The organism is Anaerococcus groningensis, from assembly GCF_046365465.1.
Taxonomy (GTDB): domain Bacteria; phylum Bacillota; class Clostridia; order Tissierellales; family Peptoniphilaceae; genus Anaerococcus; species Anaerococcus groningensis.
In genome coordinates, this window is sequence record NZ_JBGMEG010000013.1 from 1 (window position 1) to 98386 (window position 98386).

At 32.8% G+C, this 98386-nt stretch carries 95 protein-coding genes, 1 tRNA gene and 1 pseudogene; 79 read left to right on the plus strand and 18 right to left on the minus strand.

Annotation, left to right across the window (positions count from 1 at the left end; genetic code table 11):
• Positions 1-174 precede the first annotated feature (174 nt).
• The 5 genes from AB9Q04_RS06415 to AB9Q04_RS06435 all read left to right on the plus strand — a co-directional run bounded on the left by AB9Q04_RS06415 (position 175) and on the right by AB9Q04_RS06435 (position 5462).
• The gene (locus tag AB9Q04_RS06415; RefSeq protein WP_410024518.1) at positions 175-906 is read left to right on the plus strand and encodes an ABC transporter ATP-binding protein; all 732 of its coding nucleotides are present in this window, start codon (positions 175-177) and stop codon (positions 904-906) included.
• Entirely contained in the window at positions 881-1921 is a 1041-nt protein-coding gene (locus tag AB9Q04_RS06420) for a COG1361 S-layer family protein (protein WP_410024519.1), read from the plus strand. The genes AB9Q04_RS06415 and AB9Q04_RS06420 overlap by 26 nt, the downstream gene beginning before the upstream one ends.
• A complete protein-coding gene (locus AB9Q04_RS06425; protein ID WP_394019010.1) occupies positions 1908-3284 on the plus strand; it encodes an ABC transporter permease in 1377 nt (458 codons plus the stop codon). Before AB9Q04_RS06420 ends, AB9Q04_RS06425 begins: the two co-directional genes overlap by 14 nt.
• 10 nt (positions 3285-3294) lie before the next feature.
• Positions 3295-4482 (plus strand): hypothetical protein, encoded by a 1188-nt coding sequence (locus AB9Q04_RS06430; RefSeq protein WP_410024520.1) that lies wholly within the window; start codon positions 3295-3297, stop codon positions 4480-4482.
• Positions 4483-4637: 155 nt separating this feature from the next.
• The gene (locus AB9Q04_RS06435; protein WP_410024521.1) at positions 4638-5462 is read left to right on the plus strand and encodes a hypothetical protein; all 825 of its coding nucleotides are present in this window, start codon (positions 4638-4640) and stop codon (positions 5460-5462) included.
• 12 nt (positions 5463-5474) lie between these two features.
• Here the strand turns inward: AB9Q04_RS06435 and mnmM are convergent, their stop codons facing one another.
• From mnmM to AB9Q04_RS06450, 3 genes are read right to left on the minus strand one after another with little or no spacing between them, the layout of a single operon-like run.
• Entirely contained in the window at positions 5475-6020 is a 546-nt protein-coding gene (mnmM, locus tag AB9Q04_RS06440) for a tRNA 5-(aminomethyl)-2-thiouridylate-methyltransferase MnmM (RefSeq protein ID WP_410024522.1), read from the minus strand.
• Complete coding sequence (locus tag AB9Q04_RS06445; protein WP_410024523.1) at positions 6017-6565, minus strand: ImmA/IrrE family metallo-endopeptidase; 549 nt, start codon at positions 6563-6565, stop codon at positions 6017-6019. The genes mnmM and AB9Q04_RS06445 overlap by 4 nt, the downstream gene beginning before the upstream one ends.
• Positions 6565-6966, minus strand: a complete 402-nt coding sequence (locus AB9Q04_RS06450) for a helix-turn-helix domain-containing protein (protein ID WP_410024524.1) — start codon at positions 6964-6966, stop codon at positions 6565-6567. The genes AB9Q04_RS06445 and AB9Q04_RS06450 overlap by 1 nt, the downstream gene beginning before the upstream one ends.
• A gap of 141 nt (positions 6967-7107) precedes the next feature.
• On the opposite strand from AB9Q04_RS06450, the gene dinB reads away from it, so the two are divergent.
• From dinB to rlmH, 4 genes are read left to right on the plus strand one after another with little or no spacing between them, the layout of a single operon-like run.
• Positions 7108-8349, plus strand: a complete 1242-nt coding sequence (gene dinB / locus AB9Q04_RS06455; protein WP_410024525.1) for a DNA polymerase IV — start codon at positions 7108-7110, stop codon at positions 8347-8349.
• Between the two features lie 42 nt (positions 8350-8391).
• A complete protein-coding gene (locus AB9Q04_RS06460; RefSeq protein ID WP_410024526.1) occupies positions 8392-8817 on the plus strand; it encodes a DUF2188 domain-containing protein in 426 nt (141 codons plus the stop codon).
• Complete coding sequence (locus AB9Q04_RS06465; protein ID WP_410024527.1) at positions 8814-9221, plus strand: ATP cone domain-containing protein; 408 nt, start codon at positions 8814-8816, stop codon at positions 9219-9221. The genes AB9Q04_RS06460 and AB9Q04_RS06465 overlap by 4 nt, the downstream gene beginning before the upstream one ends.
• Before the next feature lie 37 nt (positions 9222-9258).
• The gene (gene rlmH / locus AB9Q04_RS06470; protein WP_410024528.1) at positions 9259-9741 is read left to right on the plus strand and encodes a 23S rRNA (pseudouridine(1915)-N(3))-methyltransferase RlmH; all 483 of its coding nucleotides are present in this window, start codon (positions 9259-9261) and stop codon (positions 9739-9741) included.
• A gap of 1213 nt (positions 9742-10954) precedes the next feature.
• Here the strand turns inward: rlmH and msrB are convergent.
• Positions 10955-11395 carry a peptide-methionine (R)-S-oxide reductase MsrB gene (msrB, locus tag AB9Q04_RS06475; RefSeq protein ID WP_410024529.1) on the minus strand — a complete coding sequence of 147 codons (441 nt, stop codon included), beginning with the start codon at positions 11393-11395 and terminating at the stop codon, positions 10955-10957.
• A gap of 133 nt (positions 11396-11528) precedes the next feature.
• Between msrB and AB9Q04_RS06480 the strand changes: the two genes are divergently transcribed.
• From AB9Q04_RS06480 to AB9Q04_RS06530, 11 genes are all read left to right on the plus strand, one after another.
• Entirely contained in the window at positions 11529-11810 is a 282-nt protein-coding gene (locus AB9Q04_RS06480) for a co-chaperone GroES (protein ID WP_410024530.1), read from the plus strand.
• Positions 11811-11832: 22 nt separating this feature from the next.
• Positions 11833-13443, plus strand: a complete 1611-nt coding sequence (gene groL, locus AB9Q04_RS06485) for a chaperonin GroEL (protein WP_410024531.1) — start codon at positions 11833-11835, stop codon at positions 13441-13443.
• A gap of 665 nt (positions 13444-14108) precedes the next feature.
• Positions 14109-15527: a peptide MFS transporter gene (locus AB9Q04_RS06490; RefSeq protein ID WP_410024532.1), complete on the plus strand. Its 1419-nt coding sequence runs from the start codon at positions 14109-14111 to the stop codon at positions 15525-15527.
• 11 nt (positions 15528-15538) lie between these two features.
• Complete coding sequence (locus tag AB9Q04_RS06495; protein WP_410024533.1) at positions 15539-16624, plus strand: M24 family metallopeptidase; 1086 nt, start codon at positions 15539-15541, stop codon at positions 16622-16624.
• Positions 16617-17495 (plus strand): proline iminopeptidase, encoded by an 879-nt coding sequence (gene pepI, locus AB9Q04_RS06500; protein WP_410024534.1) that lies wholly within the window; start codon positions 16617-16619, stop codon positions 17493-17495. The genes AB9Q04_RS06495 and pepI overlap by 8 nt, the downstream gene beginning before the upstream one ends.
• Before the next feature lie 88 nt (positions 17496-17583).
• Complete coding sequence (locus AB9Q04_RS06505; RefSeq protein ID WP_410024535.1) at positions 17584-18735, plus strand: NAD(P)-dependent malic enzyme; 1152 nt, start codon at positions 17584-17586, stop codon at positions 18733-18735.
• 373 nt (positions 18736-19108) lie between these two features.
• On the plus strand, positions 19109-19546 hold the full coding sequence (locus AB9Q04_RS06510; protein WP_410024536.1) for a hypothetical protein: 438 nt from the start codon (positions 19109-19111) through the stop codon (positions 19544-19546).
• A 301-nt stretch (positions 19547-19847) separates the two neighbouring features.
• Positions 19848-20660, plus strand: a complete 813-nt coding sequence (locus AB9Q04_RS06515; protein ID WP_410024537.1) for a Cof-type HAD-IIB family hydrolase — start codon at positions 19848-19850, stop codon at positions 20658-20660.
• Positions 20661-20668: 8 nt separating this feature from the next.
• Positions 20669-21460 (plus strand): MBL fold metallo-hydrolase, encoded by a 792-nt coding sequence (locus tag AB9Q04_RS06520; protein ID WP_394011076.1) that lies wholly within the window; start codon positions 20669-20671, stop codon positions 21458-21460.
• 11 nt (positions 21461-21471) lie between these two features.
• Complete coding sequence (locus AB9Q04_RS06525; protein WP_410024538.1) at positions 21472-22284, plus strand: tRNA 2-thiocytidine biosynthesis TtcA family protein; 813 nt, start codon at positions 21472-21474, stop codon at positions 22282-22284.
• On the plus strand, positions 22277-23158 hold the full coding sequence (locus AB9Q04_RS06530) for an undecaprenyl-diphosphate phosphatase (RefSeq protein WP_410024539.1): 882 nt from the start codon (positions 22277-22279) through the stop codon (positions 23156-23158). Before AB9Q04_RS06525 ends, AB9Q04_RS06530 begins: the two co-directional genes overlap by 8 nt.
• 29 nt (positions 23159-23187) lie before the next feature.
• Here the strand turns inward: AB9Q04_RS06530 and AB9Q04_RS06535 are convergent, their stop codons facing one another.
• Both AB9Q04_RS06535 and AB9Q04_RS06540 read right to left on the minus strand, forming a co-directional pair.
• The gene (locus AB9Q04_RS06535) at positions 23188-24483 is read right to left on the minus strand and encodes a sensor histidine kinase (RefSeq protein ID WP_410024540.1); all 1296 of its coding nucleotides are present in this window, start codon (positions 24481-24483) and stop codon (positions 23188-23190) included.
• The gene (locus tag AB9Q04_RS06540; RefSeq protein WP_394011081.1) at positions 24480-25175 is read right to left on the minus strand and encodes a response regulator transcription factor; all 696 of its coding nucleotides are present in this window, start codon (positions 25173-25175) and stop codon (positions 24480-24482) included. The genes AB9Q04_RS06535 and AB9Q04_RS06540 overlap by 4 nt, the downstream gene beginning before the upstream one ends.
• 135 nt (positions 25176-25310) lie before the next feature.
• Between AB9Q04_RS06540 and AB9Q04_RS06545 the strand changes: the two genes are divergently transcribed.
• From AB9Q04_RS06545 to AB9Q04_RS06555, 3 genes are read left to right on the plus strand one after another with little or no spacing between them, the layout of a single operon-like run.
• Positions 25311-26201 (plus strand): ABC transporter ATP-binding protein, encoded by an 891-nt coding sequence (locus AB9Q04_RS06545; RefSeq protein WP_394011082.1) that lies wholly within the window; start codon positions 25311-25313, stop codon positions 26199-26201.
• Between the two features lie 9 nt (positions 26202-26210).
• Entirely contained in the window at positions 26211-26966 is a 756-nt protein-coding gene (locus tag AB9Q04_RS06550) for a hypothetical protein (protein WP_410024541.1), read from the plus strand.
• Positions 26967-26977: 11 nt separating this feature from the next.
• Positions 26978-27694: an ABC transporter permease gene (locus AB9Q04_RS06555; RefSeq protein WP_410024542.1), complete on the plus strand. Its 717-nt coding sequence runs from the start codon at positions 26978-26980 to the stop codon at positions 27692-27694.
• An 87-nt stretch (positions 27695-27781) separates the two neighbouring features.
• Here AB9Q04_RS06555 and AB9Q04_RS06560 read toward each other — a convergent pair whose 3' ends face one another.
• A complete protein-coding gene (locus AB9Q04_RS06560; RefSeq protein ID WP_410024543.1) occupies positions 27782-28960 on the minus strand; it encodes a sodium/glutamate symporter in 1179 nt (392 codons plus the stop codon).
• Positions 28961-29057: 97 nt separating this feature from the next.
• Here AB9Q04_RS06560 and AB9Q04_RS06565 point away from each other — a divergent pair, with 97 nt between their 5' ends.
• The 6 genes from AB9Q04_RS06565 (at position 29058) to AB9Q04_RS06590 (ending at position 33284) form a co-directional block, all read left to right on the plus strand.
• On the plus strand, positions 29058-30206 hold the full coding sequence (locus tag AB9Q04_RS06565) for a glycosyltransferase (protein WP_410024544.1): 1149 nt from the start codon (positions 29058-29060) through the stop codon (positions 30204-30206).
• Position 30207: 1 nt separating this feature from the next.
• On the plus strand, positions 30208-30999 hold the full coding sequence (locus AB9Q04_RS06570) for a glycosyltransferase family A protein (RefSeq protein ID WP_410024545.1): 792 nt from the start codon (positions 30208-30210) through the stop codon (positions 30997-30999).
• Complete coding sequence (locus AB9Q04_RS06575; protein WP_410024546.1) at positions 30989-31816, plus strand: YveK family protein; 828 nt, start codon at positions 30989-30991, stop codon at positions 31814-31816. The genes AB9Q04_RS06570 and AB9Q04_RS06575 overlap by 11 nt, the downstream gene beginning before the upstream one ends.
• Positions 31809-32474: a CpsD/CapB family tyrosine-protein kinase gene (locus AB9Q04_RS06580; protein ID WP_410024547.1), complete on the plus strand. Its 666-nt coding sequence runs from the start codon at positions 31809-31811 to the stop codon at positions 32472-32474. The genes AB9Q04_RS06575 and AB9Q04_RS06580 overlap by 8 nt, the downstream gene beginning before the upstream one ends.
• Positions 32467-32877: an SH3 domain-containing protein gene (locus AB9Q04_RS06585; protein ID WP_410024548.1), complete on the plus strand. Its 411-nt coding sequence runs from the start codon at positions 32467-32469 to the stop codon at positions 32875-32877. Before AB9Q04_RS06580 ends, AB9Q04_RS06585 begins: the two co-directional genes overlap by 8 nt.
• 77 nt (positions 32878-32954) lie before the next feature.
• The gene (locus AB9Q04_RS06590; RefSeq protein WP_394018958.1) at positions 32955-33284 is read left to right on the plus strand and encodes a hypothetical protein; all 330 of its coding nucleotides are present in this window, start codon (positions 32955-32957) and stop codon (positions 33282-33284) included.
• Between the two features lie 42 nt (positions 33285-33326).
• Here the strand turns inward: AB9Q04_RS06590 and AB9Q04_RS06595 are convergent, their stop codons facing one another.
• Complete coding sequence (locus AB9Q04_RS06595) at positions 33327-34559, minus strand: peptidoglycan-binding protein (RefSeq protein ID WP_410024549.1); 1233 nt, start codon at positions 34557-34559, stop codon at positions 33327-33329.
• Positions 34560-34717: 158 nt separating this feature from the next.
• Between AB9Q04_RS06595 and AB9Q04_RS06600 the strand changes: the two genes are divergently transcribed.
• The 3 genes from AB9Q04_RS06600 (at position 34718) to AB9Q04_RS06610 (ending at position 35970) form a co-directional block, all read left to right on the plus strand.
• On the plus strand, positions 34718-35176 hold the full coding sequence (locus AB9Q04_RS06600) for a GyrI-like domain-containing protein (RefSeq protein WP_410024550.1): 459 nt from the start codon (positions 34718-34720) through the stop codon (positions 35174-35176).
• A 109-nt stretch (positions 35177-35285) separates the two neighbouring features.
• Positions 35286-35495: a hypothetical protein gene (locus tag AB9Q04_RS06605; protein WP_410024551.1), complete on the plus strand. Its 210-nt coding sequence runs from the start codon at positions 35286-35288 to the stop codon at positions 35493-35495.
• A gap of 34 nt (positions 35496-35529) precedes the next feature.
• The gene (locus AB9Q04_RS06610; protein WP_410024552.1) at positions 35530-35970 is read left to right on the plus strand and encodes a hypothetical protein; all 441 of its coding nucleotides are present in this window, start codon (positions 35530-35532) and stop codon (positions 35968-35970) included.
• 40 nt (positions 35971-36010) lie between these two features.
• Here the strand turns inward: AB9Q04_RS06610 and AB9Q04_RS06615 are convergent, their stop codons facing one another.
• From AB9Q04_RS06615 to AB9Q04_RS06625, 3 genes are read right to left on the minus strand one after another with little or no spacing between them, the layout of a single operon-like run.
• Positions 36011-37024 (minus strand): threonine aldolase family protein, encoded by a 1014-nt coding sequence (locus tag AB9Q04_RS06615; protein ID WP_410024553.1) that lies wholly within the window; start codon positions 37022-37024, stop codon positions 36011-36013.
• A gap of 1 nt (position 37025) precedes the next feature.
• Positions 37026-38834, minus strand: coding sequence for an acyltransferase family protein (locus tag AB9Q04_RS06620; RefSeq protein WP_410024554.1), 1809 nt, complete (start codon positions 38832-38834; stop codon positions 37026-37028).
• A complete protein-coding gene (locus tag AB9Q04_RS06625; protein WP_410024555.1) occupies positions 38824-39207 on the minus strand; it encodes an MORN repeat-containing protein in 384 nt (127 codons plus the stop codon). Before AB9Q04_RS06625 ends, AB9Q04_RS06620 begins: the two co-directional genes overlap by 11 nt.
• A gap of 396 nt (positions 39208-39603) precedes the next feature.
• Between AB9Q04_RS06625 and AB9Q04_RS06630 the strand changes: the two genes are divergently transcribed.
• The 6 genes from AB9Q04_RS06630 (at position 39604) to AB9Q04_RS06655 (ending at position 44179) form a co-directional block, all read left to right on the plus strand.
• Positions 39604-39831: a FeoA family protein gene (locus tag AB9Q04_RS06630; RefSeq protein WP_410024556.1), complete on the plus strand. Its 228-nt coding sequence runs from the start codon at positions 39604-39606 to the stop codon at positions 39829-39831.
• A complete protein-coding gene (gene feoB / locus AB9Q04_RS06635) occupies positions 39828-41981 on the plus strand; it encodes a ferrous iron transport protein B (protein WP_410024557.1) in 2154 nt (717 codons plus the stop codon). The genes AB9Q04_RS06630 and feoB overlap by 4 nt, the downstream gene beginning before the upstream one ends.
• A 9-nt stretch (positions 41982-41990) precedes the next feature.
• Positions 41991-42143, plus strand: a complete 153-nt coding sequence (locus tag AB9Q04_RS06640) for a FeoB-associated Cys-rich membrane protein (RefSeq protein ID WP_410024558.1) — start codon at positions 41991-41993, stop codon at positions 42141-42143.
• A gap of 186 nt (positions 42144-42329) precedes the next feature.
• Entirely contained in the window at positions 42330-43241 is a 912-nt protein-coding gene (gene cysK / locus AB9Q04_RS06645; RefSeq protein ID WP_410024559.1) for a cysteine synthase A, read from the plus strand.
• Entirely contained in the window at positions 43234-43758 is a 525-nt protein-coding gene (gene epsC / locus AB9Q04_RS06650) for a serine O-acetyltransferase EpsC (protein ID WP_410024560.1), read from the plus strand. Before cysK ends, epsC begins: the two co-directional genes overlap by 8 nt.
• A 103-nt stretch (positions 43759-43861) precedes the next feature.
• Entirely contained in the window at positions 43862-44179 is a 318-nt protein-coding gene (locus tag AB9Q04_RS06655) for a hypothetical protein (protein WP_410024561.1), read from the plus strand.
• 40 nt (positions 44180-44219) lie between these two features.
• On the opposite strand, the gene tyrS is transcribed toward AB9Q04_RS06655, so the two are convergent.
• On the minus strand, positions 44220-45470 hold the full coding sequence (gene tyrS, locus AB9Q04_RS06660) for a tyrosine--tRNA ligase (RefSeq protein WP_410024562.1): 1251 nt from the start codon (positions 45468-45470) through the stop codon (positions 44220-44222).
• Between the two features lie 581 nt (positions 45471-46051).
• Between tyrS and metG the strand changes: the two genes are divergently transcribed.
• From metG to AB9Q04_RS06685, 5 genes are read left to right on the plus strand one after another with little or no spacing between them, the layout of a single operon-like run.
• Positions 46052-48001, plus strand: a complete 1950-nt coding sequence (gene metG / locus AB9Q04_RS06665; protein WP_410024563.1) for a methionine--tRNA ligase — start codon at positions 46052-46054, stop codon at positions 47999-48001.
• A complete protein-coding gene (locus AB9Q04_RS06670) occupies positions 48001-48762 on the plus strand; it encodes a TatD family hydrolase (RefSeq protein ID WP_410024564.1) in 762 nt (253 codons plus the stop codon). The genes metG and AB9Q04_RS06670 overlap by 1 nt, the downstream gene beginning before the upstream one ends.
• A complete protein-coding gene (gene rnmV, locus AB9Q04_RS06675; RefSeq protein ID WP_410024565.1) occupies positions 48759-49289 on the plus strand; it encodes a ribonuclease M5 in 531 nt (176 codons plus the stop codon). The genes AB9Q04_RS06670 and rnmV overlap by 4 nt, the downstream gene beginning before the upstream one ends.
• A complete protein-coding gene (gene rsmA / locus AB9Q04_RS06680) occupies positions 49286-50122 on the plus strand; it encodes a 16S rRNA (adenine(1518)-N(6)/adenine(1519)-N(6))-dimethyltransferase RsmA (protein ID WP_410024566.1) in 837 nt (278 codons plus the stop codon). The genes rnmV and rsmA overlap by 4 nt, the downstream gene beginning before the upstream one ends.
• A gap of 44 nt (positions 50123-50166) precedes the next feature.
• Entirely contained in the window at positions 50167-50397 is a 231-nt protein-coding gene (locus AB9Q04_RS06685; RefSeq protein ID WP_394011118.1) for a glutaredoxin family protein, read from the plus strand.
• Positions 50398-50460: 63 nt separating this feature from the next.
• Here AB9Q04_RS06685 and AB9Q04_RS06690 read toward each other — a convergent pair whose 3' ends face one another.
• On the minus strand, positions 50461-51093 hold the full coding sequence (locus tag AB9Q04_RS06690; RefSeq protein WP_410024567.1) for a hypothetical protein: 633 nt from the start codon (positions 51091-51093) through the stop codon (positions 50461-50463).
• A 105-nt stretch (positions 51094-51198) separates the two neighbouring features.
• Between AB9Q04_RS06690 and ilvA the strand changes: the two genes are divergently transcribed.
• From ilvA to AB9Q04_RS06710, 4 genes are read left to right on the plus strand one after another with little or no spacing between them, the layout of a single operon-like run.
• Positions 51199-52383 carry a threonine ammonia-lyase gene (gene ilvA / locus AB9Q04_RS06695; RefSeq protein WP_410024568.1) on the plus strand — a complete coding sequence of 395 codons (1185 nt, stop codon included), beginning with the start codon at positions 51199-51201 and terminating at the stop codon, positions 52381-52383.
• Complete coding sequence (locus AB9Q04_RS06700) at positions 52380-53807, plus strand: UDP-N-acetylmuramoyl-L-alanyl-D-glutamate--2,6-diaminopimelate ligase (protein ID WP_410024569.1); 1428 nt, start codon at positions 52380-52382, stop codon at positions 53805-53807. Before ilvA ends, AB9Q04_RS06700 begins: the two co-directional genes overlap by 4 nt.
• The gene (locus tag AB9Q04_RS06705; RefSeq protein ID WP_410024570.1) at positions 53804-55012 is read left to right on the plus strand and encodes an aminoacetone oxidase family FAD-binding enzyme; all 1209 of its coding nucleotides are present in this window, start codon (positions 53804-53806) and stop codon (positions 55010-55012) included. The genes AB9Q04_RS06700 and AB9Q04_RS06705 overlap by 4 nt, the downstream gene beginning before the upstream one ends.
• Positions 55005-56297 carry an NAD(P)H-dependent oxidoreductase gene (locus AB9Q04_RS06710; protein WP_410024571.1) on the plus strand — a complete coding sequence of 431 codons (1293 nt, stop codon included), beginning with the start codon at positions 55005-55007 and terminating at the stop codon, positions 56295-56297. Before AB9Q04_RS06705 ends, AB9Q04_RS06710 begins: the two co-directional genes overlap by 8 nt.
• Before the next feature lie 116 nt (positions 56298-56413).
• Here AB9Q04_RS06710 and AB9Q04_RS06715 read toward each other — a convergent pair whose 3' ends face one another.
• A complete protein-coding gene (locus AB9Q04_RS06715) occupies positions 56414-57589 on the minus strand; it encodes an NAD(P)/FAD-dependent oxidoreductase (RefSeq protein WP_410024572.1) in 1176 nt (391 codons plus the stop codon).
• A gap of 94 nt (positions 57590-57683) precedes the next feature.
• On the opposite strand from AB9Q04_RS06715, the gene AB9Q04_RS06720 reads away from it, so the two are divergent.
• The 11 genes from AB9Q04_RS06720 (at position 57684) to AB9Q04_RS06770 (ending at position 72197) form a co-directional block, all read left to right on the plus strand.
• On the plus strand, positions 57684-58184 hold the full coding sequence (locus AB9Q04_RS06720) for a GNAT family N-acetyltransferase (protein ID WP_410024573.1): 501 nt from the start codon (positions 57684-57686) through the stop codon (positions 58182-58184).
• Positions 58181-60757, plus strand: a complete 2577-nt coding sequence (locus AB9Q04_RS06725) for an ATP-dependent DNA helicase (protein ID WP_410024574.1) — start codon at positions 58181-58183, stop codon at positions 60755-60757. Before AB9Q04_RS06720 ends, AB9Q04_RS06725 begins: the two co-directional genes overlap by 4 nt.
• 40 nt (positions 60758-60797) lie before the next feature.
• Positions 60798-61124 (plus strand): PadR family transcriptional regulator, encoded by a 327-nt coding sequence (locus AB9Q04_RS06730; RefSeq protein ID WP_410024575.1) that lies wholly within the window; start codon positions 60798-60800, stop codon positions 61122-61124.
• A complete protein-coding gene (locus AB9Q04_RS06735) occupies positions 61121-61819 on the plus strand; it encodes a pseudouridine synthase (protein WP_394011128.1) in 699 nt (232 codons plus the stop codon). Before AB9Q04_RS06730 ends, AB9Q04_RS06735 begins: the two co-directional genes overlap by 4 nt.
• 23 nt (positions 61820-61842) lie before the next feature.
• Complete coding sequence (locus AB9Q04_RS06740; RefSeq protein WP_410024576.1) at positions 61843-62439, plus strand: sugar transferase; 597 nt, start codon at positions 61843-61845, stop codon at positions 62437-62439.
• 130 nt (positions 62440-62569) lie between these two features.
• Positions 62570-63139, plus strand: a complete 570-nt coding sequence (locus AB9Q04_RS06745) for a glycerol-3-phosphate responsive antiterminator (protein ID WP_410024578.1) — start codon at positions 62570-62572, stop codon at positions 63137-63139.
• 9 nt (positions 63140-63148) lie between these two features.
• Entirely contained in the window at positions 63149-64651 is a 1503-nt protein-coding gene (gene glpK / locus AB9Q04_RS06750; protein WP_410024579.1) for a glycerol kinase GlpK, read from the plus strand.
• Positions 64652-64770: 119 nt separating this feature from the next.
• Complete coding sequence (locus tag AB9Q04_RS06755) at positions 64771-66198, plus strand: NAD(P)/FAD-dependent oxidoreductase (RefSeq protein ID WP_410024580.1); 1428 nt, start codon at positions 64771-64773, stop codon at positions 66196-66198.
• A 10-nt stretch (positions 66199-66208) separates the two neighbouring features.
• A complete protein-coding gene (locus tag AB9Q04_RS06760) occupies positions 66209-67468 on the plus strand; it encodes an NAD(P)/FAD-dependent oxidoreductase (protein WP_410024581.1) in 1260 nt (419 codons plus the stop codon).
• A complete protein-coding gene (locus AB9Q04_RS06765) occupies positions 67465-67821 on the plus strand; it encodes a DUF1667 domain-containing protein (RefSeq protein WP_410024582.1) in 357 nt (118 codons plus the stop codon). Before AB9Q04_RS06760 ends, AB9Q04_RS06765 begins: the two co-directional genes overlap by 4 nt.
• Positions 67822-67952: 131 nt before the next feature.
• Complete coding sequence (locus AB9Q04_RS06770) at positions 67953-72197, plus strand: VaFE repeat-containing surface-anchored protein (protein WP_410024583.1); 4245 nt, start codon at positions 67953-67955, stop codon at positions 72195-72197.
• Between the two features lie 43 nt (positions 72198-72240).
• Here AB9Q04_RS06770 and AB9Q04_RS06775 read toward each other — a convergent pair whose 3' ends face one another.
• Positions 72241-73749: an NAD(P)/FAD-dependent oxidoreductase gene (locus AB9Q04_RS06775; RefSeq protein WP_410024584.1), complete on the minus strand. Its 1509-nt coding sequence runs from the start codon at positions 73747-73749 to the stop codon at positions 72241-72243.
• A gap of 128 nt (positions 73750-73877) precedes the next feature.
• Positions 73878-74597, minus strand: a complete 720-nt coding sequence (locus AB9Q04_RS06780) for an MIP/aquaporin family protein (protein ID WP_410024585.1) — start codon at positions 74595-74597, stop codon at positions 73878-73880.
• 290 nt (positions 74598-74887) lie between these two features.
• Here AB9Q04_RS06780 and AB9Q04_RS06785 point away from each other — a divergent pair, with 290 nt between their 5' ends.
• The 5 genes and pseudogenes from AB9Q04_RS06785 (at position 74888) to AB9Q04_RS06805 (ending at position 82492) form a co-directional block, all read left to right on the plus strand.
• A complete protein-coding gene (locus AB9Q04_RS06785) occupies positions 74888-76069 on the plus strand; it encodes a BMP family lipoprotein (protein ID WP_394018880.1) in 1182 nt (393 codons plus the stop codon).
• Positions 76070-76179: 110 nt separating this feature from the next.
• Positions 76180-77703 carry an ABC transporter ATP-binding protein gene (locus tag AB9Q04_RS06790; protein WP_410024586.1) on the plus strand — a complete coding sequence of 508 codons (1524 nt, stop codon included), beginning with the start codon at positions 76180-76182 and terminating at the stop codon, positions 77701-77703.
• Positions 77700-78812 (plus strand): annotated as a pseudogene (locus AB9Q04_RS06795) (ABC transporter permease); the annotation flags it as partial. The gene AB9Q04_RS06790 and the pseudogene AB9Q04_RS06795, both read left to right, overlap by 4 nt.
• Positions 78813-79053: 241 nt before the next feature.
• The gene (locus AB9Q04_RS06800; protein ID WP_394011140.1) at positions 79054-79986 is read left to right on the plus strand and encodes an ABC transporter permease; all 933 of its coding nucleotides are present in this window, start codon (positions 79054-79056) and stop codon (positions 79984-79986) included.
• An 85-nt stretch (positions 79987-80071) separates the two neighbouring features.
• Positions 80072-82492 (plus strand): zinc ribbon domain-containing protein, encoded by a 2421-nt coding sequence (locus AB9Q04_RS06805; RefSeq protein WP_410024587.1) that lies wholly within the window; start codon positions 80072-80074, stop codon positions 82490-82492.
• Between the two features lie 1135 nt (positions 82493-83627).
• Here AB9Q04_RS06805 and AB9Q04_RS06810 read toward each other — a convergent pair.
• A tRNA-Pro gene (locus AB9Q04_RS06810) sits at positions 83628-83704 on the minus strand.
• 174 nt (positions 83705-83878) lie between these two features.
• Between AB9Q04_RS06810 and AB9Q04_RS06815 the strand changes: the two genes are divergently transcribed.
• The 10 genes from AB9Q04_RS06815 to AB9Q04_RS06860 all read left to right on the plus strand — a co-directional run bounded on the left by AB9Q04_RS06815 (position 83879) and on the right by AB9Q04_RS06860 (position 91179).
• Positions 83879-84145 carry a barstar family protein gene (locus AB9Q04_RS06815; RefSeq protein WP_410024588.1) on the plus strand — a complete coding sequence of 89 codons (267 nt, stop codon included), beginning with the start codon at positions 83879-83881 and terminating at the stop codon, positions 84143-84145.
• Positions 84129-84485 (plus strand): GntR family transcriptional regulator, encoded by a 357-nt coding sequence (locus AB9Q04_RS06820; RefSeq protein ID WP_410024589.1) that lies wholly within the window; start codon positions 84129-84131, stop codon positions 84483-84485. The genes AB9Q04_RS06815 and AB9Q04_RS06820 overlap by 17 nt, the downstream gene beginning before the upstream one ends.
• Entirely contained in the window at positions 84478-85176 is a 699-nt protein-coding gene (locus tag AB9Q04_RS06825; RefSeq protein WP_410024590.1) for an ABC transporter ATP-binding protein, read from the plus strand. Before AB9Q04_RS06820 ends, AB9Q04_RS06825 begins: the two co-directional genes overlap by 8 nt.
• A gap of 2 nt (positions 85177-85178) precedes the next feature.
• Positions 85179-85913 carry a hypothetical protein gene (locus AB9Q04_RS06830; RefSeq protein ID WP_410024591.1) on the plus strand — a complete coding sequence of 245 codons (735 nt, stop codon included), beginning with the start codon at positions 85179-85181 and terminating at the stop codon, positions 85911-85913.
• Between the two features lie 8 nt (positions 85914-85921).
• Positions 85922-86656 (plus strand): NAD-dependent protein deacylase, encoded by a 735-nt coding sequence (locus AB9Q04_RS06835; RefSeq protein WP_410024592.1) that lies wholly within the window; start codon positions 85922-85924, stop codon positions 86654-86656.
• Positions 86646-87020: a zinc ribbon domain-containing protein gene (locus tag AB9Q04_RS06840; RefSeq protein WP_410024593.1), complete on the plus strand. Its 375-nt coding sequence runs from the start codon at positions 86646-86648 to the stop codon at positions 87018-87020. The genes AB9Q04_RS06835 and AB9Q04_RS06840 overlap by 11 nt, the downstream gene beginning before the upstream one ends.
• 62 nt (positions 87021-87082) lie before the next feature.
• Positions 87083-88264, plus strand: coding sequence for a coenzyme F420-0:L-glutamate ligase (locus tag AB9Q04_RS06845; RefSeq protein ID WP_410024594.1), 1182 nt, complete (start codon positions 87083-87085; stop codon positions 88262-88264).
• Positions 88265-88283: 19 nt separating this feature from the next.
• A complete protein-coding gene (locus tag AB9Q04_RS06850) occupies positions 88284-89243 on the plus strand; it encodes a YitT family protein (RefSeq protein WP_410024595.1) in 960 nt (319 codons plus the stop codon).
• 9 nt (positions 89244-89252) lie between these two features.
• Positions 89253-90074, plus strand: coding sequence for a glycosyltransferase family 8 protein (locus AB9Q04_RS06855; RefSeq protein WP_410024596.1), 822 nt, complete (start codon positions 89253-89255; stop codon positions 90072-90074).
• 73 nt (positions 90075-90147) lie between these two features.
• The gene (locus AB9Q04_RS06860; RefSeq protein ID WP_410024597.1) at positions 90148-91179 is read left to right on the plus strand and encodes a hypothetical protein; all 1032 of its coding nucleotides are present in this window, start codon (positions 90148-90150) and stop codon (positions 91177-91179) included.
• 75 nt (positions 91180-91254) lie between these two features.
• Here the strand turns inward: AB9Q04_RS06860 and rd are convergent, their stop codons facing one another.
• Positions 91255-91413 carry a rubredoxin gene (rd, locus tag AB9Q04_RS06865; protein ID WP_101540267.1) on the minus strand — a complete coding sequence of 53 codons (159 nt, stop codon included), beginning with the start codon at positions 91411-91413 and terminating at the stop codon, positions 91255-91257.
• A 128-nt stretch (positions 91414-91541) separates the two neighbouring features.
• Here rd and AB9Q04_RS06870 point away from each other — a divergent pair, with 128 nt between their 5' ends.
• The 6 genes from AB9Q04_RS06870 to AB9Q04_RS06895 all read left to right on the plus strand — a co-directional run bounded on the left by AB9Q04_RS06870 (position 91542) and on the right by AB9Q04_RS06895 (position 98346).
• Positions 91542-91922, plus strand: a complete 381-nt coding sequence (locus tag AB9Q04_RS06870) for an ATP-binding protein (RefSeq protein WP_410024598.1) — start codon at positions 91542-91544, stop codon at positions 91920-91922.
• A gap of 122 nt (positions 91923-92044) precedes the next feature.
• A complete protein-coding gene (typA, locus tag AB9Q04_RS06875) occupies positions 92045-93865 on the plus strand; it encodes a translational GTPase TypA (RefSeq protein WP_410024599.1) in 1821 nt (606 codons plus the stop codon).
• Between the two features lie 9 nt (positions 93866-93874).
• Positions 93875-94537, plus strand: a complete 663-nt coding sequence (locus tag AB9Q04_RS06880; RefSeq protein WP_410024600.1) for a hypothetical protein — start codon at positions 93875-93877, stop codon at positions 94535-94537.
• Positions 94530-95168, plus strand: coding sequence for a redox-sensing transcriptional repressor Rex (locus AB9Q04_RS06885; RefSeq protein WP_410024601.1), 639 nt, complete (start codon positions 94530-94532; stop codon positions 95166-95168). Before AB9Q04_RS06880 ends, AB9Q04_RS06885 begins: the two co-directional genes overlap by 8 nt.
• A gap of 2 nt (positions 95169-95170) precedes the next feature.
• Positions 95171-97096, plus strand: a complete 1926-nt coding sequence (abc-f, locus tag AB9Q04_RS06890; RefSeq protein ID WP_410024602.1) for a ribosomal protection-like ABC-F family protein — start codon at positions 95171-95173, stop codon at positions 97094-97096.
• A gap of 20 nt (positions 97097-97116) precedes the next feature.
• Positions 97117-98346, plus strand: a complete 1230-nt coding sequence (locus AB9Q04_RS06895) for an AI-2E family transporter (RefSeq protein WP_410024603.1) — start codon at positions 97117-97119, stop codon at positions 98344-98346.
• The last annotated feature ends 40 nt before the right edge of the window (positions 98347-98386 follow it).

Below are 98386 nucleotides of genomic sequence, written 5' to 3' on the forward strand. Positions count from 1 at the left end.
TACCAGCTAAGCTGGTAGTTCTGATTTTATTAAATATATATAAAGTATAAACTTAATTGCAAATCTAAATATGTGATGATATAATTCTCTATAGATAGTGTGTGGTGAACTCCATAACACTGCTTTATATTTTATTTTGTAACTTCTAAATATACATAAAATTATGGAGGCTACATGGCACTAATAGAAGTACGTGATTTAAAAAAATATTATAAGGTTGGGGGCAATGTTATAAAGGCCCTAGATGGGATAAACCTTGATATTAAAAAAGGAGAATTTATAGCTCTGCTAGGTACAAGTGGGTCTGGTAAATCAACCCTATTAAATATGCTAGCAGGCCTAGAATATCCCAGCAAAGGATCTATAAAATATGGCAATATAGTTTTAAATGAGCTAAAAGAGACTGATATTACAAAATTTCGTAATTTAAATATAGGTTTTGTCTTTCAGTCCTATAATCTCTTGCCATATCTTACAGCCTGGGAAAATGTATCCCTGCCTTTAACCTTTAAAGGCATTGATAAAAATGAACGCAAGGAAGAAGCCTATAAAATTTTAAAGCAAGTAGGACTTGCTGATAGGATGAATAATAGGCCCAACGAATTATCCGGTGGCCAGCAACAAAGAGTATCCATTGCTCGTGCCTTTGTAGGTACACCAAAAATAATTTTTGCCGATGAACCCACAGGAAACCTTGATACCAAAACAAGTTTTGAGGTTATGCAGCTAATAAAGAATATAACCAGAGAGAACAAACAAACTTTTATCATGGTAACCCACGATGATGAAATGACAGAATTTGCTGATAGAACGCTTTTTATGAGGGATGGAAAAATAAAAAATATCCACAAAAATTTAACTATTGATGAGGTTTTAGAAGATGACATACTACCAACAAATAAATAATGGCGATCAAAACACAGGGGCGGATGCAGCTACTGAGGTAAATGACTCCCCAGTCCAAGTTAGAAACCAGCCTAAATTAATAATTTCAAACTATACAATAAGCCCAAAAACTGTTGAGGCAGGCGAAGACTTTAACCTAGCCTTTACCCTTTATAATACCAATAACAAAAATACTATTTATAATTTGAAAGTAAGTATTGACCAACAACTAGCAGCCCAACCTCAAGCCAGTGGTGAAAATAATGCTCTAGTAAGCGATGGATCAGTTTTTGCTCCAGTGGATACATCAAATAGTTTTTATGTATCAGCCCTTTACCCATGGAATACTACAACTAAATATATAAATATGAAAGTAAATCCAAATGCGGTTGCAGGAAACTATGTCATAGGCCTAACCTTAGAATATGAAGACTATGATGGTAATCAATACCAAACTAAAGAATCCATAGGCATCCCAGTTGTTCAAAGGGCAAATGTAACTATTGGCGAAGTAAAGCATGAAGACTTAATGGCAGGTGGACAAACCCAAGTAAGTGTAAATATTTATAACACAGGAAAAGATAATTTAAACACCTTTATGTGTGATGTAATTGGTAAGGGTTTTACTATAGACAATGATAGAAAATTTATAGGAAATTTTAATTCTGGAACTACAGAAACTTTCACCTTTAATATCACTCCAGACCGTGAGGGAGAAGTTGAAGGTAAAATTATGCTAAGTTACGAAGACTCTGCAGGAAATATGCATACTCAAACCAAAGATTTTTATGCAGATGTAACTGGTATGGGAGCAGAAGATATGGAGGGCGGCATGATAGAAGATCCTGAAACGGGAGAAATGATTCCGGTTGACCAAGGGATGAATCAAGATGCAAATGAAAGCGGTAGCTTACTATCATCTCCATTTTTATGGATTGGATTAATAATTATCCTAGCCTTAGTTGCACTTTTACTTAGAAAACGCAATAAAAATAAAAAAGATGAGGAGCTAATAATAGACGATGAGGATATCTGATAGATTTATCATGGCTCTAAGAAATCTGTGGCGCAGGAAATCTAGGACAATCCTTACTATTTTATCAGTAGTCATCGGCTCTACATCCATAATTTTAATGCTAGCCTTTGCTCAGGGGATTTCAAATTCACAAAAAGAAATGATAGAATCCTTCCAAGGACTAACTTCTATAAATGTTTTGGATGGAAGTACCGGAGCAGCCCTTGAAGTAAATGATAAGGTCATAAATGATTTAAAGAATATAGCCAATGTAAGGGCAGTTATTCCTAGTAAAAATATATACACAGAGATAAAAATAGTTGATAACGACGAATATGAGATAGATGGGTCTATAAATATTGTGCCAGATAATATTTTTTCCTTGCTTACAGAGGATATGCTAGAAATGGGTAGAATACCAAGCCCATCTGAAGATGACACCCTACTTTTAGGGCCAAATACCGAAGCAAGTAAGATGATAGATACAGGTGATGGTGGATTTTATGCAGAACCTGTGGAAGACTTTGACTATCTAGATAATGAATATTTTATCCGCCTAGGATACAAAGATGAAAATGAAGATGATGGGGTAAATTTTGGCAAGGAAGAAAATCCTTTAGATAGCGAAGGTGAAGAGATAAACAAACCCCAAACAGTAGATATCCCTATAAAAATTGCAGGGAAGCTAAACAATACTTCGTTTTTAGGTGGATGGGGCTCCTATATTTCAGAATCAACCTATAAAAAATTAAAGGAAGAGGATGACAAACTAGCCTTTCCAACCCTAAACCAAGACTTTGATGAACAAGGTAACCCTATCCAATCAAATGATGATAAGATAAAATACGATAATCTCCAAGTTGTAGTAGATAAACCAGAAAATGTAAAGCAAGCTGAACAAGATATTAGAAAACTAGGTTATCAAACAAATTCTATGGCTGAAGCTAGCCAAGAGATAGAAAGTCAAACTAAAACTATTATGCTAATTCTAGGGGGCATAGGATCTATTGCCTTTATAGTTTCTGCTATAGGTATTATAAATACAATGCTTATGAGTATCTATGAACGACAAAAAGAGATAGGGGTTATGAAAGTAATCGGGGCCTCTGTTTCAGATATTCAAACCATGTTTTTAATAGAATCTGGTTTTATAGGATTTTTTGGAGGAGTCCTTGGCCTTTTAATTTCCTTTTTAGTGGGTAATATAATTAACAACGCCTTTGCAGGCATGAATCCTGATATGGTAAGTAAAATAATAATCATACCAGCATGGCTAGCTTTAGTTGGAGTAGGATTTTCAGCCTTAGTTGGAGTACTCGCAGGATATCTACCAGCTAGACGAGCTACAAAATTATCTGCTATAGATGCTCTTAGAGCAAATTAAGGAGGATATTATGAAAAAATTTGTACCAATCATGGCCTTATCATTGGCCCTAGTCGGGTGTAACAATACTGATGCCCCAGCTAATGAAGTAAGCCCACAAGAAAAAGTAGAAACAAATGAAGATAATGATAGTACTCAAGTAATAGATGTAAAAAAAGCAGAAGATAATAAAGAAAATAGCGAAGAAGCTGAAAATACAGATAGCAAAGAAGTAGAGCAAACAGAAGATTCCGAAAACGATCAAAAAGAAGAAGATGAAGAAAAAACAGAGGAAGAAACTGAAGATAAAGAAGTTTCTGATGAAGAAGTCACTAAAGATGACTTATTCTTTAACCCACTAGGACCATTTTCAAGCGTAGATGAGAATGGAGTACTTGTAGATGAAAATGGAAATGAAATAACAATTGATAACACAGACCATTATGATTATGTAAAATACACTAACAATGTCTTTGTAAAATCTAAAAGTGATATTTATGACCAAGTCTTAATTGTAAGAATGAATGATAAAAGTGTAGAGACTTTATTTGAATTTCCAGGAGTTGATGACTTTAGACCATTGGGCATGATTGGTGATAGGATTTATGGATTCCATGATCAGCAAAGTAAAGCTGAAATAAATGGGACCCCAACCCTAGATACAGAAAAATCTGCAATTGCTTATGTAGATCTTGCTACTGGCGAGGTTCACGATTTTGAAGCAACTGTTGATGTTATGACAGGCGGGGCTGTAGTAGTTGATGGAGAATTGCAATTTACTAAACCTGGAGATAATAACGAGCAAGATGCCTACAATTATGATTTATACAAACTAGACCTATCAAAAGGAACTGATCAAGAAGCGGAATTAGTTGAAAAAAACTTTGACCTCCAATACTTATTTGGTCAAAAAAGATTTGAAAATGGAAATCCAGTTTGGAAAATATATAGGGCAGATAATGATAATATTTATGCCAATGATCAAAAATTTCCATTCCTTTGGGCAGAGCAAGGTATGCAAGAAATCATAGGAAATAATATCTTTTACTATGAATTCAGTGATTCAGAAGATAAATTATCTACACCAATTAAGGTCATAAATATGACAAGCGGTGAAACTGTCCTGGATACTCAGATTAGAGGTATGAAAATTGCAGATGGAAAACTTTACTATCTAACTACAGACAATGAACTAGAATCAGTTGATATAGAATTGTGATGCTAAAAAAGAACTGATAGTATGAGCGGTTCTTTTTTTATTTTTCATAGTATAATGGTCTTATGAAAAAAATTAAGATTTTATTGGGGCTTTTATTTATTTTCCTTGTTGGTTGTTCGGTTGACACTTCAGATGCTACCCTTAGTGGAGACCCCATGGACACTAACAAGGTACAAATATACTATGACCCCATCGATAAGAAACTATTAAAATTTAATCCAAATGGAAATCAAAGTGAAACAATCAATAAAGCCGGTAGCGATTTTGCCTATGATATAAATAATGCAGACAATCTTTTTGTTATGGGTGATAGTGCAAATCATAAATACAAATTAGTAGAAATCGAAGGAGAAGAGATTAAGACCCTTCACGAATTTAACCAAGGAGAGGAAATATTTCCTATAGGATATAATGAAGGAAGTATTTATTTTATCCATAGCTTCTATAAGCAAAATGGAGAGGATAAAGACAAGCGCACCCTAAGCTTAATAGATTTAGGAAAATTTAATGTTACCGATATAGAAAGTGTTGGTGGATTTTTGACAGATGGGATTGTGAGCCCAAACAACATCTATTACACAGTTTATAATAATGAAAATAATTATTACGAGCTTCATAGAAAATCTATCGAAGCAGGTAAAAAAGGAGAAGCCCCAGAGCTTATAAGTGTAGGCTATGAAACTCCCGAAGTTTATTTATCTAAAGATTTATTAAATGAAAAGGAAATTATAAGCCTTTATGCTTCTGATAAAACTAGGATATATTCTAAGGATGAGTCTTGGAATAAGCACCAGGCCAATTATTTTACTCCAAGCTCTGTAATAGGTATGGACAAAAATGCTGACGGTACTATGAAAATTACATTTATTGATAAAAGAAGCCGTGAAAAGACTAATGAAGTAGAAGATGTTGTAGGTATTCGCTTTGAAAATAATACGATAGTAGTAGCCACATCAAAAAATGGAGCAAGTAAGTATTAAAAAAACCACAAATTATTCTTTGTGGCCTACCACTATTACATAAGGTGGATTGTTGATTTTATTTACAAAATTCATTTTTAAAACTGTGTATTTTTTGTAATCTAAATCTTCTAAAAACTCATTAATTTTTTCAGATTCTATCTTTCCTGCTGGATGGCCTGGATAGACTGTTATAAAAATCTTGCCCCTAGGACTTAAAAGTTCTAGGGATTTTTTTATGGCAGTAATTGTGCTCTTCCAAGTGGTGGTAATATTTTTATCACCCTTGGGTAAATAGCCTAGATTAAAGATTACTAAATCAACTTTTTGCTTTATATATTTATCTATATTAGCATGGCTATCTAGGATAAAGGTAAAATTTTCTTTATCAGCTAATAAATTTTTTGTACTTTCCTGAGCCATTTGTTGGATATCAAAGGCAAAAAGTTTTTTTGGCTCTAGCTTATCTAAAATAAATTTAGAATCATGGCCATTACCAGCAGTCATATCCACTGCCATATTTATATCTTTTTCCCTTAAAAGCAATTCTCTTACTATTTCTGTTGCATGATCTATCATTCTAAGTTCCCGTAAAATTCATCTCGTCCATCAATTTTAGTAAAAAATTTGGAATCAGCTATATTTTTATTTACTGGCAGCCCCATCCTATGCATTTCGTTAAGCTTAAATACCATAAGGTTTACATTTACATCATAGAGGCTAGCTAGTTGGTGGTAGGTGTAGCCTTCTTTGATATCTTCCATTAGTTTTTTTTCATCTAAAAGCAAGTGAGCTGCAAAAATATTAGCCTCGATTTCCATTTCTGTATTGATGTCAAAAAGTTCATATTCAGCAAAGCCATCTTTGGCTTCTTTTTTGTGGTAAATATCATGGCCTAGTTCGTGGGCTAGGACCATATTTATTATTCTCTCATCTACAAAAGGATTATAAAATACAAAGCGATTTCTCATAATTATTTTATACATGCCTAGGATGCTAGTAGGCGTTTTAAAGGGAATTATGAAAACTCCACGTCCTTCTAAAATTTCCCTAGGATCTCGAGTCTTGTATTTTTCTATCAAGGTTAGAGTATCCTCGTAGATTTTATCATAGGTGGTTAGCATTATTTCCTCTTACTAGGTCCGTATTTTTTATTTTCGTTTTTAGCAATGTAGTAAGCTTCGCTAATGGCATCAAGGATAGCTTTCTTATCTTTTTCTGGCAAATCTCCACCCGCCATAAGTCCTATGACTCCTTGGACCATTTCCTCTGCATCGCGCGCTGCAGCATTACCATATCTTTCTCTAGCTGATAGGACAAAATCTTCTTCATCAGTTACTAGATAATCGTGGGTTGTATCCAGTGCTTCTGCCAAAGCATCGTAAGTTTTTCTATATCTTGGCTTAGATTGGCCTGCTTCGTAGCGGGATATGGTTTTTAGGGAAACATCGCACATGTTTGCAAGTTCTTCTTGGGTTAGATTTTTTGCCTCTCTTAGGTCTTTTAATTTATTAGCAAATGCCATTATATCTCCTTATAGTCACTAAGTGACTGTTAATTTTTAAATTTTCCTTGACATAAGACTCTTAAAGTCTTATAATACAGCTAAAGTCATTTAATGTCTTAATTATACATTAATAGTCATCTAAAATCAATAGGAGTTTTTATGAAGAGAGTAATACTACATTCTGATATGAATGCCTGCTATGCATCCATAGAGGCAAAGCTAAATCCAAAACTAAAGGGCATCCCTATGGCCGTTGCAGGTAGTCCAGAAAACCGCCACGGCATTATCCTTGCCAAAAGTGAAGAGGCAAAAAAAATGGGAGTTAAAACTGGAGAGCCAATCTGGCAGGCCAAAGCTAAGTGCCCAAATCTAACCCTAGTGCCACCCCATTATGAACAATATTTAAAACATTCAAAAATGGCCCGCAATCTATATTATGAATACACCAACCAAGTAGAACCCTTTGGCCTTGATGAGTGCTACCTAGATGTGACAGGATCCACCCACCTTTTTGGGTCTGGAGAAGAAATAGCTAATGAAATTAGAAAACGAATGAAAGAGGAGCTAGGAATATCAGTTAGTATTGGAGTTAGCTTTTGTAAAATATTTGCAAAACTAGGCAGCGATATGAAAAAACCTGATGCAGTTACCATAATAAGCGAAGATAATTTTAAAGAAAAAGTCTGGCCTTTAGGTGTCCGCGAAATGGTAGGCATAGGCAAAGCTACAGAAAATAAACTAAATAGGATTGGTATTTTTACTTTGGGGGATCTAGCTAAGGCACCAGTTGATATATTAAAAAATCTTTTGGGAGTAAATGGCATCTATCTCTGGCAATATGCAAATGGTCTAGATGTCCGCCCAGTAGTAGATCGCGATCACACAGAACTCATAAAATCCATTGGCAATAGTTCAACTTGTAAGCGTGATTTAATTAATAACGAAGAAGTTTTTAATGTCATGCAAGAGTTAGCCTTTTCTGTTTCTAGAAGGCTAAGAGAAGCAAAGCTTGAAGCGTGCGGAGTAGAAGTTTACGTTAGAAATAATGAATTGCAAAGCTGGAATTTTGCCACATCTCTAGAAATGGCTAGCCAAAGCTCCATCATTTTAGTAAAAAGTGCCATGGATATTTTCAAAGAAAAATATAAATGGTCCCTGCCAGTTAGAGCTATAGGCATAAGGGCTATAAATTTACGTAATGAGGGCGGCGGCAGCCAGATGGATGTTTTCTTAAACCATGAAGATTTTAAGAAAAGTGAAGATATAGATACTACTCTTTACAATATAAGAAAAAAATATGGTAAGGATTCCGTAACTTTTGCAGCCCTTAAGCGTGATATAGGCCTTCCCAGTAATCTTACAGAAATAGTCACCCTGCCATCCCGTCATTATAATATGTAAAATGGGTAAGAGTATATAAAGAAATAAAAATGAGGTGAGATTATGCCCTTTGATAGAAGAAATTATCCAAGCTCAATGAAAAATTTGGATAAAGAAGTCCGAGATAAGGCAATTGATATAACAAATGCCATGCTCAAAGATGGCTATGATGAAGATAATGCTATCCCTATAGCTATTTCCCAAGCTAAAGATTGGGCAAATGATGCCAGCAATGCAGAGCTTAAAGAAATCCGCAAAAAAGATTTAAAAGACCATAAAAAAAGTGACAATAAATCTGCGCGCTTGCAAGATGCTGATGTAGAAGTTTCCTATAATTATGATAAGGAAAAATGGCAGGTAAAATCTAAAAAAGCCAGTCAAGCAGAAGGATATTACGATACCAAAAAAGAAGCAACAGATAGGGCAAGGGAAATTGCAGAAAACAGAGCAAGTAAAGTAATAACAAAAACCAAGGAGGAATCAAAATGAGTGAACTAAGTAGAAGATTATTAGAAGAATTTGAAAGCCAAGGCTACGGAATCAATGAAATAGCTAGAGAGATTGATAAGTTAAAAATAGAAGTGGTAAGAGACTTCTTAAAAAAATCAGATGATGATACAGTTTATGTAATAAAAAGAAGTGGCAACCTAGAAGAATATAACTCCGATAAGGTAACTAGGTCTATAAAAAATGCCGCAGATAGAAATGATAAACAACTTAACAGCTCAGATGTAGAAATTTTAATCAAGGATATTGAAAAAAGTATGCAAGAGATGGATAGAAAAGTATTTAGAACAGATGAGATAAAAGAATACGTAAAAAATGCCCTAGTAAGTGAAGGTTATAGCCAAATTTACGATTCATACGTATCATATATACAAGCACAAAACTAAACTCAATCTAAGGATTGAGTTTTTTTAAGGAGAAAAAGTGGATATAAAAATAATAGCAGTAGGAAAAATCAAAGAAAAATTTTACAAAGAGGCCATAGATGAGTACCTAAAAAGAATGCAAGCCTATAATAAAATAGAAATAATAGAAGTAAATGACGAACAAGCCCCAGAAAACCTATCAGAAAAAGAAATTGAGCAAGTAAAAGAAAAAGAAGGGGAAAGGATACTAGGAAAAATAGAAGATAGTGATTATGTAGTAAGTCTAGAAATCCTAGGAAAGCAAATAAATAGTGTAGGATTTGCAAACTTTATAGAAAATGAGATGCAAGAAGGCTTTGGCAGAAATTTAGTTTTTGTAATAGGTGGATCAAATGGATTATCAAAGGAAGTAAGCAAGAGGTCAAATTACAAACTATCATTTTCAAAAATGACCTTCCCCCATCAACTAATGAGAGTTATCCTCCTTGAACAAATTTATAGGGGATTTAGGATAATAAACGGACATCCATATCATAAGTAGTCCCATCATTATGGGTGACAGAGCTTTGCTCTGTCATCTCTGAGATGAACTAATGATTCGAAGAATTGTTAGTGAATCCAGAGAACTAAGCGAAGAAAGCTTTTAAGCTTTCTGAGAGGACAAAATCCTGTGTGGCCTATTGAATTTGTATCCGTGCTTCTGGACTCGGTCATCTGCGAGATGAACGCAGAAGCTTTGCTTCAAGTGAGTCCGCAGAACTAAGCGAGGGCGCAAGCCGAGCGCATTACCTTTTCTATGTGGGTGGCAGAGCTTTGCATTGTAAAGTAAATAATCTTATAAATATTCAACTTTAGGTTAAACTATATTCTAAATAGGATACTTCCCAATAAACAATGCTCATCATCTTATCGTCATCTCGACCGCAGCGAAGCGGAGTGGAGAGATCTATCTAAGAGTCAGACATCCCAAATCGCAGTTAAAAAAACATATCAAATTAACATCTTAAGTCTATAAAACACATAAGTCAAAGAAAGATTTCTCCATTTCGAAAACCAAAGGTTTTCTCCAGTCGAAATGACAATTGGGATGGCAAAATTGATTTATCAATTAATCTTATGACCACACTGTTAGTTCCAATCATATCAAAATAAATAAGAAGTCTACTGATATACAAATAATTTCACTTCATTGTCATCTCGAGCACATAAAAGCCCATTGATTTTGGGCTTTTATGCCGAGAATCTAGAGCGGTAACACGAAAGAGATTCTTTGAAGCGAGTTTTCGTAGTGGAGAGATCTACCAAAAAGTCAGACATTACAAACCGTAGTTAAAAATATATTAAATTAACATCTAAAGTTTAGAAAAATCATAAGTTAAAAAAAGATTTCTCCATTCCGAAAATCAAAGATTTTCTCCAGTCGAAATGACAATGGGGAAGACAAGAACGATTTAGCAATTAATATTACAAATATCCATTACAAGCTTGATTACAAAAATGTAAATAGAAAACTTTCTAAAAGCAACGTTTCACACCTTATTGTCATCTCGATCGCAGCGAAGCGGAGTGGAGAGATTTATCTAAAAGTCAGGCATTACAAACCGCAGTTAAAAGATACATTAAAATAATAAATAAGGTTAAGCATTATCTATATATGTTCTTCTAAAAAGTTTATTATTTTCAATGGTTAATCAATTATAAAAAGCACATAGGTTTTAATCCCTATGTGCTTTTTATAAAAAAATTATATATATCTATTCAAATAAACTCAAATATTTCCCATATCCTTCTTTTTCAAGGTCCTCCTTAGGTACAAACCTTAAAGCAGCACCGTTTATACAATATCTCAATCCTCCTAATTCTTGTGGACCATCTGGGAATACATGGCCTAGGTGGCTATCGGCATCATTACTTCTTACTTCTGTTCTAACCATACCGTGAGATAGATCTTCTTTTTCATTTATTTCAGTTCCATCAACTGGTTTTGAGAAACTTGGCCAGCCACATCCTGCATTAAATTTATCCTTGCTAGAAAAAAGTGGCTCGCCAGATACTCTATCTACATAAATGCCTTCTTCATAAAAATCGTCATATTCTGATGAAAATGGTCTTTCTGTTCCAGCATTTTGGGTTACTTCGTATTCTAATTCTGTAAGATTTTTTCTAAGTTCTTCATCACTTGGTTTTTTGTACATTTTTATTCTCCTTAATCTTTTTATTATTTTACCCATTTTATGAATTTGATTTTTTATCTAAAGGTAGTACATTATAAATGTAATTAGCAATTAGCACCCGTGAGTGCTAAAAGTATACACTAAGGAGTTAAATATGCAATTAAAACCTATCGGAGATAGAGTAGTAATAAAAAAAGCAGAAGCTGAAAAAACAACTCAATCAGGTATTGTACTTCCAGAAAGTGCTCAAGAAAAACCTGTTTATGCAGAAGTTGTAGCTATTAGTGATGATATTTTAAATGATGAAAAGAAAAAAGATTCTCTTTCTGTAGGAGATAAGGTTATTTATTCTCAATACTCAGGAACAGAAGTTAACTTAGATGATACAGATTATATAGTTATAAAATATATTGATATTTTAGCAGTTATAAAATAGTTTATAGAAAGGATAAATACTTATGGCAAAAGAAATTAATTATGGAAAAGATGCCCGTGATGGTTTAGAACGTGGTATTGATAAACTTGCAGATGCTGTAAAAGTTACTCTTGGACCAAAAGGACGTAATGTTGTTATAGATAAGTCTTATGGTGCACCAACTATTACAAATGATGGTGTAACTATTGCCCAAGAAATCGAACTTGAAGATAGATTTGAAAATATGGGAGCTCAACTTGTAAAAGAAGTTGCTACAAAAACAAATGATGTTGCAGGTGATGGTACAACAACAGCTACAGTACTTGCTCAAGCTATTATTAAAGAAGGCCTTAAAAACTTAGCAGCTGGAGCAAACCCAATTGTTTTAAATAAAGGACTTAAAAAAGCAACTGATGTTACAGTAGACTACATTAAAGAAAATAGCCGTGATATTGTAGATAAACAAGCTATCGAAAATGTAGGTACAATCTCATCAGCAGACCCAGAAATTGGTAAATTTATCGCAGATGCTATGGAAAAAGTAGGTAATGATGGTGTAATCACAGTTGAAGAGTCAAGAACAACTGATACTTACCTAGATGTTGTTGAAGGTATGCAATTTGACAAAGGATATCTATCACCATATATGGCAAGTGATAATGAAAAAATGGTTGCAGACCTTGATGATCCATACATCCTATTAACAGATAAAAAAGTTTCAAACATCCAAGACTTGCTACCATTATTAGAACAAATTGTTCAAGAATCACGTCCACTATTAATTATTGCAGATGATGTAGAAGGTGAAGCTCTTACAACCCTTATCCTAAATAAATTAAGAGGAACATTTAATGTTGTAGCAGTAAAAGCACCAGGCTATGGTGATAGACGTAAGGCAATGCTAGAAGATATTGCAATTCTTACAGGTTCAACAGTAATCTCAGAAGACTTAAATATGGACCTAAAAGATGCGGAACTTTCTATGCTAGGATCTGCTAAAAAAGTAAAAGTTGACAAAGACAACACAACCATTGTAGAAGGAAAAGGTGACAAAAATACTCTAGAAGAAAGAGTAAACCTAATCCGCCAACAAATTGAAGCAGAAGAAAGTTCATACGAAATAGAAAAACTTCAAGAAAGAGTAGCAAAACTTGCAGGTGGAGTTGCAGTAATCAATGTAGGTGCAGCAACAGAAACTGAAATGCAAGAGAAAAAATATAGAATCGAAGATGCCCTATCAGCAACAAGAGCAGCAGTAGAAGAAGGAATAGTTGCAGGTGGTGGTGTAGTCCTAATTGGAGCTATTAACAAAGTATCTGATTTAAAAGATAGCCTTGAAGGTGATGAAAAAACAGGTGCAGCAATCATAGAAAAAGCTCTAGAAGCACCACTAAGACAAATAGTAGAAAATGCTGGAATGGATGGCTCAGTAATCATTCAAAACGTAAAAGAAAGTGGAAAAGACGAAGGCTACGATGCTTATAATGATGAATATGTAGATATGTTTGAAGCAGGTATCGTAGAGCCAACAAAAGTAACAAGAAGCGCCCTACAAAACGCAGTAAGTGTATCAGGAATGATCCTAACAACAGAAGCAGCAGTGGCAGATATACCAAAAGAAGAACCAGAAATGCCACAAATGCCTATGTACTAAACAAGCCCGTCCGGCTAAAGGAGGACCCTCCACGGAGTGGTCGCAGGAGCAAAGCGACGAGAAAAGCCCGTCCGGCTAGAGGAGCACCCGTGAGTTTTCTGGATTCGCAAAGCTCACCTCAGAAATGAAAAATACTTTGTATTTTTCACCCAAAAATTCTGGGACTAGCACGGAAAACCGCAGCGAAGCGAGGACCGAAAGCCAAGCGGCGTATGAGCGATACAAAACGCCGTAAGGCACAAACAAGCCTGCCCGGCGTCCCTAGAGGCCTCGTGAGTTTTCTGGATTCGCAAAGCTCATCTCAGAAATGAAAAATACTTTGTATTTTTCACCCAAAAATTCTGGGACTAGCGCGGAAAACCGCAGCGAAGCGAGGACTAAAAGCCTAACGGCGTTTAAGTGGTTAAAACCATAAAACCTATAAAAACACACAACTAAAACACCCGTTAGGGTGTTTTTATTTTGCCTATAAATCAACTAGAATATAAACCAGTAATATTTTATATTTGTTAGAAATATGTTATAATAACCTTGGTACATAAGAGTGACTAAAGAAATAGTAAATTAATTTACTATATTACTTTGGCACGCTACCTTATATACCTATACTAGTAAGTTTTTATTAGTTTGGTATATATAAATAAAATATTTTATAGGAGGAATTTATGGAAAAAGAACTTTCTAGCAAGAAACCCTTTGGGTTTTATGCGGCATGTATTGCTTTTTCACTAGAACGCTTTGCCTTTTACTCAGCAAAATGGTTGATGACAGTTTTCGTTGCTGCATCTATCATGGATGGTGGGCTAGGTCTTACGACTGGTGAAGCTGCAAGAATGAGTGCAAACCTTGTTGCATTTACTTATTTATTGCCATTATTTGGAGCCTACATATCAGATTACCTTGTAGGGGCAAGGTACCTAATCCCTATTGGTTTAGCCTTGATGGGAGCAGGATATTTAGTAGCGTGGCAGGCAACTAGTGCCACTGCAATAAATATCATGATTATTTTAGTTTCTATAGGTACAGGACTTTTTAAATCACAAAATAATGCGATAATCGGTAGATTATTTACTGATAAAAGCAAGCTTGACGAGGCCTACTCTACCCAGTATTCATTTGTAAATATTGGATCTTTTATAGGAACTACCATAATTGGTATCTTAGCGGCTAAATATGGCTACAGATTTAGCTTTTTAGTTTGTGCCATTGTTGTATTTATAGATGCTATTTGGTATATAGCAAACTACAAAAACTTTGGAAATGCTGGTAAGAAACCATTTAAAATTAATGAAAATGCTGACCCAGATGAAGTTAAAAATGAAGAAAAAGTACCTCTAACAAAACTTGAGAAAAATAGAATTTTTGCTATTATCCTAGTTTCACTTTTCTCAATAATTTTCTGGATATTCTGGTACCTAGCATCCCTACCAGTATTATTCCACTGGGCAGGGGAAACTGCAGCTGCTGACTGGACTATAGGTTCATTTGAAGTACCTACCGCATGGTTTGATTCTCTAAATGCTATATTATGTATTATCCTTGGACCAATCCTAGGTGCTTATTGGACTAAAAAAGCAAAATCTCCAAAAGGAGACTTTAATATGTTCCAAAAAACAGCTTTAGGTATATTTTTACTAGGCTTATCTTATATAGTTTTTGGTGCAGCAGAAGTAGTTCGTGGTGGTGGGCAGGCATCACTAATGTGGATTATAGTTTTTGGTATATTACTAACCCTTGGAGAAATGGTATTTTCACCACTTGGTAACTCATTTATAGCAAAATATGCTCCACCAAAACTTATTACAACCATGATGAGTGTATGGGTTGTAGCAGTATTTTTCTCAGGAAAATCTTATGGTGCTATTTATGACTTTACTCAACAATTCCCATTTGATAAGGTAATGTTTACTATTGCTGCAATTGCAATCATATCTGCAGCTATTCTATGGATTTTTAGTAATAAATTACAAAGACTAGTAGAACCTAACGAAGCTGATAGAAGAGAATACGCAAAACTTCACGGCAAAGAATATAAAGATAAAGACCAAACAATGACCTTTGAATCAGAAGATAAAAATAACTAAGGAGTTATAAGATGACTGATAGATTTAAAAGAGTTTTAGATAAGATGGAAACAGAAGGCTTGGAGCAAATTATTGTTACAGACCCTATTGCTATTTATTACTTAATAGGCAAAAAAATTAATCCAGGTGAAAGAATGCTCGCTCTTTATTTAAATACAGACGGGGATAAAAAGCTTGTTATAAACGAGCTTTTCCCTCAAGAAGGCGACCTTGGAGTAGATTTAATTTGGTATAACGACATAGAAGATCCAATTGATTATCTAGCCAAAGAAATCAAAGATTATGAAAAAATAGGTATTGATAAAACTTGGCCATCTGGATTTTTACTAAGACTTCAAGAAAGATTTCCAGATAAAAAATATGTAAACTCATCTCTTTTAATCGATGAAGTTCGTCAGATAAAAGATAGCCAAGAAATTGATTTAATGAGAGAATCATCTAGAATCAATGATGAAGTTATGGATGAGCTCATCCCTTGGGTTACAAAAGGACTTACGGAAAAAGAACTATCAGCAAAGGTAAAAGAAATTTATAAAAGTCATGGGATAGAAGAGGTTTCCTTTGAGCCAATCACAGCCTACGGTAAGGGCGGGGCTGACCCTCACCATGAAACAGATAATTCTAAAGGAAAACTTGGCGATAGTGTAGTTTTAGATATCGGTGGTTTTTATAAGGGCTATGCTTCAGATATGACAAGAACAGTTTTTATAGGAGAAGTATCTGATAAGGCGCGTGAAGTTTATGAAATAGTAAAAGAAGCAAATCTTCGCGGTATAAAGGCTGCAAAACCTGGTAATAAAATGAGTGATGTAGACAAAGCCTGCCGTGACTATATAGAAGAAAAAGGCTACGGCAAATACTTTACTCATAGAACTGGCCACTCAATAGGTCTAGAAGACCACGAATATGGCGATGTTTCTAGTGTAAATGATGCAATTATAAGACCAGGACAAATTTTCTCAGTAGAGCCAGGCATCTATCTAATGGATGAGGGTATTGGTGTAAGGATAGAAGATTTAGTAATCATCACAGAAGATGGTAATGAAGTTATAAATAATTACACCAAAGATTTAATTGTGGTAGATATAGATGATTAATGAAGGCTATATGCCTTTTAAGGATTACAAAACTTATTATAGGATTGTAAATCCAGAAGGCAAGGAAACTCCGTTGGTTTTAATCCACGGGGGACCAGGATCAACCCACAATTATTTTGAAGTTTTTGATGACTTTGCCTACGAAGATGATAGACCAATAATAATGTATGATCAAATTGGCTGTGGGAATTCTTTTGTAGATGGAGATGAGGATTTATTTAATGCAGATACTTGGATGGAGGAATTAATTTCCCTAAGAGAATATCTAAAATTAAATGAAGTCCATATCCTAGGCCAATCTTGGGGTGGCATGCTTTTAATTTTATATGCTTTAACAAATCCAAAAGGTGTAAAATCAATTATTTTATCATCAACCCTTTCTTCTGCAAAACTTTGGAGAAGTGAGCAACTTAGAAGAATATCCTATATGGATGATAAGTATAAGATTCCACTTCTAGAAGCAGAAAAAACTGGTAACTATGAGTCTAAAGGATATCAAAAAGCCCTAGATATTTTCATGGAAAGATACTCAGCGGGCCCATACGGAGAAGATGACCCAGCATGTCTAACAAGAGAGAAAAAAGCTGGAACAAAATCCTATGTAGTAGGCTGGGGAGAAAATGAATTTTCCCCAACGGGAACCCTAGCAGGCTATGAAGTAACAGATAGGCTACATGAAATAGCAATCCCAACTTTAATTACAAGTGGGGCAGAAGATTTATCCTCACCAATCATTGCAAAAACCATGCACGATGAGATTAAAAACTCAAAATGGGAACTTTTTACCAATTCCCGCCACATGCCCTTTGTAGATGAGCATGACAATTACAAAAAAGTATTAGAAAAATGGCTTTATAAAGTAGAAGGCTAAAAGATATTAAGCAGGTAATTGATAAAATTGCCTGCTTTTTTGTGTTATAATCGTAAAAAAAGAATGTTTTAAAAATAAGGAGAGATTTATGGATGTTTATGAAAAAGCCTTAGAAAAACACAGAGAATGGCAGGGAAAAGTTGGCACTGATGTAAAAGCAAAAATTACAAATGCTGAAGAATTGACCTTTGCCTACACACCAGGAGTTGCAGAACCTTGCAGAGAAATTGCCAAAGACGAAACAAAAGCTTACGAATATACTTCTAAAGCAAATACCATCGCAGTTATTTCGGATGGATCTGCAGTGTTAGGCCTAGGAAATATCGGTCCAAAAGCTGCCATGCCAGTTATGGAGGGAAAAGCAGTGCTATTTAAAGAATTTGGTGGAGTAAATGCTGTGCCAATAGTGCTTGATACCCAAGATGCAGATGAAATAATAGAAACCATCAAAAATATTGCTCCGGGATTTGGCGGTATAAACCTAGAAGATATTTCATCACCTAGGTGTGTATATATTGAAGAAAAGCTAAAAGAAATCCTAGATATTCCAGTATTTCATGATGACCAACACGGTACAGCCATTGTAACAGTTGCAGCTTTGATAAATGCCCTAAAATTAGTTGATAAAAAGCCTCAAGATATCAAACTTGTAGTAAGCGGGGCAGGAGCAGCTGGATTTTCTTGTGCAAAACTTATCCATGATTTAGGAGTAAAAAATATAATAGTTTGTGATTCACGCGGAGCCATTAATAAGATGATGCTAAATTCTGGTAACCCAGTTAAGACGCAAATTGCAGAAATGTTTAATCCAGATGATGTAGAAGGGTCTGTAAGTGATGTTATAAAGGGAGCGGATGTATTTATAGGGGTTTCTGCACCGGATATATTAGATGAAGAAGATATCAAAAACATGAATGATGATGCTATTGTATTTGCTATGGCAAATCCCATTCCAGAAATTGACTACCATGTGGCAAAAAAAGCTGGGGCAAGGATTGTAGCTACAGGTCGATCTGATTTTCCAAATCAAATTAATAATGTCCTAGCTTTTCCAGGTGTATTTAAAGGAGCCTTAGAAGCTCGTGCTCCACAAATAACAGACCAAATGAAAATGGCAGCAGCAAAAGCCTTAGCAGCCTTTGTTAAAGATGATCAATTAAATGAAGAATACATCATCCCTTCAGCCTTTGAACAGGGAATTGTAGAAGCTGTAAGTGATGCTGTTAAGACTTTAAAATAATTGAAATGATAAGATAATTATAACGATAGATGTTTTTTAGAAAAATTGCGTGTTTGTTATTTACAAATATTGAGAGTGGTGATATATTTATTTTGTGATAGTTATCATTATGAGTTTATTAATTAGAATACTTTATTAGCTAGTAATTATAAAAATCATAAATTTATCTATGGGGAGATGATTGTTGCGTATTATAATTTGGATATCAAGTAATGCCATTATATTATAAAAAATAGGATGACACTATTAATAAAATGTAAATTCATAACAATTGGGATATTAATATCAATAAAAAAATAAAATATATTATGGTTTTGTAATCTTAATCTTGCTCCCTAAAGTTTCATATGCTCAAGAATCTTATAATGTCAGAATGAAAGTTAATAACAAAGATGGAGCAATTATTAATGTAGCTTCACAAGCTAATGCTCTAGATTCTCTAAGTCAAGCAGAAATAAAACAAATGCTTGACAGCAATAATTTAAGAGATGGTGGTACAATAACAATTCATAAAGTAAGTGATGGTATGAACCCTTGTATTCTAAATAATAATATAAGAAATATTAGTACGTTTAACAATGTGAGTACAAATTTATTCAGCGGATATAAATATAAAACTTCTAAAGTTTTAAGTTCAGAATATGCTGCTAATAATACTAGAGAGTTTAGAGTGCAATTTTACGCGAAAAAAGTATCATTCACTCAATATAAACTAAATAGTTCTAACAATCAAGTAATTGCTACTAAATCTGGAAAAGCTGCTGTACCTACACGTTTTGCTTTGTACGGTATTGATAGAAAATTAAAATGAGAGGTTCTCAAATGAAAAAAATAATAAGTATTCTTTTTATTATTTTATTCATATTTGGTTTGTATATGATAATTGAATCAGGCAGTGGAATGTTTGGTGATCATATATCATCAATAATATCTGGTGGTATACTTTCTGTATTTTCGGGTATATGGATCACTATTACACTACACTCTTTATTCAGAAAAAGTAATGATAAAAAAATTGATTAAAATAGATATGAAAGTAAAATAAAAGAAGAATGTTAAGGGACTGGTTATTACAATCAGTCTTTTTTGTATGTAAAAACAAATGAGGTCTTATGAATAAAGATATAAAATTAGTTGCTATTGACTTAGATGGGACACTTTTAGGATCTGATGAGAAGATAGTAGAAAAAAATATAGATGCAATAAAGAAAATAAAAGAGAAGGGCATCGAGGTTGTAATAGCTACCGGGAGATGTTTTAATGGTTTTTGGTGGGTCCGCCAAGAGCTTGGCCTAGAAGGTTTTGATGATTACTCAATTTGTAATACTGGAGCCTTTGTAAGATGCAATGCAACTAGCAAGGCCATTATAGAAAATCCCTTAGAAAAAGAAGATTACGAAAAAATCACCTCCTACCTGGGGGACTATGATTTGCAAGTAGGAATTTTTACCAAGGATGTTCTTTATAATAACGAAGAAGTAGTCAATGATGGATTTAAAAAAGACCAAGAAGTTATGAAACTTCCACGTTTAAAATTTAAAGATTTTGATGAGATCGAAGAAAAAGTAGCTCGCATCAATTTTATGGGGAATCAAGATGAGCTTGATAAGTTTTATGAAGAAAACAAAGAAGCTTTAGAAAAAGACTATATGACTATGAGAAATGAAACATATTCTCTAGAAGTTCTTAAAAAATCTTCTGGAAAAGCCAATAGTCTAAAAAAGCTTTGCGAATATTTAGATATAGATTTAGCAAATGTTGCCTACTTTGGCGATGGAGCAAATGATATAGAGGCTATAAAACTTGCAGGACTTGGTATAGCTATGGGAAATGCAAAAGAAGAAACTAAAGAAGCTGCTGACTATGTAACATCAACTAACGATGAGGCAGGTCTAGCAGAATTTTTAGAAAAAATATTTGATTAGAGGTTTTAATGGATAAATTTGCAATCCTTTCATCAGGATCGTCAGGAAACTGCTTATTTATCGAATATAAGGGCAGTAAAATCTTGGTGGATGCAGGATTTTCAGCGCGAAAAATAGAAAATTTATTAAAAGAAATAGGTAAAGATGCCAACGAATTAGATGCCATTTTCCTAACCCATGAGCATGCTGATCATACAAAAGGGGCAGGAACTCTATCCCGCCGCTACAATATTCCTATATTTGCCAATGGAGGCACATGGAAGGGTATAGAAAAATGTGTTGGCAAGGTGAAAGATGAAAATATAAGAGTTTTTGATAGTGGTAAGTTTTTATCCTTTGGGTCAATGGATATTATGCCCATAAAAGTCCACCACGATGCCAATGAGCCGGTGGGTTTTGTTCTTTATTTAGGCAATCAAAAAATATCAATTTTGACCGATACAGGCATAGTTGATGAAAATATGGCCTATGAGATAAAGGGATCTGATGTTTATTATATGGAGGCCAACCACGATTTAGAAGCTCTAAAACGTGGACCATATCCATATCCTCTAAAACTTAGAGTAATGAGCAATATGGGACATTTATCAAATGACCAATCAGCAGAAGTTTTAGCAGATGCCTTAGAGGGTAAAAGAGAAAAAGTTTTTTTAGGTCACCTATCAGAAACAAATAATACACCAGAATTATCAAGGCTTACAGTAGATAATTATCTAACAAGTCTTGGTTTAGATACAAGAAAAGATATACTTTTAGAAGTGGCAGATAGGTATGTACCTTCTGGCATAGTAGAATTATAGAAAGTTAAATTATGGAACTAATAGATATTGAAAGATCAATTATAAAAAAATATAGAAAACAAATTTGGTCCCCCTTTATTAAAGCAATCAAAGAATTTGAATTGATAAATGATGGGGACAAGGTAGCAGTTGCAATCTCTGGGGGTAAGGATTCGCTATTACTTGCAAAAGTAATTGAAGAACTTCATAAGCATAGCAAGGTAAACTTTGATGTAGTATACATATCAATGGACCCAGGCTATGACCCTAGAAATCGTGAGCAATTAGAAAAAAACTTAGACTATTTAGGAATAGATGGGCAGATATTTGACACAGAAGTATTTAAAATAGCAGAAGAAGTTTCCAAAGGCGAATATCCTTGCTATATGTGCGCAAGAATGCGTAGGGGAAACCTATATGCCAAAGCCCAAGAGCTAGGATGCAATAAAATCGCCCTAGGTCATCATATGAATGATGTAATAGAAACCATTATGCTAAATGTTCTTTATGCGGGTAAGTTTAATACTATGAAACCAAGACTTAAGGCGCAAAACTTTGAAAATATGGAGCTTATCCGTCCATTTTATTATGTAAAAGAAGAAGATATTATAAAATGGCGTGACTATGTAGAGCTATTTGCCCTAAATTGTGCATGCACAGTTACAAAATCACAAGAAGCTTATACAAGAAAAATGATAAAACAAATGATAGCTCAAATGAAAGAAAACAATCCTGAAGTGGAGATGTCTATTTTAAGGTCTGGAGAAAATGTAAATTGTGATATGGTTGTAGGTTATCAACTCCATGGACAAAAACATTCGTTCTTGGAGGAATTTGATGATTGAGTTTTTAAAAGTTTTAATCCTTTCCATAGTAGAGGGTGTGACAGAGTTTTTGCCAGTATCATCTACTGGCCACCTTATTTTGGTAAATGAATTTGTAAAACTAAACCCGCCAGAGTTTTCAAACGCCTTTAATGTCATAATCCAGCTTGGAGCTATTATGGCAGTTGTAGTCTTATATTTTAAAAGGCTAAATCCTTGGGATTATGAAAAAACTTATAAATACTATCCAAAAAACTATAAAAAATTAAATGGGCAATCAAGATTTTATTATAGGTTAACTCATCCAGACCAAAGAACAATGGAACTTTGGAAAAGGGTAATAGTTGGAGTGCTCCCTGCTGGAGTTTTAGGTTTACTATTTGATGATTATATAGATGAACATTTATTTAACCCAATGGTAGTTGCAACTATGCTGCTTGTTTGGGGTGCAATAATTATTTTTGTTGAAAAAAGAAATAAAAATAAAAACGGTTTTGTAAATGATAATATAATAAATGTTTCCTATAAAACTGTTATTGCTATTGGATTTTTCCAAGCCCTTGCTATGATACCAGGAACATCTAGGTCAGCAGCTACCATTATGGGGGCTATGATTTTAGGACTTAGCCGTGAAGCAGCTGCAGAATTTTCTTTCTTTTTAGCAATACCAACCATGCTTGGAGCAACCCTTTTAAAAGTAGTAAAAAATGTCCATGGCTTTACAGGATCTCAATGGTTATTAATAGTACTTGGCATGGTTTTAAGTTTTATAGTAGCTTATGTAGTTATTAAAAAGTTTATGGAATATATAAGCAAACACGATTTTATCCCATTTGGAATATATAGGATAATCTTATCTATAATAGTATTTTTATATTTTGGGATTATAAAATAAAAAAAGAGTCTAGATTTTCTAGACTCTTTTTAAAGTGGAAAAGTAAATCTAACTTTAACCCCCGGATAAAGATTTTCAATATCCATTGTTCCATTGTGAAGCTCGCAAATTTGTTTAGAAATAAACAAGCCAAGACCATGAGTTTCAATATTTGAGATATCGGATTTAAATAATCTTTGTATTATTTCATCAGAGATATGACTATCTTGATTTATTACTTCAACTATAAAATTTTCTTCATTATTTTTAGTGAGTATTGTCACTTCACCTTTAGAGTATTTTAAACTATTTTCTACAATATTAAAAAGCATTCTATAAAATAAGTGTTCATCCATTTTTAATTCGATAGAAGTGTTTATTAAATTTTCAAAGTTTAAATTTTTATTTTGATGTTCATTTAATTCATTAACTATTAATTTTCTTATAATAATTAAGGGATCTGTATCGACAAAGTAATCCCTATTTATAGTATCTAGTCTTTCTGTAAGGTTAAGATCTTCTATGATTTTACTTATGCTTTGGATTTGATTATTCATTATTAAGATTTGTTCTTGATTTTGAGTGGTTTTTATTTCTTCTAGTCCCCAGCTTAACTTTGTAAGAGGTGTCCTTATATCGTGGCTAATACCTCTTAACCAATTTGCTCTACTATTTTTAATTTTTATATATTTTTTATTAGCTTTATTTATAGTCTTTGAAATCTCTTTTAATTCTCCAATTTCATCTAACTTTACGTAATCATCTTTAAATAAGTTATTTATAGAAGCTAGGAGAGGGTTTAAATTTTTATATATTTTCTTTATTTCTAAAATATAAAATAAGTATATTACAAGTAAAAATATTACTACAGAAAATATGATTATATATAAGTTATTTACAAACGCATCGTAATTGTAATAGTTAAAGGGCAATTTATCTAAAGAATTCTTAGGATAAGCAAATATTATTAGCCCATCACCAGCTACAAAAGTAAAGACAGGGTAATCATCTAGATAATATCGTGTAAATTGTCCTACATCGGATAGAGTAAACTTATTCTTTACTTCTGCTGGCTTATTAAAGCTTTCTACAACTTCTCCATTCTCATTTAATCGTATAGCCCATATATTTTTGTTTTTTAAATATTTACAGTTATCATTTGTTAGATAGATATTATCTTTTTTATTTTCTATTATGTAATCATATATTAGATCTGGATTATTATATTGTTTAAATAGTTTGTAACTAGTATATAAAATGGCACTTATGGTTACAATAGTAACCAAAATGAAAGCTAGACATAATTTTATAAATTTTCTATATTCTTTTAATAAATAGTTTATCATAGCTCGCCTTTGAGTTTATAACCTAGACCTTTTATAGTCACTAGTATTTTAGGGTTGGATGGATCATCTTCTAATTTTTCTCTTAGTCTATAGATATGTGTAATAAGAGTATTCTCATATCCAAATGTGTCCTCCCAACACTGTTCTATAATTTGATCAATGGATACTATTTTATTTAGATTTTCAGACATATAATCTAATATTTTAAATTGTTTAGCTGTAAGCGGTATTTCTGTAGTTTCTTTAATTAATATAGCTCTTTCTTTATCGAATATTACTCCGTTAAGATTAATTTTATCTTTATTATATTGTTTATAACTTCTTCTAAGTACTGCCCTTATTCTCCAAAGTAAGTCTTCTGGTAAGAATGGTTTTACGATATAATCATCTGCTTCTAGGTCAAAACCGGATTTCATATCATCCCTGCCATCAAGTGCAGAAAGCACTATCACTGGTATTTTAGAAGTTTTTCTAGTCTCCCTTAATAAATCAAAGCCACTACCATCAGGTAGCATTATGTCTAAAACTATCAGATCCACTTTATTATTCTCTAATTTAAATTTTGCCTCTTTTATATTTTTTGCTGTTAGTATATTTTGGAATTTATTTTTTATTAAGAATTTGTACATACTTTTTAAAAGCTCTATTTCATCATCTACAATTAATAGACATACATCATCATAAGAATTCATTATTTACCTCTTTTCCTATTAATTGTATCAAATAAAAGTTTAATTTGTTATTTTGTGATGTAAAAGTGAGGAGAGTAAAATATTAGATTTATCTAAATGTTCTATACTTATATCAGTAAAACAAAAGGAGCTTAAATGAAAAATATATTGGAGATTGAGAACTTAAAAAAATCTTATAATGAGGTTCTCGTTTTAGATGAAGTTAGTTTAGAAATTGAAAAAGGAACCATATATGGTCTTATAGGAAAAAATGGTGCAGGAAAGTCTACCTTAATGAAGACAATTTTAGGCTTAGTTAAGAAAGATTCTGGAACTATATCATTATATGGCAAAAAAGTAAATGAAAAAAATCAAAAAGAAATAAACAAAAGCATTGGATCTTTAATTGAAAATCCTTCGTTTTATGACCATCTTACAGCCTATGAAAATTTAGAAATTATTTGCAAACTAAAAAACATAAGCACAAAGGACATAAATAGAATATTAGAATTAGTTAATTTGAGTAAACACACAAATAAAAAAGTAAGAGAATTTTCACTAGGTATGAAACAAAGATTAGGAATTGCTATAGCCATTATAGGTAATCCTAAGCTATTAATTCTTGATGAACCTATTAATGGACTAGATCCTTATGGTATAGAAGAGATGAGAAACTTATTTATTAATATAGTAAAAAATAGCGAAACAAGCATTTTAATATCTTCTCACATTCTTGATGAGATTGAAAAAATTTCTACTCATATAGGTATATTAAGAGATGGCAAACTAGTATATAATGGGTCACTTGATGATTATAGGAAACTTCATCCACCAGTCATATCAATTGTAACTTCTGATAATATCCTGGCTGCTGAATTATTAGGTATAGATAATTCTAATATTATAAACGAAAAGTTGGTCCTTGGTAACAAACCTAAGGAAGAAGTTTCTAGAATCATAAAATTTATAATAAATAATGTAAGCGTATATAGGGTGGAAGAAGAGAAAGAAAGCTTAGAAAAATTATTTATAAGTGAAACAAATTAAGGTATTGATATGAAGAATTTAGAAATAAAAAAGAATAAGGGTTTAGGCTTAAATTTTATGCTATTGATTGAATTTACAATTCATATGTTATTTATTTTAGTTGCAGTTTTAGGAAAAAGTTTTGGAAAAAGCTCTTATCCCTTATATATGATTTTAGATAATTATTTTATGACTTGCCTATTAATAAATCCTATTATTATCTCTACAATTGCAAAAAAGGTAATTGAGATGGAAGAAAAAAATAATATGTGGCAGCTACAGACCAGTCTTGGTGAGTATATTTCAAATATTTTGGTAAACAAAATTGCCATTTTAGCTATAAAAATTGGTACTTTACAAATTATTGAGTGGATAATCATTTTGCTTTTAGCAAACCGAAATCCAAATTTAATTCTTGGTACCAGTACAATCACAAGATTAGTTATTTATTTTTTTAGTGAATATTCTATAAATTTATTTTTATTAAATTTATTTATGATAGTAGAAATGAAGAGTAATAAAGTGTATTTCTCTTTATTTTTCTCAATAATAGGAGCAATGACTGGTATTATTTGTATGCTAACTTCTAAAGTTTTATCACAGATAAATCCATTTGCTTGGTTTGTAAGTATGCTTAATATATCTTATACAAAACAAGGCGGTGAATTTATTCAAAGTGTTAATGATATTAATTACTTAACTTTTATAATTAGTTTAATATGTATAATAGTTGAATTTATGATTTTGAAAAATATTAATAGCTATTCGCTAAATAAGGATTTGTAAAGGAAGTAAATATGTTAAATATAGAAATGAAAAAATTAAAACTAAGAAGATTATTACTAACAATCCTTATTATTCCACTATTGGCAAATATATTTGGGGTAATAAATTATAAAGGTAATATTGAAGTTTTGACTAATGAGTGGCAAAGTTTGTGGACTCAGGTATCTTTATTTTACTTCATGTTCTTTCTAATACCTTTAATTGGGATAGTTGTATCAAGTTTATGGTCTGTGGAGCATAAGGCTGGATTAAAATTAATTAGAACAAGCCCTAAAAAAAATATAAATTTTGTTGTCATTAAGGCTTTTATTACCTTTGTAATTGTTGCTATAGCTCAGTTATACTTTCTAGGACTATTCATATTTTTTGGGAAAATTGCCTGTAATCTTCCAACAACAAATTTTAAACTCTATTTCTACTATGTAGGATTTAGTATAATTTTGTCCGTTCCTATAATTTTTATAATGTCAGCCCTAAGCGTAAAAATAAAATCACTATCTATAGTAGTTTTAATATCAGTGGGAATTTCAATCTTAGGATTTATGCTATGTGCTCAAAATATATTTCCCCTTTTGAACAATATAATTGCTATTAGTAATTTAGCTTTAAAAATGAATAATTTTAGTTATATGTATATAGATGAAGTATTTTATATATTGCTAGTAGGTATAATTGAAATTATAGTATTTTTAAAAATGTCTAGAAAATTTTTAAAATATGAAGGCTAAATCTAATTCATATATATTAAAACAATGCCTTAGTAAATAAAAAGTACCTCATTTCATCTTTCTGAAATGAGGTACTTTTAAGTTTTTTTACTTTAAGAAATTTATAAAAAATGTAATCACTATGGGGTTAAATAAATTAACTGCAATGGCTAAAACTATAGGAAAAATAAACATTGCCACATCAGCTGGGCCTTCTTTTTCTATAATCGCTTCCATATTTGCAATGGCATTTGGCGTTTGCCCAAGGCCTACTCCGCAGTGGCCTGCAACCATTACTGCTGCATCATAATTTCTTTCTAGTAGGTTAAAGGTCACAAGGGAAGTATAGATAGCAATAAATATTGCCTGAGCAACCATTATTACAAGCATTGGTAGGGCTAGATTTAGCATGGCACTTATATTTAGATTGATTAAAGCCAAGGATAAAAATAAATTTAGGGAAATATTTCCTAAAATATCAATACTTTTTGTATTTATATCCTTCTTTGTCATATCTAAGATATTGCGAGTTACAAGACCCCCAAATTGACAGCCTACATAGTAAGGGAAGTTTAGGGGAGTTAGGGCTAGTAGGCGGTTTATAAAAGTTCCTAAAAACGAAGCTAGGGCAATGATTACAATAGCATCCATCAAAGTTTTTTGGTTGATAAGATTGATATTTTTATCATTGCTATTTACAGTTTGTCCACCAGTTGACTTTAACTTATGAACACGAATTAACCTACTTGCTACAGGGCCTCCCACAAGGGAACCTATTAAAATACCAAAAGTAGCAGCAGCAACGCCTATAGAAGTAGAATTTGTAGCTCCATAGCCTTCCATAATTTTTCCAAAACTTACAGCAGAGCCTATGCCACCTGTCATGGATGTAGATCCCATAGCGACACCAAGGAAAGGATTAATCCCCATTGTTTTTGCAAGGCCAACTGCTAATACATTTTGTAAGGGTAAAAGTAAAATAATAGCAAAGGCAAGCTTTATACCAAGCCAACCACTTTTTTTAAGGACTTTAAAACTACAAGCAAATCCTATAGAAGTGAAAAATATATTCATAAAAAAATCTTGAATAATATCATCAAACTTAAAAAATCCTAGACCACTTTGGTTTAAGATAAGATTTATAAGACTTATAATAAGCCCACCAATTACAGGTGAGGGGATAAAGAATTTTTGAAAAAACTTTACCCTGTTTTTTATAAATACTCCTAGCATGTAGGCAATGATTGCCACACCTAGGGATTCTAAAATATCTAATTGTATTTCCATATTTACCTCGTTTTAATTTTTTATACCTTCTTATTATATAAGAAATATTGCTATAATCATAGATTTTTTATATAATACTGACAGAATAGAGGAAAAAATGAAGATAATATTTTTTATAGCAGGATTTGCAATTTTTTATGCAATGGTTGGTTACCCTATTACTCTTTTGATTTTAGAAAAAATCTTAAAGAGAAAAAATACCAAGGACTTATCCTATAAGCCCTTTGTTTCAGTAATCATATCAGCATATAACGAAGAAAAGGTAATAGAGAAAAAACTAGAAAACATAATAGCAACAAGCTATCCATCCTATGAGGTAATAGTTGCCAATGATGCATCAAATGATAGGACTGTCGAAATAGTAAATGATTTTATAAGAAGCCATCCAGACAAAAATATCAGGCTAAATACAGTTAAAAATCATTTGGGCAAAACCAATGCCCAGGATGAGGCAGTAGAGGTAGCAGAGGGAGAAATAATTGTATTTTCAGATGCTAACTCCATGTTTAAGACTGATGCCATAGATGAGCTAGTAAGCTTTTTTATAGATGATAATATAGAATATGTCTGCGGATCATTGATATATAGTAAAGATGATGATATAGCATCAGTTGTGGCAGAAAATTCTTACTGGGATATTGAGCTTTTTATGAGAAAAATTGAATCGGAAATCTCAACTATAGCTGCTGGTAATGGTGCTATCTATGCTGTAAGAAAGAAAGATTATAGGCATTATGATTTGGTATCAAGCCATGATTATGAGATGCCACTTGCAGCAGGACTAAATCACAAAAGAGCCCTTTATAATCCAGCTGCCATAGCAGTTGAAAAAGCTGGCGCAACAACCAAAGATGAATTTAAAAGAAAAGTTAGGATGCAAAGAAGAATCCTTACCAATCTTTTTACTAACCTTCGCCGCTTAAATATTTTTAACTATGGTTGGTTTAGCTTTTTTCACTTTAACCACAAGACCTTAAGATTTTTACAAGCCTTTAACCATATAGTCTTATTTATTACAAACCTAGCTCTTTTAAACCACGGTTTATTTTATAGGTTATTTTTCCTAGGCCAAGTTGCCTTTTTTACCCTAGCAGCTATAGGAAAACTTACTGAGTCAAAGGCAAAAGTATTTTATTTCCCAAGATACTACACTATGATGATGCTAGCTCAAATAAAGGGAGCTATCAATGAAGCGACTGGAAAAAGTAAGCCAACTTGGGAAAAGGCAGAGACAACTAGGATGTAAGATGAATATTGAAGTACTAATTTCAACAATGAATGAAAATTCCATTGATTGTTATAAGAGATTTAATCTACAAACTGATGCCCTAATTATAAATCAAACTGACCACAATAACTATGAAGAAAAAATAGTAGCTGGCAATAAAATCAGGATGATTTCTACTGATACTAGGGGCTTAGGTGTTAGCCGTAACTTAGCTTTATTAAACTCAAAGGCTGATATATTAGTTTTTTGTGATGATGATCAAGTTTTCGAAAATGGCTATAAAGATAAGATTTTATCAAGCTTTGAAAAGCATCCAAATGTGGATTTTTTCGTATTTAAAACTATAATATATCAAGATGGCAAAGAAATAATTAAGGTAAAAGAAGAAAAAGATTTATCTATATATAACTCGTTAAGATACGGGTCAGTGCACTTTGCCTTTAAAAGAGAAGTCCAAAGAAGAGAAAATATTTGGATTTCTACTTATTTTGGGGCAGGCACACCAAATGGGTCTGGTGAAGATAGTATATTTATAAGCGACTTTATAAGGGCTGGTAAAAAAGTGCGTACCAGCAACAAGCTAATTGCCAAAGTTTATAACGATGGGTCAACTTGGTTTGAAGGCTTTAATGAGAAATTTTTCTATGATAAGGGAAAATTATCCAAGGCCCTTTTCCCAAAAACCTATAGACTATATATAGAACAATTTTTAATACGCCATAAGGAAATGACAAGAGAAATAGATTTAAAAACAGCCCGCAAACTTATGCTTGCTGGGGCGAAAGATTTTGGAGGAGAAAATGGAAAATAGAAAGTCATTATTTTCAGCAATACCACCTGCAATTATTGCTGGAATAATTATTGGGATGATTACTTATTTTGGCCTAAATTTTGGAGGCTATAAGGAATACCAAGCCCAATCAAAAGTAGTAACAACAAATATAGAAAACTTAGATGAAGCAAGTGGAACAGCTGCAACCTATGCTGCAACTATTAACAGCCCAAAAATCAAACAAAAAACTCTAGAGACTTTAGGCATTGATTGGAATGTTGGTAAACTTGACTCAAAACTAGAAATCAAACCAATAGAAAATACTTCTATAATAGATATTGTAGTTACAGATACCAATAAACTAAGAGCAGAAGACTTAGCTGATCAGTATGCTGATTATACAGTAAGAGTTATCAATAATATATATAATTCTGGTGCTAAGGTTATGGAATATTCCTACGGATCTGCGAGTGCTATTGATAATACATTAAGATATGCCCTAATTACAGGTGGACTTGGATTTATTCTTTGGACAATTATAAAAATGATTAGAATAAATTCCTACAACAACAAACTTGCAAGATCTTATGTAAATACAAAAGCAGAAAATGAAGTAGGAGAAGTAAGAGAAGTAAAAGAAAAACCAGCCAAAAAAACTAAAAAACCAGCAGCTAAAACTGCTACTAGAAAAACTAGCAAGGTAGATAGTAATAGCATGGCCTTTGAAAGTGGATCTACAAAGGTAGTTGATAGCAAAGAAGTAAACAGACAAGCTGACCTAGCTGAAACTTCATCAAGCAAATACGAAGTTTTAGGCAGAATTCCTTCTTATGATAAAGGAGACTTAGATGTTTAGAAAAAAAACAAATGAAAAAAGAGAAATTGCCCTTCAATCTTTTTATAACTTAGAAGATAGGCTAACAGAAAAATTAGGTACTAACCTAGTAACTGTTGCTTTTACTGCATCAAGTGATAATACAGATAAGACCATCCATATTTTAAATATGGCTAAGCACCTAGCAGAAGATGGGGATAGAGTTTTAATTATCGATGCAAATCTTAGAGAATCTCATCTGCCAGCTGCTACAGGCAAAAATAAAGAACGCGGTTTTGTAGATATAATCCTTGGAGACTATTCTATAGATGATGCTCTTATACATGATGATAGCTATGATGATTTATCCTACATTTTTGCAGGAGAAGTGGCTGACTATGCTGATAAATTTTTAGAGCCAGAAGCTATCAAGGCTTTTTATAATGACGTACGCGATAGATATGACTATGTATTTATAGACCTATCACCAAATATCGATATTCCAGAAGCGAATATGTTTGCAGGCAATGCTGATGCAGCAGTAGTTTTCTCAACCTATGATAAAAGTAATAATCCAGTTACCCGTGATAGCTTAAAACAACTTGAAAAATCCAATGCAAATATTCTTGGAATAATCATCACAGATTATTTATATGCAGAAGAAGAACTTGATGATTTATTTGGAGGAGAAGATGAATAAGAAAAAACTATTATTAGCCTTATCCCTAACTCTTACTCTAACTGCTTGTAGCGATGATAACTATGTATCAAAAAGACATCCAGAAGGAGAGGTAAGGGAAGTAACAGAAGAAAATATGGAAGAGCAATCGGAAAATTCAGAAGAAACACAAACTGACAATCAAGATACCGAAGATACTAGCAACGAAGAAAATCAACCAGAAGAAGCAGTAGATGATGGCATCAACTATACAGTAGAAAATACTGTAAATGTTAGAGTAGCCCCAAGTGAAACCTCAAATGTAATGACAACAGTAGAAGCTGGAGATGATATCTTAAAACTAGGAGAGTCTGATAACTGGACTAGAATAAGTATTGATGGTCAGACAGGATATATTAGAAGCGACCTATTAGTTGCAAAATAAAATAGAAAAGACTCTAGGAAATTATTTCCTAGAGTTTTTTTTGTGTTATAATAATAAAAATAGAGGGAGGATAGAATATGGAAGCTTCATTATTATTAAGCAATATGATATGGCCAGCTTTACTAACTATAGGAGTTATTAGTTTATTAGATTATATACTAGATCGCAAAAAAGCTAGTCGTAATTGTTCACTGGTATTTATGATCCTAGGCCTTGGAGCACTTGTTTATTTTATTATAAATAGAAGAGGATATATGTTCCTACAAGTTTATTTATTTATGTTTTTACTTTCCATATCTTTAGTTATCCTTGCCCTAAAAAAGAGAATAGACGCCTTTACCATAATTGGTATTATTCTTATGGTTATCATGCTTATCTTACTTTTAAGATTTACTTTAATAGAATAAAAAAAGCTAGGAAAAATCTCCTAGCTTTTTTAGTATTTATAATTATTTGTTAATTGGATTTTCAACTGCATCTATGATTAGTTGTAGATAGTGAGCTGTGTCAACTAAAGTAGCTCCAGAAACTGCATCTATTGCTTCGCCTTCTTTGGCACCTTCAATAGTTTCTTTTATTTCATCAATAGTTTTTCCAGCTACGAAATTTTCTATAGCTTCAAAGTTTTCTACGATAGTTGTTGTAGATCCAGCTTTTTCTGCCATTAAGTCAGAGTAAAGATCGTTATTTTCAAGCTTACTTGCTAAAACTGTCTTGCTATCAGCATAGTCTTTTGCAAAGTCGCTTCCTTCACCTTGTTTTGTAATTCCTTCTTCAATGTATTGGTATTCATCAATACTTGCAGCAACTATTTTATCACCTTCTACAGCTACAACTGCATTAGCAAATGATTTTTCACCGTGTGGCGCGCCTAGTACATATCTTAATTCGATATCTTCAGGATTTTCCGCATTACCAGAGATTGCAAATGCATCATCTTTTGCTGCTTCTACTACGTATTTTAATAAGTTTGATGTTGATTTAAATGTTGCACCACTTAAGGCATCGATAATTTGTTCATCATCGTTTTCGTTTAAGAAGTCTTCAAGTTCTGCAATTGTTTTGCCCTTTACAAAGTCAGTAACTGCGTTATAGTTATCCATTAAGGAAACTTCACCACCAGCTTCTTTCATAGCTTCAGAGTATAAATCTTTGTTAGCAACTTTAGAAGCTAGAACTCTACCTTCTTTGGCACCCTTACCAAATTCTGCGTCAGAGTTTGGTACTGCTTGGTAGTTTTCATCTTTATCAAAGTATTGGTACTCATCGATAAAGGCACTTACAATTTTATCACCACTTGTAGCTACAACTACATTTGTAAATGATCTAGAAGCTTCGTCTGGATAAGCTCTGTGTAAAACTACATTGCCTTCTTCAGCATTATCATCACTTGTTGCTGATTGTTCATCTTCTTTTTCTCCCTCATCAGATGATTCAGTAGTTTCTTTATCAGAAGCTTCTTCTTTAGTATCAGCTTCTGTATCTGTTTCTTCAGTTTTTGCTTCTTCAGTATCAGTTTCTGTTTCTGCTGTTTTATCAGCTGTATCAACAGTTTCCACAGCCTTTTCTTCTACTACTGTTTCTTCTTTAGTGTCAGCTTCCTTAGTTGTATCGTTTGCACAACCTACAAAAGCTAATGATGTTGCAAGCATAAGTGTCGCAATATTAAACTTTTTATTCATATATTCTCCTCCATTAATTATATAAATATTATCGTTATTTAAATAACTTGTTTAGAATCATTATAATATATATGATAAATTTTGGCAAATTTAAAATTTTATCCTCAATTTATAATACATGGGTATAATCTTGGTATATAAAAATTTAAGGAGACTTTATGCAAGTTAATGTTGATAGAAAATTAGCCTTTAAAATAGCAGGTAAAGGTTTTACTATAAAAAATAGGGAAGATGTTAGTGAAATAAGATCAAGTTTTTTAAAAGAATATAAGAATATTTTAAAAGAACATGGGGCAGCTTATGGTCTTATGGAATATAATGCGCTAGAGCAAAATTATAATTATTTTATCGGTTTTGAGATAGCTGATAAAGATACTATAAATCAAAATGATTTTATAGTTTACGAAGTAGAAGAGTCTGATTACTTAGAAGTACCAGTTGAAAGTTTAGATGGCTTAAAAGAGGGCTACATCTATACTTATAAAGAGTATTTTCCAAACAAAAAATATTTCCATGGTCTAGGTCCAGATATAGAATTCTACCAATACGATCAAGATAATGATAGTATTGCTAGTGCAAAATTATTTATTTGCCTTAGAGAAAATTCTCACGCCTAAGTCTTAGAAAAGCTAAGATAGGGTATCAATAATATAAGTAAAAATATAAGACTTGATATTGCTTTATTGATAATTTAGGTCAAAATTTTAAATGTGAACTGAGGATTATATGAAAAAAATATTATTAATTGCTCTTATGGGCCTAAGTCTTAGCTCGTGTATGATGTTTCCTGATAAGTACTCAGATCAGGAAATAATTTATGGAGATAGCTTAGCGGAAACTCGTGAGATACCAAAATATAAACGCATCAACTCATCTTTTACTTACAATCCTGAGGATGATAAGGAAGAATGTGAAGAATGTCAAATTTTAAGATAAAATGGGTATATAACTAAAATAAAAGGAGATTATTATGGGAAAATTAAAAACAATTGCAAAATTAGCACAAATCAATAACAAACTCGGTTTACTAGATGCAGGCGATATTGTAGGTCTTGCAAGTACAGCTCACAAAGTAAGAAGCTTTAGTCCAACAGATCACTTACCAGACTTTGAACTAGACTTTTGGGAAAGAGAAGAAATAGAAAAAGCACAAAGAAGAAATGCTATCCTAGCTGCAGCTGCAATCGGTGCAGGTGCTTATCTACTAACTAAAAATCGTGATAAAATCGCAGATTTAGCTGGTGATGCTAGAAGTAAGGGTAGAGAAATTGCTAAAGATGCTCAAAAAAAAGGTGAACAAGCTCTAGAAGCTGGTAAAGATCTTGCAGAAGAAGCATCTGAAAAACTAGACAAAAACGGTAATACAATTGATGCAAAAGAAGTAAAACACAGTTTTTACGATAATTACTAAAATAAAAGTAACCCAAAGTTTTAAAACTTTGGGTTATTTTTTATATCTTAGATAAAAATCCCTTAATATCTTCTTCATTAGTTCTATAAGTAGTAACAAAACGGGCAATTTTTTTATTATCCATATCACCCATTAGCTCAAAGGTTGCAAAATCCTTAAATTTTTCTACTTCACTATCAGATAATTTTACAAAAACTTGGTTAGACTCAAAAGGGTAAGCTAGCTCATATTCTTTGTCTACAAAACCTTGGGCTAGTTTTTTAGCCATCTTGTATGCATTGATAGCGCCATCCACATATCCATTTTCTTTTGCAAAAACTGTTTCAAACATTATTCCAGGCACAAAGCTCTTAGCAAGTAAATAACCTTTTTGTTTTTGAAGGTTGATAAAACTCTTTTTTAACTCATCATTTACTATTACTAGGGCCTCTCCAAGCATTAGCCCGTTTTTGGTACCACCTAAATAAAAAACATCGCATAGCTTGCAAAATTCAGATATATCATAATCACATTTTTCGCTAGCTAGGGCTGCTGCAAGTCTTGCCCCATCTATAAATAAGTAAAGGTTATTTTCCTTACAGAAATTATAAATATCTTCTAACTCTTTTTTAGTATAAACCTCTCCAAGTTCTGTAGTGTTTGATATATAAACTTTTTTAGGAACTGTAACTAATTCTGAGTTAAAGTTTGCTAACTTTTCTTCCAATAGCTTTCTTGTGAGTTTACCAGTTGGAGTTTTTATAGTTTCTATTTTTATACCAGTAGCTTCGATAGATCCTGCTTCATGGCCTTGTATGTGGCCGCTTGTAGCAGCTATTACAGAATTTTCTTGCTTCATACCACAAGCTACTCCCAAGACATTTGCAGGAGTACCACCTGGCACAAAATGAATATCTACATTTTCGTTTTTTAAGGATTTTTTTATTAAATTTCTAGCGTTTTCACTATGGCTATCAAAACCATAGCCAATATTGTATTCGTCTTTAGCCTTTAAAATAGCTTCTAAAATTTCAGGTCTGCCTATATCGTTGTAATCATTTAAGAAAAAATACATATTAGTCTCCTTTTGCTGTATTTAAGAGTGACTTATCAATGGCTTCGTTTAGTAGCCTTAAGTAAGCTTCATAAGCTTTGGTTTGTCCGTAAAAGTGAACTCCGTCGGTACCTTCATAAAAGTTTGGATTTTTTATAGCATAGTCTTCCCACTCCATAAGGGTTACAAAATCATATTTTTTGGCTATTTCTTGCATAGCAGTACTTACTGGATGAGGCTGTGGATATCTGTTGTCATAGCATGTCACAAGGATAAGCCTTTTACCTTCTGGAAAATCATTTATAATCTTTTTAAGACTTGGCATCGGAGATTTTTCTGCATTTGTGCCTAGGGCAAGGATTACAATATCACCTAGGTTGCCAGTATTTTCCATCTCAGCTATAATATTTGCCCCATCTTCTAGCGGTCTGCTGCCTTCGGCGTTAATATATAAATTGGAAATATTATTTGCTAAATATTCACGAGGCCCCAGCATTACGCTATCTCCGATTAGAGTTAGAGAAGTTTCTTCTTTAGCTTCTTTTACAAATTCACTATTATTTTTATTTATAAAATTATCCAGTTCTTTTTTGTCGAGTTTTATCTTTTCTAAATCTTGATTTACTGATTCTTTTAAGATTTGCTTTTCTAAACTCATCATATTACCTGCATTATCTCCTATAGCATAACTTAGAGAAAAGCTTGTGATAATCATAAAAATAAGGCTGGCTTGGAAAAGAATACCGTATTTTTTGTAGTTTATTTCATATTCTTTATCCATGTATTTAAGAGGAATTAAGTTTTTACCTTTAAAAATAGGTTCAAAAACATGATGGTTAAATAAAACTAAAATTATGGTAACTAAAATTGCTATTATAAGCCCCTTGCTAGTTTTATTAAAATTGCTTACCAAAACCCACACTGGCCAGTGGAAAATATAAAATCCGTAAGAATATTCAGCAAGCCTACTAACAAATTTATTTTCCATAAGATTTGGATTGGCAAAACCTACTAAAATTAAAAATCCTGTTATAAGATCTGTAAGTAAAAATCCTAAAATATAGGTGATTTTGCTATCATAAGTCAAGGTAAGAGCCATTAAAAATATAAGGCCAATGCCCACCAAAGTTGGTCTATTATAAGGGATTTTCTTAAAGGAAAATCTTTTTACAAAACTTGCCAAAAAGCTACCAAGCATAAAAGAAGCCATACGTGTTAGGTCAAAAAAGTAAACAAAACCTGTATCAACTTTTTTAATAAGGGTTAAAATAAACATTAAAACAAAACCTATAATAGCTAAGTAAAAGGTGGTTTGTAAAAATAAATCGGAAAATCTGCGTTTTATAGCACGTTTTTGCCTAGCCTTTTTATAGATGAAACCCATGAGCCATGGCCAGATTAGATAAAAGTGAATTTCTAAGGCTAGCGACCAGGTATGCATAAAAATACCCCTGATAAATTGACCTTCATAGGATCCGCCACGCAAGATTTCATAGAAATTGTAGTTAAAAGTAAAGGCTGCTAAAAATTGGTCAAAAAATCCTACACTGTAATCATCATTTATACTTGGAATAAATAGGCTAGATAGAAAAATCATTAATAAAAGAGCAGGAAAGATTCTTACAAAACGTTTGGTATAAAATTTTTTATAATCAATCCTACCATTTTCAAATAATTCATCTATTAAATTATAGCTAATTAAAAATCCTGAAATGACAAATAATATGCTAACTCCCAAAAAACCTCCAGGTAGGGAAGTGGGAAAGTAATGGTAGCATAATACTAAAATCATCGCATAAACTCTTAGAAAATCTAAACCTTTAATTTTCATCTTTTTCTACCTCAACAAAACCATTGCTAGTTTTTTCATAAACTTTGCCATTTTTTAATTTGATTTTGATCTGACTATTACCAGACTTGTGGTTAAAATTTGCGATATAAGTATACTCATCATTTATAAAACTACCTGGTCCATCAAATCTAGAGTTTTTAAAAGACCCCTTATAAATTCCATCATGACTTTTTAAAGTACCTTCACCATCCAATTTATTTTCTCTAATAGCCCCAGAATAGTAGGTATTATCATCGATTTTATAGTCTTTGACATCCTTACTAGGACCCTTACTTAAAAAATAAACTAGGGAGATAGCCATCAAACTAGCAAGAGCAAGGCCCATATAAGAAATAAATTTTTTATTTTCCATAATATCCTCTCAGTATATTCTGTTTATATTATATCAAAAACTTAAAATTTGTAGATAGCCTGCCTATAATATAAATTTTAAATACTAGATGATATTTTTGTAAAATATTGGGATTGTAAAAAATATTTTGAAAATTTAGCGTATTCTAAATTATAAATATGAGTTAAGAAAGTTTATTTGTTGATATATACAAGTTTTGGTGTATTAGTATTATTACAAATTTTTGTAATCTGATATTGATTCTCATTACTTTATGTGTTATACTTTAACCACATTAAAAGACCATCGGTTTTGTAGAAATATTTTAATAAAATATAAAAACCGTTGTTAAAACGTTTTATGTAAGTTATAAATTGCTTAAATTATATATAAGTTAGTCGATACGGAGGAAATTTTATGAAATCTTTAAAAGAGGCCCAGGTAGGCGAAAATCTAAAGATAGCAAAAGTAAATGGAGAAGGACCTACAAAAAGAAGGATTATGGATATGGGTATTACAAAAGGAACAGATGTTTTTGTTAGAAAAGTAGCTCCTTTAGGAGACCCTATCCAAATAAGCCTAAGAGGTTTTGAGCTAACTATTAGAAGAAATGATGCACAAAATATCTTAGTGGAGGAAGCATGAGTTTTAAAGTAGCATTAGCAGGTAACCCCAATAGTGGTAAAACTACACTTTTTAATGCCCTAACAGGATCCAACCAAAGGGTAGGTAACTGGCCTGGGGTAACAGTTGATAAAAAGGAAGGAAATTTAAAGGGGCATAAGGATATTATTCTTCAAGATTTGCCAGGAATTTATTCCTTATCACCATATACTCTAGAAGAAAAGGTGGCTAGAACTTATTTGGTTAATGAAAAACCGGATTTACTAGTAAACCTAGTGGATGGTTCAAATTTAATTAGAAATTTATATTTAACCAGCCAATTTTTAGAACTAGGCATCCCTACTATTCTAGCAGTAAATATGATGGATATAGTAAGGGCTAGGGGAGATGAGATTGATAAAGATGCCTTAAGCGAACTTTTAGGTTGTCCTGTTGTAGAAATAATTGCAAGTAGGGATACAGGGATAGATAGTCTTATAAATGAAATTGTAGATGCTAGAAATGATATAAATATCCCACATCCTATAGATTTTTCTTATGATTTAGAAAACAAACTTGCAGATATTAGAGATATAGTTGACCCACATGTAGAAAAAGATTTAAGAAGATTCTTCACAATCAAGGCCTTTGAAGATGACCAAGAGATGATTAAAAAAATTGGCTTATCAAATGATGAGATTAAACAAATAAAAAAGGTAAGAGATGATTGTGAAAAATATTTTGATGATGATGCAGAAGCAATTATCATAAATGAAAGATACGAAAGACTGGAGGCCCTAAGCGATAGAGTAATAGAAAAAGCTGAACCAAAATTATCTATGACTGATAAAATAGATAATATAGTAACATCAAGAGTCTGGGGACTACCTATATTTGCCCTAGTAATGTTTTTGGTTTACTCTCTTTCTGTTTTTAAGTACTCTCCAGGTACTCTTTTAACAGATGCAGTAAATGGATTTTTTCAAGATAATCTAATACCTGCCACAGCTACATTTTTAGAATCAATTGACATACATGAAATTTTAGTTGGCCTTGTAGCAGATGGTATGTTAGCAGGTTTTGGAGCGGTAATAGGATTTTTACCACAAATGATGGTATTATTTGCTCTTTTATCTATCCTTGAAGATATAGGGTATATGTCAAGAGTAGCCTTTATTATGGATAAGCTATTTAGAAGATTTGGCCTATCTGGTAAATCCTTTATACCAGCTATGATTTCTACGGGATGTGCGGTTCCGGGTATCCAAGCATCTAGAACAATAGAGTCAGATAGAGACCGTAGGATAACTATAATGACAACATCATTTATGCCTTGTTCTGCAAAACTTCCTGTAATTGCCTTAATAGCAGGAGCATTTTTCCCAAATAATAGGGCACTGATCACCTTAAGTTTTTATTTTATAGGTATAGCTGCTATTATTATGAGTGGGGTTATCCTAAAGAAATTTAAAAGCTTTCAAGCAGATCCGGCACCATTTATTATGGAGCTACCTTCCTACCATGCACCAAGGGCTAAATCAGTTGTTCAAGATGTATGGAATAAGTCAAAATCTTATGTAAGACGTGCTGGAACATTAATTTTACTATCAGCAGTTATAATTTGGTTTTTAACTAACTTTGACTTTAGGTTAAACCTTGTTGCAGATGAAGGAAATTCTATCCTAGGAGTTATAGGAACTGCCCTTGCTGTTATCTTTAGACCACTAGGGTTTGGTACATGGCAAGCAGTTGTTGCAACTATTTCAGGTTTTCTTGCTAAGGAAAATATTGTATCAACCATGGGAGTTGTTCTTGGACTTGGTAGTGAAGTTACAGAAGAAAGTAGTCAACTTCTAGTGGCCTTTAAGAATGCTTTAGGCTCTCCAATAAGTGGTTACTCATTCTTACTATTTAATATGCTTTGTATGCCATGTTTTGCGGCAGTTGGAGCTATTAAAACAGAAATGGGAGATGCAAAATGGACAGCACTTACAATAGCTTATCAAATGGGATTTGCGTGGGTGATTAGCTTCATCTACTATCAATTTGCTCAATTGCTTACCACAGGAATTTATTCAGTAGCTACAATAATTGCAGGAGTTTGCCTAGTAGTTTTACTATATTTAATATTTAGACCAGCAAATGAGACTAAAAAAAGTAGAAGCTATCAAGCAAATGTTGCTCATAGTTAGGAGGAAATTATGAATTTACAATCATGGATACTTTTAATCATAATACTTGCCGTATGCTCATATATTGTTTATGCAAGATTTATAAAAAATGACGAACCAGCAGGATGCAAAGACTGCCCAGGTCACAATCCAGAAAAAGGATTTAATAAAAATAAAATATAATTTTTGCTAAAATTAACAAGCTAGCTCCTTTAGACAAGAAGTTTATTGGATGCTAGCTTATTTTATGTTATTTTTTAAACTTATTACTTGAATAATGAAAACTATTAGTTATAATAATAAGTAAACGTGTTGCATGGAAAATTTATATATATTTTCACGAGCGTATATTTATAAAAGGAGAGTAATATGTCTATTAAAAACAATGCTAAAGAACTTATAGGAAACACCCCACTATTAAGATTAGATTCCTTAAAAAAAGAGGGTAGAGCTGATATCTATGTAAAAGTAGAAAAAAATAACGTGGCAGGATCTGTAAAAGATAGAATCGCCCTTTATATGATAGAAGAAGCAGAAAAATCTGGCAAAATCAAACCAGGTGATACCATTGTAGAACCAACAAGTGGTAACACTGGTGTAGCCCTTGCAGCGCTTTGTGCAGCAAAAGGATATAAATTAATATTAACTATGCCAGCATCAATGAGTGAGGAACGCGAAAAACTTGCCAAAGCTTATGGAGCAGAAGTTATAAGAACAACAGAAAAAGCACTCCAAGGAGCAGTAGATAAGGCAAAAGAACTAGCAGAAAAAGAAGGATACTTCTTACCAGACCAATTTTCAAACCCTGCAAATATAAAGGCCCACTATGAAACAACAGGCCCAGAAATTTTAGCAGAGCTAACTCCAGATGCCTTTATAGCAGGAGTTGGTACAGGTGGAACAGTATCAGGAGTTGGTAGAAAATTAAAAGAAAAAGACAGCAACATCAAAGTATATGCTATCCAACCAGCAGAAAGTCCACTCTTATCAGGCGGTGAAGCAGCAGGCCACAAAATCCAAGGCATAGGTGGTAACTTTATCCCTAAAAATTTAGATTTTGATGTAGTAGATGATATAGTAAGTGTATCAAGTGAAGATGCTATTAAAATGAGTAGACAAATTGCAAAAGATGAAGCTCTTGCAGTAGGTATATCATCTGGAGCAAATGTTGTAGGTGCTATTGAAATAGCTGATAAACTTGGCGAAGGCAAAACAGTTGTAACAGTACTTCCAGATACTGGAGAAAGATACCTATCTACAGAACTATATCCTAATGATTAGTTATGAAAAATATAAAGAAGAGCTTTTAGAAGCTGCCCTTAAAAAAGATCCGGCATTAAAAAGTAAAGAAGAAGCCATTCTTTACTCGCCAGGGATTAAAGCACTTTTAAGTCACTTTAGGGCCCACAAATTGTGGCTTTTAGGCAATCTATATGAAGCAGATGAAATCGCCTATAAGTCTAGGATAGAAACAGGAATAGAAATCCATCCTGGAGCAAAAATAGGCAGAAGAACATTTATCGACCATGGCATGGGTATTGTAATTGGTGAAACTGCAGAAGTAGGCGAAGACTGTTTAATATATCACGGTGTAACCCTAGGTGCAGTTGAAAATAAAAAAGGAAAAAGACACCCAACAGTAGGAAATAATGTCATGATAGGCGCAGGAGCGGTAGTCCTTGGCGCTATAAACGTAGGTAATAATGTAAAGATAGGGGCTAATGCAGTTGTTTTAGAAGATGTAGTAGATAATGCAACAGCAGTAGGTGCCCCTGCTAGGGTTATTATAAATAAATAATTTTAAAAACTTCTAAGTGAGACTTTAAATTCTTATTTGGAAGTTTTTTTATATAAATTTGTGGGGTATAAAATATGAAGAAGGTAGATAAAGGGAGGTTTATATGGCAAAGAAAACTCAGTTTGCATTTCTTTTTGCGTTTGGTATCTTGCTTTATTTTTTGCTTTATCAAAGTCAGATAGTTTTTAAAAATACTATTCCATTACTGATAATACTTGGAGCAGGATTATATTATAACGATAAGTTAAAAATTAAGAAAAAAGGTAACATCTTTTTGTTTCTGCTAATGATAATTTTGTCAGGTTCAGTTATTTTTAGAGATACTCATAATTTAACTTTCCTTACAACAAGTCCAACAATGGATGGGATGATTTTATCACTTATAACTTTTGTATTTAATAATTACTTCATTTATGAATAAACAGGCAATAAAAAAAGGGGCGTTTTCGCCCCTTAAATTTTTATCCTAAAAGTATTCTATGGAAGTTTTTCTTTCCTTTTTTGATTATTATTTTATCATGTTTAAATAATTCTTCTGTAACATCAAGGCTTGGGTCAGATACTTTTTCATCATCTATAGAAACTCCACCTTGTTTGATAAGTCTTCTTGCTTCACCATTTGACTGAGTAAGTCCCACATCTGTCATTAATTGTAGTAAACCAATTGGTAGATCAGCTTTTGAAATTTCTGTTGTTGGCATAGCATCTTCATTACCTTTTCCTGCAAATAATGCTTTTGCTGCATCTAAGGCTTCTTTGGCTTTTTCTTCACCATGGATTAGTTTTGTAACTTCAAAGGCTAATACTTCTTTGGCGTGGTTTATACCTGCTGCATTAGTTGCAGAACCTAATTTTTTACATTCTTCTGTTGGTAAGAAAGTAAGTTGTAGTAAGAATTTTGTAACATCCCTATCATCAACATTTCTCATATATTGGAATAGTTCATAAGGGCTTGTTTTTTCTTCATCAAGCCATACTGCACCCTTTTGAGATTTACCCATTTTTACTCCATCAGCGGTTGTAAGTAGGGAGAAGGTCATGCCATAAGCTTTGTCATTTTCTTTTTTGCGAACTAAGTCTACTCCACCGATAATGTTTGACCATTGGTCAGATCCACCGATTTCTAAAGTACAATCATGGCGGCGGTAAAGTTCTAAGAAGTCATAGGATTGTAAAAGCATGTAGGAAAATTCGAAAAATGTTAGTCCACCTGCACCCATACGGTTTTTGTAGGCATCTTTTTTAAGCATTTCTCCTACTAAAAATTCGTTACCCACATCACGTAAGAATTCTAGGAATTTTAGTTCTGTAAGCCATTTTTTATTGTTTTCTACTATGGCTGCATCCTCGCCAAATTCTAAAAATCTTTGGAATTGAGAATAAAATCTTTCTGCATTGTTATCTATTGTTTCTTCTGTCATGACCTTTCTCATGTCAGAACGACCAGATGGGTCACCGATTAGAGTTGTACCACCACCTAAAAGGGCAATTGGTTTGTGACCATAATTTTGCATACGAATCATAACCATAATTTGGATAAGATGGCCTACTGTTAGTGAATCAGCGGTAGCATCAAAACCACAATAAAAAGTTAGTTTTTCATTTTTTAATTTTTCTTTAAGCTCTGCTTCATCAGTAGCTTGCTCATAGTAACCACGTTCTACTAGCTCATCAAAAACATTGTCGTATTCTTTTTCGTAAGTGTATCTCATAATCTCCTCCTAAAAATTGGCATAAAAAAAGAGTATAAGAGGGCAAAAATGCGGTACCACCTCTTTTTATACTCAGCTTCTTTTACACAAAGAATAGTGTCAAACTCAATGAAAGTGTAATTCGGGAAAATTCCTTACTGGGTTTTCATTATCGAGTTTTATTTAATTAGTTTTAATATACCTTTTATTTAGTAAATCTTCAATTAAGATAGGTGCTAACAAATGAGCCAATTTCTGCTATTAGGATTAGGATATAGCAAATAATAAAAAGAGTTCCCAATTTTTCACTAAATATTTTTCCGGAGTAGATGCTATAAATAATTAATATGTAGCTGGTAACTTGCGAAATGAAATAGCCAGTCCCTATTAAAAGCCTATTTCCAAGTACTACAATAAGAGTAGATATGGAAAATAGTATGGTCATTTGCTTTTTATGAGTATCTATATCTTTTTTCATATCCTATGGTATCCTTTTTAGTTACATTATATGTAAATTTAAAAGTTAATCAATACTTAACTATGAGTATTATAATATTTGAAGTATGATATATTTATATATTTTCTAAAAGAAAGGATAGCTTATGACAGAAAAAAAACCTTATTATATAACAACTCCAATATACTATCCTAATAGTAACCTGCATATTGGAAATACTTACACATCAATAATTGCTGATGTTTTAAAAAGATACAAAAATTTAAATGGCTATGACACCTACCTTGTAACAGGTACTGATGAGCATGGGCAAAAAATCATGAGAACTGCAATTTCTCACGGAACTAGCCCTCAAAAATTTGTTGATATCATAGCTGATGAAACAAAAGTACTTTGGAAAAAACTTGAAATTGACTATGATACCTTTGTTAGATCTACCGATCCACAACATGAGGAAGATGTAAAAAATATTTTTACAAAGCTTTATGACCAAGGTGATATCTACAAAGGAGAATACAAGGGCTACTACTGTACACCTGATGAGACATTTTGGACTGAAAGCCAGCTAGTTGATGGTAAATGTCCTGAGTGTGGTCGTGATGTAGAATACCAAGAAGAAGAAACTTACTTTTTTAGACTATCAAAATATGAAGATAAACTAAAAGAATTATTTAAAGACCATCCAGACTTCCTTGAACCACAATTTAGACAAAAAGAGATGCTTAATAACTTTATTGATAAAGGACTTTCTGATCTTTCAGTTACAAGAAATACCTTTGACTGGGGAGTAGATGTTCCTTTTGATAACGAACATGTGGTTTATGTATGGATAGATGCCCTATCTTGCTATCTATCTGCAATTGGCTATGGGGATAATAAAAAGAAATTTGAAAAATACTGGCCTGCAAGTGTGCATTTAATAGGAAAAGATATTGTAAGATTCCATACTATTATTTGGCCTGCCCTTTTAATGGCCCTTGATTTACCGATTCCAGAAAAAGTTTTTGCCCATGGTTGGATACTTTTTGATAATGATAAGATGAGTAAATCTAAGGGAAATATTATGTATCCAGAACCACTTGTGGAACTTTACGGTGTGGATGCTTTAAAATATTTTGTTCTTCGTGAGTTCCATTTTGGATCAGATGGAAATTTCTCTAGTCAAAAATATATGGAAAGATATAATTCTGACCTAGTAAATGACCTAGGGAACTTAGTTTCTAGAACTACATCAATGATAGATAAATATAATGGTGGTCTAGTTGCTAAGGGAAGTAAAACTGATACTTACGATGAAGAATTAAAGGCCCTTGCAAAAACAACCTACGATGACTTTGTAAGCCAAATGGATAACTTTAAGTTTAATGAAGCTTTACAAACTGTATGGACATTCATAAGACGTGCTAATAAATATGTAGATGAAACTGAGCCATGGATTTTAGGCCGTGATGAAGCTAACAAGGATAGATTAAACACAGTTTTATATAACCTAGCAGAGTCACTAAGAATAGTTGCTCAACTAATCGAGCCAGTGATGAAAAATACCAGCAAAGAAATTCTTAAAAAACTTGGTACAGACAATAAAGGTTTTGCATCTGCAGGAGAATTTGGTCTTTTAGAAGAAGGAGCCAAAGTTACTAAGGGAGCAAACCTATTTGATAGATTAGATGTAGAAGTAGAGCTTAAAAAACTTCACGACCGTAACAATGAATTAATCGCCCAAAGACTAAAAAATAGCGATGATAAAAAAGAAGAGGAAGAAAATAAGGCAGAAATAAGTTTTGAAGACTTTACTAAAGTCGAAATGGTTGTAGGTAAAATTCTTGAAGCCAAAGAACACCCAGATGCTGACAAACTTTTAGTCTTTACTATAGATGTGGGGGAAGAAAATCCTCGTACAATTATTTCTGGTATCAAAAAATGGTATGAACCAAGTGATTTAGTTGGTAAAAATGTAATAGTTGTTAAAAACCTTGCTCCAAGAAAAATGCGCGGTATCGAGTCCCAAGGCATGATTTTAGCAAGTGAATTTGATGATGACTTATCACTTTTAACAACACTTAAAGATATAAAACCAGGAAGTAAGGTTAGTTAATGAGATTGATAGATTCGCACTGCCACCTAACAGATGAAGCTTTTGATGATGACAGGTTATTTATTTTAAATGACCTGTCTAATTTTGGTATAAAGGCAATCATAAATCCTGCTACAAATCTAGCTGATAGTAAAATGGCAATAGAACTTTCTGAAAAGTACGACAATTTTTATGCTATGGCGGGTATCCACCCAGAAGAAGTAGATAAGATAACTGAAAAAGATTTAGAAGAGTTAGCAAATCTTGCTCAAAATGAAAAAGTAGTTGCTATTGGCGAAATAGGCCTTGATTATTATTGGAAAGATGATAATAAAGCCCGCCAAAAAGAAATCTTTATCCACCAACTAGAATTAGCTAGAAAATTAGCAAAACCTGCTGTAATCCATGTTAGAGACAGTAAGGATGATGTAATAGAGATTTTAAAAGACTACCAAGATTTAAAAATTCAAATTCATTGTTTTTCAGATGACCTAGAAACTTTAGAAAAATATATAGAAATGGGTTTTTATATTTCAATTGGGGGAGTAGTAACCTTTAATAATGGTACAAATGAGCAAAATGCAGCAAGAAATGTGCCAATTGAAAGGCTTATGCTAGAAACGGATAGTCCATATTTAACTCCAGAGCCATATCGTGGCCTTCACAATGATCCTCGTAGGGTAGTAGAAGTTGCTAGAGCTGTTGCAGATCTTCGCGATATGAAAATAGATAAGCTAGCTAAAAAAACCTACAACAATACCAAGGAGTTTTTTAACCTATGATAAAAGAAACTATAGTTGTTGAAGGAAAAGATGATATAGCCAATGTAAAACGAGCTGTTGATTGTGAGATAATTGCAACTAATGGTCTTGCCTTTGGCAAAGAATTGATAGACCGTTTAGAAAAAATAAATGAACGCACAGGTATTATTATCCTTACAGACCCAGACCATGCTGGCAAAAAAATTAGAGAAAAAATTGCAAGGCACATCCCAGATGCCAAACACGCCTATATCGACAGGAAGCTTGCTATAAAGAAAAATGACCTTGGTGTAGAAAATGCTGACCCTGAGGTTATTATAGAAGCTTTAAATAACGCAAAGGCAGAAACGGTTGAAAAAAGAAATGAATTTGTAATGGCAGATTTAGTAAACAATGGTCTTTCAATAGGAAAGGGTGCCAAAGAAAAAAGAGAAAAACTTGGAAATATCCTAGGCATTGGCTACTATAATTCTAAGCAACTTTTAAGTAAGCTAAATTCTTTTGGCATAAGCCGCGAGGAATTTGAAAGGGCGGTGGAAACTTTATGAAAAAACTATATTCACCAAAAGTGGTTAGAGAAATAATCGACCTTTATGACTTCAATTTCAAAAAATCACTTGGCCAAAACTTTTTAATTGATAAAAATTTTGTCGATAAAATCGTAGATGCAGCAGATATAGAAAATCAAAATGTCCTAGAAATAGGGCCAGGTATAGGAACTATTACCTATGAAATGGCAAAGCTTGCAAAAAAAGTGGTTGCTATAGAAATAGATCAGACTCTAATACCCATACTTGATGAAAATCTAGAAGAATTTGATAATGCAAAAGTAATCAACCAAGATATTTTAAAAACTGACCTTAAAAAATTAGTAGAAGAAGAATTTAACGGGGAAAGCTTTAAAGTAGTATCAAATCTTCCTTACTACATCACCACCCCTATTATAGAAATGCTAATTACAACTGGTCTTCCTTGTGCCGATATGACTATCATGGTGCAAAAGGAAGTGGCAGAGCGTATGGTTGCAGACCAAAGATCCAAAGAGTATAGTTCACTATCGGTATTTATAAAATTTTATACTGAAGCAGAAGTCATTACAAACCTGCCAAAATCAGTGTTTATGCCCCAGCCAAAGATTGACTCAACTATTTTAAATCTTAAACTTAGGATTTATGATGAAAATGTTAATCAAGACCTATTATTTAAGTTAGTAAGAGCAGGCTTTAACAAAAGACGTAAGACTATCTTAAATTCTATGTCAGATGTAGTAGAAAAGGATAGATTAAAAGATGCCTTTGCAAAAGTTAATTTGGCAGAAAATCTTAGGGCAGAAAATTTATCTATCGATGATTTTATAAATTTAACTAATGAATTATCCTAAATGGGTATAAGTATATAAGTAGAGTAAAAGTGAAGGAGATAAAGATGGCAGATATTAAAATTTATACATCAAATACTTGTGTTTTCTGTAAAGCAGCAAAACAATATTTCAATGATAATGACATTGAATTTACAGAATTAAACATAGATGAAAATCCAGATGCAGTAGAATACCTAGTATCTAAAGGATACAGAGGAGTTCCTGTTATCAATATCGATGGCGAAGACATCGTAGGATTTGATAAACCAGCTATTGAAGCTAAATTAGGTTTATAATAAAAAAAGGGCGTTTAGCCCTCTTTTTTTTATGTATATTTTAAGTGCAGGTAAAAATTTATATTACTCATAGCTAGATAAGCTTTCATTAGGGATTATCTCTACTCCAGCAAGTTTGCCCTGGTACATTGTAAAGATTGCTACATATTGTCCGTTTAGATACATATAGTACTGGTCGTTTTGAGCATCCTTAGTATTTTGCCTTAGTTCTATAATTTCTTTATCAACAACTTTTGTTTCTATTTCATAAAGAGCATCGCCAAATTTTATATCCCCTAGGCTAAAATCCATATTAGTTAGTTCAAAGTTTGAAATTTCTATATAATTAATCTGTGCATCTAAGATATCTATATCAGATTCGCTAGTATTTGTAGCTTTTACATAAATTTGATTATCATCTTTTTTTAAGTAAATATCAGCAGTCTTGCCAGCTGGGATGGTTTCTAAGTTTTCTCTTTGAGCTTCTCCATCGAGGCTAGCATTATAGGTAAAGCCATTTTGTACAAAACGTCCTACATTCGGTGGGAAAGTATAACCAAAGTCATCTAGTTTAAAGTCCCCTTCTATATTTTTTCTACTATTTTCATCGGCCATATCTATATTTTTTTGTAAAGAAAAATTTTCATACATAAAATCTTGAGCTGTTTCACATGAGTTAAGGGATAGGCTCATAAATATTATTAAAAGTATCTTCATTTTTTCCCCTTTCGTTGCTTCTATTTTATCAAAGTTTATTCCATTATAAAACTGTTTTATATTTGTCAATAAATTGTTATAATCATCTATGAAAGGAAGTGTATTATGTTTGATTTTAATAATGCTAAAAAAAGACTAGATGAGGTTATAAGTCCAACCCACTTATTTTATTCAGAATATTTTTCTGATCTTGCTTCTAATAACGTTTACATAAAACCGGAAAACTTACAAAAAACTGGTTCCTTTAAAATAAGGGGAGCCTACAACAAATTATCAAAACTAGATGATGCTTCAAAAGAAGTGGGTATTATTACAGCTTCTGCAGGTAACCATGCCCAAGGAGTAGCTTATTCTGCAAACAAACTAGGAATTAATGCAACTATTTGCATGCCAGAGCAAACCCCTATGATAAAGGTAGATGGTACTTTAAAATATGGTGCTAATGTAGTTTTATACGGAGAAAACTTTGATGCTTGTAAGGACCATGCTATAAAACTTGCTGAGGAGAATGGCTACACCTTTATCCCTCCTTTTGATGACTTTGATGTTATAGAAGGCCAAGGAACTATAGTGCTAGAAATAATAAATGAATTAGAATACGTAGATTATGTAATTGTACCAGTTGGTGGAGGAGGACTTATTGCAGGAATTGCCAAATGTATTAAGCAAATAAGTCCACTTATAAAAGTTATTGGAGTTGAGCCATATTCTGCTCGTTCTATGCAAGAATCTATCAAAAAAGGTAAAATAATTAAGTTAGAAGGTGTTGATACAATAGCTGATGGTACAGCGGTTGCAGAAGTGGGATCATATACATATGACATTGCCAAAGACTATGTGGATGATTGGATAACAGTAACTGATGAGGAAATCCTAATGGCTTTTATAAACCTAATGGAAAAACATAAATTAGTTGCTGAACCATCTGGTGCCCTAAGTCTTGCAGCTCTTAATAAACTTAATTTTTATAATAAAAATGTAGTTTCTATTATAAGCGGGGGCAATATCGATATGAGCTTTATTTCTCAACTTATCAATCGTGGACTATACGAAACAGGTCGCATAACAAGAATAAACTTAGAAGTGCCAAACATACCAGGTAAACTTCAAGCGCTTCTTGCAGATATTGCCTATACCAAGGCAAACATCATATCTATCGACCATGATAGTTTAAAAGAAGCTAGCAGGTTTAAAAATATAAATGTAGAAATCACCTTAGAAACAAACGGCCCTGACCATGTTAGAAAAATCCATGACGTTATAGCTAAGAAAGGATACATAATACATTGACCTTTGATAGTTTAGTAGAACAAATTGACTATATAGATATAAAAAAACAAAATGATAATGAAATAAAAAATGTAAGCAATAATTCAAAATTAGTAGAAGAAGGGGATATATTTGTAGCTGTTTTAGGGAAGCTAAGCGATGGCCACAAGTATATCGACGATGCCATAAAAAATGGAGCAAAGACTATAGTTTACCAAAATGATATAGACTTTAAAGATGAAATAAACTATATAAAAGTAGCAGATAGTAGGTATGCCCTAGCCCAAATATCAAATGTCTTAGAAGATTTCCCATCAAAGAAAATGACCGTTGTAGGAGTAACAGGAACAAATGGTAAAACTACAACTGCAACTACCATTTATTATTTGATGAAAGAAATCTATGGTAATGCTACAAATATTGGTACTGATGGTACATTTATAGGTGATGAGAGATCAGATACTGCCAATACCACCCCAGATATTTACCTTTTAAACAAAATATTTAATGAGAGTTTAGAAAAAAATATTAACCACGTAGTCCTAGAAGCATCTAGCCACGGACTCATCCAAGACCGTCTAAACGGTATAGACTTTGACTATGGAATATTTACCAATCTTTCCACAGAACACTTAGACTACCACAAAACAATGGATGAGTATTTTGCGGCAAAGATGATACTTTTAGAAAACTCAAAAAAAAGAATTGTAAACATAGATGACCCATACGGCAAAAAAGCCAAGGCGCAATTTACCGATTGCCTCACTTTTGGTAAAGAAAAAGAAGCTGACTACAGGGCAACTGATATAGTAAAAAATGAAAAAACTACTGATTTTAAGGTAAATGGAGTAGATTTTACTATAAATTCTATAGCAGATTATGAAATTTATAACAAACTTGCTGCCATAGCAACCTTAAATAATATGGGAGCAAGCCTTGAAGAAATTTCTGAAAAACTAAAGGACTTTAAGGGTTTGCCATCTAGATTCCAGTACGTAGAAAATGATTTAGAAAAAAATATCATCATAGACTTTGCCCACACACCAAGGGCCTTTGAGGCTATTTTTGAATCTATCCCAAAAGATGTAAAAACTTATGCAGTTTTTGGTATAAATGGAGATAGAAATACAGAATTTAGAAGACTTATTGGCAATGCTTGTGCAAAAAATGATGTTTTTGCAGTAATTACAACTGATGATCCAAAATTTGATAACTATGAGCATATCACTGATGAGATTGCAGCAGGCATTGATGAAATCGGTGGAGAGCACGAACGCATAGAAGACCGTTTAGAAGCGATGACCTTCGCCATAAAAAAGGCAAATCCTGGAGACTATATCCTTATGCTTGGTAAGGGTGAAGAGCACTTTATGAAATATCACGGCAATGAAAAAACTCCTTACAATGAAATTGAAACTGTAAAAAAAGCGATTAATAACCAATGAAAATTTTAGTAATTGGGGCAGGTGTGGCAGGCTTGTTTTTTGCCTCCTTTATGGATAAGCATGAAGTAATAGTTCTTGATAAAAATGAATTTGCAGGCAGGAAACTTCTTGCAACTGGAAATGGCCGTTGCAACTTTACCAACCTAAATTTTGATACGGCAAATTTTAAGGCAAGTAATCAAGATTTTATAGACCATACTATAAAATATTTTACTAATGAGGATTTGATAAAATATTTTAATGAAATAGGCATAGCTACAACCAACCTCCCATCTGGTAGGTGCTATCCAAAAACTATGAGTTCAAAAACTGTAAGAAATGCCCTCTTTTTAGAAGCTAAGGAAAATGCTGATTTTATCTTTGAAGAAGATGTATCAGATATTGACTTTAAAAATAAAAAAGTAAAAACTAAGGGCAAAACTTATCCCTATGACAAATTAGTGATAGCAAGTGGGGGTATTACCCTGAAAAATTCAGGATCAGATGGCAAAATATTTGATCTTATAAAAAAAGAAATTCCAATAACTCAAATGACCTATGCTATAACAAACTATGAAACACGCGAAAAACTTTCAAAAAAGGCTAAGGGGACAAAAGTTACTGCCAAAGCTAGTCTGTATGTAGATGATAAATTTATAAAATCCTCTATAGATGATGTAATTTTCCAAGATTATGGGTTAACAGGAACTGCAATTTTAGATATATCAAACGACTTATCTCAAAATCTTATGGAGCAAAATTCCTCTCATATATATATAGACTTTTTCCCAGAATATTCCCGAGAAGAGTTTGCTGGTTATCTAGCAAGCCTTATTACAAAATTTGCCAAAAGGTCCATAAAAGATATACTAATTGGTGTAATAAATGAAAAATTACTAGATGATATACTAAAAATATCCCATATAAAGCCTCATAAAAAAGGCTTTGAGATTAATGAAAGGGATTTTGAAAGTTTAGTAAGTACTTTAAAAGAGTTAAGATTTGAAGTTTTAAAAATCCATGATAAAGAAAATGCCCAAGTAACTCTTGGTGGGGTTGATAGTAATTTTATTAATCCTAAAACTATGGAATCTACAAAAATTAAGGATGTATTTTTTATAGGAGAATGCCAAGATGTAGCTGGTGATTGTGGGGGATATAACATTTCCTGGGCAGCCTCCAGTGCAAAAGTAGCCAGTGATTATTTAAGGAGCTTAGATGTTTAAAATAAGTAGAGAACTAAATGAAATGAAATATAATGGAGAGTCAATCAAGCTTGCCATAATGGGTGCTGGAAAAATGGGTACTAGCCTTATTTCCCAACTATCTAATATGGATGCTATGGAAGTTAAGCTTGTTTTTGATAGAACTCCTCAAAAAGCAATCGAAGCTTTGAAAAAAGCAGGTATTGCTGAAGATAAAATTATTTATACCGATGACTATAACGAAGGTTATGAAGTTTTAGAAAAAGGCTATGTTTGTGTTTCAACTAACTATAGACTTTGCTACAAACTTTTACAAATAAATGCTGTCATAGATTGTACAGGCAACCCAGCTTTTGGAGCAGTAATAGCTAGAAAAACTATCCAATACCACAAGCACATGATTTCCTTTAATGTAGAGTGTGAGGCAACAGTTGGTCCGGTTTTACATGATATGGCAAAAAAAGCTGGTGTAGTTTACACAGGAATCCTAGGTGATGAACCAGGTGCAATTATAGATCTTTGCGAAGATGCTTTTGGTATGGGATTAGATGTATTGGTAGCTGCTAAAGGTAAAAATAATAGACTTGATGAGTACGCTACTCCAGAAACATTAAAGGAAGAAGCAAAAGAAAAACAACTTTCTCCAAAAATGCTAACAAGTTTTGTGGATGGTACAAATACTATGCTTGAGCTAACAAGTGTTTGTAACGCCTTAGGATTTTTACCAGATACCTTTGGCTGCCACGGTATAGAAACCAGTCCAGAAAAAGCAGTAGAAGATTTTAAGCTAAAACAAGATGGCGGAAATCTTGATAACTACAAGGTAGTAGAATTTTCAAAAGGCATGGCACCAGGAGTATTTATCATAGTAACAAGTGATAAAGAAGATGTGCGTGATTTAATGAAATTTTTAGGTTTTGGAGATGGCCCAAACTATCTAATGTATAGACCTTACCACCTAACCAGCCTAGAAGCGCCAATTACTATTTATAAGGCAGTGGTAGAAAACGAATCAACTATAGCCCCTATTCAAGGGCAAGTAGCAGATACAGTCACTATTGCAAAACGCGATATTAAAAAAGGTGAAACACTTGATGGTATAGGAAGTGAAAAAGTATACGGGAAAATCACTAGCCACACCAGATCTATCCAAGAAGACCTATTACCAATAGGTATGATAACAGAAAAAACAGTAGCAACAGTTGATATTCCAAAAGATACGCTAATAGATATGACCATGGTAGAAGTAGATGATAGGGCGACTATAACAAGACTAAGACATAGACAAAACTCAATGAAACTGTAATTAAAAAAATCGAAATGGGCCTTCCATTTCGATTTTTTTGTTTGGGTTTATAAATTAAAATTGCCAAGCAATTTATATAGTCAGCTACAAATTGTAAAATAGATTAATAAATTTTTCTATTTAAAAAGTTCTCCAAGTTTTGTTTCTTCCAAGTCTTTTCCATTAAATACAATATCTTTCACATCATTTTGATACTTAATATCTCCCCAAAGGATACCACCTACAAATGTATCATCTAATTTAAATAACTTGTAGATATTACCGTCTCTTTCAACTTTTAACTCCTCAATACCTTCTGCTGAACTAAGACCTGCTGAAAATATTTTTGTATCTCCTATGGTAAGTAATGAGAATGGTTTTGGTTTTTCGTAAACTTGGCTATCTCCAACCATATTATTTCCGGCAATTTTTCCCATTTCCATACTGCTTGTCCAAAGACCTATGGTAAAATCACCTATTTGTGCACAGTCTCCTGCTGCGTAGACATTATCATATTTTGTTTTTAGACTATCATCTACAATGACACCACGTTCTACATCTAGGCCAGATTCTTTGGCTACATCAACATTAGAACGAATACCAGCTTGGACCATAATTGCATCTGCTGGGATTTCTGTACCATCAGCAAGTTTTATTCCCTTTACAATTCCATCTTCTGCTAGGATTTCTTCTGTAAATTTACCAGTATAGGTTTTAATGCCCATATCATTTAAAGTTTTTTCTAATTTTTCTGATAGGTCTTGGTCTAACTGGCGGGAAAGTAGGTAGTCAAAACTTTCTATAACTGTTACATCTTTACCTAAAAGTAGGGCAGCGTGGGCTGCTTCAAGACCTAGTATCCCACCACCGATTACTACAACCTTATCTTTGCCATTTACATAGTCTTTAAAGTTCATCAAGTCATCAATAGTTCTAATAGCGAAAACACCCTTACTCTCGATATTTTTAATAGGTGGCACAAATGGTCTAGCGCCAGTTGCTAATAAAACTTTGCCATACTCGATTTCTTCTCCATCACAAAGGATGGCAACGTTTTTTTCTGTATCAATTTTTTCTACACAAGAATCCAATCTCTCATCTATCTTTCTTTCATCATACCAAGGTTGTTTTTTTACAAATAAATCATCTTTGTCAAAGTCTTGGCTTATTAAATGGGATAGCCTTGTTCTCCAATAGGTGCTAGATTTTTCTTCTGACACTATTAAAATAGTAGCATCGCTATCCTTTTTTCTGATTTCTTCTGTCGCTGAAAGGCCGGCTATACCGTTACCTATAATTAAATAATCGTACATAATAATCCCCTTTATAAGTAAGTTTATAATCTATATATACTAATACCCGATTTAATAGAAAATATATAAACTAATAAAAAGGTATAATATTTGTATGAAAAAAGCAAGTTTAAAAGATTTAAAAAATATTATTAATATAATTGATCAAGCAAAAGAAGCTCTAAAAATTGATGGAGTTGACCAATGGCAAAATGGAAGCCCGGATAATATGCTAGTAGGCAGGCAAATTACCAGTGGTAATTCTTATGTCTATGAAAGGGATGAAAACATCCTAGCCTATGCCTATCTTTCAGAAGAATATGAACCAACCTATGCTGCTGTGATGAGTCTAGTAAAAGGAAATAACGCTTATACCATTCACACTTTTTGTGTAGCAAATGAAGCCAAGGGCAGGGGAGTGGCTAGCAAATTTTTTGATGAAATAATAGCTTTTGCTAAGGAAAATGGCAAAGACTCTCTAAGAATAGACACCCATGAGGATAATTTTAAAATGCGTGGATTAATTCAGAAATTAGGTTTTGAATTTTTAGGTCAAATTTATATCAAAGATAATGGTAAGACTAAACCGCGCCTAGCCTATGAATTATTGCTATGATAAATGATGCTCAAAAACTAATTATAGAAGAAGGAAAGGCTCCAGCTGCAGTTATAGCAGGACCTGGAACAGGAAAGACTTTTACCATTGTAAAAAAAGTTGTAGACCTAGTAAAAAACCACAATATTCCTGCAAATAAAATATTGATAACCACTTTTACAAAAAAAGCTGCAGCAGAGTTAAATACTAGGATAATTACAGAATTTAAAAAAGAAGGAATAAATACAGACCTTGCTGACTTAAAAATAGGCAATTTTCATAATTTGGCCAATATTTTTTTGACAGACTACAAAAAGCTTGATGATAAATTTTTTGATAATAAGGTAATAGAACCTCAAATGGAAGGCTATCTATTAGAAAAAAATATAGAAAAATTTTTTCATATAGAAGGTTTTGATAATCTAGTAAATGGATATGAAATTTATACTATTCAGGATATTTTTGCCAAAATAACCAATAATCTCATAGACATTAATCTTTTAGAAAATTCAGCTAATAAAGATGATAGGTTAGCCTATGAAATTTATAAGACTCATTTAAAAATTTTAGAAGAAAACCACCTTTTAAATTTTCAGATGATCTTAAAAAACTTTTATGACTTACTTTCTGATCCTCACATAGGTCCTCAAATACATGAAAATATAGACTATATCATCATAGATGAGTACCAGGATACCAACTATATCCAGCAGGAAATAGCCTTTAAGCTATTAAAAAATAAAAATATTATGGTATTTGGAGATGATGACCAGGCTCTTTATAGGTTTAGGGGGGCAGATCCAAAAAACTTATTAAATTTTGATGAGGTATGTAGAGAAAAATTGGGAGAGCCTGCAAATTTTTACAAGCTAAATGTAAATTATAGGTCCAACCAAGCAATTATAGACCTTGCCCAAAATTTTATAAATAATAACGAAAAAGAAAAAGAATTTACTAAAAATCTAGTGGCGGCAGAAGGTGAGAAAAATCAAAATACCATAGTAAGGGCCAAGGCAGAGAATCTAGAAAATCTTACAAAAATAATAAAAATTTTAAATAAGGATATAAACCTTAATCAAATAGCCTTTCTATTTCCCACTTTAAATAATACCTATGCTAAAAATTTACAAAATTATTTGGAAAAACAAAATTTACCAGTTATAAATAAATCCAGTACCAATTTTTTCGATTCCTATGAGATAAAAATTCTGATGTATATCTTTGCAAAAACTTTTACAGCCTATCCATCAAACCTAGGATACCAAAAAGATTTGTCCAAAGATGAGCTAGATAAGCTTTATTTTAGAAGGTACATAGCAAATTTATTTGATGACCAATCTTTTAAATCTACTAGGATGGATAAGTTTATAGCAGCTTTTCAAAATACAAAAGATATTAGCCTTAGTGAGGTTTTATATAAGTCCTTTAATTTAGAAATTTTAAAAGAAATCTTAAGTCAAAAACTAGACAGTCTGGGAAGCCAAAAAGCCTTAAACAATATTGCAAATTTTAGCCAAAAAGTAAGCGAATATGAAGAACTTTTTGATAAAAAAAGTGATACTTACTATATAGAATTTATCTATGGCTATTTATTCTACCTTTATAAAACTAAGGCCATAAAAGAATTTGAAGACCTAGCAGAGGCAAGTGATGCCATAAACTTTATGACCATCCACAATGCTAAGGGTTTAGAATTTGATGTAGTTTTTGTTTCAGGGCTAAATGATTATCCAAGACCTGATCGTAAATCTTTTTTATCAGCCTATGAAAAAACAAGTGCCAATGATGATGGCGGCGAGCGTGACTTTTATAGGAAATACTACACAGCCTTTACCCGCGCTAAAAAGCTTTTAGTTGTTTTAGATAATTCTAGAAATGTTAATCTAATTAATTTTGCAAATACTCTGCCAGATAGCTCGGCACTTAAAACCATAGATTTTAAAAAAGATGATCCAAAAAAGGAAAAACCCATCCTAGCTTACACTACAGATATAGAAGTATATGCTGCTTGTCCTTTAAAATACAAGTTTTTAAGGAAATTATCCTTTAGGTTGCCCTTAAGTAAAAGCCTAGAATTTGGTACAAATGTCCATAAGCTTAGCGAATATTTAGCAAAAAATCCAGAAATAGACTTAGAAAATAAGTTTTTTAAAGACTTATTTAAAAATAATCCTGCCTACAAGGATCCCTTAGAAAACTTTAAAAATAAGGATTTTGCTGTAAAGGCAAGTGAGGTAAATTTTAAGGCTGATAGAGATTTTTATATCCTTCAAGGTAATGTAGATATTATCCTAGATGATGGTTCTATTTTAGATATAAAAACTGGAGATTATGATATAAATACCTTAGAAAAATACCAAAACCAAGTCCTTACCTACAAGTTTTTAATGGAGTATAATAGGGAAGATATAAATAAGCTTTACCTATATTTTGTAAATAAGGATGAATTGAAAGTAATAGAAGACACGGGTTTTGCTATTGATTTTATAGATGATATTGCAAAATCAATCATAGATGATGATATATATAGGAAAACTTCTGATAGAAACGAATGTAAGTACTGTCCTATGAAGTATTATTGTGATAGATATTGATAAAATCCTACTATGTTATACAATATAGTTAGGTGATAATATGATAGAATCTCAAATGTTAAAGGGCGTTATAGAAGGAGTTATCCTTCATATAATAAAAAATAATGAAACCTACGGCTATGAAATTGTAGAAGAGCTGAAACGCAGTGGTTTTTATACTATGACTGAGGGAACAGTCTACCCAATTTTGACCAGACTTACAAAAAAAGGTTATATTTTAGGTGGCTACAAAAAATCAGATATAGGTCCCAAAAGAAAATATTATTATATTACAGCAAAGGGTAGAGAATATCTAACAAATTTTTATGTAAACTATGAGGAACTTAACCAAGCAGTTTATAAGGTAATAGAAAAGGGGAGCAAATGAGAGTAGATAAGATGATAGGCAATGCCAAGCTAGATACTAGACGCAATATAAAAAGAAATGCAAAAAAGGGTGCCCTAGTTATAAATGGTGAGATTGTAAAAGATACATCAACTCAAGTTGACCCAAATGTTGATGAAGTTTACTACCTAGGTCAATATGTAGAATACTTTGAAAATATTTATATAATGATGAACAAACCAGCTGGAGTTTTATCAGCTACAGTAGATGAAGATGAAACTGTGATAGATTTGCTAGATGATTTTTACCAAATGCTTGACTTATCTATAGCTGGTAGGCTAGATAAAGATACCACAGGGCTTTTGCTTTTATCAACTGATGGAAAATTTGTACACACTATTACTAGTCCAAACTCAAATATAGAAAAAACTTATGAAGTAGACACACGTGATCCTATAGATGAATCTTTTATAGAAGCATTTAAAGAAGGTGTGGAAATAAAAGAAGAAGGCTATATAGCCCGTCCTGCCAAACTTGAAATAATAGATGAGAAAAAAGCAATCGTAAAAGTTACCGAGGGCAAATTTCACTTGGTAAAAAGATTATTTTCAAATCTAGGCAATGAAGTAGTAGGGTTAAAACGCATAGCCATAGGAAATTTAGAATTAGATCCATTTTTAGCAGAAGGATCTTATAGAGAGTTACATGAGGAGGAGCTAAGTCTTTTCCCCAATTAAGATGCATAAATAAGGAGGATTATATGTATCAAAAATATATAAAAAATATTCTGGATTTTTTATTAGCCTTAATACTACTAATCCTTCTTAGTCCCTTATTTTTGATAATAGCGATCATTTCAAAAATAGAAGAACCAGATGGGACAGTTTACTTTAAGCAAGAAAGGGCCGGTATGTACAATATGCCTTTTTTATGTTATAAGTTTAGGTCTATGAAAATGACTGCTCCAAAAAACGCTTCTACATGGGAGCTAGAACATCCAGAAGAATTCATAACTCCTTTAGGAAAATTTTTAAGAAAAACATCTTTAGATGAGCTTCCTCAATTAATAAATATTTTAAGAGGAGAAATGAGCTTTGTAGGTCCTAGACCAGTTATTTTAAAAGAAAATGAACTTTTAGATTTAAGAGCAGCAAATGGGGCATACGTTGCAAAACCAGGTATAACTGGACTTTCACAAATATCTGGCAGGGATAATCTATCTCCAAAATTAAAAGCTGAGACAGATGGCAAATATGCGGAAAATATTAGTTTTATCAATGATTTAAAAATCCTTTTGATGACCATACCAAAGGTTTTGTCAAGTGAAGGAGTAACTGAAGGCAAACAAAACTTCTAGACTAAAGTTTTAAGGAAAATATTTGCAATCCTTGACAAATTATGTTAAAGTATGGGTGTAATAATATGAGTGATGAGAACGAGCCAAGTAAATATTTTAGGGGCTCGTTTACCTATTATTGGGAGGATATATGCCAAACGAAAGTATTTTCGAAGAACTATATAAAAATCCTGTCATTATGGCTATAAAAAATAACAAAGATTTTAATAAGTGCCTGGAAAGTGAAAATAAAATAGTATTTGTACTTTATGGAAACCTTGAAACTATTCCGGTCATCGTTAAAAAATTAAAGGCTAATGGTAAGATTGTAATAGTTCACGAAGATCTTATCGAGGGTCTATCAAGCTCAACTTTTGCAGCAAGTTTTATAAAGAAATATACTGAAGCAGACGGGATTATCTCTACAAAACCTGCAAACGTTATTTATGCTAGAAAACTTGGGCTTTTTGCAGTTTTAAGATTTTTTGTATTTGATAGCATGAGCTATGAAAATATGAAACAGACTATAAAAGATATAAACTGCGATGTCATAGAAATTCTACCTGGCATAATGCCAAATATGATAGCAAATATAAAAAAACGAACTAATAACCCAATTGTAGCTGGTGGTCTAATATCTTCAAAAGAAGAGGTCATGGCTGCTATAAATTCTGGAGCGCTTGCAATCTCATCATCAAATTATAATGTATGGCAAATGTAGGAGGATATTATGAAAGATTACATTATGGCCTTAGATGCTGGTACAACCAGTAACAGAGCGATTATTTTTAACAAAAAAGGTGAAATTATTTCTGTTGCACAAAAAGAGTTTACCCAACATTTTCCAAAACCAGGTTGGGTAGAGCATGATCCATCAGAAATCTGGTCAACTCAACTTGGAGTTTGTACAGAAGCTATGGCAAAAGAAAATATTGATGCTTCTGAAATTGCTGGTATTGGTATTACCAACCAACGTGAAACAACCATAGTTTGGGAAAAAGAAACGGGCCGTCCTGTATATAATGCAATCGTTTGGCAATGTCGTCGTACAGCTGATATGGCTGATAAACTTGTAGAAGATGGCTATGGCAAAATGATTAAAGAAAAAACTGGTCTTGTAGTTGACCCATATTTTTCAGGTACAAAAATTAGATGGATTTTAGATAATATTGAAAAAGGTCAGCAAAGAGCAGAAAATGGCGAATTATTATTCGGTACAGTTGATACATGGTTAGTATATAACCTAACTCGTGGTGAAGTTCACATAACAGATTATACAAACGCATCAAGAACTATGCTTTATAATATCCATACTTTAGAATGGGATGATGAGCTTCTAGAAATGTTAAATATTCCAAAGTGCATGCTACCAGATGTAAAACCATCGTCCTACGTTTATGGTGAAACAAGCGATAGACTATTTGGTTCACCAATTCCTATAGCAGGTATTGCAGGAGACCAACAAGCTGCATTATTTGGACAAACATGCTTTAATGCAGGAGAAGCAAAAAATACCTACGGTACAGGTGCTTTCCTACTTATGAACACAGGAGAAGAAGCAGTAAGAAGTGATAATGGGCTTATTACAACAATTGCTTGGGGACTAGAAGAAGGAAAAGTAAACTATGCCCTAGAAGGTTCTATTTTCGTAGCAGGATCAGCTATCCAATGGCTAAGAGATGAGCTAAGAATAGTAGATGCTTCAGATGATACAGAATATCTTGCAACAAAAGTAGATGATACAGATGGTTGCTATGTTGTTCCTGCCTTTACAGGACTAGGTGCTCCATATTGGGACCCATATGCTCGTGGAACAATAGTAGGAATTACTAGAGGAACTAGCAAATACCACATCGTTCGTGCAACCTTAGAGTCCCTTGCATATCTTACAAATGATGTACTTTCAGCAATGTCTATAGATTCTGGAAATGAATTAAAAGAGCTAAAAGTAGACGGTGGGGCAAGCGCAAATAACTTCTTAATGCAATTTCAATCTGACATGATCCAAACAAGTGTAGAAAGACCAAAAACATTAGAAACAACAGCCCTAGGTGCAGCGTACTTAGCAGGTCTTGCAGTAGATTACTTTACAAGCTTAGATGAAATTATTGAAAATCGTCAAGTTGATAAAGTCTTTACTCCAGAGATTTCTAGAGAAGAAAGAGATAAAAAAGACTATAACTGGCAAAAAGCAATTTCAAGATCAGTGGACTGGGCGAAGGATTTGAAGTAGAATAAAAATATATAACAAAATAGTTTAGAGAAAAGAGTTACTTTGACAGATATAGGCGTACTTTACCCAAAAGTACCTAGCAAAGTAGCTCTTTTTTGTTTTATATAAAGGAGAAAATAATGAAAGACGTTGTTATAATTGGTGCAGGTGTCACAGGAGCATCTGTAGCTTATAATCTATCCAAATATGAGGGAGATTTTTTAGTAGTAGAAAAACACTCAGATGTTTGTGAAGAAACTAGTAAAGCAAACTCTGGTATCTGCCACGGTGGCTATGATGCTAAGCCAGGAAGCATGAAAGCAAAAATGAATGTGGAAGGGAACCATATGATGGAAGAGCTTTCAAAAGAATTAGACTTTCCATACCATAGAATTGGTACCTTAGTTTTATGCCACAAAGAAGAAGATTTTCCAAAACTCCAAGCCCTATACGACCAAGGTATAGAAAATGGCGTTGGCGGTATGAAAATTATCTATAATGAAGAAATACTAGAAATGGAACCAAATGTAGAAAAGGATGTATATGCAGCCTTACTTTGTGAAGAAGCTGGTATTGTTGATCCATTTTTAATGAATATCGCCTATGCAGAAGGCTCAAACTTAAATGGAGTAGACTATAAATTTAATACAGAAATCACAAATATAGAAAAAATAGATGACCATTACAAATTAACAACAAATAATGGTGAAGAAATAGAAACACGCGCAGTAGTAAATGCAGCGGGACTTTACTCTGATACTATCCATGATGCTCTTATGCATGATAATAAATTTGAAATAAAAGCCCGCCGTGGGGAATATTTACTCTTAGATAAGGCAACCCGTGGTTTTGTAAGCCATGTATTATTTAACTTGCCAACAGAAAAAGGAAAAGGAATCCTAGTTACTCCTACAATCGATGGCAATACTTTAATCGGCCCTACATCTGATTTTGTAGATGATAAGGCAGACTTAGTAACTACTCAAAAAAGAATAGAAGAAGTAATAGAAAAAGTAGAAGATACAGTAGAAAATGTTCCAGTTCGCCAAGTAATCACTTCATTTTCTGGAAACAGAGCTCACGAAAGTGGTGGAGACTTTATCCTAGAAGAAAGCCAAAAAGGTTTTTTTGACTGTGTGGGTATAGAGTCCCCAGGTCTTACATCAGCTCCAGCCATTGGAAAATATATGGCAAATTTAGTAAAAGAATCCCTAGACTTAGCAGATAATAAAGAATTTAAAGCAGGTAGAAACCCTATCCCAAAAACAAGTGAGATGAGCAAAGAAGCCCACAATGAGCTTATAAAAGAAAATCCACTTTACGGAAAAATCATCTGCAGATGCGAAAAAGTAACAGAAGGTGAAATTGTAGATGCCATCCATAGTCCACTAGGTGCAACAACAGTAGATGGTATAAAAAGACGTGTTCGTGCAACAGCAGGCAGATGCCAAGGGGGCTTTTGCTTACCATCAATAATAGAAATTTTGGCCCGTGAACTAGGGGTAGATGAAGAAGAAATTACCAAAAAAGGTAACAATTCTTATTATATCGAAAAAAGAGCTAAGTAAGGAGAGATAAATGCGCGATTATGATTTAGTAATAATAGGGGGAGGCCCTGCAGGACTTTCCGCAGCAGTAAAAGCCTATGATGAGGGAGTAGAAAATATCCTAGTTGTAGAACGTGATGATAAACTAGGTGGGATTTTAAACCAATGTATCCACAATGGTTTTGGCCTTCAAAGATTTAAAGAAGAATTAGCTGGCCCAGAATATGCCCAAAGATTTATAAAAGAAGCTAGGGCTCGTGATATTGACATCATGATGAACACAATAGTCCTAGAACTACGTGAAGATAAAACAGTTTTACTTATGAATGAAGAAAACGGCATGTTTGAAATAAAACCAAAAGCAGTTATCCTAGCCATGGGTTGCCGCGAAAGACCAAGAGGAGCGCTAAATACACCAGGTAGCAGACCAGCAGGAGTTTATAGTGCAGGAACAGCCCAAAAACTTGTAAATATAGATGGATACTTACCAGGTAAAAAAGTTGTAATTCTAGGATCAGGTGATATAGGTTTAATTATGGCCCGTCGTATGACTCTTGAGGGAGCAAAAGTAGAATGTGTTGCAGAAATAATGCCATTTTCAGGAGGGCTAAAAAGAAATATAGTCCAATGCCTCCACGACTATGACATCCCACTTTACTACTCAACAACTATTTCCGGTATAAAAGGAACAGATAGGGTAGAAGGAGTTTACCTATCAAAAGTGGATGAACATATGAAAGTAATCGAAGGCACTGAAAAATTTGTAGAATGCGATACAGTTTTACTATCCGTAGGCCTCCTACCAGAAAATGAACTAAGCCAAGAGGCAAACATCAAACTAGATAGAAAAACAAAGGGTGCCTATGTTTCAGATAAGCTTATGACAAGCATTGATGGAGTATTTGCAGCAGGTAATGTTCTTCACGTTCATGATTTAGTAGACTTTGTATCAGAAGAAAGTGAACAAGCAGCGGTAAATGCAGCCAAATATATCAAAGGCGACTTTAGCACGACTGGAGAAAATAAAATAGATGTCATAGCAGGAGATGGCATATCCTACACCATGCCCCAATATATTGACTATGACAATATGGATGATTCAATCATAGTTAAATTTAGGGTAAACAATGTATATCCATCCAGAAAACTTGCTATCTATGCAGATGATAAGTGTATAGTAGAAAGAAAGAAAAAAGTCCTAGCACCAGGAGAAATGGAACTACTAAGACTTAAAAAAGAAGACATAGATCCAGATACTAAACAAATCACAGTAAAATTGGAGGAAATATGAAAAAACAATTTACCTGCATAAACTGCCCCATGGGTTGCCAAGTAGTGGTAACCATGGATGGCGAAGAAATAACAAATATAGAAGGCAATAACTGCAAACGTGGTGAAAACTACGTAAGAGATGAAGTGAAAGACCCAAAAAGAATGGTAACATCCACTGTAAAAGTAACAGGAAGCAAAGTTTACAGCGTCCCAGTAAAAACAGAAACAGCCATCCCAAAAGGATTAATCTTTGACTGCATGAAAGAAATAAACAATGCAGAAATAAAAGCTCCAGTTCATATAGGAGATGTAGTAATAGCAAATGTCCTAGACACAGGAGTAGATGTAATTGCCACTGATGAGAGGGCATAAAAAAAGACCAAGCTAAAAGCTTGGTCTTTTTTATATTTTATTTTATTCAGTGAATATATAAATTAACGTTGAATTTTAAAAAAAAAGAGTCTATAATTAAAAAAAAGAAAGTAAATTAATAAGGATTTCAAATGAAAAAAAATAATAATTTAAAATGCTACACAGTACCACTAGCATTGGGTTTAGGATTAGTCTTAACTCCAAATAATGCTCATGCCGATGATACACTTATTTTAAGTAACGAAGTCGTAACATCAGATACAACTCAAGTAGATGAAAGCAAAATAACTTCTGAAAGCTCAAATGGTGCCTCAGAACAAACAACTGATCAAGAGCCTGCATTTGCAATTGATAATACAGAATTAAAAGAAGATTTAGTAGACACAAATAATCAGTTACATGAAAATGAAAATAGTATTTTACCAAGTGATGAGAAGTCTTTAGATACTCAAAATGAAGCTGATAAAAATATAGAGTATTTAAATTCAGTAATTGATAATAAAAATGAAAGTGATGAAAATCTTTCTGATACCAGCCAAGCACAGTCTGATGCTAACGCAGATTCAACAAACAATTTAGAAACTAAAAATATAAGTGTATTTGCATTAAGTCCAGCAGCAAATACAGATAATTCTACAACTCCATCAGAAAATATAAATACAGATTTAAAAGATTATACAGATATTCAAAAAAGAGAAAAAGTTTATAACGATCCAAATGAAGGGTTAAAATACGGTAATATCCAATATAAAAGCTACGATTCTGAAAATAAAGAATTAAATTTAGTGACTGAAGTATATGCATCAAGAAAACCGGGTAATTGGAATAAGAGTAACAACGACCCTGATGCGGGTACTATAAATCTTACATTCAGAAATCCTGATTTTGCATCAAAAGTTGATAAGATAGTAATTACCGACAGTAGTGGTCAAGAACACGAATTTACAGCCGAAGAAGCAAATAAAGCAAATTGGCAATTTGATATTAATAATCTTGGAAATATTGAAGGAAATACCGAATACACATATCCTGTTAAAATAAAATTAAAAGAAGACGTGGCAGATAATGACAAAAATACTTTAATGGAGATGGTATGGATTAATAAAGAATCAAAGTATGATCCATATTCAAAAGCAACCACAACATTTGATGATAGTGGTTTTGATACCTCTAAGCCAACCACTGATAAAAATGAATGGGTAAATGAAAGCAATCCAGTTGTTGGAAGAGTGATTTATGATAAGGGAAATAATTCCTTTAAAACTATTCATGCGTTAACACCTAATAAAGATTTGTCAGACCCTTCATTTGAAAATTCTACCATATATTTAACAGATTATGTGCCAAAAGAATTAGTTCCTTATTTAGACAATAACGTAAAAGCATATAGATCTATATATAATGGTGATATGGAACCTGAAAATAATAATAAAGTTTATAACGTTGCTTTAAAGGAGGACGGTTCAGCATCTACAAAATCAAATCCAATAATTGGAGAAAGTGCCGAAATAGACGTTTCTAGAAATGAATTAAATTTAAAATCAGAAAGTGACTTAGGTCTATTACATGCAGATACTATTGCTGGTAAAACTTATCCTATTGAATATACTTTCGAATATAAAATCAAAGATGAAAGCCTAGCAGCTTTTAATAATGAACTTAGAAAACTAACAAGTGCTGGAAAAGCAAATGTATATAGTGAACAAGAAATAATAACAAAAGAAAGCAAAGAAAATGGTGAAGGTGCTAGTGTTATTAATAACTCTAGACATTTTATGGCTTTTCCAATTATTAAACAAAAAGAAATTTTAGACAGTGGATTTATCAAATTTAGTGATGATGGAAAAAGGCTAAATACTATCTACGAAGTAATTAACGATAGGACTGGTGAAAAACACATAATAGCAACTGATGAGAATGGAAAATATGTGTTTAAAAACACAGAAGAGATAGATAGCAATAAATTAAATCAAAATGATAAATTTATAGATAGCTCTGATCTTTTATATTATGCAGGATTTATTCCAAATAATCCTATTGAATTTAATGATTTAAAAGAAAATGATACATTTACTATAAATGAGCTTAGGAGCGAAACAAATTTAAATCATAATCTTGAAAGCTTTAAATATAAATTAGAAACACCAGAAGGTAAAGACTATCAAATAAGAACCTTTACTGATGCAGAAGGTAATCCTTTAAATATAGCTAATACTGAAGAAATTGAAAATATTGACAAACAGATAGATAAATTAAAAGAAAAACAAAATCAAGTTAAAAGGCTTAGAGATTTGTACAATTTACTGAACCTAGATGTAGTAAAAGAGGGCATGATGCCTATTAATGTTTATGAGTTTGAAAACAAATGGCTTAGTACAATATATGAGCAAAATGTTTCCAAAGATAGATTAAAGATGTATCAGGGAGCCCTAGGTAAAGAAATTGAAGAAATAGATCTTAAAAAGGAACCTAGCGAAAATTATTATGATGATGTTACTTATGCTCCATACTCTGAATTCATAGACTATACTTATCCTGATTTTCAAAATTACTTAAGTGATGAAAAGGATACTTACGGTGTCTTCCAACTAACTACAACTGATTCAGAGGATAATAACGAAGTTATAGAGTTTATAGTATATTATCCGCATCAATATGTTTATGACGAAGTAAGTGGTAGCTGGCAAGAATATCAAAATCAGGTTCCTAAAAACATTGATAATTTAAAGGGTCTTTATGAAGGCGAAAATAAGACTATATCATTGGTAATACCTCTAGAAGAGTATCAAAACTTCTCACCTGACTATAAATCAATTATGCTAAACATGCTTAATCGACCTGATGATAATCGTGATAATTATGAAGACTCTGATTTACGTCAAGAGTTAGGCAAATCTGATATCACTCAAGATCAGCTTAGCAAATTTATTAGAAAAGATACATTAGAAGGCTTATCAAATGATTATTTATTAAATATTGCAAACAATTTTAGTGATTTTGTAAAAGAAGGAGTTAAAACTACTACAGATTTAGCGGTAAATGAAACTAACAGAATAGTTGAACAACCTGATAAGACAATATTTTTACAAGCTATTGACTTTATCAGAAGTGATTTTGAAAGCAATTATGACAACTTGGTTAACGAATATGGAAGATTTGAGGGAACTTATAAATATTTTGATACACTAAATGACAGAGTAAACAAAGCTTTGGAAGAGCCTATAGAAAATTATACAGGTATGAATGAAGATCAATATAAGCAATACATCAAGAAATACCTTCACAAGTTATTGGAAGAGGATTCTTCCACTATTGGATATTCTAATGCATTAGATGATGATGCTATTTGGTGGGGTGATTATTATGGTAGCCCTGAGAATGGTCAAACATCTGACATAGTTTTTGGACTTTATACCAAATACCATGATGAAATATCAAACTTTTTATTTAAAGACCCATATCAAAAAGAAATAGATGAACTTGAAAAATCTAAAGTTAAACTATACAAAGTTGTTAACGAAAAAATGATTTTTGTGACAGATACTTTTGATAAAGCTGATAGCGATAAAGAGATATACATTGGAAAATCTTCTGAGATATATGATAAGGTTAGCTATGATAAATTTAATGTAGGGTCTAACTATGAATTTAAGGGTTATATTGTAGATAAACAAACAGGGAAAGTTATAAAAGAGTTTGAACCCATTTCTCACAAGATAACACAACAAGATGTACGTAACGGAGAAGTGACCTTAAAATACGTATTTGATAGTAGCCATTACGAAGATGGTGATGAGTTCGTTATTTTTTATGAAGTTTATGAAAATGGAAAACTAGTTGCAGTAGAAGAGGATATCAATAATGCTGGACAAACTTTTAAAGTTAGGAAAAGAAATCAGCCACAACCTCAACCTAACCATCCAATTGTCGTAGAAGAAAGTTACATTCCTTGGGAGGAATTAATACCTGCTAAGGAAATAATTCCATGGGTTGAATTAACCCGAGCAAAAGAAATAATTCCATGGATTGAATTAACCCCAGCAAAAGAAGTTATTGGATGGATTGATTTAGTACCTGCAGAAAAAATAAATGAAATCCCACTCACTCCTCTAATTCCTGCAGAAAAAACAACAACAACTAAAGAAAGTATACCATTAGTAGATTTAATACCTGCACAAGAAAGTACAGATTCCGAAACTGATAATAATCCAGAAAAAATTATTGTCCCTAGTAGAGCGTCTAAAAATAAGACTTCTATAGCTATGTCATCTACAGTTAAGTCTAATCCAAAAACTGGTATTACAGGATTAAATTCTGTATTTGCTATATTAGCTACTTCTATTGCTGGCCTATTTAAAACTAAAAAAAGAAATTAATTAAACAAAAAAATCCCTTGCACTAAGCAAGGGACTTTTTTATTTATTCTTCTTCCTTTTCTTCTATCTCTTCTTTGGAAGTTTCTTTCATTTCTTTTATTAGTTCATTAACTCTTTGTTTATTTAGTCTTGATAAACCGTTTCTTTCTGTATCGTACATATCATCTAGAGGCTTTTTGCCTAGTTCATCTTCCATTACTTCTAGGACTCTTGGTTTACAAAATTGTCCTTGACAAAAGCCCATGCCTGCTCTGGTCCTACGTTTTATTGCATCTAGAGTTTCTACTGGAATGCCGCGGTTCATGGCATCTCTGATTGTTTTTTCTGTGACTTGTTCACATCTACAAACAATTCTATCTGGATCGCCAAGTGGTAGGTCTAGGCGGTCTTTGATTTTATTCATATCTTCTAGTTCTTTGTACTCGATGATTGGCTCTCTGTTTGGGTTATAGTCTGGGTCTTCTTCTAGATTTAATCCGGATTCTTTTAGGATGCTTTCTACAATTTTTGCAATTTCTGGACTTGCGGTGATTCCTGGTGATTGAATGCCTACTACATTTATAAAGCCAGCTACATTTGATTCTTCGATGATAAAATCGTGGGTAGAGCTTGCTGGACGCAATCCTGTAAATGATCTTATAAATTCTCTTAGGTTTATTACATCATCTTTTACAGACTTTTGGGCTTCTTCGTAGATATACATTAATCTATCTTCGTGGGTTGATAGGTCGATTTCTTCTTCATCTATGGCATCTGGTCCTAGGAGTAGGTTGTTGTGGAAGGTTCTTGTGGCAAGAATTCCTTTTGATTTTTCTGTTGGCACTTGGAAAAGTACATTGTTTAATCTTTTGCCTGTTCCTTTTTGGAAAATTAAATATTCTCCGCTTCTAGGGTGGATATCAAAATCTGTTTCAGCTATCATTTCTGAAACTATGGCTCCTTCTAGGCCTGAGGCATTTACTACATATTTTGCTTCTAACTCTTTGCCATCTTCTGTTTTTACTACAAAGTGGTCATTATCTTTTGCTATATCACAAACTCTGGAGTTTAAAAATAAATCTGCACCATTGGCAACGGCATTTTCTGTAAGTGCTACTACATATTCATAAGGTGAGCAAACTCCAGCTCCCTTACACCATAAAGCTGCGATGGCATCATCTGATACATTTGGTTCGATTTCTCTTAGTTTTTCCTGGTCGATAATTTCCATATCTGGTAGACCGTTTTCTATACCCATGTCATAAAGCTTTTCCAAAGTTTTGATTTCATCTTCTTCAAAGGCTAAGACTAAGGATCCATTAGCTACAAAACCAAAATGTAATTCATCTTCTAATTCCCCAAACTGGGTACGACCTGGATAGCAAATCCTGCCGCGCAGTTCATCATGAGGCTCTGCATAACCTCCGTGGATGATAGCAGAGTTTGCTTTGCTTGCTCCCATGCTGACATCGTTTGCTTTTTCTACTATGGCTATATTTAATTTATATCTGGATAGGCGACGGGCGATGGATGCGCCAGAAACTCCTGCACCTATTACTAAAACATCATACATACTTTCCTTCTTTCTATCTTTGTATAAAAAGACAAAGAGCAAGTATAAAGTTATACTTGCTCTTACTCATTTGTTATTTATTATTTATATGTTTATTATATTACAAATGATAAAATTTTCAATAAAATTTAAAATACGATATTGTATAAAACTACTGCTAAAAGTCCACCAATTATTGGTCCTACAACAGGTATCCATGAGTAATCCCACATAACATCTGCTTTTTTCTTAAAAGGTAAGATTTGATACATAATTCTAGGTCCTAGGTCACGGGCAGGATTTATAGCATAACCTGTAAGTCCCCCTAGAGACATACCAATTGAAACGATTAGACCATACACAAAAATTTTATCCAAACCAACAGTGCCAGCACCATCAACATTTCCAAAACCTAAAATAGCAAATACTAGGACAAATGTACCAACGATTTCAGATAATAAATTTCTCCAAGTATTTCTAATGGATGGAGCTGTACAAAAACATCCTTTAACTATTGCAGGATCTTCATCACATGTATCATCAAAATGATTTTTAAATAGTAGGTAAACTAAAAGTGCTCCAAGCATAGCACCAAGCATTTGTGCTCCGATGTAATAAGGAACGGTGTTCCAACCAATATCACCCTTATAAGCAAGTGCAATAGTTAAAGCTGGATTAAAGTGGGCGCCACTCATCGCTCCAAAAATGGCTGCAGGAATCATAACTGCAAGACCCCAAGCAATAGTGATTTGTACTGGTCCCCCTCCGTACATCCCAGATTTACGGGTCAAAACATTGGCTACCACACCATCACCCAATAAAATTAGCAAGAAAGTTCCTACTAATTCTGCCACAAAAATATCTCTCATAATAACCTCCTGATTTTAAAAAGAAAAAGTCAGTAGCAAAACTATATTACTATTTAATTTTGTTAAATAGGTAAACCTTTTCTCAGATAAGTATAGCATCTTTGTTATTTATTTGCAATGACTTTTGCAAACATTTCTTTTAAAATTTATTCAATCAAATATAAATGATAAATTAAACTTATAACTTTTAAATTATATAAAGAAATAAGTTAAAAATTTGTTATTTATAGACAAAATAGGCTATATGTATTAAAATTAAGGCATAAAGTAATATTTTTTGGGAGGAAGAGATGAAAATTAAAAACTTTATGCCAGTTGCGGCAGCTCTTTCATTATCTTTAGTTCTAGCTTCATGTGGGGCAAACACAGATGATGCTAATAAGGAAACAGCTACTGATAGTGAAACAAAAGTAGAAGAAACAGTGGATGAGACAGCTGATAAATCAGAAGAAACAGAAGAAAATACAGCTGATGCTCCAGAAGAAGAAAAAGATGAAGAAGAAACAGCAGCTAATCCAACAGGTGAAGAAGTTAGCCTAACAATGGTAACAGACTTTGGTGGAGTAAATGATAAATCATTTAACCAATCAGCTTATGAAGGATTACAAAAAGCTGAAGAAGATGGAGCAGCTACATTCGATTATATCGAAAGCCACAAAGAAGCAGACTTTGTGCCAAACTTAGAATCAGCTCTTGATTCAGAATCAGACTTAATTCTTACAGTAGGATATGCACTATTCCCAGCTACAGATGAAGCTGCAGAAGAAAACCCAGAACAAAACTATGTTATCATTGACAATGCAAACGAAAATGATAGAGAAAATTTATTAGGTGTTACATTTGCTGACCACCAAAACTCATTCTTAGTAGGATACATTGCAGGTATGCAATCTGAAACAAATAACGTAGGATTTGTTGGTGGTATCAAAGGTGTAATCGTAGATAGATTTGAATACGGTTTTAGAGCAGGTGTTGAACAAGCAGCACGTGAAAAAGGTGAACCAATCACAGTTCAAGTTCAATACGCAAATAGCTTTGATGATCAAGCAGCAGGAAAAAATATTGCTGATAGAATGTACCAAGAAGGTGCAGATGTAATCTTCCACGCAGCAGGCGGTGTAGGAATCGGTGTTATCGAAGCAGCAAAAGAAAATGACAAATGGGTTATCGGTGTAGACCGTGACCAACAAGATGAAGCTCCAGATAACATGCTAGTTTCAACTGTAAAAGGTGTAGGCGATGCAGTAAGACAAATTATTGACGAATACGCTCAAGGAAACTTTGAAGGTGGAGAACAAACATTTACTTTAGCTGATGGTGATGCAGTAACAATTGCATATGCAGATAATGGTATTGTTGGCCAAGAAATTAAAGATAAAGTAGAAGAAATTAAACAAGACATCATCGATGGCAAAATTGAAGTTCCAGAAAACGAAGAACAAGCTATCGAACAAGAATGGATTGAAAAATAATTCTAAAATTTAAGACCTCATTTTGGGGTCTTTTTATTTGCGAAAAATCCTACTACAAAACTTAGATTTATGATATTATTATGTATATACACTAAAAAAGCGAGGATATTATGGATAAACATTTTAATGAAAATCCTGTAGTATCTATGAGAAATATTAGCAAGTCTTTCGGAGATAAAAAAGTATTATCAAATGTAGATTTTGACCTACATAAATCCGAAGTGCATGCTTTGCTTGGAGAAAATGGTGCTGGTAAGACAACACTTATGAATATTTTGTATGGGATGTTTCCACCAAGCGATGGAACTATAACTATCAATGGTAAAACATATACAAGTATGACTCCAAAAATGGCCATAGATGCAGGTATTGGGATGGTTCACCAACATTTTATGTTAATAGAGCCTCTTACAGTTACAGAAAATATAATTCTAGGTTATGAAGAAGATACTGGCCTATTTTTAGATAGGAAGACAGCTAGAGAGAAAATTGAAAATTTATCTAAAGAATATGGACTAATGATAGATCCAGATGCAAGAGTAGAAGATATTACAGTTGGTCAACAACAAAGAGTAGAAATTTTAAAGGCTCTTTATAGGGGAGCAGATATATTAATATTTGATGAGCCAACTGCAGTTTTAACTCCCCAAGAAATTAACGAATTTATTGAAATTATAAATAAACTTACAACCATGGATAAGTCCATAATAATTATCACCCATAAGCTTGCTGAAATCAAAGCTATGGCTGATCACTGTACAATTATTAGACGTGGAGAATATATTGATAAACTAAAAGTAAAAGAAGTTGATGAAAATATATTAGCTGAAAAAATGGTAGGTCGTAATGTTAGCTTTAATGTAGATAAAAAGATTCAGCAAACAGGTGGAGTTGTTCTGAAAGTAGAAGACCTTTGGGCCAAAGATCGCCGTGGTGTAGATATCTTGAAAGGGCTTGATTTAGAACTACGAGCTGGAGAAATTTTGGGAATTGCTGGTGTAGATGGTAATGGTCAAACAGAATTGATTGATTGTTTAACTGGTATGGCAAAGTCAAATAGAGGAACAATTACTCTAAATGGCAAAGATATTACTAACACATCCCCAAGAAATATCCTAGATACTGGTATGAATTCTATCCCAGAAGATAGGCAAAAAAGAGGTCTTGTTTTAGAATATCCTATAAAAGATAATCTAATTTTAGAAAATGTGCAAAAAGAGCCTTTTTCTACAAGAGGTAAGTTAAACTTTAAAAACATTGAAGAAAATGCTAGAACACTAGTAGAAAAATTTGATGTTAGACCAAATGATATCAATGAAAAGGCAGTTGCCCTATCTGGTGGTAACCAGCAAAAGGTAATCATTGCAAGAGAAATATCAAATAATCCAGATGTTTTAATTGCAGCTCAACCAACAAGGGGGCTAGATGTAGGTGCTATAGAATTTATCCACCAATATTTAGTAGAACTTAGAAACCAAAATAAGGCTGTTTTATTAATCAGCTTTGAGCTAGATGAGGTAATGGATTTATCAGATAGAATTCTTGTAATCTATGATGGGCAAATAGTTGGTGAAAAAGATCCTAAGAAAACTGATGAATTTGAACTAGGAAGACTAATGGCAGGTGCAAAATGACAGAAAATACAAATCAAGTACAAGCTAAAAGAAAACTTGCACGTGGCAATTCCAAGCTATTATTTACCATAATTTCCATTTTATTAGGGTTTTTAGTAGGTGCAATTGTTCTTTTAATATCAGGTTATGATCCGATAGAAGGTTACCAAGCTCTTTTCCAAGGTGTATTTAAAACTCCTAGAAATATAGGATGGGCAATTGTTACCTCAACTCCAATTATTTTAACAGGTCTTGGTGTTTGCTTTGCTTTTCAAACCGGACTATTTAATATGGGAGCTGAAGGCCAATTTATAATTGGTACTATTGTTGGATTTTTAGTTGGTTATAAATTGCCACTTCCACCAATTATCCATCCAATTGTTGCAATTATTTTGGGAATGCTAGCAGGAGCCTTATATGGAGCCTTGGCAGGATTTATTAAAGCACGTTTTGGTATCCATGAAGTAATTTCAACTATCATGTTAAACTGGATAGCATTTTACTTTCAAAACTTTATAGGCTATGCCAACCAGCAGCCAAACTCTATGGCTTCTTTTGATGTATTAGATAGTGCTAAGATAAATATATTTGATAAGGCAACAGTAAAAACTTTTGGACCATTTTTCAAAAAGTTTTTTAAAGCACCTATCCATTATGGAACAGTCCTTGCGATTATTGCAGTAATTGTAGTTTGGTATATTTTAAAAAAAACTGTTTTAGGTTATGAGTTAAAGGCAGTAGGTCTAAACCGTGAGGCCAGTGAATACGGTGGTATTGATTCTGGTAAAAAAATTGTCCAATCAATGGCAATTTCTGGAGCAATTTGTGCCCTGGCTGGGGTTACACAAATACTAGGTTTTACCTATGCACTTTCAATAGTATCTGCTATGGATAACTATGGTTTTGATGGACTTGCTGTTTCACTTTTAGCTGGAAATAATCCAATAGGAGTAATATTCTCAGGTTTGTTTTTTGGATCTTTAAAATATGCAGGAAGCAATATACAAAGAGTAATGGGTGTTCCAACAGAAATTATAAACATTATTATAGGAACTATCATCCTATTTACAGCTGTACCTCTAGTATTTAGAATTATTCGTGCAAAAAGTAAAAATAGAAAAACTGCTAAAAAATTAGCCCAACAAGAACAATCTCCAGTATTGGTAAGTGAAGAAACACCTTTAGAAACTAAAGATAAGAAAGTAGTCAAAAAGGAAGAAGTCAATATTGATGGAAAAACTATTGACCAAGATAAAAGTATAGAAAATATTGCGAATAAAAGTCATGTAAAAAATGACCTTCCACCAAATATAATAAATGAAACTGGGGAAGATATTATTGTAAGAACTGTAGAAAGTGAGGAGGAGTAAGATGAATTTAGTAATGCTCGCTTTAATAATCGGAAATACTTTTTCAAATGCTGCCCCAGTACTTTTTGCAGGTCTTGGAGGTATGATTAGTGAAAAATCTGGTGTTGTAAATATCGGTCTTGAAGGAATGATGACCATAGGAGCCTTAGTTGGAGCAACTGTTGGATACAAGCTAGGAAATCCTTGGCTAGCATTTTTGGCTGGGGGACTTGCTGGAGCTTTTTTTGGTCTAATCCATGCCTTTGTTTCAATTTCATTAGGTGGGGACCAAACTATATCTGGTATTGCCTTAAATACTCTAGGACCTGGTTTATCTTTATTTTTAGCAAGATTATTTTTTGATGGAGCTAGCCAAACTCCATCTATACCTTTAGAAAATAAAATTCCAAGATTATTTAGAGGAACTAGTAACCAAGCTATCCTAAATATTTTTGGTCAATATGCAACAGTCTATATTGCCCTAATAATGGTAGCTCTTCTTTATCTTTTTCTTTATAAAACTAAATGGGGACTTAGAGTTATTGCAGTAGGAGAGCACCCAAAAGCTGCCGAAACTTTAAATATATCAGTTAAAAAAGTGCGCTACTGGTCTGTAATCTTTTCTGGATTTATGGCAGGCCTTGGAGGAGCAAGTATGTCTCTTGCAGTAGTAAGTAGCTTCTCCCAATCACTTATAGCAGGTCAAGGTTATATTGCCCTTGTAACTGTAATATTTGGTAACTGGAAACCACAAGGTGTACTTATAGGATCACTATTCTTTGGTCTTGCCCAATCAATAGCAACCTACCTTGGAGGATCAACGGTAAATATACCAATAGAATTTATATCTATGATTCCATATGTAGCTACATTATTAATCCTAATAATATTCCAAAGAAGGTCAAAGGCGCCAAAGGCATCCGGTAAACCTTATTTAACTATAGATAATATATAAATAATGAAGATATAAGCCCTTAATAGGGTTTATATTTTTGTCTAAAAGTTGTATATTATAATATATAGCTTTAAAAGGAGCAAGTATGAATTGTACTAATTGCGGTGCAAAAGTAGATGACAGTGCAAGATTTTGTCCTGTATGTGGCCATAAACTAAAATCAGATGGAAATAATAATTTTAATAAGACCACAAATGTGGATAAACCGAGTGTAGAAAAATCTACTTATGAATCGATTAAACAGAGTGAAAATTTAATAGAAGATAATAAAAAATCTGATCATCCTACAAATAAAGACAATAGGTTAATGAGGTTTGTAAGTTCTTTTACGAGCAAAAAAAATCCAAAGGATAAAGATATCAATCACAAAGGTGAAGATATTGCTGAAGAAATTTTTGATAATGACAATAATTATAGTCATCTAAACCAAAAAATTGAGCCTCAAAAAGCTCATACTAGTGATATCCCACCATCTTATTATGGATATAACCCTATAGATGATAGGAAGAGAAAAGAACTTAGAAATCCTGGTTTGAGAAACGATAATCCTACTGATTATGTTCAAAACAAAGTTTTAAATAGTAGAAATGAAAAAAGTCCAAGCACTTCTGATGAAAATATTAACCCAAAGCAATTAGAAAATGAGAGTAATCTCTCTGCTCAAAAGCGTATTGCTCAAAACTTAGCAAAAGCACATGGTTATACAAATGTAGAAAATGAGAAAGTTAGTGAGCCTAAAAATCAGAAAGTTTCTTATGATGATATACCAAATGAATTTGTAGAAGCAAGGATTGCTAGACAAATAAATGGTGGCGGACCTAAACTAGCTAATAATAAGCCAGTGAACGATTTTTATGAAACTACTGGCAGGACCAATGCAGCTAATAGACCAATAGCAGAAGAAAAACCAGAAGTTACTAGCTATGAGCCAGCAGCTCATGATGATAACCTCATAAAAGAAAACCAAGAAGTAAAAGAAAATGAGATTAAAAAAGAAAAAGAACCTTTCAAATTTAAACCTATTTATCTTTTACCTTTATTAATCATTGCTCTTGCTCTGGCTGGCGTATATTTTTTAAAAAATCGTAAGGCACCAGAAGTAGAAGTAAATCTTAGCGAATATATAGATGTAGCTTATAATGGAGATGATGGAGCAGCTAGCCCAAGCGCAACATTAAACACCTCAAAATTATTGGCAGACCACGGTAATGACATAGCCTATGTAAATAAGGATAGGAAAAATGACCAATATTCATCACCAGCTAATCAATTGGTAGATGATTTGGAAAAAAGCACAACCTTCCAATTTAGCAAGGACAGTAACCTGTCAAATGGTGAGGAAATTACAGTAGTAGCAAATGTTTCTGATAGTTCTATCATGGACGATTACAATATTATGTTTACAAATACTATAAAATCAGTAATTGTAGATGGGCTAATCACCCAAGAATATGTCGATGCCTTTGAATATATGGATGTAAACTTTGAAGGTGAAAGTCCAAACATTAGCTTAACAGCAAGCTTTGGAGAGGATGCACCCGAATACTTACAAAATATAGAAATTGTCCCAAGCAAAACCAGTGAATTATCTAGTGGGGAAGAAGTAAATATTAGCCTAAACTATGATGAAGAAGAATTATTTAATTCTTATGGCATAAGGCTTGATCCAACAGATAAAACATTCACAGCTCCAGGAGAAGCAACAGAAGATAGCGAAGATGCTGATGAAGAAACACCAGCTAGTGGAGACCTAGAAGGTGGATATATTTCTACAATTGATAATTTAAATGAAGATTTATTAGGCACATTAAAATATAACGCAGGCCAATTAATAAGGGAAACATTTGGCGGAAGATCATTTACAGAAATAAGTGATATAAACTATTTAGGAGCTATAACAGGCTCAGATGCAAGTGCTGAACTTAAAAATAGAGTAATGCTTATTTATGAAGTAAAAGCAAACGAGGACTATGAAGGTCGTTATACAAATCAATTTACCTATTACACATTCGTAGAATATCAAAATGTAAAAGATAACAAAGATGATGGAGACTTCTACCAAGAAGGACCAATCACAACAGATAATGAAATATTCCACAAATTTTTCGTAGAAGATGATTATACTTATTACGAAATCCCGTACTATGGATTTGCTTTCTTAGAAGAAGTAATCACAAGAGCAAACAATGCCCTATCAGGGCTTAATATCGAAGATTCTATATCAGTAGATGTCTCAGAATACTTTGCTAAATCTGATGGGGTTGCAGGCGAATACCAAGGCAATGGAACAAGATTGTCATTAAATGAAGATGGAACTTTAAGGTATAAATTAGATCAAAGAGTTCATACAGGCCAATGGCAAGAAAATGGATCAGATGTGACCTTAACTATAGAAGGGGTAAATGTAGATACACCAATCAATGCGAAATTTGAAAATGGAGCATTAAATGTAGCAGAACAAGGTGAAATGACAGGGCAAACATTCAATAAAATGGAATCCTACTAAGTATAAAGCCGATAAGATAAAACTTATTGGCTTTATTTTTTTGAGAATATGAAAATTAAGAAGTAAAAAACAAAGTTTAAAAGTCTCATAGAGCAAGAAAAGATTTCTCCATTCCGCTACCGCTCCAGTCGAAAAGACAATGGGGGACGCTTAAATATTAAAATAGGCAATCCCCTTCCTGTCATCTCGACTAAGCGCAGCGCACGGAGAGATCTATATAAGGGTCAGTTATGCTTCAACGTAGTTATTAAAGAAAGCATAAAAATTAATTTAGCATACAATTAAATTCTAAAGTTTAAAAGTCTCATAGAGCAAGAAAAGATTTCTCCATTCCGCTACCGCTCCAGTCGAAATGACAATGGGGAAGCTTAAATATTAAAATAGGCAATCCCCTTCCTGTCATCTCGACTAAGCGCAGCGCACGGAGAGATCTATATAAGGGTCAGATGTGCTTCAACGTAGTTATTAAAGAAAAACATAAAATTAATTTAGTATACAATTAAATCTTAAAGTTTGAAAGTCAGAGAGAGCAAGAAAAGATTTCTCCATTCCGCTACCGCTCCAGTCGAAATGACAATGGGGAAGCTTAAATATTAAACAATAAATCTTATATATAAATTAACATGGTATTCGTTAAAAACATAAAATAAATATAAAGAGGAAAAAAATAAGAAAATAAAGCTAGAACAAAGCAACCTCTTCCTTGCCATCTCGACTAAGCGCAGCGCACGGAGAGATCTACATAAGGGTCAGACATGCTTCAACGTAGTTATTTAAAGAGAACGTAAAAGTTAATTTAGCATACAATTAAATTCTAAAGTTTAAAAGTCTCATAGAGCAAGGATAGATTTCTCCATTCCGCTACCGCTCCAGTCAAAATGACAAGGGGGGGGTAGCGTTAATATTTAGATAAATATGCAAATAATGTACTTTATCTATATCAAAGTATGAATTTCTAGTTAAGAATACTCTTAAAAAAATTTTAAAAATATGTAAAAAATAAGCGGTCATGCCGCATTACTTGGTCGGGGTGAAAGGATTCGAACTTTCTAGCCTCACCTTCTCAAAGCCGTGTGGTACAATCTATAATTAGGTACAAAAAAAAAGCAGTAATTAAAAATTACTGCTTATAATTTGGTCGGGGTGAAAGGATTCGAACCTTCGACCTCATGTTCCCAAAACACGCGCGCTACCAAGCTGCGCCACACCCCGTTAAGTGATTACTATATAAGTATACGCTCTTTTTTTATCTATGTCAAGAGTTTGTAAATATTTTTTTAAATTATTTTTACAAAACTATTTTTAGACCTCTTTGGAAGAAGTCTGCTATAATAATATCATAAGAAAAATGAATTGTAAAATATTATTAATATTTAAAGAAAATATATGATTATTCTAGATGCAAAAGATTTTTCTAGTAAGGAAGAATTTTATAGATTATTAAATGAAAATATTGATTTCTACTACTATGTAGAAAACTTAGATGCCTTATATGACTTTTTAGTGACTACCGACTATGATATAAGGATAATTAATTATAGGTGTATATTTATAAATTTAGAAGAATATGGGCAAAGATTAATAACTGTATTTATTGATGCAGTTAAAGATTATGGTGCAAAAGTAAGTTTGGAGTATGGCAATGGTATATAAAAATAAGCAAAGACAAATGAGGGATTTTGTAATAACAGAACTTATAAAAGGAAGGCTTAGATATGGTAGCCCCCTTTTTGAAAAAAAGTTTTTTACAAGTAAGTTTAAAGTAAATCCTTCCTATGTGGATGATGTCTTAATGGACTTAGAAAAAGAAGATATCATTAGAAAAAATGGGGATAGGTATATAGTTTTTGCAAGTGATGAAAAAATTGCTTGGCTAAAAGATGAATTTTTACATGAATATATTAATGATTTTCTAGCAAATTTAGATAATATAAATGTAGGTTTAAATCAGGCAATTGAAGTTTTAGAGCAAAGGAATATGGCAAATGGCTAAGGCGATAGAAGTTAGAAATTTTACAAAAAAATATAAGGATATCCTTGCCCTAGATGATGTTACAATAAATATGAGTCTTGGAAAAATAACAGGGGTTCTTGGTCCGAATGGATCTGGAAAAACTACTTTACTAAAGGCCCTAGCAGGTTTTATCCGTCCTGATAGTGGGGAAATAATTTTTGCAGGGGAAAAAATGAATAAACTTGATAAAAATAGGCTCGCTTATTTGCCAGATGAGAAATTTCTTTTTGATTATCAATCTATAAAAGAAGTAGGGCTTATGTATAAGGATTTTTTTATTGATTTTGATTATGAATTATTTGAGAAAACTTTAGAATATTTTCACCTAAATCCGCAAGCAAAGATATCCAGTCTTTCTAAAGGAGACTACAAAAAGTTAGGGCTTTGTTTAAACTTGGCCCGTAATACAGATATTTATATATTTGATGAGCCTCTAGATGGACTTGACCCCATATCGACTGCAAAAATTATAGATCTTATCATTGATAAGATGAGTGATGAAAGAACATTTATAATCTCAACCCACCAGATAGAGACTATTGAAAATTTATTTGATGAAGTCATTTTCTTATCTAGGGGTTCTGTTCATGATTTTGCTCCTGCTAGAGATATCAGAGACCATCATGATATGGATTTGGCAGATTATTATGATGAAATATATTTAGGATAATTATGAATAAGTTAGTAAAATACGATTTAAAAGCAAGCAAAGGATTTATAAAAAATACACTAATCCTACAAATAATTTTACTTGGCCTAAGTTTTTTAGGTCACGGATTTTTAAGTAATAGTTACTTGACCAACCCAGTTTTTGCAAATGGAATATTTACTATATCTATTTTATTTTTTGTAATAATTAATCTAATATATATGGTAAAAATCCTAAGCTTTGACTTTAAAAGCGAGGGTACTATACTAAAATTTTCTCTTCCTTATGTACAAAACAAAAGTATAGGGGCAAAGATAATAAACCTAGCCTTATTTTATATAGTAAATATGATTTTTCTTTTTATATTTTTATGGGCCCTAAAATATAAAATATCATCCGATATCATATATTTTCTAGCGATTGGTCTAATCTGGCTGCTAATATGTGCAAGTCTTGTTTACTTTTTTATGCAAATTAATAGGTTTAAGCAAAAAAGCTCATACAAGGTCTATGGATGTTTGATAATCCTTGCTATTTTTGGCTTAGGTTTTATAAGCTTAAAGTACTTTTCATTTGTCTTAGTAAATGGAGCTATCCAGCATGCTGGAGCGATGAATTATGCCTTTATTTTCCCCTTTGCAGTTGGGGCTATGGATCTTTATAAAAATATAAGTCCAATGATTTATTACTTTATAGTTTTATTAGTAGTTATTTTTATAAATAAGAAAAATATGGAAAATAATATAGATTTATCATAGGAGATGTAATGAAAGAAGTAAAAGAACTTATAAGAGATTCAAATAATATAGTATTTTTTGGTGGAGCAGGAGTTTCTACAGCTTCTGGTCTGCCAGATTTTAGGTCAGCAACAGGCCTTTACAACAAGGAAAATAATTCTAATTATTCTCCAGAATACATGCTAAGCCATGATTTTTTTGCAAAGCACCCAGATGAATTTATAAAATATGTCAAAGAAAATCTGATGATAGAAGGTGTTTTGCCAAATGATTGCCATTTTGCCCTGGAAAAACTTGAAAAAATGGGAAAATTACAAGGAATTATTACCCAAAATATAGATGGACTCCACCAAAAGGCTGGTAGTAAAAATGTTATAGAGCTTCATGGAACATTAAATGATTATTACTGTGTATCCTGTGGCGAAAAATATGACTTAGCCTATGTAAATAAATTTCAAGATGTTCCTACTTGTGAAAAATGCGGGGGTATAGTTCGCCCAGATATTGTTCTTTATGGAGAAGGTTTGGACCAAAATAATATTTCCCATGCTATAAATTTAATATCTCATGCAGATGTTTTAATAGTTGGTGGCACATCACTTGCAGTGTATCCAGCAGCAGGGCTAATTGATTTTTATAATGGAAACAAACTTGTTTTAATTAATAAAGATGACACAGGTAGGGAAAGTGCTGCTGATTATGTTATCAAGGGAGATATTAGCAAAATAATGATGGAGTTAGTTGAGGATATTGATGAAAGATAGATTTAATATAGATGAATACGGTATATTTTTGATATGGATGGGGATTATTTTTAGTCTTTTAGCTTACTTTACCCATTCGCAATTCTTAGATGCCCTTGCCCTAGTAAATGTAGTCTATGCTATATTTAGATTTTTTTCTAGGAATAAGACTAAGAGAGTTGCAGAAAATATGCAGTTTAAGCAAAGATTTTTAATTCCTGTAAAAAAATCTTTTAAGGGGTTTAAAAATGATACAGTTGGGGATAAAAATTTTAAATATGTTTCTTGTCCCCAATGTGGCCAAAAGCTGCGTATACCAAAGAAAAAAGGAAAGATAAAAGTAAGGTGTCCAAAGTGTGGGACTAAGTTTGATGCTAGAAGTTAATTCTAGCATCTTTTAAATTAATGCGATAAGTTGTATAATTTTTCTAGAAAGAGGGGTTAAAAATGGAAAGAATAGTAGGAACAAGATCACTAGGCCTACGTGCTCCAATTATTGAAAAGGGAGATGACCTAGAAGAAATAGTTTTTGAAACTGTAAAAAGGGCAAGTGAAAATCACAATATTACTATAAATGATAAGGATGTAGTATGTGTAACAGAATCTCTGGTAGCACGTGCCCAAGGAAATTATGCAAGTATTGAACAAATTGCCAAAGATATTAACAATAAATTTGATGGAGATGAACTAGTAGTTTTATTTCCGATTTTATCAAGAAATAGATTTTCTATTTTGCTAAAGGCCATTGCCTTATCTGGCAAAAAACTTCACATTTGCTTATCCTATCCACAAGATGAGGTAGGAAATTACTTGATGGATGAGATGGATTTATTTAATAGTAATATAAATCCTTACCAAGATGTATTAGATATAGATCAATTTAGAAAAATAGCAGGAGAGTATAGGCACACCTTTACTGGCATGGACTACCCAGCCTTATATACAGAACTTGCACCTAATTCTGAAATACATTTTCTAAACAATCCAGTAGATAGCTTAAAGTTTGCTGATGAAGTTTTAGTTTGCTCAATCCATACTAGAAATATTATCAAAAGACAATTAAAAGAAGCAGGTGGAAAAAACATCCTATCTCTTGATGATATATTAAATGAACCTGTTGAGGGCTCAGGATTTAATAAGGACTATGGTCTATTAGGTTCAAATTTATCTACAGAAGGGGAAGTAAAACTTTTCCCTAGAGATGGAGAAGATTTTGTAGCAAACCTACAAAAAAAATTAGTAAATCATTTTGATAAGCAAATTGAAGTTATGATTTATGGGGATGGGGCCTTTAAAGATCCAGTTGGAAAAATCTGGGAACTTGCAGACCCAATTGTTTCACCAGCATTTACAAAAGGGCTCAGTGGAACACCAAGTGAATTGAAAATAAAATATATAGCAGACAATGAGTTTTCTGATCTATCAATTGAGGAAAGAACTTCTGCAATGGTAGCTAGGATTTCTAAAAAAGAAAAAGAATTAGTTGGCAAAAACGAAACACTTGGAACAACTCCAAGACAAATCACAGACCTTTTAGGTTCTCTAGCTGACCTTACATCAGGATCAGGAGATAAGGGTACACCTATTGTTCTAATCCAAGGATATTTTGACAATTATTCAGATAATTAATTTATAAGGAGCATTAGCTGTGGATGGATCTGACCGCCAAGAAAAGAAGGATAATAAAGTTTTTGGCACAAAATTTGTAAATGATTATATAGAAAAAAGAGCAGAAGCAAAGTATAACCACGACCCCATGGATGAGCTACAAAGATATCTTATGATGTCTTTTGCAGCTATCCTTATGGCTTGTGGGACCCACTTTTTTAAATATCCAAACTCTTTTGTAATTGGTGGAGTAGAGGGGATGAGTATTATCGCATCCACCTTTGTGCCCTTTACCCGCCCTCAAATTACACTTTTTATAAATTTAGTTTTACTTACTATTGGATATTTTGTTTTAGGTAAGCATTTTACGCTAAGAACTGGTTTTGTTGCTATTTTAAATTCGCTAACAGCCCTAGGTCTTGATTATATAGCACCCATTGCTGGACCACTTACTAATAATAATTTGTTAGAACTTATTTTTACCTTGCTTATTTCAGCCTTTGGCTCGGCAATATTATTTAATCTTGCTGCAAGTTCAGGGGGAACAGATATTATTGCAATGATAATAAAAAAGTATTCCTCACTTGAGGTTGGCAAGGCACTTTTGTGTGTAGATAGTATTTTTACCATAGCATCTATATGGATATTTGATATAGAAATAGGTCTTTTATCAATCTTAGGTTTGCTTTTAAAGGGAATCTTTGTAGATGTTATTATCCAGTCTCTAAATACTGATAAACTTTTTATAATCATAACTACAGAACCAGAAGAAGTAGGCGAATTTATACGCGAAGACTTAAATAGGTCTGCTACTGTTATGAATGGGGTAGGGCTTTATAAGGGCATACACAGATTTGTATTTTTATCTGTCTTATCTCCAAAAGAAGCTCCACTATTTAAAAAATATATAAAAGGAGTAGATCCATCAGCCTTTATTACCATTATCAATACATCAAAAATCATTGGAAAGGGCTTTTACCTAACCAGTGATAAAGAGTAGGAGTAAAAGTTGAATATATTAGTAAGTTGCGACACAAATTATATAAAACCTCTAAAAACTATGTTTTATTCTTTATTTTTAACCAATAAAGCTGACATAGATATTTATATCATGCACTCATCTATTAGTGATGAGGATATAAAAGATTTAGAAGAGTATATAGAGAAAAAATCAAATAAAAAAGCAAGGTTAATAAATGTAAGGGTAGAGGATGAATTTTCAAATGCCCTTACAACTTTTTATTATACAAGCGAGATGTATTATAGGCTCATTGCCTATAAATATCTGCCAGAAGATTTGGATAAGATTTTATATTTAGACCCTGATATTTTGGTATTAAATTCTTTAGATGAACTTTATAATGACAGTTTTGATGATAACTTATTTATGGCTGCCATCCATACAACTCCAACTGTCCAATCAGCCAATAAGGCGAGACTTATAGTAACAAGCGAAAAAAGAGATATAAACAATTACTATAATTCTGGGATATTAATGATAAATCTAGCCAAAGCTCGTAAAAATTCTTATGAAGATAAGATAATAGCATATGTAAATTCCACATCCAAGGCAGGGTTAATGATGCCTGACCAAGATTTGTTAAATGTAGTTTTTAGAAATGAGATAAAAGAAATACCAGAGCTTAAATATAATTATGATGCAAGGAGATTTTCTACTTATAAAATTCTTTATAATTATGAAATAGAAGATGTCATGGCAAAGACAGCCATATTGCATTTTTGTGGTAAAAGAAAGCCTTGGCATGAGAATTCCTTAGGGAAATTTAACTCCCTGTATAAGTTTATGTGGCAAAGAGCACTCTATAATTAGGGTGCTTTTTTTAATTGAAATGTGTAGAAAATAAGTGTAAAGTAAGAATGAGAAACTATGGATGGAGAATTATATGAAGTCAAAAAACAAAACTTTTAAGTATCTTTGTCTTTTAGTGGCTTTATTTAGTATTCAACCATCCTATGCTGAGCAAAAAGAGGAAAATCCTCCAGTGACTCAGCAAACAGACATAAAAAGTGGGGATGAAATAACCATCACAGAAGTAGAACCGGCAGAAACTACTAAAACCACGGCACCTGTTACAGTTGAAGAAAATAAGCCGCAAAAGCCAGCTAGTAATAAACCAGTAGAAAAAGAAGCAGAAAAACAAGAAAATAATGAAAAAACGACTCCCACCATTGATCCTAGGGCCACTGAGGTAAATGAGAGAGTAAATCAAAAATATAGGGAAGAGCAAAAGGCTAAGCAAAATCAAAAAATAGAAACAAAAAACGAGCCAGCCTCTAAACCAGAAGCAACCCCTAAGACTAAAAACGAAGAGGTATCTAGTAAAGAAATAGATGCATTAATAAAAGAGCTTGATAAAAATACATCAGCTATTAAGTCCCAGCTAAAAAATGCAAACTCAAATGCTGGTGAGTCTAAAGAAGTAGAAGACTACCAAAAAGCAGTAGACCGTGTAAGCGATACTATAAAATCAGATGCTCTTAGCAAAGAAGATAGCGAAAAAATTGCTAAAGCAACTACTAAAATTGTTGCAGAATACAATAAAAAAATAGAATCAGCAAAAACTGCAGCAGAAAAAGAAGCTTTAGTCAAAGAAGCCAGCCAAAAGATAAACGAAAGCTTGGTAAAGGTATCTAGGGATCTAGCTAAAAAAAATAAAGAAGATTCATCAATATATGATCAAAAAAATGAGACATTAGTATTAGAAATAGAAGCTCATGATAAAGATAACAATGATGAAGATAAAAATATAAGGGTAACAAAAACTACATCTTTAGAAAAATCACCAAAACTTGCCGGCGAAAATAAGCAAGATCAGTTTTTTAAAATGGCAGTTGGAATATTTGTCGTTTTACTAATATCCTTATCAGTAAGCCTTGCTTATATTTTAAAAAAGAATGATAGAAAAGTTTTATAAGTCCTAAGGGGCTTATTTTTTTATTAAAAAATGTAAAACAAAAAGAGGCTTAAGAAAGCCTCTATCATTTTAATATTATTCTTGTGGTTCGAACATATCTTTGCCTACTCCACAAATTGGGCAAACCCAATCTTCTGGAAGTTGGTCAAATTCTGTACCAGCTTCGATTCCGTTATCAACATCTCCTTCAGCTGGATCATAAATGTATCCACATGCTGTACATACGTATTTCATACCAATGTCTCCTTTCATTGTTATTACATTTATATTATACCACTTTTTGCAACTTTTAATACATATTTTATTATGAGGATAAAAATTTTTCTCTTTGGGTATAAAATTACTAGCTTAAGGAGTGTATTATGGAGATTATCAGAAATCTCATACATAGTGACCTGGCCCTTATAAAAGAATTTAGAGATGAGACCTTAGATTTTTTAAAAGATTCATCCTATGATGATGATGTTATCTTTAAAATAAGGCTAATTTTAGATGAGCTAATTACAAATTCTTATAAGCATGGCAATCAAAAAAATTATGAAAAAATGATTGATATTATAATGCTTTTAGACAGGGACTATTGTATGATAAAAGTAAAAGATGAAGGTGAAGGAATAAACTATACCAAAGAAGGTGATATGCTAGCAGACCACGGTAGGGGTATAAAGCTTGTATATAACTTAGCCGACAATTTAATAGTGCAAGATAATACTATTTCAGCTTTTTTACTTTTGGATAAATGAAAAGTTAGTTATAACACCTAGACATCTTTTTTAGCTAGGTGTTTTTTTATTATATTTATTGATAATATATCCACAATCGATATAATATATTGATAGAAATTATAAGTTTGAAAGAAGGAATTATGAAAAGAGACGATGTAAGAAATGTAGCCATTATTGCCCACGTTGACCACGGTAAAACTACCCTAGTAGATGGACTTTTAAGAAGTTCTGGAACATTTAGGGATAACCAAGAGGTTAATGAGAGAGTAATGGACTCAAACAGTATTGAAAAAGAAAGAGGAATTACAATTCTTTCAAAAAATACTGCTATCCACTACAAAGATACAAAAATAAATATTATAGACACCCCAGGCCACGCGGACTTTGGTGGCGAAGTAGAACGTGTTTTAAATATGGCTGAGTCTGTAGTTTTAGTTGTAGATAGCCACGAAGGACCTATGCCACAAACAAAATTTGTTTTAAGAAAGGCAATTGAACTTGGCCTACCAGCTATTATTTGTATAAATAAAGTTGATAGACCAGATCAAAGAATTGATGAAGCAGAAGATGAAGTCCTAGATTTATTTATCTCCCTTGATGCAGATGAATCTTATCTAGAAAGTCCATTTATATACGCATCAGCTAAAAATGGCTGGGCATCCTTAGAAAAAGGTGTTGTAAAAAACGATATGGCAGATTTACTTGATACAATTATTGATTACACACCGGCCTTTGAAGCAGATGAAAATGCTCCATTTAAGGTTTTAGTTTCAACAACTGACTACAACTCATTTTTAGGCTCTATTGCTATTGGTAAGGTTGAACAAGGTGTTATAAAGAAAAATGCCAATGCGGTAATTACCAACTACAATGAAGAAGATCGCCATCAAAAATCAAAGATTGTCACAATTTATGAGTTTGACGGCCTAGAAAGAGTAGAAGTAGAAGAAGCAAAATTTGGATCAATAGTAGCCCTATCTGGAATGGAAGATATTTCTATTGGGGATACTATAGGTACAGAAGAAGATAGCGAGCCAATAGAGTTTACAAAAATATCTGAACCAACCCTTTCTATGACTTTTTCAGTAAATGACTCACCTTTTGCAGGTCGTGACGGTAAATTTGTAACCAGCCGTCACTTAAGAGAAAGATTATTTAAAGAAAAAGAAACTGATGTTTCGCTAAAAGTAGAAAACACTGATTCCACTGAAAGCTTTAAAGTTTCAGGACGTGGGGAACTTCACCTATCAGTTTTAATTGAAAATCTAAGACGTGAGGGCTACGAATTCCAAGTTTCTAAACCAGAAGTGATGTTTAAAGAAATTGATGGAAAGAGAAATGAGCCGATAGAAATAGCAACAATTGATGTTGACCAAGAATACACAGGGTCAGTTATAGAAAAGTTAGGTCGCAGAAAAGGTGAGCTAATTGATATGACCCCAACCTCATCAGGCTATACAAGAATGGTATTTAGAATCCCAGCTCGTGGTTTAATTGGTTATAGGACAGAATTTTTAACAGATACAAAAGGAACTGGTATTTTAAACTCAGAATTTGAAGAATATGCTCCATATAAGGGAGATATCGAAACCCGCCAAGACGGATCGCTTATTGCAAGTGAACAAGGAATTGCCAGAGCATACGGACTAAACTCTGCTCAATCACGTGGACTTTTATTTATAGAAGCAGGAGATGAAGTTTACGAGGGTGAAGTAGTAGGTATGAATGCCAAAGGCTTAGATATAGATGTAAATGTCTGCAAAACCAAGAAATTAACCAATACTCGTGCTTCAGGATCAGATGATGCAATTGTATTAACTCCTCCAAAGAAAATGAGTGTGGAAGAGATGATGGAATTTGTAGAAGATGATGAACTTATAGAAGTAACTCCAAATAATTTAAGAATTAGAAAAAGAATCCTAGATAGTAATCTAAGATATAAGTCAAAGAAAAATAAATAAGAGGTTCTTATGGATAGAAGGTTTGAAAGAACGCTTAGCCAAATCTTAAGTGTTGTAGTTCTGCTAGTTTTTTTAATAACTATAATATCAGCAAATTTTAATATATGGCTAATTAGCTACATTTGGTCAGCAGGATTTATTCTAGCATGGATTTTGATGCTTATTTTTGGGCTCCATGTCCTATTTCAAAAAAAATCTTATGGTATGTCTATATTTGTAGCAATCATTACAGCCCTTGCCTTTACTTTTTTAAGTGTGCCTGCAATCCTAGTTTTAGCTAGGTTTATACCAGGCCTTCCTGTTGGTCTTAATTTTAATAATCAATTTTTAAATGCAAATAGCCAACTTCTAACCTATAGCTTACTTATAGCAACTTACTTTTTTCATGTGCTAAACTCTATTAAACTTAAAAGCAAAAATGAAGAGTATTTAACTTATGAGCCTCAGTATGCTAATCATTATGATGAAGTTAATGAAAATTTAGAAATTAACGAAAATTTGCATAATGATAGTGAAGTTGAGTATAATATAACAAAGGACACAGAAGAAAAGATAGTCTTTGAAGCAGATGATAGTAAAGATTCTACTTATAGCACTCAAGAGGTAACTATTGTAGAGGACTTAACAGATGAAGATTTAGATTTTATGAAAGATGAGGAGAACAATGGCTAAAGACAATGGAGTATCATTATCGGTTATAAAAAGATTGCCGAAATATTATAGGTATCTAGAAAGTATAAATGATCGCGGGATAGTAAGGGTATCATCCAAAGAATTATCAGAAATTACAGGGCTTACTGCAAGTCAAATCAGACAAGATCTTAACCACTATGGTTGTTTTGGCCAACAAGGTTATGGTTATAATGTCCGTGAGCTTATGGATGAACTTTCAAAAATAATTGGTGTAGATAAAAAATATAAAATGGTATTAGTAGGTTTTGGTAATATCGGCCATGCCCTTTACCAATACAAATCATTTAAAGATTTAGGCTATCACATTGATGCAGTTTTTGACCTAGAAGCTCGCAAATCTAACGGAAATGATCCAGAAATCTTAGATATAGAAAAACTTCCACAATACTTAAAAGATAATAAAGTTGATATAGGCATTATCTCAACTCCAAAAGATGCCAGCCAAGAAGTATGCGATATTCTTTGTGAGGGCAAGGTATCTGGTATATGGAACTTCTCACCAGTAGATATAAAAACAAAAAATGATGTAGTACTAGAAAATGTCCACCTTGATGAGTCATTATTTACCTTGACATACTTCATCAACTCCCCAGAGGACTTTAATTTTTAAAAATGAATATATTTACAGCAAGCAATTTAAGTAAATCATATCCAACCAAGGATATATTTGCAAATGTTAGTTTTAAGATTGAAAAGGGTGATAAAGTTGGTCTCATTGGAGTAAATGGGGCCGGCAAATCCACCCTTTTTAAAATTCTCATGGGAGAAAATCAAAAAGATAGTGGAGAAGTCTACATACCAAATAATGTCAAGGTAGGGTATTTAGAACAAATACTAAGTATAGATTATAGTATCAGTATCTATGACTACTGCATGGGTGTTTTTGATAATATAATCGAATTAGAAAAAAATTTAAGAAAAATAGAGCAAAAATTAGCAGATCCATCTATAAATCCAGAAGATATGGAAAATCTTTTAGCAGAGCATACCAGACTTTTTGAAAAATTTGAAGAAAAAAATGGTTATGCTATAAAATCAGAGCTAGAAGGTACATTAAAGGCCATGGGCTTTAGCGAAAAAGACTTTGATAAAGATATTACAACTCTTTCTGGGGGACAAAAGGCAAGAGTTGAGCTAGCTTATTTACTTTTAGAAAAACCAGATTTAATTTTATTAGATGAGCCAACCAATCACCTAGATATAAATGCTATTAGATTTTTAGAAAACTTTATCAAAAACTATAATGGATCAGTAATAGTAATCTCCCACGATAGGTATTTTTTAGATAATACAGTAAATAGGATATTTCTTTTAGAAAATGGTGGGCTTACAAGCTATGATGGAGACTACACGAGCTTTGTAAAAAAACGTAAAAAAGAGCTCCAAGTGCGCATGCACCAGTATAAAAACCAGCAAAAAGAAATAGACCGCCAAGAAGAAATTATTGATCGCCTTAAAAACCAAGGAGGTTCTAAAAGGAAAAGAGGTATTTCTCAATCCCGTTCACGTCAAAAGCTATTAGATAAGATGGAAAAAATAGAAATGCCTGAAACCATTCAAAACTCTATGAAGCTAAAATTTACCCCGCGCATCCAAAGTGGGGAAGATGTACTAAAAGTAGATAAATTAGAAAAATCTTTTGAAGATAAGGAAATATTTAAAAACATCTCCTTTAATCTTTATAGAAACGAGCGAACAGCTATAATTGGAGAAAATGGAGTTGGAAAAACAACCCTATTTAAGATAATCATGGGTGAAGAAATGCCATCTAGTGGCAAGGTAAAAATAGGCCAAAGTGTAAATATCGGCTACTTTGATCAAGAACAGAAATCACTAACCTTAGAAAATACTATTTTTGAAGAAATAAGAGAAACCTATCCTATGATGACAAATTTTGAGATAAGATCATATCTTGCAAAATTTATGTTTTATGGAGATGATGTAGATAGAGAGATTGCGGAACTTTCTGGTGGAGAGCGCGCTAGGATATCGCTTTTAAAATTAATGCTCTCAGATACCAACTTTATATTAATGGATGAGCCGACCAACCACCTAGATATTGACTCTAAAGAAATTTTAGAAGATGCCATTCTAGATTATGAGGGTACCATGCTAATTATTAGCCACGACAGATATTTTTTAAATAAGATAGCCGTTAAAATCTTAGATATGAAAGCTGATGGCATAGATGAGTATTTGGGTAACTACACTTATTATGAAAACAAACAAAAAGAGCTAAATGAAACTAGCGAAAAAGCTCCAACTATTAGCAAGACCCAGTTGGTAAAAGAAAAGAAAAAGCAAAATCTTAAGAAAAATGAAATAAAAAAAATAAAAAATGATATTAGAGATGCTGAAAATCAAATAGAGGCTATAGATAATGAAATAGATGAGCTAACTGCTTTGACCCTAGCTAGTGACTTTTACTCTGATCAAGAGAATGTAGTAGAGACCTTTGCTCGTATCAAAGAACTTGAAAATAAAAAAGAAAAACTTGATGAAAAATGGTTAGAGCTTAGCATGAGCCTTGAAGAATAGTATCATTGCGAGGAAAATAAATGAAAAAAAGAGAAAGAAATGAATTAGACCAGAAATCAAAAAATAATTTAAAAGTAGGACTTATCTTACTTTTTACATTTTTTGCTGTTTGGTATATAGAGCCTATTGGTAATTTTTTATTAGCAATCTATGCAGTTTTAAGACCTATTATCTTAGGTTTTGCCATAGCCTTTGTAATAAACTTACCTATGAGTTTTTTTCAAGAAAAAGTTTTTGGAAAGATAATCAATCCTTTAAAACACCGAAAAGTAGTAGTAGCCCTGTCGCTTATTGTAAGCTGGCTAGTGTTTTTTGCAGGGATTACTATACTTTTAGTTGTAGTTATCCCAGAGGTAATAAACGCTGTTCAAGCTGGTATTACTAACCTGCCAGTATTTTTGGATTCACTTTTAGAATATACTGAAAAATTCCCAGCAGTTCATAAGCAAGCACTGGAGCTAAATGATTACTTAAATAGTATGGATGTTACAAAAATATCAGATGCAGTTACTTCTTATATTAGTGGCGATAGTTCAGATTTACTAAATAGAGCCCAAAGCATACTATCTTCAGTTGGATCAGGGCTAATTGCTGTTGCAATGGGTTTTGTATTTTCAATTTATGTTAGTGTAAATAAAAAAAGCTTAAGGCAAAATGCTAATAAAATTTTATACGCTAACTTTTCTGAAGATAAGGCTGACCACATCAACTATATATTTAAATTAACCTATGATTCATTCTCCAAATTTTTGAACTCAAAACTTTTATCAAGTGTATTATTAGGGATATTTAACTTTATAGGTATGAAGATACTAAGAATGCCTTATGCTGGAATGATTTCAATCCTTGTTGGAGCCTTGGATATAGTTCCTTATTTTGGAGCGATAACAGCTGGGGCCTTTGGTATGATTTTAATTTTTATACAATCGCCTATCCAATCCTTAGTTTATTTAGTATTTTTAATATTACTACAGCAAGTCCAAGAAAATATTGTTTACCCTCTATTTGTTGGCAAGAACTCAGGACTTCCTGCAATTTGGATATTTTTATCTGTATTTTTAGGGGGTAGATTATTTGGTATCTTAGGTATGATTTTATTTATGCCTTTGGCTACTGTTATCTACACCCTAGTGGAAGATAGGACCCATATTAAATTAAAAGAGAGAAATATGGACAGAATTACAGTTGCTGAAAAATCCAATCAAACTATTGAGGAATTAAGGGAAAAGGAAATAGAAAGACTCACTTAAAAAAAGCCCATTTTGAGCTGAACCCGTAAACACGGAATAA

What these genes read in the sequence shown, in the direction of transcription:
- AB9Q04_RS06415 (WP_410024518.1), top strand. Translation starts at nt 175, where the DNA reads ATGGCACTAATAGAAGTACGTGATTTAAAAAAATATTATAAGGTTGGG.
- AB9Q04_RS06420 (WP_410024519.1), top strand. Translation starts at nt 881, where the DNA reads ATGACATACTACCAACAAATAAATAATGGCGATCAAAACACAGGGGCG.
- AB9Q04_RS06425 (WP_394019010.1), top strand. Translation starts at nt 1,908, where the DNA reads ATGAGGATATCTGATAGATTTATCATGGCTCTAAGAAATCTGTGGCGC.
- AB9Q04_RS06430 (WP_410024520.1), top strand. Translation starts at nt 3,295, where the DNA reads ATGAAAAAATTTGTACCAATCATGGCCTTATCATTGGCCCTAGTCGGG.
- AB9Q04_RS06435 (WP_410024521.1), top strand. Translation starts at nt 4,638, where the DNA reads ATGGACACTAACAAGGTACAAATATACTATGACCCCATCGATAAGAAA.
- mnmM (WP_410024522.1), bottom strand. Translation starts at nt 6,020, where the DNA reads ATGATAGATCATGCAACAGAAATAGTAAGAGAATTGCTTTTAAGGGAA.
- AB9Q04_RS06445 (WP_410024523.1), bottom strand. Translation starts at nt 6,565, where the DNA reads ATGCTAACCACCTATGATAAAATCTACGAGGATACTCTAACCTTGATA.
- AB9Q04_RS06450 (WP_410024524.1), bottom strand. Translation starts at nt 6,966, where the DNA reads ATGGCATTTGCTAATAAATTAAAAGACCTAAGAGAGGCAAAAAATCTA.
- dinB (WP_410024525.1), top strand. Translation starts at nt 7,108, where the DNA reads ATGAAGAGAGTAATACTACATTCTGATATGAATGCCTGCTATGCATCC.
- AB9Q04_RS06460 (WP_410024526.1), top strand. Translation starts at nt 8,392, where the DNA reads ATGCCCTTTGATAGAAGAAATTATCCAAGCTCAATGAAAAATTTGGAT.
- AB9Q04_RS06465 (WP_410024527.1), top strand. Translation starts at nt 8,814, where the DNA reads ATGAGTGAACTAAGTAGAAGATTATTAGAAGAATTTGAAAGCCAAGGC.
- msrB (WP_410024529.1), bottom strand. Translation starts at nt 11,395, where the DNA reads ATGTACAAAAAACCAAGTGATGAAGAACTTAGAAAAAATCTTACAGAA.
- AB9Q04_RS06480 (WP_410024530.1), top strand. Translation starts at nt 11,529, where the DNA reads ATGCAATTAAAACCTATCGGAGATAGAGTAGTAATAAAAAAAGCAGAA.
- groL (WP_410024531.1), top strand. Translation starts at nt 11,833, where the DNA reads ATGGCAAAAGAAATTAATTATGGAAAAGATGCCCGTGATGGTTTAGAA.
- AB9Q04_RS06490 (WP_410024532.1), top strand. Translation starts at nt 14,109, where the DNA reads ATGGAAAAAGAACTTTCTAGCAAGAAACCCTTTGGGTTTTATGCGGCA.
- AB9Q04_RS06495 (WP_410024533.1), top strand. Translation starts at nt 15,539, where the DNA reads ATGACTGATAGATTTAAAAGAGTTTTAGATAAGATGGAAACAGAAGGC.
- pepI (WP_410024534.1), top strand. Translation starts at nt 16,617, where the DNA reads ATGATTAATGAAGGCTATATGCCTTTTAAGGATTACAAAACTTATTAT.
- AB9Q04_RS06505 (WP_410024535.1), top strand. Translation starts at nt 17,584, where the DNA reads ATGGATGTTTATGAAAAAGCCTTAGAAAAACACAGAGAATGGCAGGGA.
- AB9Q04_RS06510 (WP_410024536.1), top strand. Translation starts at nt 19,109, where the DNA reads ATGAAAGTTAATAACAAAGATGGAGCAATTATTAATGTAGCTTCACAA.
- AB9Q04_RS06515 (WP_410024537.1), top strand. Translation starts at nt 19,848, where the DNA reads ATGAATAAAGATATAAAATTAGTTGCTATTGACTTAGATGGGACACTT.
- AB9Q04_RS06520 (WP_394011076.1), top strand. Translation starts at nt 20,669, where the DNA reads ATGGATAAATTTGCAATCCTTTCATCAGGATCGTCAGGAAACTGCTTA.
- AB9Q04_RS06525 (WP_410024538.1), top strand. Translation starts at nt 21,472, where the DNA reads ATGGAACTAATAGATATTGAAAGATCAATTATAAAAAAATATAGAAAA.
- AB9Q04_RS06530 (WP_410024539.1), top strand. Translation starts at nt 22,277, where the DNA reads ATGATTGAGTTTTTAAAAGTTTTAATCCTTTCCATAGTAGAGGGTGTG.
- AB9Q04_RS06535 (WP_410024540.1), bottom strand. Translation starts at nt 24,483, where the DNA reads ATGATAAACTATTTATTAAAAGAATATAGAAAATTTATAAAATTATGT.
- AB9Q04_RS06540 (WP_394011081.1), bottom strand. Translation starts at nt 25,175, where the DNA reads ATGAATTCTTATGATGATGTATGTCTATTAATTGTAGATGATGAAATA.
- AB9Q04_RS06545 (WP_394011082.1), top strand. Translation starts at nt 25,311, where the DNA reads ATGAAAAATATATTGGAGATTGAGAACTTAAAAAAATCTTATAATGAG.
- AB9Q04_RS06550 (WP_410024541.1), top strand. Translation starts at nt 26,211, where the DNA reads ATGAAGAATTTAGAAATAAAAAAGAATAAGGGTTTAGGCTTAAATTTT.
- AB9Q04_RS06555 (WP_410024542.1), top strand. Translation starts at nt 26,978, where the DNA reads ATGTTAAATATAGAAATGAAAAAATTAAAACTAAGAAGATTATTACTA.
- AB9Q04_RS06560 (WP_410024543.1), bottom strand. Translation starts at nt 28,960, where the DNA reads ATGGAAATACAATTAGATATTTTAGAATCCCTAGGTGTGGCAATCATT.
- AB9Q04_RS06565 (WP_410024544.1), top strand. Translation starts at nt 29,058, where the DNA reads ATGAAGATAATATTTTTTATAGCAGGATTTGCAATTTTTTATGCAATG.
- AB9Q04_RS06570 (WP_410024545.1), top strand. Translation starts at nt 30,208, where the DNA reads ATGAATATTGAAGTACTAATTTCAACAATGAATGAAAATTCCATTGAT.
- AB9Q04_RS06575 (WP_410024546.1), top strand. Translation starts at nt 30,989, where the DNA reads ATGGAAAATAGAAAGTCATTATTTTCAGCAATACCACCTGCAATTATT.
- AB9Q04_RS06580 (WP_410024547.1), top strand. Translation starts at nt 31,809, where the DNA reads ATGTTTAGAAAAAAAACAAATGAAAAAAGAGAAATTGCCCTTCAATCT.
- AB9Q04_RS06585 (WP_410024548.1), top strand. Translation starts at nt 32,467, where the DNA reads ATGAATAAGAAAAAACTATTATTAGCCTTATCCCTAACTCTTACTCTA.
- AB9Q04_RS06590 (WP_394018958.1), top strand. Translation starts at nt 32,955, where the DNA reads ATGGAAGCTTCATTATTATTAAGCAATATGATATGGCCAGCTTTACTA.
- AB9Q04_RS06595 (WP_410024549.1), bottom strand. Translation starts at nt 34,559, where the DNA reads ATGAATAAAAAGTTTAATATTGCGACACTTATGCTTGCAACATCATTA.
- AB9Q04_RS06600 (WP_410024550.1), top strand. Translation starts at nt 34,718, where the DNA reads ATGCAAGTTAATGTTGATAGAAAATTAGCCTTTAAAATAGCAGGTAAA.
- AB9Q04_RS06605 (WP_410024551.1), top strand. Translation starts at nt 35,286, where the DNA reads ATGAAAAAAATATTATTAATTGCTCTTATGGGCCTAAGTCTTAGCTCG.
- AB9Q04_RS06610 (WP_410024552.1), top strand. Translation starts at nt 35,530, where the DNA reads ATGGGAAAATTAAAAACAATTGCAAAATTAGCACAAATCAATAACAAA.
- AB9Q04_RS06615 (WP_410024553.1), bottom strand. Translation starts at nt 37,024, where the DNA reads ATGTATTTTTTCTTAAATGATTACAACGATATAGGCAGACCTGAAATT.
- AB9Q04_RS06620 (WP_410024554.1), bottom strand. Translation starts at nt 38,834, where the DNA reads ATGAAAATTAAAGGTTTAGATTTTCTAAGAGTTTATGCGATGATTTTA.
- AB9Q04_RS06625 (WP_410024555.1), bottom strand. Translation starts at nt 39,207, where the DNA reads ATGGAAAATAAAAAATTTATTTCTTATATGGGCCTTGCTCTTGCTAGT.
- AB9Q04_RS06630 (WP_410024556.1), top strand. Translation starts at nt 39,604, where the DNA reads ATGAAATCTTTAAAAGAGGCCCAGGTAGGCGAAAATCTAAAGATAGCA.
- feoB (WP_410024557.1), top strand. Translation starts at nt 39,828, where the DNA reads ATGAGTTTTAAAGTAGCATTAGCAGGTAACCCCAATAGTGGTAAAACT.
- AB9Q04_RS06640 (WP_410024558.1), top strand. Translation starts at nt 41,991, where the DNA reads ATGAATTTACAATCATGGATACTTTTAATCATAATACTTGCCGTATGC.
- cysK (WP_410024559.1), top strand. Translation starts at nt 42,330, where the DNA reads ATGTCTATTAAAAACAATGCTAAAGAACTTATAGGAAACACCCCACTA.
- epsC (WP_410024560.1), top strand. Translation starts at nt 43,234, where the DNA reads ATGATTAGTTATGAAAAATATAAAGAAGAGCTTTTAGAAGCTGCCCTT.
- AB9Q04_RS06655 (WP_410024561.1), top strand. Translation starts at nt 43,862, where the DNA reads ATGGCAAAGAAAACTCAGTTTGCATTTCTTTTTGCGTTTGGTATCTTG.
- tyrS (WP_410024562.1), bottom strand. Translation starts at nt 45,470, where the DNA reads ATGAGATACACTTACGAAAAAGAATACGACAATGTTTTTGATGAGCTA.
- metG (WP_410024563.1), top strand. Translation starts at nt 46,052, where the DNA reads ATGACAGAAAAAAAACCTTATTATATAACAACTCCAATATACTATCCT.
- AB9Q04_RS06670 (WP_410024564.1), top strand. Translation starts at nt 48,001, where the DNA reads ATGAGATTGATAGATTCGCACTGCCACCTAACAGATGAAGCTTTTGAT.
- rnmV (WP_410024565.1), top strand. Translation starts at nt 48,759, where the DNA reads ATGATAAAAGAAACTATAGTTGTTGAAGGAAAAGATGATATAGCCAAT.
- rsmA (WP_410024566.1), top strand. Translation starts at nt 49,286, where the DNA reads ATGAAAAAACTATATTCACCAAAAGTGGTTAGAGAAATAATCGACCTT.
- AB9Q04_RS06685 (WP_394011118.1), top strand. Translation starts at nt 50,167, where the DNA reads ATGGCAGATATTAAAATTTATACATCAAATACTTGTGTTTTCTGTAAA.
- AB9Q04_RS06690 (WP_410024567.1), bottom strand. Translation starts at nt 51,093, where the DNA reads ATGAAGATACTTTTAATAATATTTATGAGCCTATCCCTTAACTCATGT.
- ilvA (WP_410024568.1), top strand. Translation starts at nt 51,199, where the DNA reads ATGTTTGATTTTAATAATGCTAAAAAAAGACTAGATGAGGTTATAAGT.
- AB9Q04_RS06705 (WP_410024570.1), top strand. Translation starts at nt 53,804, where the DNA reads ATGAAAATTTTAGTAATTGGGGCAGGTGTGGCAGGCTTGTTTTTTGCC.
- AB9Q04_RS06710 (WP_410024571.1), top strand. Translation starts at nt 55,005, where the DNA reads ATGTTTAAAATAAGTAGAGAACTAAATGAAATGAAATATAATGGAGAG.
- AB9Q04_RS06715 (WP_410024572.1), bottom strand. Translation starts at nt 57,589, where the DNA reads ATGTACGATTATTTAATTATAGGTAACGGTATAGCCGGCCTTTCAGCG.
- AB9Q04_RS06720 (WP_410024573.1), top strand. Translation starts at nt 57,684, where the DNA reads ATGAAAAAAGCAAGTTTAAAAGATTTAAAAAATATTATTAATATAATT.
- AB9Q04_RS06725 (WP_410024574.1), top strand. Translation starts at nt 58,181, where the DNA reads ATGATAAATGATGCTCAAAAACTAATTATAGAAGAAGGAAAGGCTCCA.
- AB9Q04_RS06730 (WP_410024575.1), top strand. Translation starts at nt 60,798, where the DNA reads ATGATAGAATCTCAAATGTTAAAGGGCGTTATAGAAGGAGTTATCCTT.
- AB9Q04_RS06735 (WP_394011128.1), top strand. Translation starts at nt 61,121, where the DNA reads ATGAGAGTAGATAAGATGATAGGCAATGCCAAGCTAGATACTAGACGC.
- AB9Q04_RS06740 (WP_410024576.1), top strand. Translation starts at nt 61,843, where the DNA reads ATGTATCAAAAATATATAAAAAATATTCTGGATTTTTTATTAGCCTTA.
- AB9Q04_RS06745 (WP_410024578.1), top strand. Translation starts at nt 62,570, where the DNA reads ATGCCAAACGAAAGTATTTTCGAAGAACTATATAAAAATCCTGTCATT.
- glpK (WP_410024579.1), top strand. Translation starts at nt 63,149, where the DNA reads ATGAAAGATTACATTATGGCCTTAGATGCTGGTACAACCAGTAACAGA.
- AB9Q04_RS06755 (WP_410024580.1), top strand. Translation starts at nt 64,771, where the DNA reads ATGAAAGACGTTGTTATAATTGGTGCAGGTGTCACAGGAGCATCTGTA.
- AB9Q04_RS06760 (WP_410024581.1), top strand. Translation starts at nt 66,209, where the DNA reads ATGCGCGATTATGATTTAGTAATAATAGGGGGAGGCCCTGCAGGACTT.
- AB9Q04_RS06765 (WP_410024582.1), top strand. Translation starts at nt 67,465, where the DNA reads ATGAAAAAACAATTTACCTGCATAAACTGCCCCATGGGTTGCCAAGTA.
- AB9Q04_RS06770 (WP_410024583.1), top strand. Translation starts at nt 67,953, where the DNA reads ATGAAAAAAAATAATAATTTAAAATGCTACACAGTACCACTAGCATTG.
- AB9Q04_RS06775 (WP_410024584.1), bottom strand. Translation starts at nt 73,749, where the DNA reads ATGTATGATGTTTTAGTAATAGGTGCAGGAGTTTCTGGCGCATCCATC.
- AB9Q04_RS06780 (WP_410024585.1), bottom strand. Translation starts at nt 74,597, where the DNA reads ATGAGAGATATTTTTGTGGCAGAATTAGTAGGAACTTTCTTGCTAATT.
- AB9Q04_RS06785 (WP_394018880.1), top strand. Translation starts at nt 74,888, where the DNA reads ATGAAAATTAAAAACTTTATGCCAGTTGCGGCAGCTCTTTCATTATCT.
- AB9Q04_RS06790 (WP_410024586.1), top strand. Translation starts at nt 76,180, where the DNA reads ATGGATAAACATTTTAATGAAAATCCTGTAGTATCTATGAGAAATATT.
- AB9Q04_RS06800 (WP_394011140.1), top strand. Translation starts at nt 79,054, where the DNA reads ATGAATTTAGTAATGCTCGCTTTAATAATCGGAAATACTTTTTCAAAT.
- AB9Q04_RS06805 (WP_410024587.1), top strand. Translation starts at nt 80,072, where the DNA reads ATGAATTGTACTAATTGCGGTGCAAAAGTAGATGACAGTGCAAGATTT.
- AB9Q04_RS06815 (WP_410024588.1), top strand. Translation starts at nt 83,879, where the DNA reads ATGATTATTCTAGATGCAAAAGATTTTTCTAGTAAGGAAGAATTTTAT.
- AB9Q04_RS06820 (WP_410024589.1), top strand. Translation starts at nt 84,129, where the DNA reads ATGGCAATGGTATATAAAAATAAGCAAAGACAAATGAGGGATTTTGTA.
- AB9Q04_RS06825 (WP_410024590.1), top strand. Translation starts at nt 84,478, where the DNA reads ATGGCTAAGGCGATAGAAGTTAGAAATTTTACAAAAAAATATAAGGAT.
- AB9Q04_RS06830 (WP_410024591.1), top strand. Translation starts at nt 85,179, where the DNA reads ATGAATAAGTTAGTAAAATACGATTTAAAAGCAAGCAAAGGATTTATA.
- AB9Q04_RS06835 (WP_410024592.1), top strand. Translation starts at nt 85,922, where the DNA reads ATGAAAGAAGTAAAAGAACTTATAAGAGATTCAAATAATATAGTATTT.
- AB9Q04_RS06840 (WP_410024593.1), top strand. Translation starts at nt 86,646, where the DNA reads ATGAAAGATAGATTTAATATAGATGAATACGGTATATTTTTGATATGG.
- AB9Q04_RS06845 (WP_410024594.1), top strand. Translation starts at nt 87,083, where the DNA reads ATGGAAAGAATAGTAGGAACAAGATCACTAGGCCTACGTGCTCCAATT.
- AB9Q04_RS06860 (WP_410024597.1), top strand. Translation starts at nt 90,148, where the DNA reads ATGAAGTCAAAAAACAAAACTTTTAAGTATCTTTGTCTTTTAGTGGCT.
- rd (WP_101540267.1), bottom strand. Translation starts at nt 91,413, where the DNA reads ATGAAATACGTATGTACAGCATGTGGATACATTTATGATCCAGCTGAA.
- AB9Q04_RS06870 (WP_410024598.1), top strand. Translation starts at nt 91,542, where the DNA reads ATGGAGATTATCAGAAATCTCATACATAGTGACCTGGCCCTTATAAAA.
- typA (WP_410024599.1), top strand. Translation starts at nt 92,045, where the DNA reads ATGAAAAGAGACGATGTAAGAAATGTAGCCATTATTGCCCACGTTGAC.
- AB9Q04_RS06880 (WP_410024600.1), top strand. Translation starts at nt 93,875, where the DNA reads ATGGATAGAAGGTTTGAAAGAACGCTTAGCCAAATCTTAAGTGTTGTA.
- AB9Q04_RS06885 (WP_410024601.1), top strand. Translation starts at nt 94,530, where the DNA reads ATGGCTAAAGACAATGGAGTATCATTATCGGTTATAAAAAGATTGCCG.
- abc-f (WP_410024602.1), top strand. Translation starts at nt 95,171, where the DNA reads ATGAATATATTTACAGCAAGCAATTTAAGTAAATCATATCCAACCAAG.
- AB9Q04_RS06895 (WP_410024603.1), top strand. Translation starts at nt 97,117, where the DNA reads ATGAAAAAAAGAGAAAGAAATGAATTAGACCAGAAATCAAAAAATAAT.